This window comes from Streptomyces griseus subsp. griseus (assembly GCF_000720255.1).
In the GTDB taxonomy this organism is placed as follows: domain Bacteria; phylum Actinomycetota; class Actinomycetes; order Streptomycetales; family Streptomycetaceae; genus Streptomyces; species Streptomyces griseus_I.
Genome location: NZ_JOJE01000027.1, coordinates 1 through 115343, shown reverse-complemented (window position 1 = coordinate 115343; position 115343 = coordinate 1). Strand labels below are relative to the sequence as shown.

The 115343-nt window shown below is 70.2% G+C and carries 98 protein-coding genes and 11 pseudogenes (1 of these 109 running past the window's edge); 54 read left to right on the top strand and 55 right to left on the bottom strand.

Annotated elements, in window-relative coordinates; genetic code table 11:
• From IG99_RS49045 to IG99_RS29990, 4 genes are all read left to right on the top strand, one after another.
• Positions 1-77, top strand: partial view of a putative leader peptide gene (locus IG99_RS49045; RefSeq protein WP_158973265.1) — the 3' portion only. It extends 70 nt beyond the left edge of the window; the window shows 77 of its 147 coding nt (coding positions 71-147); the start codon falls outside the window, past its left edge; its stop codon occupies positions 75-77.
• An 83-nt stretch (positions 78-160) separates the two neighbouring features.
• Positions 161-1363: an LLM class flavin-dependent oxidoreductase gene (locus tag IG99_RS30000; protein ID WP_037679288.1), complete on the top strand. Its 1203-nt coding sequence runs from the start codon at positions 161-163 to the stop codon at positions 1361-1363.
• Between the two features lie 20 nt (positions 1364-1383).
• Positions 1384-2757, top strand: coding sequence for an NtaA/DmoA family FMN-dependent monooxygenase (locus tag IG99_RS29995; protein ID WP_037679284.1), 1374 nt, complete (start codon positions 1384-1386; stop codon positions 2755-2757).
• Between the two features lie 354 nt (positions 2758-3111).
• A complete protein-coding gene (locus IG99_RS29990; RefSeq protein WP_234312015.1) occupies positions 3112-5064 on the top strand; it encodes an RICIN domain-containing protein in 1953 nt (650 codons plus the stop codon).
• A 168-nt stretch (positions 5065-5232) separates the two neighbouring features.
• On the opposite strand, the gene absR1 is transcribed toward IG99_RS29990, so the two are convergent.
• Positions 5233-6318 carry a beta-glucuronidase AbsR1 gene (gene absR1 / locus IG99_RS29985; protein WP_037679281.1) on the bottom strand — a complete coding sequence of 362 codons (1086 nt, stop codon included), beginning with the start codon at positions 6316-6318 and terminating at the stop codon, positions 5233-5235.
• 95 nt (positions 6319-6413) lie between these two features.
• Between absR1 and IG99_RS29980 the strand changes: the two genes are divergently transcribed.
• Together IG99_RS29980 and IG99_RS29975 are read left to right on the top strand one after the other, a co-directional pair.
• Positions 6414-8219, top strand: a complete 1806-nt coding sequence (locus tag IG99_RS29980) for a LuxR family transcriptional regulator AbsR2 (RefSeq protein WP_037679278.1) — start codon at positions 6414-6416, stop codon at positions 8217-8219.
• A gap of 104 nt (positions 8220-8323) precedes the next feature.
• A complete protein-coding gene (locus IG99_RS29975; protein ID WP_037679275.1) occupies positions 8324-9445 on the top strand; it encodes a TolB-like translocation protein in 1122 nt (373 codons plus the stop codon).
• A 75-nt stretch (positions 9446-9520) separates the two neighbouring features.
• Here IG99_RS29975 and IG99_RS29970 read toward each other — a convergent pair whose 3' ends face one another.
• The gene (locus tag IG99_RS29970; protein ID WP_051866064.1) at positions 9521-12085 is read right to left on the bottom strand and encodes a CHAT domain-containing protein; all 2565 of its coding nucleotides are present in this window, start codon (positions 12083-12085) and stop codon (positions 9521-9523) included.
• 204 nt (positions 12086-12289) lie between these two features.
• Between IG99_RS29970 and IG99_RS29965 the strand changes: the two genes are divergently transcribed.
• From IG99_RS29965 to IG99_RS29955, 3 genes are read left to right on the top strand one after another with little or no spacing between them, the layout of a single operon-like run.
• Positions 12290-13717, top strand: a complete 1428-nt coding sequence (locus IG99_RS29965; RefSeq protein ID WP_037679269.1) for a S8/S53 family peptidase — start codon at positions 12290-12292, stop codon at positions 13715-13717.
• 59 nt (positions 13718-13776) lie between these two features.
• Positions 13777-14352: an RNA polymerase sigma factor gene (locus IG99_RS29960; protein WP_037679363.1), complete on the top strand. Its 576-nt coding sequence runs from the start codon at positions 13777-13779 to the stop codon at positions 14350-14352.
• Between the two features lie 5 nt (positions 14353-14357).
• Positions 14358-14828, top strand: a complete 471-nt coding sequence (locus tag IG99_RS29955) for a hypothetical protein (RefSeq protein WP_037679361.1) — start codon at positions 14358-14360, stop codon at positions 14826-14828.
• A gap of 14 nt (positions 14829-14842) precedes the next feature.
• Here IG99_RS29955 and IG99_RS29950 read toward each other — a convergent pair whose 3' ends face one another.
• Both IG99_RS29950 and IG99_RS29945 read right to left on the bottom strand, forming a co-directional pair.
• Positions 14843-15640: an N-formylglutamate amidohydrolase gene (locus IG99_RS29950; RefSeq protein ID WP_037679267.1), complete on the bottom strand. Its 798-nt coding sequence runs from the start codon at positions 15638-15640 to the stop codon at positions 14843-14845.
• 102 nt (positions 15641-15742) lie between these two features.
• Complete coding sequence (locus IG99_RS29945) at positions 15743-17962, bottom strand: NADP-dependent isocitrate dehydrogenase (RefSeq protein ID WP_037679265.1); 2220 nt, start codon at positions 17960-17962, stop codon at positions 15743-15745.
• 223 nt (positions 17963-18185) lie between these two features.
• On the opposite strand from IG99_RS29945, the gene IG99_RS46190 reads away from it, so the two are divergent.
• Positions 18186-18380 (top strand): hypothetical protein, encoded by a 195-nt coding sequence (locus tag IG99_RS46190; RefSeq protein WP_234312014.1) that lies wholly within the window; start codon positions 18186-18188, stop codon positions 18378-18380.
• Positions 18381-18560: 180 nt separating this feature from the next.
• On the opposite strand, the gene IG99_RS29940 is transcribed toward IG99_RS46190, so the two are convergent.
• Both IG99_RS29940 and IG99_RS29935 read right to left on the bottom strand, forming a co-directional pair.
• Positions 18561-19664 (bottom strand): mechanosensitive ion channel family protein, encoded by a 1104-nt coding sequence (locus IG99_RS29940; protein WP_037679262.1) that lies wholly within the window; start codon positions 19662-19664, stop codon positions 18561-18563.
• 197 nt (positions 19665-19861) lie between these two features.
• The gene (locus tag IG99_RS29935) at positions 19862-20890 is read right to left on the bottom strand and encodes a lysylphosphatidylglycerol synthase transmembrane domain-containing protein (protein WP_078947984.1); all 1029 of its coding nucleotides are present in this window, start codon (positions 20888-20890) and stop codon (positions 19862-19864) included.
• A 72-nt stretch (positions 20891-20962) separates the two neighbouring features.
• Here IG99_RS29935 and IG99_RS29930 point away from each other — a divergent pair, with 72 nt between their 5' ends.
• Positions 20963-22858 carry an ABC transporter ATP-binding protein gene (locus tag IG99_RS29930; RefSeq protein WP_037679259.1) on the top strand — a complete coding sequence of 632 codons (1896 nt, stop codon included), beginning with the start codon at positions 20963-20965 and terminating at the stop codon, positions 22856-22858.
• A gap of 151 nt (positions 22859-23009) precedes the next feature.
• Here the strand turns inward: IG99_RS29930 and IG99_RS29925 are convergent, their stop codons facing one another.
• A complete protein-coding gene (locus tag IG99_RS29925; RefSeq protein WP_234312013.1) occupies positions 23010-25754 on the bottom strand; it encodes an alpha/beta hydrolase in 2745 nt (914 codons plus the stop codon).
• Positions 25755-26094: 340 nt separating this feature from the next.
• Between IG99_RS29925 and IG99_RS51455 the strand changes: the two are divergent.
• Positions 26095-26307 (top strand): annotated as a pseudogene (locus IG99_RS51455) (AfsR/SARP family transcriptional regulator); the annotation flags it as partial.
• A 326-nt stretch (positions 26308-26633) separates the two neighbouring features.
• On the opposite strand, the gene IG99_RS29920 reads toward IG99_RS51455, so the two are convergent.
• Positions 26634-27695 (bottom strand): AraC family transcriptional regulator, encoded by a 1062-nt coding sequence (locus tag IG99_RS29920; RefSeq protein WP_037679358.1) that lies wholly within the window; start codon positions 27693-27695, stop codon positions 26634-26636.
• 233 nt (positions 27696-27928) lie between these two features.
• Between IG99_RS29920 and IG99_RS29915 the strand changes: the two genes are divergently transcribed.
• From IG99_RS29915 to IG99_RS29900, 4 genes are all read left to right on the top strand, one after another.
• Positions 27929-29161: an MFS transporter gene (locus IG99_RS29915; RefSeq protein WP_078947983.1), complete on the top strand. Its 1233-nt coding sequence runs from the start codon at positions 27929-27931 to the stop codon at positions 29159-29161.
• A 72-nt stretch (positions 29162-29233) separates the two neighbouring features.
• Positions 29234-30580, top strand: a complete 1347-nt coding sequence (locus IG99_RS29910; protein WP_199815633.1) for a flavin-containing monooxygenase — start codon at positions 29234-29236, stop codon at positions 30578-30580.
• Positions 30577-31455 (top strand): SDR family NAD(P)-dependent oxidoreductase, encoded by an 879-nt coding sequence (locus tag IG99_RS29905; RefSeq protein ID WP_078947982.1) that lies wholly within the window; start codon positions 30577-30579, stop codon positions 31453-31455. The genes IG99_RS29910 and IG99_RS29905 overlap by 4 nt, the downstream gene beginning before the upstream one ends.
• Positions 31452-32954, top strand: a complete 1503-nt coding sequence (locus IG99_RS29900) for an aldehyde dehydrogenase family protein (protein ID WP_051866059.1) — start codon at positions 31452-31454, stop codon at positions 32952-32954. The genes IG99_RS29905 and IG99_RS29900 overlap by 4 nt, the downstream gene beginning before the upstream one ends.
• Before the next feature lie 92 nt (positions 32955-33046).
• On the opposite strand, the gene IG99_RS29895 is transcribed toward IG99_RS29900, so the two are convergent.
• Positions 33047-35068 (bottom strand): flavin monoamine oxidase family protein, encoded by a 2022-nt coding sequence (locus tag IG99_RS29895; RefSeq protein WP_037679254.1) that lies wholly within the window; start codon positions 35066-35068, stop codon positions 33047-33049.
• A 248-nt stretch (positions 35069-35316) separates the two neighbouring features.
• Between IG99_RS29895 and IG99_RS29890 the strand changes: the two genes are divergently transcribed.
• The 4 genes from IG99_RS29890 to IG99_RS29875 all read left to right on the top strand — a co-directional run bounded on the left by IG99_RS29890 (position 35317) and on the right by IG99_RS29875 (position 39066).
• Positions 35317-37215 carry a CASTOR/POLLUX-related putative ion channel gene (locus IG99_RS29890; protein WP_037679251.1) on the top strand — a complete coding sequence of 633 codons (1899 nt, stop codon included), beginning with the start codon at positions 35317-35319 and terminating at the stop codon, positions 37213-37215.
• A 144-nt stretch (positions 37216-37359) separates the two neighbouring features.
• Positions 37360-38118: a hypothetical protein gene (locus tag IG99_RS29885; protein ID WP_037679250.1), complete on the top strand. Its 759-nt coding sequence runs from the start codon at positions 37360-37362 to the stop codon at positions 38116-38118.
• Positions 38111-38494, top strand: a complete 384-nt coding sequence (locus tag IG99_RS29880; RefSeq protein ID WP_037679247.1) for a GntR family transcriptional regulator — start codon at positions 38111-38113, stop codon at positions 38492-38494. Before IG99_RS29885 ends, IG99_RS29880 begins: the two co-directional genes overlap by 8 nt.
• 146 nt (positions 38495-38640) lie before the next feature.
• The gene (locus IG99_RS29875; protein ID WP_037679245.1) at positions 38641-39066 is read left to right on the top strand and encodes a DUF6003 family protein; all 426 of its coding nucleotides are present in this window, start codon (positions 38641-38643) and stop codon (positions 39064-39066) included.
• Positions 39067-39307: 241 nt separating this feature from the next.
• On the opposite strand, the gene IG99_RS29870 is transcribed toward IG99_RS29875, so the two are convergent.
• Together IG99_RS29870 and IG99_RS29865 are read right to left on the bottom strand one after the other, a co-directional pair.
• On the bottom strand, positions 39308-39976 hold the full coding sequence (locus tag IG99_RS29870; protein ID WP_037679243.1) for a recombinase family protein: 669 nt from the start codon (positions 39974-39976) through the stop codon (positions 39308-39310).
• Positions 39977-40119: 143 nt separating this feature from the next.
• Positions 40120-40707, bottom strand: coding sequence for a TetR/AcrR family transcriptional regulator (locus IG99_RS29865; protein ID WP_037679241.1), 588 nt, complete (start codon positions 40705-40707; stop codon positions 40120-40122).
• 55 nt (positions 40708-40762) lie between these two features.
• On the opposite strand from IG99_RS29865, the gene IG99_RS51450 reads away from it, so the two are divergent.
• The 4 genes from IG99_RS51450 to IG99_RS29850 all read left to right on the top strand — a co-directional run bounded on the left by IG99_RS51450 (position 40763) and on the right by IG99_RS29850 (position 42956).
• Positions 40763-40894, top strand: coding sequence for a hypothetical protein (locus tag IG99_RS51450; protein ID WP_267882572.1), 132 nt, complete (start codon positions 40763-40765; stop codon positions 40892-40894).
• 91 nt (positions 40895-40985) lie between these two features.
• Entirely contained in the window at positions 40986-41642 is a 657-nt protein-coding gene (locus tag IG99_RS29860; RefSeq protein WP_037679239.1) for a CatB-related O-acetyltransferase, read from the top strand.
• A 5-nt stretch (positions 41643-41647) separates the two neighbouring features.
• Complete coding sequence (locus IG99_RS29855) at positions 41648-42547, top strand: Vgb family protein (RefSeq protein ID WP_037679236.1); 900 nt, start codon at positions 41648-41650, stop codon at positions 42545-42547.
• Between the two features lie 61 nt (positions 42548-42608).
• Complete coding sequence (locus tag IG99_RS29850; protein ID WP_037679233.1) at positions 42609-42956, top strand: YciI family protein; 348 nt, start codon at positions 42609-42611, stop codon at positions 42954-42956.
• A gap of 135 nt (positions 42957-43091) precedes the next feature.
• On the opposite strand, the gene IG99_RS29845 is transcribed toward IG99_RS29850, so the two are convergent.
• Positions 43092-43862 (bottom strand): TetR/AcrR family transcriptional regulator, encoded by a 771-nt coding sequence (locus tag IG99_RS29845; protein ID WP_037679228.1) that lies wholly within the window; start codon positions 43860-43862, stop codon positions 43092-43094.
• An 88-nt stretch (positions 43863-43950) separates the two neighbouring features.
• Here IG99_RS29845 and IG99_RS29840 point away from each other — a divergent pair, with 88 nt between their 5' ends.
• On the top strand, positions 43951-44340 hold the full coding sequence (locus IG99_RS29840; RefSeq protein ID WP_037679226.1) for a VOC family protein: 390 nt from the start codon (positions 43951-43953) through the stop codon (positions 44338-44340).
• Positions 44341-44430: 90 nt separating this feature from the next.
• Here the strand turns inward: IG99_RS29840 and IG99_RS49720 are convergent, their stop codons facing one another.
• Genes IG99_RS49720 through IG99_RS29830 form a run of 3 tightly spaced genes read right to left on the bottom strand, consistent with a single transcriptional unit; the run spans position 44431 to position 47030 of the window.
• Positions 44431-44715, bottom strand: a complete 285-nt coding sequence (locus tag IG99_RS49720; RefSeq protein WP_051866058.1) for a hypothetical protein — start codon at positions 44713-44715, stop codon at positions 44431-44433.
• Between the two features lie 60 nt (positions 44716-44775).
• Positions 44776-44970: a hypothetical protein gene (locus IG99_RS49715; protein ID WP_199815632.1), complete on the bottom strand. Its 195-nt coding sequence runs from the start codon at positions 44968-44970 to the stop codon at positions 44776-44778.
• Entirely contained in the window at positions 44967-47030 is a 2064-nt protein-coding gene (locus tag IG99_RS29830) for a DUF4158 domain-containing protein (protein ID WP_078947980.1), read from the bottom strand. Before IG99_RS29830 ends, IG99_RS49715 begins: the two co-directional genes overlap by 4 nt.
• A 301-nt stretch (positions 47031-47331) precedes the next feature.
• On the opposite strand from IG99_RS29830, the gene IG99_RS29825 reads away from it, so the two are divergent.
• Positions 47332-50205 (top strand): PKD domain-containing protein, encoded by a 2874-nt coding sequence (locus tag IG99_RS29825; RefSeq protein WP_078947979.1) that lies wholly within the window; start codon positions 47332-47334, stop codon positions 50203-50205.
• Between the two features lie 149 nt (positions 50206-50354).
• Positions 50355-50714 carry a hypothetical protein gene (locus IG99_RS29820; protein ID WP_051866055.1) on the top strand — a complete coding sequence of 120 codons (360 nt, stop codon included), beginning with the start codon at positions 50355-50357 and terminating at the stop codon, positions 50712-50714.
• Here IG99_RS29820 and IG99_RS29815 read toward each other — a convergent pair.
• The 4 genes from IG99_RS29815 to IG99_RS29800 all read right to left on the bottom strand — a co-directional run bounded on the left by IG99_RS29815 (position 50704) and on the right by IG99_RS29800 (position 57757).
• The gene (locus IG99_RS29815; protein ID WP_234312012.1) at positions 50704-51078 is read right to left on the bottom strand and encodes a hypothetical protein; all 375 of its coding nucleotides are present in this window, start codon (positions 51076-51078) and stop codon (positions 50704-50706) included. The genes IG99_RS29820 and IG99_RS29815 overlap by 11 nt on opposite strands.
• Positions 51075-52787 carry an aa3-type cytochrome oxidase subunit I gene (ctaD, locus tag IG99_RS29810; RefSeq protein ID WP_078947978.1) on the bottom strand — a complete coding sequence of 571 codons (1713 nt, stop codon included), beginning with the start codon at positions 52785-52787 and terminating at the stop codon, positions 51075-51077. Before ctaD ends, IG99_RS29815 begins: the two co-directional genes overlap by 4 nt.
• Positions 52788-53501: 714 nt before the next feature.
• Entirely contained in the window at positions 53502-56000 is a 2499-nt protein-coding gene (locus tag IG99_RS29805; protein WP_037679223.1) for a S9 family peptidase, read from the bottom strand.
• A complete protein-coding gene (locus tag IG99_RS29800; protein WP_037679220.1) occupies positions 55973-57757 on the bottom strand; it encodes an N-acetylglutaminylglutamine amidotransferase in 1785 nt (594 codons plus the stop codon). The genes IG99_RS29805 and IG99_RS29800 overlap by 28 nt, the downstream gene beginning before the upstream one ends.
• Before the next feature lie 488 nt (positions 57758-58245).
• Between IG99_RS29800 and IG99_RS50595 the strand changes: the two are divergent.
• The 5 genes and pseudogenes from IG99_RS50595 to IG99_RS29780 form a co-directional block, all read left to right on the top strand.
• Positions 58246-58515 (top strand): annotated as a pseudogene (locus IG99_RS50595) (DEAD/DEAH box helicase); the annotation flags it as partial.
• 63 nt (positions 58516-58578) lie between these two features.
• Positions 58579-59007: a DUF6193 family natural product biosynthesis protein gene (locus tag IG99_RS50590; protein WP_324606144.1), complete on the top strand. Its 429-nt coding sequence runs from the start codon at positions 58579-58581 to the stop codon at positions 59005-59007.
• A 133-nt stretch (positions 59008-59140) separates the two neighbouring features.
• Positions 59141-59248: pseudogene (locus IG99_RS46170) on the top strand (dihydrofolate reductase family protein); the annotation flags it as partial.
• A 307-nt stretch (positions 59249-59555) separates the two neighbouring features.
• Positions 59556-59798, top strand: coding sequence for a DUF5302 domain-containing protein (locus tag IG99_RS29785; RefSeq protein ID WP_037679214.1), 243 nt, complete (start codon positions 59556-59558; stop codon positions 59796-59798).
• A gap of 250 nt (positions 59799-60048) precedes the next feature.
• Positions 60049-60675, top strand: a complete 627-nt coding sequence (locus tag IG99_RS29780; protein ID WP_199815631.1) for a TetR family transcriptional regulator — start codon at positions 60049-60051, stop codon at positions 60673-60675.
• 269 nt (positions 60676-60944) lie between these two features.
• On the opposite strand, the gene IG99_RS50585 is transcribed toward IG99_RS29780, so the two are convergent.
• From IG99_RS50585 to IG99_RS49710, 5 genes and pseudogenes are all read right to left on the bottom strand, one after another.
• Complete coding sequence (locus IG99_RS50585; protein ID WP_234312011.1) at positions 60945-61523, bottom strand: beta-xylosidase family glycoside hydrolase; 579 nt, start codon at positions 61521-61523, stop codon at positions 60945-60947.
• Positions 61517-61895: pseudogene (locus IG99_RS52390) on the bottom strand (family 43 glycosylhydrolase); the annotation flags it as partial. The gene IG99_RS50585 and the pseudogene IG99_RS52390, both read right to left, overlap by 7 nt.
• A complete protein-coding gene (locus tag IG99_RS29770) occupies positions 61892-62566 on the bottom strand; it encodes a cupin domain-containing protein (RefSeq protein ID WP_394298055.1) in 675 nt (224 codons plus the stop codon). The pseudogene IG99_RS52390 and the gene IG99_RS29770, both read right to left, overlap by 4 nt.
• The gene (locus tag IG99_RS52065; protein WP_394298054.1) at positions 62451-62789 is read right to left on the bottom strand and encodes a DUF6807 family protein; all 339 of its coding nucleotides are present in this window, start codon (positions 62787-62789) and stop codon (positions 62451-62453) included. The genes IG99_RS29770 and IG99_RS52065 overlap by 116 nt, the downstream gene beginning before the upstream one ends.
• 73 nt (positions 62790-62862) lie before the next feature.
• Positions 62863-63323 (bottom strand): annotated as a pseudogene (locus tag IG99_RS49710) (DUF6807 family protein); the annotation flags it as partial.
• Positions 63324-63429: 106 nt separating this feature from the next.
• On the opposite strand from IG99_RS49710, the gene IG99_RS49700 reads away from it, so the two are divergent.
• The 5 genes from IG99_RS49700 to IG99_RS29745 all read left to right on the top strand — a co-directional run bounded on the left by IG99_RS49700 (position 63430) and on the right by IG99_RS29745 (position 69161).
• Positions 63430-63699 (top strand): hypothetical protein, encoded by a 270-nt coding sequence (locus tag IG99_RS49700; RefSeq protein ID WP_051866048.1) that lies wholly within the window; start codon positions 63430-63432, stop codon positions 63697-63699.
• A gap of 97 nt (positions 63700-63796) precedes the next feature.
• A complete protein-coding gene (locus IG99_RS29760; protein WP_037679208.1) occupies positions 63797-64147 on the top strand; it encodes a hypothetical protein in 351 nt (116 codons plus the stop codon).
• 300 nt (positions 64148-64447) lie between these two features.
• The gene (locus IG99_RS29755) at positions 64448-65518 is read left to right on the top strand and encodes a LacI family DNA-binding transcriptional regulator (protein WP_199815629.1); all 1071 of its coding nucleotides are present in this window, start codon (positions 64448-64450) and stop codon (positions 65516-65518) included.
• Positions 65519-65985: 467 nt separating this feature from the next.
• A complete protein-coding gene (locus IG99_RS29750) occupies positions 65986-66573 on the top strand; it encodes an ABC transporter permease subunit (protein ID WP_037679207.1) in 588 nt (195 codons plus the stop codon).
• 110 nt (positions 66574-66683) lie between these two features.
• Complete coding sequence (locus IG99_RS29745) at positions 66684-69161, top strand: RICIN domain-containing protein (protein ID WP_234312010.1); 2478 nt, start codon at positions 66684-66686, stop codon at positions 69159-69161.
• A gap of 246 nt (positions 69162-69407) precedes the next feature.
• On the opposite strand, the gene IG99_RS29740 is transcribed toward IG99_RS29745, so the two are convergent.
• The 4 genes from IG99_RS29740 to IG99_RS29725 all read right to left on the bottom strand — a co-directional run bounded on the left by IG99_RS29740 (position 69408) and on the right by IG99_RS29725 (position 71731).
• Positions 69408-69869 (bottom strand): hypothetical protein, encoded by a 462-nt coding sequence (locus IG99_RS29740; protein ID WP_037679204.1) that lies wholly within the window; start codon positions 69867-69869, stop codon positions 69408-69410.
• A gap of 310 nt (positions 69870-70179) precedes the next feature.
• Positions 70180-70596, bottom strand: coding sequence for an arsenate reductase ArsC (locus IG99_RS29735; RefSeq protein WP_037679201.1), 417 nt, complete (start codon positions 70594-70596; stop codon positions 70180-70182).
• A gap of 29 nt (positions 70597-70625) precedes the next feature.
• The gene (locus IG99_RS29730) at positions 70626-71360 is read right to left on the bottom strand and encodes an aquaporin (RefSeq protein ID WP_037679199.1); all 735 of its coding nucleotides are present in this window, start codon (positions 71358-71360) and stop codon (positions 70626-70628) included.
• Positions 71357-71731: an ArsR/SmtB family transcription factor gene (locus tag IG99_RS29725; protein WP_037679196.1), complete on the bottom strand. Its 375-nt coding sequence runs from the start codon at positions 71729-71731 to the stop codon at positions 71357-71359. The genes IG99_RS29730 and IG99_RS29725 overlap by 4 nt, the downstream gene beginning before the upstream one ends.
• Positions 71732-71835: 104 nt before the next feature.
• Here IG99_RS29725 and arsM point away from each other — a divergent pair, with 104 nt between their 5' ends.
• Positions 71836-72732 carry an arsenite methyltransferase gene (arsM, locus tag IG99_RS29720; protein ID WP_037679194.1) on the top strand — a complete coding sequence of 299 codons (897 nt, stop codon included), beginning with the start codon at positions 71836-71838 and terminating at the stop codon, positions 72730-72732.
• 309 nt (positions 72733-73041) lie between these two features.
• On the opposite strand, the gene IG99_RS29715 is transcribed toward arsM, so the two are convergent.
• Both IG99_RS29715 and IG99_RS29710 read right to left on the bottom strand, forming a co-directional pair.
• Positions 73042-74268, bottom strand: a complete 1227-nt coding sequence (locus IG99_RS29715; protein WP_234312009.1) for a lactonase family protein — start codon at positions 74266-74268, stop codon at positions 73042-73044.
• 296 nt (positions 74269-74564) lie between these two features.
• On the bottom strand, positions 74565-75734 hold the full coding sequence (locus IG99_RS29710) for an ROK family transcriptional regulator (RefSeq protein ID WP_037679189.1): 1170 nt from the start codon (positions 75732-75734) through the stop codon (positions 74565-74567).
• A 440-nt stretch (positions 75735-76174) separates the two neighbouring features.
• Here IG99_RS29710 and IG99_RS29705 point away from each other — a divergent pair, with 440 nt between their 5' ends.
• Complete coding sequence (locus IG99_RS29705; RefSeq protein ID WP_234312008.1) at positions 76175-77578, top strand: aspartate aminotransferase family protein; 1404 nt, start codon at positions 76175-76177, stop codon at positions 77576-77578.
• Positions 77579-77589: 11 nt separating this feature from the next.
• On the top strand, positions 77590-78669 hold the full coding sequence (locus IG99_RS29700; protein ID WP_037679186.1) for a phosphotransferase: 1080 nt from the start codon (positions 77590-77592) through the stop codon (positions 78667-78669).
• 203 nt (positions 78670-78872) lie between these two features.
• Here IG99_RS29700 and IG99_RS29695 read toward each other — a convergent pair.
• A pseudogene (locus IG99_RS29695) lies at positions 78873-79574 on the bottom strand (sugar isomerase domain-containing protein); the annotation flags it as partial.
• A 510-nt stretch (positions 79575-80084) separates the two neighbouring features.
• On the opposite strand from IG99_RS29695, the gene IG99_RS29690 reads away from it, so the two are divergent.
• Positions 80085-80753 (top strand): flavodoxin family protein, encoded by a 669-nt coding sequence (locus tag IG99_RS29690; protein WP_078947974.1) that lies wholly within the window; start codon positions 80085-80087, stop codon positions 80751-80753.
• A gap of 94 nt (positions 80754-80847) precedes the next feature.
• On the opposite strand, the gene IG99_RS29685 is transcribed toward IG99_RS29690, so the two are convergent.
• A complete protein-coding gene (locus tag IG99_RS29685) occupies positions 80848-81675 on the bottom strand; it encodes a helix-turn-helix domain-containing protein (protein ID WP_234312007.1) in 828 nt (275 codons plus the stop codon).
• A gap of 140 nt (positions 81676-81815) precedes the next feature.
• Between IG99_RS29685 and IG99_RS29680 the strand changes: the two genes are divergently transcribed.
• Positions 81816-82640, top strand: coding sequence for an SDR family oxidoreductase (locus IG99_RS29680; protein ID WP_037679182.1), 825 nt, complete (start codon positions 81816-81818; stop codon positions 82638-82640).
• A 274-nt stretch (positions 82641-82914) separates the two neighbouring features.
• Here the strand turns inward: IG99_RS29680 and IG99_RS29675 are convergent, their stop codons facing one another.
• Both IG99_RS29675 and IG99_RS47940 read right to left on the bottom strand, forming a co-directional pair.
• The gene (locus tag IG99_RS29675; protein WP_037679179.1) at positions 82915-83550 is read right to left on the bottom strand and encodes a CoA transferase subunit B; all 636 of its coding nucleotides are present in this window, start codon (positions 83548-83550) and stop codon (positions 82915-82917) included.
• A pseudogene (locus tag IG99_RS47940) lies at positions 83547-84017 on the bottom strand (succinyl-CoA--3-ketoacid-CoA transferase); the annotation flags it as partial. The pseudogene IG99_RS47940 and the gene IG99_RS29675, both read right to left, overlap by 4 nt.
• A 69-nt stretch (positions 84018-84086) precedes the next feature.
• Here IG99_RS47940 and IG99_RS47935 point away from each other — a divergent pair.
• Positions 84087-84329, top strand: coding sequence for a DUF805 domain-containing protein (locus IG99_RS47935; RefSeq protein WP_051866045.1), 243 nt, complete (start codon positions 84087-84089; stop codon positions 84327-84329).
• Positions 84330-84448: 119 nt separating this feature from the next.
• On the opposite strand, the gene IG99_RS29660 is transcribed toward IG99_RS47935, so the two are convergent.
• The 17 genes from IG99_RS29660 to IG99_RS29575 all read right to left on the bottom strand — a co-directional run bounded on the left by IG99_RS29660 (position 84449) and on the right by IG99_RS29575 (position 101099).
• Complete coding sequence (locus tag IG99_RS29660; protein ID WP_037679177.1) at positions 84449-85228, bottom strand: hypothetical protein; 780 nt, start codon at positions 85226-85228, stop codon at positions 84449-84451.
• Between the two features lie 41 nt (positions 85229-85269).
• Positions 85270-85746 carry a hypothetical protein gene (locus IG99_RS29655; RefSeq protein ID WP_107056057.1) on the bottom strand — a complete coding sequence of 159 codons (477 nt, stop codon included), beginning with the start codon at positions 85744-85746 and terminating at the stop codon, positions 85270-85272.
• A gap of 17 nt (positions 85747-85763) precedes the next feature.
• Positions 85764-87041 carry an MCE family protein gene (locus tag IG99_RS29650; protein WP_037679173.1) on the bottom strand — a complete coding sequence of 426 codons (1278 nt, stop codon included), beginning with the start codon at positions 87039-87041 and terminating at the stop codon, positions 85764-85766.
• Positions 87038-88321, bottom strand: coding sequence for an MCE family protein (locus IG99_RS29645; RefSeq protein ID WP_037679170.1), 1284 nt, complete (start codon positions 88319-88321; stop codon positions 87038-87040). The genes IG99_RS29650 and IG99_RS29645 overlap by 4 nt, the downstream gene beginning before the upstream one ends.
• Positions 88318-89442: an MCE family protein gene (locus IG99_RS29640; protein ID WP_234312006.1), complete on the bottom strand. Its 1125-nt coding sequence runs from the start codon at positions 89440-89442 to the stop codon at positions 88318-88320. The genes IG99_RS29645 and IG99_RS29640 overlap by 4 nt, the downstream gene beginning before the upstream one ends.
• Complete coding sequence (locus tag IG99_RS29635; protein ID WP_037679316.1) at positions 89439-90419, bottom strand: MCE family protein; 981 nt, start codon at positions 90417-90419, stop codon at positions 89439-89441. Before IG99_RS29635 ends, IG99_RS29640 begins: the two co-directional genes overlap by 4 nt.
• 200 nt (positions 90420-90619) lie before the next feature.
• Positions 90620-91657, bottom strand: coding sequence for an MCE family protein (locus IG99_RS29630; protein WP_037679168.1), 1038 nt, complete (start codon positions 91655-91657; stop codon positions 90620-90622).
• On the bottom strand, positions 91654-92889 hold the full coding sequence (locus tag IG99_RS29625) for an MCE family protein (protein WP_037679166.1): 1236 nt from the start codon (positions 92887-92889) through the stop codon (positions 91654-91656). The genes IG99_RS29630 and IG99_RS29625 overlap by 4 nt, the downstream gene beginning before the upstream one ends.
• Positions 92890-92894: 5 nt before the next feature.
• Positions 92895-93698 carry an MlaE family ABC transporter permease gene (locus IG99_RS29620; RefSeq protein WP_037679164.1) on the bottom strand — a complete coding sequence of 268 codons (804 nt, stop codon included), beginning with the start codon at positions 93696-93698 and terminating at the stop codon, positions 92895-92897.
• Positions 93699-93700: 2 nt separating this feature from the next.
• Positions 93701-94471, bottom strand: a complete 771-nt coding sequence (locus IG99_RS29615; RefSeq protein ID WP_037679161.1) for an MlaE family ABC transporter permease — start codon at positions 94469-94471, stop codon at positions 93701-93703.
• Positions 94468-95409, bottom strand: a complete 942-nt coding sequence (locus IG99_RS29610) for an ABC transporter ATP-binding protein (protein WP_037679160.1) — start codon at positions 95407-95409, stop codon at positions 94468-94470. Before IG99_RS29610 ends, IG99_RS29615 begins: the two co-directional genes overlap by 4 nt.
• A gap of 95 nt (positions 95410-95504) precedes the next feature.
• On the bottom strand, positions 95505-96533 hold the full coding sequence (locus IG99_RS29605) for an RNA polymerase sigma factor (RefSeq protein WP_037679158.1): 1029 nt from the start codon (positions 96531-96533) through the stop codon (positions 95505-95507).
• A gap of 54 nt (positions 96534-96587) precedes the next feature.
• Positions 96588-97643, bottom strand: coding sequence for a lytic transglycosylase domain-containing protein (locus IG99_RS29600; RefSeq protein WP_234312005.1), 1056 nt, complete (start codon positions 97641-97643; stop codon positions 96588-96590).
• Between the two features lie 468 nt (positions 97644-98111).
• A complete protein-coding gene (locus tag IG99_RS29590; RefSeq protein ID WP_037679153.1) occupies positions 98112-98690 on the bottom strand; it encodes a DUF3618 domain-containing protein in 579 nt (192 codons plus the stop codon).
• A complete protein-coding gene (locus IG99_RS29585; protein WP_037679314.1) occupies positions 98687-99058 on the bottom strand; it encodes a phage holin family protein in 372 nt (123 codons plus the stop codon). Before IG99_RS29585 ends, IG99_RS29590 begins: the two co-directional genes overlap by 4 nt.
• A gap of 380 nt (positions 99059-99438) precedes the next feature.
• Positions 99439-99993 carry a phosphatase PAP2 family protein gene (locus IG99_RS29580; protein WP_037679152.1) on the bottom strand — a complete coding sequence of 185 codons (555 nt, stop codon included), beginning with the start codon at positions 99991-99993 and terminating at the stop codon, positions 99439-99441.
• 56 nt (positions 99994-100049) lie between these two features.
• Entirely contained in the window at positions 100050-101099 is a 1050-nt protein-coding gene (locus tag IG99_RS29575) for a YihY/virulence factor BrkB family protein (protein ID WP_037679150.1), read from the bottom strand.
• Positions 101100-101653: 554 nt separating this feature from the next.
• Between IG99_RS29575 and IG99_RS50575 the strand changes: the two genes are divergently transcribed.
• The 9 genes and pseudogenes from IG99_RS50575 (at position 101654) to IG99_RS29545 (ending at position 109097) form a co-directional block, all read left to right on the top strand.
• On the top strand, positions 101654-101983 hold the full coding sequence (locus tag IG99_RS50575; protein ID WP_234312004.1) for a hypothetical protein: 330 nt from the start codon (positions 101654-101656) through the stop codon (positions 101981-101983).
• A 27-nt stretch (positions 101984-102010) separates the two neighbouring features.
• Positions 102011-102214: a hypothetical protein gene (locus tag IG99_RS50570; protein ID WP_234312003.1), complete on the top strand. Its 204-nt coding sequence runs from the start codon at positions 102011-102013 to the stop codon at positions 102212-102214.
• Between the two features lie 352 nt (positions 102215-102566).
• A pseudogene (locus tag IG99_RS50565) lies at positions 102567-102862 on the top strand (IS1380 family transposase); the annotation flags it as partial.
• Positions 102863-103109: pseudogene (locus IG99_RS46150) on the top strand (TerB family tellurite resistance protein); the annotation flags it as partial. It abuts the pseudogene before it with no gap.
• Between the two features lie 285 nt (positions 103110-103394).
• Positions 103395-105524, top strand: coding sequence for an MMPL family transporter (locus IG99_RS29560; protein WP_051866041.1), 2130 nt, complete (start codon positions 103395-103397; stop codon positions 105522-105524).
• A 137-nt stretch (positions 105525-105661) separates the two neighbouring features.
• Complete coding sequence (locus IG99_RS29555) at positions 105662-107023, top strand: sensor histidine kinase (protein ID WP_037679145.1); 1362 nt, start codon at positions 105662-105664, stop codon at positions 107021-107023.
• Positions 107020-107691, top strand: a complete 672-nt coding sequence (locus IG99_RS29550) for a response regulator (protein ID WP_037679144.1) — start codon at positions 107020-107022, stop codon at positions 107689-107691. Before IG99_RS29555 ends, IG99_RS29550 begins: the two co-directional genes overlap by 4 nt.
• Before the next feature lie 203 nt (positions 107692-107894).
• Positions 107895-108499, top strand: a pseudogene (locus tag IG99_RS46145) (transposase); the annotation flags it as partial.
• A 217-nt stretch (positions 108500-108716) separates the two neighbouring features.
• A complete protein-coding gene (locus tag IG99_RS29545; RefSeq protein WP_037679142.1) occupies positions 108717-109097 on the top strand; it encodes an AQJ64_40280 family protein in 381 nt (126 codons plus the stop codon).
• Between the two features lie 32 nt (positions 109098-109129).
• On the opposite strand, the gene IG99_RS29540 is transcribed toward IG99_RS29545, so the two are convergent.
• The 3 genes from IG99_RS29540 to IG99_RS29530 all read right to left on the bottom strand — a co-directional run bounded on the left by IG99_RS29540 (position 109130) and on the right by IG99_RS29530 (position 111724).
• Positions 109130-109917, bottom strand: a protein-coding gene (locus tag IG99_RS29540; RefSeq protein ID WP_199815627.1) for an IS5 family transposase whose coding sequence is annotated in 2 segments (ribosomal slippage) — positions 109130-109599 and positions 109599-109917 — 789 coding nt in all. Because the reading frame shifts where the segments join, the coding sequence is not laid out codon by codon here.
• A 45-nt stretch (positions 109918-109962) separates the two neighbouring features.
• Positions 109963-110214, bottom strand: coding sequence for a protein kinase family protein (locus IG99_RS29535; RefSeq protein WP_037679140.1), 252 nt, complete (start codon positions 110212-110214; stop codon positions 109963-109965).
• A 421-nt stretch (positions 110215-110635) separates the two neighbouring features.
• On the bottom strand, positions 110636-111724 hold the full coding sequence (locus IG99_RS29530; protein WP_078947986.1) for an alcohol dehydrogenase catalytic domain-containing protein: 1089 nt from the start codon (positions 111722-111724) through the stop codon (positions 110636-110638).
• Positions 111725-111826: 102 nt separating this feature from the next.
• Here IG99_RS29530 and IG99_RS29525 point away from each other — a divergent pair, with 102 nt between their 5' ends.
• Positions 111827-112720, top strand: coding sequence for a LysR family transcriptional regulator (locus IG99_RS29525; protein WP_037679139.1), 894 nt, complete (start codon positions 111827-111829; stop codon positions 112718-112720).
• A 195-nt stretch (positions 112721-112915) separates the two neighbouring features.
• A pseudogene (locus IG99_RS46140) lies at positions 112916-113613 on the top strand (transposase); the annotation flags it as partial.
• A 349-nt stretch (positions 113614-113962) separates the two neighbouring features.
• Here the strand turns inward: IG99_RS46140 and IG99_RS29515 are convergent.
• A partial coding sequence (locus tag IG99_RS29515; RefSeq protein ID WP_037679135.1) for an RICIN domain-containing protein occupies positions 113963-115343 on the bottom strand: 1381 nt, incomplete at its 5' end.

Here is a 115343-nt window from a genome sequence, read left to right as displayed (position 1 = left end):
CGTCCCGCACCGTTCACCTCCACTCCCGGCCCCACATCGACCTCCAGCGCGTGGCCGGCGCGCTCTGTTGCTCCTGACCCGTTTCTCCCGCACCGTGCGCCCGTGACGTCTCCGGGGCCGGTGATTCTCGTACGGACGGACCTCCAGGAAGGCACCCCTCGTGTCCTCGACCCACCCTGCTCATCTGCACCTCGCCGTCGCCCTCGACGGCACCGGCTGGCACCCCGCCTCCTGGCGCGAGCCGGTCGCCCGCCCCCGGGACCTGTTCACCGCCGGACACTGGACCGACCTGGTCCAGGAGGCCGAGCGCGGCCTCATCGACTTCGTCACCATCGAGGACGGCCTCGGCCCGCAGTCCTCGCACTTCCTGGACCCGGACGACCGCACCGACCAGGTACGCGGCCGCCTGGACGCCGTCCTGATCGCCTCCAGGGTCGCCCCGCTCACCCGGCACATCGGCCTCGTACCGACCGTCATCGCCACACACACCGAGCCGTTCCACATCTCCAAGGCCATCGCCACCCTCGACTACGTCAGCACCGGCCGCGCCGGGCTGCGTGTCCAGATCAGCGCCCGCCCCCACGAGGCCGCCCACTTCGGCCGCCGCACCATCGCGCGCATCGAGGCCTACGACAGCCCGGACGCGCCGGCCGTGCTGCGCGACCTCTTCGACGAGGCCGCCGACCACGTCGAGGTCGTACGCCGTCTCTGGGACAGCTGGGAGGACGACGCGGAGATCCGCGACGCCGCCACCGGCCGCTTCATCGACCGTGACAAGCTGCACTACATCGACTTCGAGGGACCGCACTTCAGCGTCAAGGGCCCGTCCATCACCCCCCGCCCGCCGCAGGGACAGCCCCTCGTCACCGCCCTCGCCCACGACACCGTCCCGTACCGGCTGGTGGCCCGGGCGGCCGACATCGGCTACATCACCCCGCACGACACCGACCGGGCCCGCGCGATTCTCGCCGAGATCCGCGCCGAGCAGGAGACCGCCGGCCGCGCGGGGGAGACGCTGCACGTCTTCGGCGACCTGGTGGTCTTCCTCGACGACGACCCCGCCGAGGCCGCGGCCCGCAAGGACCGCCTGGACGCCCTCGCCGGAGAGCCGTACACCAGTGACGCCCGGATCTTCACCGGCACCCCCGCCCAACTCGCCGACCTGCTTCAGGAGTTCCAGTCGGCCGGCCTGACCGGGTTCCGGCTGCGGCCCGCCGTGGCCGGCCACGACCTCCCGGCGATCACCCGCGGTCTGGTCCCCGAACTCCAGCGCCGGGGCGCCTTCCGCCGCGCCTACGAGGCCGACACCCTGCGCGGACTGCTGGGCCTGCCCCGCCCCGCCAACCGCTACGCCGCCGCCTGAGCCGGAGGGACACCACTTCCATGAGCAAGCCCCTGAAGCAGATCCACCTGGCCGCGCACTTCCCCGGCGTCAACAACACCACCGTGTGGAGCGACCCGAAGGCCGGCAGCCACATCGAGTTCAGTTCCTTCGTGCACTTCGCGAAGACCGCCGAACGCGCCAAGTTCGACTTCCTGTTCCTCGCCGAGGGGCTCAGGCTCCGCGAACAGGGCGGCAAGATCTACGACCTGGACGTCGTCGGCCGCCCCGACACCTTCACCGTCCTCACCGCGCTCGCCGCCGTCACCGAGCGCCTCGGCCTGACCGGCACCATCAACTCCACCTTCAACGAGCCCTACGAGGTGGCCCGCCAGTTCGCCAGCCTCGACCACCTCTCCGACGGCCGCTCCGCCTGGAACGTCGTCACCTCCTGGGACGCCTTCACCGGCGAGAACTTCCGCCGCGGCGGCTTCCTGCCGCAGGACGAGCGCTACTCCCGAGCCAAGGAGTTCCTGTCCACGGCGCACGAGCTCTTCGACTCCTGGCGAGGTGACGAGGTCGTCGCCGACCAGGCCACCGGCACCTTCCTCAGCGACGCCAAGGCCGGCGCCTTCGTCCACGAGGGGCAGCACTTCGACATCCACGGCCGCTTCAACGTCCCGCGCAGCCCCCAGGGCCGCCCGGTGATCTTCCAGGCCGGAGACTCCGAGGAGGGCCGCGAGTTCGCCGCGTCCAGTGCGGACGCCATCTTCAGCCGGTACGCCACCCTCGACACCGGCCAGGCCTTCTACACGGACGTCAAGTCCCGCCTCGCCAAGTACGGCCGCCGCCCCGACCAGCTGCTCATCCTGCCCGCCGCGAGCTTCGTCCTCGGCGACACCGACGCCGAGGCCGAGGAGACCGCCCACGAGGTACGCCGCCGGCAGGTCAGCGGCGCGACCGCCCTCAAGCACCTGGAGTGGGTCTGGAACCGGGACCTCTCCTCGTACGACCCGGACGGACCGCTCCCGGACATCGACCCGCTGCCCGGCGAGCACACCGTCTCCCGCGGCCGCGCCCAGGTCCGTATGTACCGCGACCCGCTGGCCACCGCCCGCGAATGGCGGGAGCTGGCGGCGGCCAACAACTGGTCCATCCGTGACCTCGTCATCGAGACCGGCAACCGCCAGAACTTCATCGGCTCCCCGGCCACCGTCGCCAGGACCATCAACGAGTACGTCCAGGCCGACGCGAGCGACGGCTTCATCCTCGTCCCGCACATCACCCCCGGCGGCCTCGACGACTTCGCCGACAAGGTGGTCCCGCTCCTGCAGGAACAGGGCGTCTTCCGCACGGACTACGAGGGCACCACCCTCCGCGACCACCTCGGCCTCGCCCACCCGGACACGGTGGGCGAGGAGCGGGCGGCGTCGTGAACTGAGTGGTCAGTCCTTCCAGTCACGCCGCCGCAGCCGGGTGCGCCGCTCCCGGAACCGCTGCGGCGCTTCTGAGGCCACCCTCCGCCTCCTGCGAAACATGGCATGTCTACGGCAGGAGAAAACGTCCTTATGGGGATCAAACCGCCAATTTCGCTCTGGCTGTGCGTACTTTCATCCTCTCACCTGTTGACATGAGGCAGTTACGTCATCGACCTTCATGCGTAACATCCGGCCCTTCGGAGCCCACAAGGAGGGCCGCGCCCGAAAGTCTGGAGCCCGCATGCCCTCGGGCTGCAGCTCCCAGCCGCCTCACCCCGAACCTCAGAGCCACCCTCAACAGGGAGTACGCCCATGTCGTCAGGAAGACTGTCCCGTCGCGCGCTGCTGGGTGCCGCGGGCGCCGCTGCGGCCGCGACCGCGCTGCCCGTGGTCCCCGCTCTGTCGCCCCTGCTGACGCAGGCGGCAGCCGCCGACCTGCAGACCAACCTGGAGAAGCTGGCGAACATGCGGTTCGGCATGTTCAACCACTTCAACCTGGGCACCTTCACCAACCAGGAGTGGGCCGAGCCCAACCAGAGCCCGACCCTGTTCGCCCCCACGGCCGTGGACTGCGCCCAGTGGGCGGACGCCGCCGTGGCGGCGAAGATGAGCTACGGCATCCTGACGACCAAGCACCATGACGGCTTCGCCCTGTGGCCGAGCGCCTACGGTACCCAGAATGTCGCGAACAGCTCCTACAAGCAGGACGTGGTGAGGGCCTACTGCGACGCGTTCCGGGCGAAGGGGCTGAAGGTCGGACTTTACTACTCGATCTGGGACCGCACCTTCGGCGTCGAGGCATGGGAGAGCCGGCACAAGGTGTCCGGGCTCGACACCACCGATGCCATCCAGCCCGCCGACATGACCTTCATACTCGGTCAGATCACCGAGCTGCTCACCAACTACGGCACCATCGACCTGTTCGTCACCGACGGTTACGCCTGGCAGATGGGCCAGCAGGCCGTCTCCTACCAGACGATCCGCGAGCACGTGAAGTCGCTCCAGCCGGACATCGTCATGATCGACCACGGCGGGCTGTCGGTGCCGTGGCTCGGCGACGCGATCTACTTCGAGGAGCCGCTCGGCGTCACAGCGCCGGCCGGGAACACCTACGCCGCCACGCAGGGACAGACGATCAGCAACGGGTGGTTCTGGCACCCGACCACGCCGACCACCGACCCGATGAGCAAGGCGGCGATCCTGTCGCACCTGACCGACCTGGAACCGAAGTACACCTCGTTCATCCTCAACTGCCCGCCCAACCGCAACGGCAAGCTGGACACCAACATCGTCAACCGACTCGCCGAAGTCGGAGCGGCCTGGAGCCCCAACACCTCCCGCCCGCCGCTGCCCACCCAGCCGCTGCGCGCCGAGCACCCCGTGACGCCCGTCAGCGCCTACGCGACCGGATTCCACACCGGCGAGGGACCGCTCAACGCCATCGACGGGCTGAGCGACAAGGGCTACGAGACCTGCTGGTCGACGTGGGGACTGGCCCCGGCCCTGCCGCACTCGATCACGATCGATCTGGGCGGGGTGTGGAGCAGTGTCTCCACCCTGGAGTACCTGCCCAAGCAGTGGGGCCGCAACGACACCACCGACGGCGACATCACCTCTTACACCATCTCCACCAGCACCGACGGCACGAACTTCACCCAGGTCGCCACCGGCACCTGGGCCGGCGGCCGTGCCCCCAAGGTGGTCGAGTGGCCCGCCCGGAACGTGGGCTTCGTACGGATCCAGGCCAACGCGGCCACCGGCGGCTACGCCAACATCGGCGGCGTCCGGATCGGCGGCCGGACGGCCAAGCCGGCGCTGGTGTCGAGTGTCCTGCCGGGCAACGGCACGGTCTATCGCATCGTCAACCGCAAGAGCGGCAAGGTCGTCGACGTGTTCAACTTCGGCACCGCCAACGGCACCAACATCCAGCAGTGGCCGTGGCTGAACAACACCGCCCAGAAGTGGACCTTCGCCTCGACCGGAGACGGCTACTACGAGATCAAGAACGTGAACAGCGGCAAGCTGATGGAGGTGGCCGGACTCTCCCGGGTGGACGGCGGAAACGTCTCCATCTATGCGGACAACAACGTTCCCCAGCAGCACTGGGCGGTCACGCCCACCGGCGACGGCTACTACTACCTCATCAACCGGTTCAGCGGACTGTCGCTCAACGTCGACGCGGGCTCGACCGCCGACGGGGCCAACATCAACCAGTTCACCTACACCCGCGCACCCGAGCAGCAGTGGCAGATCATCGCCCTCTGACACCCCGACAACAGCCCGAGCGGCCCCCAAGCACGTGAGCGCACCGCCGCGCCCCCCCACGACATGGCGTGGTCGGACAGGTCGCCCTCCCCCTGAAAGGCGACCTGCCCGACCGCTCCCCCGGTGCCGGACTGTGGTTCGGGTGCCCGCGTGTGAGCGGGCGGGTTGTCACCAGTACATGACGGCTGTCTCGCCCGAGCCCCAGGTGGAGTACAGGCGGACGCGGACGAAGTAGCGGCGGCCCTTGACGAAGCGGGCCTTGATGGCGGTGTTGTGCGGGGTGCCACCGTCGTCCTGGGCGGTGAGGTAGCGGGGTTCGGCGTCCCGCTCCTCGAAGACCACGACGACGGTGTCGCTGTCGCCGAAGGTGCCCACGGTGTAGTCACGGGTCTCGGGCGGTTCGACGGTGAAGTCGGCCTGGCCGCCCGGGGCCAGCCGTAGCGGCGCCGAGCGGAACGGCACCAGCGCGGGAGGCCGGGAGGGGCAGGCCGGCGGATACCAGCGGAGCGCGAACTCCTTGTCGAGGGGGGACAGGGCTCCGGGCGGGTGCACGCCCGCACGGTACTGCTCCGGCTCCAGGATCAGCCCCGAAGAGAAGGGGTACTCCATGATGGACAGCGGGTCCCAGACCGAGCCGTTGACCTCGGCCGGGTCCAGTTTGCGCAGGATGTTGAAGAACGTCGTGTCCCGGCTCCAGAAGTTCGGCGGGCCCGCCAGATCGGCGTACACGGCCTCGTCGTCCCAGTGGATCCCGGCGAACGGGCTCTGGTGCTCGTGCAGCATGCCCAGCGCGTGCCCGATCTCGTGCAGGGCCGTCCCGTGCTCCCCGGGCGCGGTCAGGTCCCAGCCGAAGTTCATGGTCCGCTCGTTCAGAGCGACCTGGAGCGCGTCCCTGCCCACGGTCGACCAGGAGCCGTCGCCCTGCTGGAACCCGATGCGCAGCTCGGCCTCCGAACGGTCCTCGACCTCGGCGAACGTCAGCCCGATGCCGAGGTCCTGCCACTCCTTGAAGCACTCGCGCACCACGTCCCGCTGCTCCTTGGCGCCGACCCACGACACCCGCCGGACCTCGCCGGTTCCCGGTACGGGAATGACGGAGCCGTCGGAGTCGCCGTCGAAGAAGCAGTAGTGCAGGACCGTGCCGTTGACCCACATCGGACGTCCCCCGACGAGCGCACCGATCCGCTCGGCGGCCAGCCCCGGTGCGAACGCGGGGGCCGGCTGCTGCGCGAGGGAGCAGTAGCGTCCGGTCATGCGTCCACAGTGCCGTCGACGGCCGCCCCGGCGCCTGAGTCGGGGGCTACTCAAGTCCCCCTGTATCAGAAGTGAGTAGGCGCGCTCCCGATACCGTGACGACATTCGAGCGGGACGCGAAGACGCTGGAGCTGCCCTGGCCGTTCACCGGCCGCGAGGAGGAGGTGGAACTGGTCCGCCGGTGTCTCGCGGGTGGACGCGGCGGCATCGCGGTCACCGGCCCCACCGGCTGCGGCAAGACCCGGCTCGCCACCCAGGCCGTACGCGGCGCCGACTGCGCCAGGATCGCGGGCACGCCCGAGAGCCGGCACATCCCCTTCGCCGCGTTCGCCCACCTCCTCCCCGACGACGTCTCGCTGCCCCGCGCCATCCGACTGCTGTGCGGAGTAAGGCTGCTGCTGGTCGACGACGCGCACCTGCTCGACGACGCCTCGGCCGCGCTCGTCCACCAACTGGCCGTGCGGGGACGCACGCGCCTGCTCGTCGTCGCCACCGACGGCGCGACCGCACCCGGCGCGGTGTCCCGCCTGTGGAGGGGTGAGCTGCTGCCGCGCCTCGTCCTGGCACCGCTGCCCCGGGAGGCGACGGCCGATCTGCTGACGGCGGGCGCGGGCGGCCCCGTGGAACCCCTCACCGTGAACCGGGTGCACCACCTGTGCGGTGGCGATCTGCGGTTGCTGCGGCACCTGTTGGACGCGCTGCGGGAGCGGGGAGGGTTCACCGGTGTCCCGGACACCGGTGAACGGGCGTGGCGCGGGCCGCTCCCACTGACCACGGCCGTACGGGAACATGCCGCGGCGGTCCTGGACCGCACCGACCCCGTGGAGCGCGAGGCCCTCGACCGGCTGGCCTTCGCCGAACCCCTCCCGCTGGACGCCGACACCTACGATCTCGGCCTCCTCGAACGCCTCGAGTCCTACGATCTCGTCCACGCGGACGACGCAGGAGCCGTCCGCCTCACCCACCCCCTGCACGGCCCGGCGTTGCGCGCCGCGGCCGGCCGGCTGCGGGCGAGGCGGCTCACCCGCACCCCGGACGACCGCGCCCTCGCCCTCAAGTCCGAACAGGCCGCGCTGGAACAGCGCATCGACGCCGCCGACGTTCGGGCCCTGCCGACGCCGGTGGGGGAGTGGCTGGCGCAGGAGGGTGGACCCGTGCCCGCGGCCTACGCGGCCGTACGGGCGCGGTTCGCCCGGCTGCGAGGAGAGCTGCGGGAGGCGATGGCGTGGGCCCGGGAGGCACCGCGGGACGAGGCGTGTCGCGTGGAACTGGCCCTGGCAGCAGCCCAGTCGGGCGAGGTGACCACCGTTCACGGCGTCCCGACCGGGACGGTGGCCGGATGGCTCGCGGCCGCCCGGGGTGACATCGAGGGCGCGCTGGAGCGGATCGGCGAGGCCGACGCCTACGACGCCGTACGCCTCGGAGCCGTGGCACAGGACGTCGTCGACCGGCTCCCGGCCGGAAGCGTCTTCGCCCGGCACGCGCAGGCCCTGGCCCGTTCCGACGGCCCTGCCCTGGACCGCGCCGCCGAGGCTCTGGAGGAACGCGGCTTCCTGCTCTTCGCGGCCGAGGCGCACGCCCAGGCCGTACCGGCCCACCGCGACCCCGCCGCCGCGCGCACCTCCCGCACCCGCGCCGTCGCCCTGGCCCACCGCTGCCAGGGCGCCCGCACCCCCGCCCTGGCCGCCCTGGTCCTCGGCGAACTCACCGCCCGCCAGCGCCAGATCGTCACCCTCGCCGCCGCCGGCCTGACCAACCGCCAGATCGCCGAACGCCTCACCCTCTCCGTCCGCACGGTCGGCAACCACCTCTACGGCGCCTACACCCGACTCGGTGCGAACGACCGGGGTGCCCTCCCGTGCCTCTTCGAACAGCCCGACGACCAACCGGCGGCCGTCTGAATACATCGGGTGACATCTTGACCCCGCAGCGCCATCGCGATTGCATGCTTCGTGGTCCTCCGGTGGGGAACTGGAGGAGATTCCGTGTTCGATTTGGGGGGAAGATGCGGGGAAACGCGAACGGCGGCACCACCAGACGTGTACGGGCCGCCCTGAGCGCCACGGTCGTGGTCTGCGCGGTCACGGCGGTGCTGCCCGGAGCCGCTTCGGCTGGGCCCATGACCGTGCCGGGCGTCGCGAGCGACAGCGGAGCCGTGGTCGAGCGGATCAGTGTCGCGACCGACGGCACCCAGGGCGACGGCGACTCCTCCGGCGGCACGATCACGGCCGACGGCCGGCGTATCGCCTTCTCGTCGTCGGCGACGAACCTCATACCCGGCAACTCGGGGGTAGGGGAAGAGGTGTTCGTCCGCGACCAGCGGACGCGGCAGACCACGCGGATGAGTTCCATCACCTCCACGATCCAGCGGCCGGTGATCAGCGGTGACGGGCAATACGTCGCCTTTTGGGGGCAGTTGTTCAGAGACACGAAGGTCTTCCTGTCTCAGGTGAGCTCGGGAAGCACGATCGGCATCAACTGCTCGGGCCTCAGCTGCAGCCAGCCGTCGCTGAGCACGGACGGCCGCTACATCGCCCACGTCGCCACCTACACTCGACCGCCGACCTGGCAGCGCATCGAGGTGGCGGACTGGCGCGCCGACACCAGGGAGCTGGTCGCCGAGTTCGACCACCCCGCCCCGTCCCGGCCGTCCATCAGCGGCGACGGACGCTTTGTCGCCTACCAGGACGGCAAGGCGGAGGACGTCTTCGTGTGGGACCGGACCGACGACACCTCCGCCGGCCCGATCGAGGGCCCGTCCAAGGCGGCGACACTCGTCCAGATCAGCAAGGACGGCAGCAAGATCGTCTACCTCTCGGGCTCCGACACCTACGTCCAGGACGAGAGGTCGGGCGCCGACCAACTGGTGCCGAACGTGCGGGGCGTGGCCATCGATCCCACCGGCCGCTATCTGTTGTGCGCCCCGCACGACACGACCGGACCGTCGCTCGTGCTGCGCGACCTGCAAACGGGCACGGACGAGATCGTCTCGAACCAGCCCGCCGCGGCCGGGACCGACGCGGTCAGCACCGGCGGGCGCGACGTGGTCTTCCAGTCCGCGGCCGACGACATCGTGCCCGGCGACACCAACGGCAAGTCGGACGTCTTCGTCCGCCGCTTCTACTGATCGCCCCAACTCCGCTCACGCCGCCGGTCCTCCGCTCACGCCGCCGGTCCTCCGCTCACGCCGCAGGCCGGCGCCTCACGCCGCCCCGAACGCCGTGAACGCCCACCCCGTCGCCTGGTGGACCGCGTCCTCGGGGAGAGTGGCGCGGGCGTCCCGCAGGGACTCGGCAAGGGACTGGCCGGCGGTCAGGCCCTTGTGGAGGGCGAGCATCAGGGGGACCACGGCGGCGTCGTTGACGGGGGCGGTGCTCGCCACCACGCCCGCCGTGCCCAGCGGGAGCAACGCGGTGACCAGGCCGAGGAGCTCGTCGGCGCCCACCGAGGCGAAGCGGGCCGTGTCGCAGCAGGACAGGATGATCCGGTACGGGCTGCGGGCGAGGCGCTCGAAGTCGTGGACGATGAGGGGACCGTCGGCCATCCGCAGCGACGAGAAGAGGGGGCTGTCCGCCCGGAACGTGCCGTGCGCGGCGATGTGGGCCAGCGCGGCACCGTCGAGCTCGTCCAGGACGCGGGGCACGCGCGCGTCGTCGTACTCCAGGACCGTCGGCGTGCCGTACCGGCCGGCCAGTTCCGGCACCTCCGCGCCACCCGTGGCCAGACCAGGACCCCGCACCAGCACGTGCCGCCCGCCCGGCGGCGGCTCCGTCTCCCGCGCCCGCAGCCAGCTCTTCGCCGACGGCGACACGCTCAGCACCCGCTCCCGCAGCGACGGCAGCAGCGCCCACGGCACCCGGTGCAGCCGCCCAGGGGGTACGACCACGACCGGGCCGTCCCCCAGGTGCGCGGCGGCCGGGCCGAGCAGCAGCTCCTCCAGCCTGTGCCCCGCCGCCTCGACCAGCGGCAGCCGGGCATCCGCGCCGGGATGCGCCAGCCGCCGCAGCCCGGCCTGGACGTGCTCCGCCTCGGCCTCCGCCTCCGCGAGCGGCCCGGCCTCGAAGCGCCGTACCCGCCCCTGCCCGCACAGCAGCACCTGCACCCGCCCGTCGAGCACGGCCAGTTCGACCAGCCGCCCGTCGCCCAGCCGCTCCAGCAGCCGCCCCACGTCGAACCGGCCGCCGCCGCCGGGCGCGTCACCGCGCATGTGCAGTGTCCGCGACCGTACCTCCCGCTCCAGGCGCCGCTGTTCCCGCTCCAGCGCCGGTACCGGCCGGCCCTCCATCCGGGCGGCCTCCGCGCGGGAGGTGATCTCCCGCAGCGCGGTCAGCCCGCTCAGCAGCGAGGGGTCGGCCGGCGGGCGCGTGGGCGGCGCCGCGAGCACCGTGGCCCGCCAGCGCTCGCTCCACACCAGCAGCCGCCGCGGCCCGCCCCCGGCGAGGGACGCCCGCTGCGCCAGCGCCGCCAGTTCCGCGCCCTGCTCCGTGGCCCGGGCCCTGAGCTCCGACGCGCCGAGCGTCATCCGGTGGTCGTCCAGCACGTCCAGGCCCCGCCGACACGCCTCCAGCACCCCGCGGCCGGACCCGGCCGCCCGGGCCCGCAGCGCCTGCGCCGCCCAGCCCGTCACCCGCGCCAGCGGCGGCCCGCTGTGTCTGCTGCGCGCGGCGACGGCCAGATGCCGCTCCGCGTCCGTCGTCCAGCCCAGGTCGAGCGCGATCCGGCCCGCGAGCAGCGACGCCTCCACAGCCGCCGGCGCCCCGAAGGAGGCCAGCCGCTCCGCCACCGCCGCCGTGTCGGCGACCAGCCGGCCCGAGCCGCGACCCGCGGCGACCCGGGACTCGATCAGCACCAAGCGCGCGTGCGTCTCCCACCAGGTGCGCCGCTGCCCCGCGAACAGCCGTACCGCCAGATGGGCCCGCGCGATCGCCGTGTGCGGATCACCCGCCCGCCGGGCCGCCCGCGCGGCCGCCAGCAGCAGCTCCGCCTTCCGGGTCGACTGCCCGCCGATCCCGTCCAGCACCCCGATCGCCGCGTCCGCCTCCGCCAGCGCCTCCGGCGCGAGTCCCGCCGCCATCAGCACTTCGCAGCGCCGGATCTGCAGCATGAACGTCGGCGTGCCCAGCTTGGCGTACCGCTCCTCGGCCTCGTCCAACAGCCGCAGCGCCGCCGGGATGTCGCCCGAGCGGAACGCGGCGAGCCCCCGGCTCTCCACCGCGTCGGCCTTGTCGTGCTCCTGGCCCGTGGTGTCCCACAGCGCCTCGGCCGCCGTGAAGTCGGCGTCCGCCCGGTCCACCGCGCCGAGCGCCAGGTGCACGGTGGCCCGCAGGGTCAGCGCCCGCGCCGTCCAGATGACGTCGTCCGCCTGGCGCAGGACGGGAATCGCCCGGCGTACGTCCTCCAGCGCCTCACGGTGATGACCGAGCACCCACCACGCGTACGCCCGGCGGTACAGCACCCGGGCGCGGGTGTGGCCCGTGCCGCGCTCGACGCCCCGCTCGAACGCGTCGAGGCCCTGCCGGGTGCGGCCCGCGTGGACCAGCGCCACCCCGAGGGTGCCCAGCACGTCCGCCTCCCGCTCGACGGAGTCCGCGCACGCCGCGAGGTCCCGGGCGCGCCGCAGATGGTCCAGGGCGAGACGCATGTCGCCCCAGTCCCGCTGCCAGATGCCGATCACCTGGTGGGCGACGGAGGCGTGCAACGGCGACGGATCGGTGTCGAGCACTTCCCGCGCCCCCGCCAACGCGTCGTTGGGGGCGGCGAAGACCATCGGCAGCAGTTCGAGAACCGAGTCGTTTCCCGCTGTCACCCCACGGATGGTAGTGCTCCGGACACGCTTCCCACAGGTCGCGCCCCAGTTTTGCCACCCGACCGCGATGCGGGCCCGCGCACCGGCGGCCCGCGCACCACCTGTATCAAGTGACGGGCCGGCGACTCTGATTGTCGAACCACCGCCTCATCGAGAGGACATGCCATGGCACCACAGCGATTCCACGAGCAGTTCGACCAGGTCCAGCGTTCGATGCCGGACGTCCCTCTCGCGATGGGGCCCGACGACTCCGCCGAGTTCATCTACGAGAAGGGCGTCGTACTCGCCCGCGACGGCGAGGAGGCCCGGGTCGTCGAGGACACCGTACGGGCGCACTTCACCGCCACCCCCGAGCTGGACCAGGACCATGTGCGCCGGGCGGGTCCGCAGACCAACCGCTCCGGCATCACCCGCATCCAGGTCGCCGACCCCGGTCAGGGCGACCGGCGCGGCGACCACGCCGTCGCGAACGCCCTGCGCTCCCTCCGGGGGGCCGAGGGCCGCGCCGGCCGCCGCATGATCAGCCGCAATCACGTGGTGTCGATCGCGGTCAACGCCTGTCCGGGCGACGAGCCCGTGCCCGCCACCGAGCCGCCCAACCCCGCGCCCGCCCAGGCACCGTACGACCCGGACACCGCCGTCGGTGTCCTCGTCATCGACACCGGCCTCATGCGCGACTACCGCTCCTACCCACCGCTGGCCCACACCGACGGCGACCTCCAGATCAAGGAGTGCGACGACGACGGGATCCTCCAGCAGTACGTCGGCCACGGCACGTTCATCGCCGGACTCGTCGCCGCCGTCGCACCCAACACCACCATCACCTCCCGCAACACCCTCAACGACGCGGGCGCCATCCTGGAGTCCGAGTTCGGTGAAAGGCTCTTCGAGGCCGTCGACGCGGGCGGCTGGCCCGACATCATCAGCCTCTCCGCCGGCACCGCCAACGGCCGCACCGACGGCCTGCTCGGCCTCGACGCCTTCCTGCGCGAACTCCGCGATCAGGGCACCCTGCTGATCGCCGCGGCGGGCAACAACTCCAGCACCACCCCGTTCTGGCCCGCCGCTTACGCGGCCCTGCCCGGCTACGAGGACGCCGTGCTGTCGGTCGGCGCGCTGCGCGGTGACGGCGAGTTCGGCGCCTGCTTCACCAACCACGGCCCCTGGGTGAAGGTCTACGCCCCGGGCGAGCGCCTCACCAGCTCCCTCACCGGCTTCGGCGCACCCGTGCCGTACGTCTACCAGCACTCCACCTACGACGCCTGCCGCTACGGGTTCACCTACGCCTGTACCTGCCAGTCGCCCCGGCACACCGGGGTGTTGAGCGAGCGGGAGACCGTCACGGGCAAGCCGGACCAGGTGATGTTCGAGGGGCTCGCCCACTGGAGCGGCACCTCCTTCGCCACACCCGTGGTCGCCGGTCTCGTCGCCGCCCACATGACCGCGCACCAGCAGACCGACCCGCGCGCGGCCCGACGCCAACTGCTCGCGGACAACGCGGAGTTCGCGGAGGTCCGAGGAGCGCACGTGGCGGCGTTGCGTCCGCCGACCTGGCGGGCCGTCCCGGTCGCGGCGCCCGCGCCCTCCGCGTGAGTACCGGAGTGGCCTCCGTCCCGGCGTACGATGACACGTCGTACACGAGGGGTGGAGCCGTGGACCGTACAGATGTCGGCGCGCTCGTCCGGTCGGCCGTCGACGGCGACGCGGCGGCCTGGAAGGCGCTGGTGGAAGGGCTGAGCCCGCTGGTGTGGTCGGTCGTACGCGCCCACCGGCTCTCCGACGCCGACGGCCACGAGGTCTACCAGACGGTGTGGTTCCGGTTCGCCCAGCACCTGGGGCGGATCCGGGAACCGCACAAGGCCGGGTCGTGGCTGGCGAGCACCGCGCGGCACGAGTGCCTGAAGGTGATCAAGAGCTTAAGGCGGCTGACGCCCACCGACGATCCGCAACTGCTGGACCGGGTCAGCGAGGACCGTACGCCGGAACAGTCGCTGCTCGACTCGGAGGAGGCCGCGGCCCAGTCCGAGCGGCTCCGGCACCTGTGGCAGGAGTTCGAGCAACTCGGCGACCGCTGCCGGCAGTTGCTGCGGGTCCTGATGGCCTCGCCGCCGCCCAGCTACCAGGAGGTGTCCGCCGCGCTGGGCATCGCGGTGGGCAGCATCGGGCCCCTGCGCCAGCGCTGTCTGCGCCGCCTGCGGGCTCGACTCGACGCACGGGGAGCCTCGTGAACGACATGAACGACATGAGTGGGACGAACGACATCAACGACATGAGTGAACTGAGCGACTTGGAGGGGGAACTCCGCGCGGCCGCCGCCGTCCTGGATCCCGTCCCCGCCGCGTTACGGCAGATCGCCGTCGAGGCGTACGCGCTGCACGACCTGGACGCCCGCATCGCCGAGCTCACCTTCGACTCGCTGGTCGACGCCATCCCCGTCCGCGGGGCGACCGACGTTCCGCGGATGCTGACCTTCGACACGGGGGAACTGACCGTCGACGTCGAGGTGACCGCCGAGGGCCTGATGGGCCAGTTGCTGCCGCCTCAGCCGGCCCGGATCGAGGTCCTCGACGGGCCCCGGGCGGGCGCCGCGCTCACGGCCGACTCCATGGGCCGTTTCACCACCGACGCACCCCCCACCGGGCCCTTCGCCCTACGGTTGCGGACCGGCGGCGAGGTGGTCGTCACGGAGTGGCTGCGGGCCTGACGAGGCAGCGCACCTCAGCGTGAGACGGCGGTGACCAGGCGCGCGAGGGCCGCGGCGAGCCGGTCGAGCCCGGCGTGGGCCGGGCCGCCCGGCTCGGTCATGTACGTGTCGCGGCGGATCTCCACCATCAGCGCGGTCACGCGCGGCTCGCTGCCGTAGAACTCCAGCGGCACGTACGTCCCGCCGAAGGGGCTGTCGAGCCCCGTCTCCCCGCACTCGGCGAACGCCTCCCGTGCCGCGTCCCGCAGCTCGGGCGGGGTGTGGAAGGAGTCGGTGCCCAGGCAGACGGGCGGGCGCGGTCCCGTCCCGTGCAGTTCGTACGGCAGCGGCTCGGTCGGGTAGGAGTGCACGTCGATGATCACGGCCCGGCCGACGGCGGCCAGCCGGCCTGCCACGGCGTCCGTCATGGCCCGCGCGTACGGGCGGAAGCAGCGCGCGACCAACGGCTCGGGGTCGGTGTCCGCGGGCCGCAGAGCCTCGCGGTGGGTGGTCCGCGTGTACACCGCGCCCATTCCCACGGCGAGCATCTCCTCCCGCTCGTCCGGGAACCGCTCCGGGTCGACCACCAGCCGCGACAGCCGGTTGACGAACCGCCAGGGCACGGCACCGGACAGCCGGGCCGCCCGTGCGGCGATCTCGGCGGTGTGCGCGTCCGTGATGTGGTCCAGCTCCCGCCCCAGCGCCTCGTCGTCGAGCACGATCCCCGCCCGCACCTCGGCCGGAATCTCCCGCGCGGAGTGCGGCACGTGCAGGATCACCGGCGAGTTCTCGGCACCGGGCAGCAACTCGAAGGAGGGTGCGGCAGGGGGCATGGGACGGCTCCGTGAGGGGGGTGGGTGGACATACAGCCCCGCCCCGACCGGACGGGTACGCCGGTCGGGGCGGGGCTGGAAGTGGCCGTCAGGCGTGGCGCGTCAGCTCAGGGACGCCAGCACCTCGTTCCACGTGGCCGACGGGCGCATCGCCGCGGCCGCCTTGGCCGGGTCGGGCTGGTAGTAGCCGCCGATGTCGACGGGCTTGCCCTGGGCCGCGATCAGCTCCTCGACGATCTTCTGCTCGTTCGCGGTGAGAGTCTCGGCGAGCGGGGCGAAAGCCTTCGCCAGGTCCGCGTCCTCGGTCTGCGCCGCCAGCTCCTGCGCCCAGTACAGGGACAGGTAGAAGTGGCTGCCGCGGTTGTCGATGCCGCCGACGCGACGGGTCGGGGACTTGTCCTCGTTGAGGAAGGTCGCCGTGGCGCGGTCGAGGGTGTCGGCGAGGACCTTGGCGCGGGCGTTGCCCGTGGCCGTGGCGAACTGCTCGAGGGAGGGCACGAGCGCGAAGAACTCACCCAGGGAGTCCCAGCGCAGGTAGTTCTCCTTGACCAGCTGCTGCACGTGCTTCGGGGCGGAGCCGCCGGCGCCCGTCTCGAACAGGCCGCCGCCCGCCATCAGCGGGACGACCGACAGCATCTTGGCGCTGGTGCCGAGCTCCAGGATCGGGAACAGGTCGGTGAGGTAGTCACGCAGCACGTTGCCGGTCACCGAGATGGTGTTCTCGCCGCGGCGGATGCGCTCCACCGACAGCTTGGTCGCCTCGACCGGGGCGAGGATCCGGATGTCCAGGCCCTCGGTGTCGTGCTCCGGCAGGTAGGCGTTGATCTTGGCGATCAGGTTGGCGTCGTGGGCGCGGGTCTCGTCCAGCCAGAACACCGCCGGGTCGCCGGTGGCGCGGGCGCGGGTGACGGCCAGCTTCACCCAGTCCTTGATCGGGGCGTCCTTGGTCTGGCAGGCGCGGAAGATGTCACCCGCGGAGACCGTCTGCTCGATCACCACGTTGCCGGCCTGGTCGACGAGGCGGACCGTGCCGGTGGTGGGGATCTCGAACGTCTTGTCGTGGCTGCCGTACTCCTCGGCCTTCTGCGCCATGAGGCCGACGTTCGGGACGGAGCCCATGGTCGACGGGTCGTAGGCGCCGTGGGCACGGCAGTCGTCGATCACGGCCTGGTAGACGCCGGCGTAGCTGGAGTCGGGCAGCACCGCGAGGGTGTCGGCCTCCTGGCCGTCCGGGCCCCACATGTGGCCGGAGGTGCGGATCATGGCCGGCATGGAGGCGTCGACGATGACGTCCGACGGGACGTGCAGGTTGGTGATGCCCTTGTCGGAGTCCACCATCGCCAGCTCCGGGCCCTCGGCGAGCTCGGCGTCGAAGGAGGCCTTGATCTCGGCGCCCTCGGGCAGGCCCTCCAGGCCCTTGTAGATGCCGCCCAGACCGTCGTTCGGGGTCAGGCCGGCCGCGGCGAGCTTGTCGCCGTACTGCGCGAACGTCTTCGGGAAGAAGGCGCGTACCACGTGACCGAAGACGATCGGGTCGGAGACCTTCATCATCGTGGCCTTGAGGTGCACGGAGAACAGCACGCCCTCGGCCTTGGCCTTGGCGACCTGCGCGGTCAGGAACTCGCGCAGCGCGGCCACGCGCATCACGGAGGCGTCGACGACCTCGCCCTCGCGGACCGGCACGGACTCGCGCAGGACCTTGGTGGTGCCGTCGTCGCCGACCAGCTCGATCCGCAGCGAACCGGCCTCGGAGATCACGACGGACTTCTCGGTGGAGCGGAAGTCGTTCTCGCCCATGGTCGCCACGTTGGTCTTGGACTCGGAGGTCCAGGCGCCCATGCGGTGCGGGTGGTTCTTGGCGTAGTTCTTGACCGAGGCGGGGGCGCGGCGGTCGGAGTTGCCCTCGCGCAGGACCGGGTTCACGGCGGAACCCTTGACCTTGTCGTAGCGGGCCTGGATCTCCCGCTCCTCGTCGGTCTTCGGGTCGTCCGGGTAGTTCGGCAGCGCGTAACCCTGCGCCTGCAGCTCGGCGACCGCGGCCTTGAGCTGCGGGATCGACGCCGAGATGTTCGGCAGCTTGATGATGTTGGCCTCGGGCGTCTTGGCCAGTTCGCCCAGCTCGGACAGGGCGTCCGGGATGCGCTGGTCCTCGGTCAGGTACTCCGGGAAGACCGCGATGATGCGCCCGGCCAGCGAGATGTCCCGCGTCTCGACGGAGACACCCGCCTGTGAGGCGTACGCCTGGACCACCGGCAGGAAGGAATACGTCGCCAGGGCCGGGGCCTCGTCAGTGTGTGTGTAGATGATGGTCGAGTCAGTCACCGGGTGCTCCGCTCCACGTCTGCAACATTGCTCGACATCAAGATATCTCGTGTGCGACCACGACTCGACAGGGGACCGCACACACGTCCAGAGGATCGGCCCGGGTACCGCTTCCCGGGCAACCGGATTGCCCGTGCGTGCGGTCAGGAAAGTGATCGCCCACTGATCCGGCGACTGACCGGCGACCGGCCCGACCACCCGGCCGCCCCTGCGGAAGCGGACCATGAGATATCGCACCAGAGTGACGGCCCCGGCGGCCGCCCTGTTCGGCACCGCGGCGGCCCTGACGGGGGCACCCTCGGCCCACGCGGCGGGCGCGGGGAGGACCGACGGCCCGGACGGCACCCCGGCCGCCGAGACCCTCGGCGACCCCGTCTTCCCGGGCCTCGGCAACGACGGCTACCGCGTCTCGGCCTAGCACCTCGATCTGGCCTCTGCGGCTTCCTGCGGGAGTGGCTGTACGGCACGACGACACCGCGGATGCCCGGCCACCCGGACTGGACGGTCACCCCGGCGACACCGACCCTGGCCAGGCCGCACAGCCGGACGGACGGGCACTACCACGACAACTCGGCGACGCTCTGACGCCGGGGTGGGCTCAGTCGAGGCGGGCGGAGTGCACGTGGGGCACTCCCTCCGCCTCCTCGGCGGTGCGCTGCTGCGGGATCACCACCGCGCCCTGCTGCAGCGCCACCGTCCGCGCGGGCGCCGGGATGCGGATGCCCTCCTCGCGGTAGCGCCGGTGCAGCCGCTTGATGAACTCGTGCTTGATCCGGAACTGGTCGCTGAACTCACCGACGCCCAGGATCACCGTGAACCCGATCCGGGAGTCGCCGAAGGTGTGGAACCGGACCAGCGGCTCGTGATCGGGGACGGCACCGGTGATCTCCGTCATCACCTCGGCGACGACGTCCATGGTCACCCGCTCGACGTGGTCCAGGTCGCTGTCGTAGGCGACTCCCACCTGCACCAGGATCGTCAGCTGCTGCTCGGGACGCATGAAGTTGGTCATGTTCGTCTTCGCGAGCTCCCCGTTGGGGATGACGACCAGGTTGTTGGAGAGCGCGCGGACGGTCGTCTGACGCCAGTTGATGTCTTCGACGTAGCCCTCCTCACCGCTGCTGAGCCGGATGTAGTCGCCGGGCTGGACGGTCTTGGAGGCGAGGATGTGGATGCCCGCGAACAGGTTGGCGAGGGTGTCCTGGAGAGCCAGGGCGACCGCGAGACCGCCGACACCGAGGGCGGTGAGCATGGGCGCTATGGAGATGCCCAGCGTCTGCAGCACCACCAGGAAGCCGATCGCCAGGACCAGCACCCGGGTGATGTTCACGAAGATCGTGGCCGACCCCGCGACACCGGAGCGGGACTGGGTCACCGTCCGCACAAGACCCGCGATCACCCGGGCCGCCGACCCGGTCACCACGAGGATGAACACCACCGTCAGCACCTGGTTGACGTTGTGCTGAACGGTCCGCGTCAGCGGCAGCACCCCGCCCGCGGCCGCGGCGCCTCCCAGGACGGCGCCCCACGGCACGACGGTGCGCAGCGCGTCCACGATGACGTCGTCGCCGCTCCAGCGGGTGCTGTCGGCCTTCTTGCCCAGCCAGCGCAGCAGCATCCGCAGCAGGAAGGCGCTCAGCGCTCCGGTGGCCAGGGCGACTCCGGCGATGACCAGGTCGTCCAGGGTCAGCGCGCGTGTCACCGGTCACCTCCGGGAAGACGTTTCGCGGCCAATGCGTCGGCCGACGGCCGGATGTGAAGTCTCGTCACGTAGTCACCTGCTCGAATCTGGGGTGTGCGGTCGCGCGGGCCCGTGAACCGGCGCGACCGTTCATAGTGCCGTATCCAGAACATGAGTTCGTACCGGGCCGGTTGCCTTCGGCAGGCTGTCACCGACAGTCAGATGACCTTCCACCGCACCAGCGCCCCCAGCGTCAACGCCCCCGGCACCAGCGGCAGCCACACCGTGATGATGCGGTACGCCAGGACCACCGCCGTGGCCACGGCGGCCGGGCCGCCCGCCGCGACCAGGGCCATGATCAGGGCCGCCTCGACCGAGCCGATGCCGCCGGGGGTGGGGACCAGGGCGACGGCGACCGTGGCCGCCAGGTAGGCGACCGCCATGTGCGCGGGCGGCACGGGCAGGCCCAGAGCCTGTCCCACCGCGGCGAGGCCGGTGGCCTGGAGGGCGGGGAAGGCGAGGGAGCCGCCCCACAGGGCGAGCGCCCGGGAGGGGCGTGTGTGGACCGAGCGGGCCTCACCGAGCGCGGTGCGCAGGAACGAGCGGACGGCCGTACGCACCCGCCGTACCAGTGTCAGAACCGTCACCGCCACGAGCGCGACGGCGGCGAAGGCGAGCAGCAGCGGGCCGAACGCCTCCTCGGGGACGAGCGTGCCGAGCCGCAGCGCGTCGGGGAAGGCGAGCAGCAGCACGGCCAGCAGACCCACCCGGCCCACGCTCTCCGCGAGCAGATACAGGGCGAGGGCCGCCGAGGAGCGCGCCAGCGGCACTCCGCACACCGTCATGAACCGCAGGTTGACCGCGCTCGCGCCCACGCCGGTGGGCAGCAGATGGTTGGCCGCGCCCGCCGCGAACTGCGTGGCGAGCAGCCGGCGTCTGGGCAGCCGCTCCATGACCGCGCCCTGCCGGGTGAAGGACGCGGCGACCCAGGTCAGACAGGTCGCGCAGACCGCGGCCAGCAGCCATGGCCACTCGGCGGTCCGCAGATGACCGAAGCCCTCGGCCAGCACCGAGCGGTGCTGGACCGCGACCGCGGTGACGAGCAGAAGCGGGAGCAGGCACAGGATCTGGCGGACGGGGACGCGCCGCCGTTCGGGGAGGGATACCGCTGTCACATCGGGACAGGGTGTCGGCACCACGCCAACGACGGGTTGCGGGAGCGGGGACGGCTCATTGCGTGCGGTCATCGGGTCCTTCGCGCGAGGGGACGGTCTGCGGGGATTGACCTCAATGATGCTTGAGGTCCTAGGTTCTCCTCCATGAGCATCGAGACCACCGCCTGGACGCAGCTGCACAGCGTCATGAACGCCCAGCAGGAACGCCGTCCCTTCAACGCCGCGACCCTGCGTCGCATCGGCGCGTTCGCCCGCCCGCACCGCCGCCGGATCGCGTTCTTCGTCGTGCTCGGGGTGGTGACCGCACTGCTCGCCGTCGCCACCCCGGTGCTCGCCGGGCGCGTGGTCGACGCGATCGTGTCGGACGGCGACGAGGGCACGGTCGTACGGCTGGCGCTGCTCATCGCGCTCATCGCGGTCGCGGAGGCCGCGCTCGGGATCTTCGCCCGACGGCTGTCGGCGACGCTCGGCGAGGGGCTCATCCTCGATCTGCGCACGGCTGTGTTCGATCATGTGCAGCGCATGCCGGTGGCGTTCTTCACACGCACTCGTACGGGAGCGCTGGTCAGTCGTCTCAACAACGACGTCATCGGCGCGCAACGGGCCTTCAGCAACACCCTCTCCGGGGTGGTCAGCAATCTGGTCACGCTGCTGCTGACGCTCGCCGTCATGCTCACCCTGTCCTGGCAGATCACCCTGCTCGCCCTGGTGCTGCTGCCCGTGTTCGTGGTGCCGGCCCGTCGCATGGGCAGCCGCATGGCCGGGATGCAGCGCGAGGCGGCCGCCCTCAACGCGTCGATGGGCACCCGGATGACCGAGCGGTTCTCCGCGCCCGGCGCCACCCTGGTCAAGCTGTTCGGACGGCCCGAGGAGGAGTCGGCCGAGTTCGCCGCCCGCGCCGGCCGCGTCCGGGACATCGGCGTGCGCACCGCGACGTCCCAGTCCGTCTTCATCACCTCCCTCACCCTCGTCTCCTCGCTCGCCCTCGCCCTCGTCTACGGCCTCGGCGGCTGGTTCGCCCTGCGCGGCAGCCTGGAGCCGGGCGCCGTCGTCTCCCTCGCACTGCTGCTGACCCGCCTCTACGCGCCGCTCACCGCGCTCGCCGGGGCGCGCGTGGAGGTGATGAGCGCCCTCGTCAGCTTCGAACGGGTCTTCGAGGTGCTCGACCTCAAGCCGCTCATCGAGGAGAAGCCGGACGCCCGCGAGGTGCCCGAGGGGCCGGTCGCGGTCGAGTTCGACAACGTCCGCTTCGGCTACCCCGCCGCCGACAAGGTCTCCCTCGCCTCCCTGGAGGAGGTCGCCACCCTCGACACCCGGGGCGGCGCCGAGGTCCTGCACGGCGTCTCCTTCCGCGCCGAACCCGGCCGGACCGTCGCCCTCGTCGGCTCCTCCGGCGCCGGCAAGTCGACCGTCGCCCAACTCCTGCCGCGCCTCTACGATGTCGACGAGGGCGCCGTCCGCATCGGCGGCGTCGACGTCCGCGACCTGAGCGCGGCCTCCCTGCGCGGCACCCTCGGCATGGTCACCCAGGACGGCCACCTCTTTCACGACACCGTCCGCGCCAACCTGCTCCTCGCCCGCCCCACCGCCACCGAGGAGGAGCTGTGGGACGCCCTGCTCCGCGCCCGCCTCGACGATCTCGTACGCTCCCTGCCCGACGGTCTGGACACGGTGGTCGGTGAACGCGGCTACCGGCTCTCCGGCGGCGAACGGCAGCGCATGACCATCGCCCGCCTGCTCCTCGCCCGCCAGCGCGTCGTCATCCTCGACGAGGCCACCGCCCACCTCGACAACACCTCGGAGGCGGCCGTCCAGGAGGCGCTCGCGGAGGCACTGGAGGGCAGGACGGCCGTCGTCATCGCCCACCGCCTGTCCACGGTCCGCACCGCCGATCTCATCCTCGTCGTCGAGGAGGGCCGCATCGTGGAACGCGGCACCCACGAGGAACTGCTCGCCGCCGAGGGCCGCTACGCGCAGCTGTACCGGACGCAGTTCGAACAGCGGTCCGCGGGCGAGGCGGAGGCGCCCGTGGCGGGGTGAGGCGACGGGACCCCCGGGCGGGCGGCACCCCGCGCGGCCCTGCGGCGTCGGTGACGAAACGACGTACACCTTGCTCGCGAAGCGCGGGGCCCGACAGACCGGACCCCGCACGAGAGGGTGCTCACGATCCCTCGTACCTCGTACCTCGTGGCTACGGCTTGTCGAGCACCGTCCCCGTCAGCACCGGACCGTCGGGCAGCGGCTCGGCGTGGCGGTCGGTCAGCGCGAGGCGCATCGACTCGGTGGGCTCGGCCGCCCGATCCCGCACGATCGGCACGACGAAGTCCACGCCGGTACTCCCGGGAGGGATGTTCAGCCACACCCACAGGCGCGCCTCGGACAGCGGCCGCTCCGGGTCGGGCACGTCACCGGACGAGTCCTTGAGCCACTGCGGGTCGACGTCCTTGGTCGACAGCTCGGCGCCCTCGGTGACGGGAAGCACCCGCACCGGTTGCCAGATGTCCACCGCCGTGGGCACGTCCACGGACATACGCCAGGTCAGCGTCTCGCCCTCGGTCACCCGGTCCTTGACCGGCGACAGGGTGATCACCTGCTCGGGGTCGTCGTTCTCGACGGTGACCCCGCCCCGGTACCGGCCGACGACGGCGCCCCGCACGGCCTTGACGGCGATGTCGTGCTCCACGTCGTCGCCGTAGGCCGTGTCGCCCTTCACCTCGACCGGCACGTCGACCGCGTCGCTGCCGGGCCGTACGGTCACGAGCCTGCTCTCGGCCCGGCCGCCGTCCGGGTCGAGGACATACACGCGGACCTGCCCGCTGCCGTGCCCGGAGATCTCGACCGGGACCCGGTAGGTGCGGGTGCCCGAGTCGCCCTCCTTGACGATCGTGCGGCCCACGTCGACACGCGGCAGCGCGGCCGCCTGCACTGCCGGAGTGCCGGGCGCCCAGCCCCATGCGTCCATCAGCCAGGCCCGCCCGGACCGCGAACGGGGCGTCAGATCCAGGGACTTGACATGCCTGAGATCGAGTCCGGCCCGGGTCGCGGCCGACAGCGGGACGCGCAGCTCCTGCGCCCAGTAGGACGCGGTGGCGGCGGAGCCCGGCAGCCCCGCCACCTCGACCCGGCCCAGCGTGACCCGGCGGTTCCGCGAGTCGGTGACGGACACGTCGAACTTGGTGCCGGTGGTGTTCGGCGGGACGAAGACCCTCAGCGCGAGCTTCTGTGAGCCGCGCAGGGAGAGCGGCTCGGCCGGAGTGATACGCGCGGCCCTACCCGGTGCCGACCACTTCAGGTCCACCGCGCCGCGGCCGGTCTCCTGTTCCGTCTCCCAGGAGGCGAAGTGCGGGGACGACCCGGGGGTCTCCGGGTCCAGGCAGGCCACGGCCGGGTCCGGGTCGATCGCCGAACACAGCCGGGCGCCGCTCACCTTCGCCCCGCCGTCCGGCAGGAAACCACCGTCGCGGCGGCCGCCGACCGCGTGGGTCAGCACCCGGGCGGGGTCCGCGGACGGGGCCCGCTTTCCGGAACCGTCGAGCAGCGGACGCACCCGGTCGTCCCCGGCGAGGAAGAGCCGGGCCGCGGCGGCGATGTACGTGGCGCCCGCCTTGTGCTGCTGGGCGGCGTTCAGCCGGGTCGCGGCACCCGGCGCGCACACCGGGTCCGGCTGCTCCGGGTCGTCCCGGAAGTCGTCCCTGGCCGGTGCGACGGCCTCGCCCGGGGTCCACTCGCTGTTGAAGTAGTTGTGGTTGGCGCCGACGAGGTAGACCGCGCTGTGCAGTGCCGTGCCCCGGCTGATCCCGCGCGTCCCGTCGACGAAGTCCTCGCCCTGCAGGTCCGACACGTCGCCGTCGCAGCCCGGCAGCAGCGTCACCGACGGCACGTCGGCGACCGGGTTCCGGCCGTAGATCGTCGGGCCGATGAGCACGGTCCCGCGCACCTTCCAGCGCACCGGGCCCCGGTAGCCGTCCTCGGCGGCCTGCGGCGGGTAGAGGCTGTCCATGGCGGCCCGGTTGACGCCCTCGCCACCGCGCGAGTGGCCGACGAGCAGGACACGGGAGAGGTCCGCCTTCGCCGCCGCGCGTACGACGGCCGGGGCCAAGGAGCGATGGGTGCTCCAGTCGGCCCAGCGGGCGAGGTGCTGCCGTACCAGCGAGGAACGCGCCTGCGCCCCGGCGTCCTCGGTCTCCAGGTCCTGGGCGTTGATGCCGTTCGCCGAGATCGACACCGTCACATAGCCCTGGGAGGCCAGCAGTTGCTGGTCGCGCAGATGGCCCAGGTGGCTCGGGATCGGCTTGTAGCCGTCCGCACAGGGCCAGTCGCCGGTCACGTCGTCCTCGGAACCCGGCTTGTAGCAGGTGCCGTGGCGGCCGTGCAGGAACAGCGCCAGCGGCCGGCTGCCGGTGGCACCCTTCGGCGCCACCACCTCGGCGGTCATCTCCACCGGGGTGGCGTACCCGGGCAGGCGCACCGGATCGAGGTCGTACTCCCCGGTGACCGTGCGGTACGGGCCGGGTCTGCCCGGATCAACGCCGTTCGCCGGCGCCTGCGCGGGCATCCGTGCCACGCGCGAGCCGGACCTGTGCGTGTCGTCGGCCGCCGTGTCCAGTCGGCGTCCCGCGGCCGTCACTTGGAGATGCTTCAGCTGCTTGGGCCGCGTCTCGCCGAGGGCGAGCCGGAAGGTCCGCCCGTCCCTCGCCGGCTTCGGTACCCCGAGCAGCCGGTCACCGGTACGGAACTCGACCCGCGCGTCCCCCATGGGAACGGCCTTCGGCGCGCGCCAGACCAGCTCACGCGTCCCGCCCTCCCCGTCGATCCGCCACCCCGGTGGGAACGGGTTGTCGTCCGTCGCGCGTAACGGCTCCACCGCGTGCGGCTGCTCAGCCTGTGCCGGTCCGGGCGAGCCCGCCAGGGCCGCCAGCACCGTCACGGCGGTCACACATATTCGCCGGGCACGGATCAATGATCCACTCCTCAGAACCCGAGCGCAGACGTCCCGTCGGTCCCGGGCGTCTCTCGCGTCACCTAGGACGCGGGGTGGGTGTCTGGGGGTTGTCTGCCGTTGGTGTGGTCGATGTCGGCGTCGTCGACGCCCGATCAGGGCTTGTTTCTCCTGCCTGTCGTGCGCGGGAGAGCGTGGAAACGCGGGCTCGATGGGCCGGGGGTGTCATGGGCCGTAATTCATGCCGCCGGTAACTTGACGAGAATGAGGGGCAGTTGAGAAAGCGGTGTGCGCGAGCGCGTCGGAGGGGGATTGACCGACAAGTGGGCGCGAGGAGATGGGAACTGAGGGTCCTCGGGCCGCCGGACGTGCGTTTCGCCGGGCGGTCGGGGCCGGTGGGGGAGCCAGGCAGCGTGCCGTGCTGTCGGTGCTGCTCCTCGGCCGGGGGCGCATGGTGCCGACCTCGTCCTTGGTGGACCGGGTGTGGGAGGGCCGCGAACCGGCCAGTGCCGTCAACACCCTGCAGGGTTACGTGTCGAGGCTGCGCGCCGTGTTCTCCTCGCCGGTCGAGGGCCGGGCGGACGCGTCACCTGGCTCCGCGACCGCACCCCGAGCGACCCCGTGCAGAAGGAGGTGGTGGCCGCGGGGGGCGGTGTCGATGTCCTGGACAACCGCCCCGCGCCCGACGATCCCTCACCGCCGACCACATCGTCTGCGTCCCGCGAGATCGTCCTCATGGACGACTTCGTCCTCCTCACCGACGAGGCGGGGAGGATGCACGCCTGCGGAAGGTCGTCCAGGGAAAGATCAAAGAGGCCCTGCGCAAGCAACTGGGCGGCTTCTGAGCCCGGAACTCTTTCACGCACCGGCACACGCCTACCGCCCCAGCAGTTCCGTGCGCAGTTCGAGCGGAGTCGCTCCGTGCCACCGGCGCACCGCCCGCCGCAGTGCGCTGGCGTCGGCGAAGCCCGCCTGGCGCGTGATGTCACGGAGCGTCAGTTCCGGTCGCCGCAGCAGCTGTTCGACCTGCTCGCGGCGCACCCCGTCGACGACCGCCTCGTACGTGGTGCCGCACTCGGCCAGGCGACGGCGCAGGGTGCGTTCGCTGGACGCGTGCCTGCGGGCCTGCTCGGAGAACGAGGGGACGGCCGGGAGGCCCTGCGCGATGGAGATCTCCAGCACCTCGAGCAGCTCCTGCTGGTCGCGCCGGGACGCCATCTGCTCCTCCAGCACATCAAGCGCCGACGCGTAGCTGATGGGGTCCCGCCCCGGCATGGCCGCGCGGGCCCAGCGAGCGGGGATCACCATGCGGTTGCCGGTGGCGGCGAAGCGCAGCGGGCAGCGGAACAGGTCGTCGAACGGTCGTGTGTCGCGCGGGGCGGGGGCGGCGAACTCGACCGCCTGCGGGGCGAACGCGGCGCCGATGCTCAGACGGGTGAGGGTGACGACGCTGGAGTACGCCTCCTCGGTCAGGAAGACGCCGACGGTCGGATCCAGCGCGGGATCCGGCAGATCGGCGCGCAACACGTAGCCGGCGTCCTCCCAGCCGGCCGACCACACCGTCATCGCTCCGGAGAGGTTCTGAAAGCGCACGCCGGTCTCGATGGCGTCCTGAATGGTGTCGGCGGCCATCATGGCGAAGCCGAGCAGCCCCCAGGCGGTCAGGTGCTGCGCCGCGCCCACCCGCAGCCCCAGGTGCTCGTCCCCGGTCAGCTCCACCGCCCGGCGGATCACCTCACTGCCCTGCCGGTAGGAGACCCGTAGCGCGGCGGAGCCCATCACCGTCGGGTCCAGCCCGACCCGGGTCAGCAGTGGCTGGAGGTCGACGCCGTACCCGTCGGCGACCCGGGCGAGGTAGCGGAGGATGTTCGGCGCGATGGTGGCCGAGGTGCTGCGGCTCGTTCCCGCAGACGTGACCGGAGCGGGAGCATCGGGCATCCGCATCCCCTCTCACCAGGGTGTTTCTCGCTTCACTCTAAGCAGCCGGGGCCCCGCCTGTCGCGGGCGTGGCCGCCGGAGCCCCCATTTCGGCCGCTGACGCGCTGCACACGGCCGTTGCGCCCTCCCTACCTTGTGCGCAAACCCGCCATCTCTCGCGAGAAACCCGCCCGCCCCGCCGTCCGTGACGCACGGGACAACCGGCGGGGGAGCGCACGGAACGAAGGCTCACCATGACCGCACCTCTTCAGACCCCGGCTCCGCGACGAGCCGCACGCCGGAGCCCGCTCGCGGCGGCACGTCGGACGGTGGCGACGGTGTTCGCCGCCCAGGGAGCAGCGGTGGCCTCGGTGTCCACCACGGTGCCCGCCGTCAAGGAACGTCTCTCGCTCTCCCCGCTGACGATGACCGTACTCGTCGTGGCCGTCGCGTTGAGCGCGGGCATCGGCAGCTTCGCCGGGCTGACCGTGATCCGACGTCTGGGGCTCGTCGCGGCCATGCGGGCCGCCGTCGTGTCGACCGCCGCGGCTCTGCTGCTGATCGGCTGGGCTCCCAGCCGGCCCGTGGTCGCGGTCTCCTACGGGTTGTTCGGCATGGCGCTGGGCTGCATCGACGTGTCGGCGAACACCCGGGCCTCAGCCGTCGAACGCCACTACGGCCGGAGCGTGTTCGCCTCGTTCTACGCCGCCTGGAGCGCGGCCGGCGTCGCAGCCGCCCTGCTGACCGCGGCCACGGCTCGCCTCGGCTGGCCCGCCCAGTACACCCTGACCGCGCAGGCCGGCCTGGTCCTGGCCCTCGCCCTCACCGTCCGCGCGCACCCGCTGTCCCCCGAGGCGCCATCCGCCGTGCCAGGCCGCGAGGAGACCGTCGCGCTCGGCCGGGGACCGTGGGCCGAGCTCGCCCCGTTCGGCCTGGTCCTCCTGGTCGCCTATGTCATCGACTCCACGGTCTCGTCGTGGTCGACGCTCTACCTCCACCAGACCCTGGACACCGCGCTGTCCCTCGCACCCCTGGCCTACGCGGCCTACCAGGTCGGCACCGTCACCGGGCGGGCCTGCGCCGACCGCCTCGTCCGCACGATCGGCCCGGCGGCCGTGATCCGTGCCGCCACCCTGCTCACCGCCACGGCCATGGCCGGATTGGCGGCCGCCCCCGCCTGGCCGTACGCGGTGCTGGCCGCCGCGTGCACCGGGCTCGGGGTCTCCGCACTCGTCCCCCTGTGCCTCGCCTCCGCCGGACGCCTGCGACCGGGGGCGACCGAAGCGGTCCTGGCCCGTTTGAACGTCTTCAACTACATCGGTGTGCTCGCCGGAGGGGCCGCCAGCGGAATCCTCGGGTCCGCCGGCCACTTCCGACTCGCCTTCGCGATACCCGCCGCACTCGTCCTCGCACTCCTGGCGACGGCACGATCCTTCCGCCTGGCCGCCCAGGCCCCTTCTCTGACCGCACCGGCCATTTCTCGCTGAACGGCGGATGAATAGGTTCCTTCCAGCCCTTCAGGAATGGGACCGCGAACGGCTGGAAAAAGGAACTGGCTCATGGGAAATGTTCAGTACGACACGTGCGTGATCGGGGCGGGGCCTGCCGGCCTGGCGGTCGCCAGAGCCCTGATGGAGCGGAATCTACCGTACACGCATCTCGAGCGTCACACCGGGCCCGGCGGTATCTGGGACATCGACAACCCCGGCAGCCCGATGTACGAGTCGGCCCACTTCATTTCCAGCAGGACACTCTCGGGCTTCGGAGGTTTTCCCATGCCCGAGGAATTCGCCGACTACCCCCCGCACTGGCAGATCCTTTCGTATCTGAAATCGTTCGCCGACGCCTACGGATTGACGGAGCGAATCCAGTTCGGCGTCGAGGTCGAAAGTGTCGAGAAGAACGCCGACGGCACCTGGGTGGTCACCCGGGCCGACGGGCGGCAGACCGTGCACGGCCAGGTCGTGGTCTGCACGGGAGCCCAGTGGCACCCCAACGTCCCGGAGCTGCCCGGGAACTTCACCGGCGAGGTCCGCCATACGGTCGGCTACCGCAGCGCGGAGGAAGTGCGCGGCAAGCGGGTCCTGGTCGTGGGAGCCGGAAACTCCGGCTGCGACATCGCCTGCGACGCGGCCCGCAGCGCGGACCACGCGGTGATCAGCATGCGCCGCGGCTACTGGTTCATCCCCAAGCACCTCTTCGGGCGGCCCGTGGACACCATCGCCAATGACGGACCACACCTGCCGATGTGGCTGGCGCAGCGCGTCTTCGGAACTCTCCTGCGGATCCTCAACGGCGACCCGACGCGCCTGGGCCTCCCGAAGCCGGACCACAAGCTCTTCGAGACCCACCCCGCGATCAACTCGATGCTGATCCACCACCTCCAGCACGGCGACATCACCGCCAAACCCGGGATAGCCCGCACCGACGGCAGGACGGTCCACTTCACGGACGGCACCCGCGACGACTTCGACCTGATCCTGCTGGCCACCGGCTACGTCCACAAGGTGCCGGTCGCGCAGAAGTACTTCGGCGACGAGCAGCACCCCGACCTGTACCTGTCGTCGTTCTCCCGCGAGCACACGGGCCTGTGCGGAGTCGGCTTCGTCGAAACCAACTCCGGCGCCTACCGGCTCTTCGACACCCAGGCCCAGCTGATCGCCGGGCACATCCACGACGCGGGGCAGGGGCTGCCGAACGCGGAACGCTTCGCCGGCCTGATCCGTACCGACCGCCCGGACCTCTCCGGCGGCATCAAGTTCGTCGACTCACCCCGGCACACCGGATACGTCGACAGCGCCGCCCTCGTGAAGCACCTTGCCAGGATCGCCGCCGAGATGGGCTGGCGGACCGAAGGCCGGCCGCCGCGCGTGCGGTCCCTGCGGGGCGTGGAGGCGGTGTCGTGAGCGGCTTCGACTTCCGTGACAAGGTCATGCTGGTGACCGGCGGCGCCGGCGGGATCGGCAGCGCGATGTGCCGCCGCTTCGCCGCCGGGGGCGCCAGTTGCGTGGTCGTCGACATCGACGCCGCCCGCGCCAAGCAGGTCGCCGCCGATCTCCCCGGCACCGGCCACACCGCCATCGGCTGCGACCTCGTGGACCGGGCCCAGGTGGAGGACCTCTTCGACCAGGTCGCGCACGCGTACGGTCGCCTCGACGTGCTCGTCAACAACGTGGGAATGACCAGCGCCGAACGCTTCGACGTGCGCAGCGTCGAGAGCATCGAGCAGGAGATCACCCTCAACCTGACCTCGCCGCTGGTCACCACCAGGATCGCGATCCCGCTGCTGCGGGCCTCCCGGGACGCCCGCGTGGTCACCACCGTCTCCCTCGGCGGGATCTTCCCGCTGGGCGAGACCCCGATCTACACGGCCTCGAAGTTCGGACTGCGCGGGGCGATGCTCGCCCTCGGGCTCGACCTGAGGAGCAAGGGCATCCTGGCCGGGTCGGTGCTGCCATCGGCGACCGACACCCGGATGCTGCGCCAGGAGGCCGTCGACGGCGGGAACTCCATGCAGTTCCAGGACCCGCCGCAGCAGCCCGCCGACGTCGTGGCGGCCGTGGTGGCCCTGCTCGACAAACCCCGCCTGGAGGCCTACCCCCGGACCGGTGAGTCCCGTCTGGTCCGGCTCGCGATGCTGGCGCCGAACCTGCTGCCGAAGCTGTTCCCCCTGTTCCGCCAGAGGGGCGAGCGCGGCATGGCCCGCTACCTCGAGGAACTGCGCCGCCGGGGGCTGGCACGGCACATCGACGGACACTGGGAACTGGTGGAGGAGAAATGACCGCCGTGGAGCGCCCCACCGAGCCGACCGCCGTCGAGAGCCCCACGAGGCGGACCGCCGTCGAGAGCCCCACGAGGCGGACCGCCGTCGAGAGCCCCGGCACGCTGAGCGTCGTCAACCCGGCCACCGGACAGCTGATCACCACTGTGCCGGCCACGAGCGCAGAAGCCGTGACCAAGGCCGCCGAGCGGGCACAGCGGGTCTTCGCATCAGGCGTGTGGTCGCGGCTGCCGGTCCGGGAGCGCGGCGCGGTGCTGCTGCGCCTCGCCGACCTGATGGAACGCGACACCGGGATCCTGGCCCGGATGGACAGCGAGGACGCCGGAAAGCCGATCACGGAGTGCCTCACCGGCGACGTACCCGGTGCCGTCGAGACGATCCGCTGGTTCGCCGAGGCGGCCGACAAGGTGTTCGGCAGGATCGCACCCGGCGGACCGGACGGCCTGGGACTGATGAGCCGGGAACCGGTCGGGGTGGCGGCGGCGATCCTGCCCTGGAACTACCCGCTGGCCATGACCGCGTGGAAGGTCGGTCCCGCCCTCGCCGCGGGCAACTGCCTGCTGGTCAAGCCCGCCGAGGCGACCCCGCGCTCGGCCCTGCACCTGGCCGGCCTCGCCGCCGAGGCCGGCCTCCCCGAGGGGGTGTTCACGGTCCTGACCGGCCATGGCTCCGTCACCGGCGCCGCCCTGGCCCGCAGCCCCGTCGTGGGCGCCCTCTCGTTCACCGGCTCCAACGAGACCGGGCGCCGGATCCTCAAGGACGCGGCCGACACCAACTTCAAGCGCGTCTCGCTGGAGATGGGCGGCAAGAGCCCCCAGATACTGATGGCCGACGCGCTCGCCTACGGCGACGAGCTCATCGACCACATGACCCAGGCCGCGTTCCTGACCATGGGGCAGAACTGCACGGCCGGCTCCCGCGTCCTGGTCCACCACAGCATCGCCGACGAGGTGCTGGACCGGTTCACGACCGCCGCGAAGCGCCTGTTCATCGGCGATCCCGCGGACCCCCGCACCCAGGTGGGACCGCTGATCGACCGGGCGGCCTTCGACCGGGTCGCGGCGGCGGTGGAAGCCGCACGTGCCGGGGGAGCCCGCGTCCACACCGGAGGGCTGCCGCACGGCCTGCCGCAGCGCGGGGCCTACTACCCGCCCACCGTGATCACCCACGCGCCCGACGGCAGCGATGTCCTCACCAGGGAACTGTTCGGCCCCGTCGTCACCGTCCAGACCTTCACCTCCGAGGACGAGGCGCTGTACCTGGCGAACGCCACGGAATACGGCCTCGCCGCATCGGTGTGGACCCGCGACCTCGACACCGCCCTCCGGTTGGCACGCGGCGTCCAGGCCGGCGTGATCTCCGTCAACGCCTACAGCGAGGGCGACATCACCACACCCTTCGGCGGCTGGAAACAGTCCGGGTTCGGCGGCGTGGAGAAATCGACCGACGCCTTCGACCAGTGGACCCGGGAGAAGACGGTCTGGATCCGCACGCGCTGATCCTTCGAGCGGGAGCGAGGCGGGGGAGCGAGGGCCCCGGCGCCGGTGCGCCGGAGCCTACGCCCGCGTCGCGGCCCGGTCGACCGCACGGCTCACTCCGTGTGGATCTCCAGTGCGGCACGCACCGCGGACTCCACGGCGCCCTCGATCCACGCGGGCTTGACGGACGTGTGGTCCCCGGCGAAGTGCAGCGGGCCTTCGCGCGCGGGGATGGCGGGCAGCAATTCCGTGTGCTGCCCGGGCAGGAGCACGGACGCCTCCCCGTAGGCGTAGGGGTCGCGCAGCCAGCTCTGAGTGCGGCCCGCGCCGGTGTAGAAGACCTCGATGCGCCGGCCGTAGACCTGCTGGAGGCCGCACAGGGCGTGCGGGTACCGTGCCTCGTCGTCCAGCGAGTCCCAGCGCAGCGCGTCGTCCGCCCAGCTGTAGGAGGCCAGGACCACACCACCGGAGCTGCCCGGGACCGGGTGGGAGGGGTGGAACATGAACCGGTTGGCGTTGTCCGACACCGATCCTCCGCCCACGACGTCGACCGCCTCCGGCTGGTCGCGTGCCATCGCGCGGTTGGCGGCGTAGTGGGTGCGCTGACCCGCTGTGATGTGCCCGCCGGGCACGGAGGGGTGGGCGCCGAGCAGGCTGCCGTCGGCGGTGGCGCGGCCGGTGCGGTAGGCGTCGTACAGGCCCGGGCGGACGGCGTTCAGCTCACGCTTCCAGTCGGACTCGTCGAACTCCCACCAGCGGCGGCTGAACTCCAGCAGCACCTTGGTCGCGCTGTCGTAGTGCAGTTCGCTCACCGCGCGACGCTTGCCGTACGACATCTGCGGAGCGATCTGGACGTGGCGCAGGCCGGAGAACGGGACCGTGACCACGGCGGCGTCCGCGGTGAACTGCTCGCGTACGACGGGACCGTCGCGGCCCTCGGAGACGGTGTCCACCCACACGTGCGGACCCTTGCTCCGGACGTGCTCGGTGTCCGGCGACGTGCGGTCGGGGTGGTGGTACTCGATGCGTGTCACCCGGCGGTCGAACCGCACCTCCTTGCGCACGCGTTCCAGCAGGGCGTCCGGCAGCACGGCCGTGCCGCCCTCCAACTCGTAGAAGGGCGTGTCGGGGCTGATGAGGGAGGAGCCGATGAAGCTGTGGATGAAGGACAGCGGGAGACGCGACGTGAGGTTCTCCAGCGTGCCGATCAGGTCGATGGTCCGCTCGTCGAACCCGGCGTGCTCGGTCAGGAAACGGAACATCGACCAGTCACCGAACCGCTGCACCACGCGGGCCCAGCCCCGCAGCCGCTCCGGGAGCGGCTTGCCGACCCGCTTGCCCTCGCGGTCGACGTAACTGAACTCGTCGCGCACCGGGTCCAGCGCGGAGCGCAGGATGGCGGCGGCCGGGGTGTCCCAGTGCGCCTTGGGAACGCCGAAGGACCGGTTCACGCGCCGGGGCGCGCGGGCGTAGTCGGCGCGCCGCACGCGGATGCCGTTGACGTGGATCCAGGTGCGGTTGGCGGGACGTCCCTCGCTGTCGACGTCGACGTAGTGGAAGCGCCGCTTCTTCAGGCCGAACTGGTCGATCAGCTCCATCACCAGGGGATGGCTGCCCGGGATGCGCATCGCGCCCGCCTCGGCGTACTGGCGGGGATCGGCGAAGGGCTGTCCGGCGTGTTCGTGGCCGCCGCTGCGGAAGGTCTTGATGCGCCCGCCCGCACGGTTGCCATTGGCCTCCACCACGGTCACCCGGTGACCCGCCCGCTTCAGCAGCAGGGCAGCCACAAGACCGGCCGGACCGGCGCCGATGACCAGGACGTTCTTGGGGCGTGCCCGCCGATGAGCGGGCAACCCCTCCTTGAGGACGCGCTGGTAACGCGGGACGAGGGGGCGGCCGTCGGAGTCCAGTACGAGGAGTGCGCGAGCGACGGCGAGGCACCGCTCGAAGTCGGTGCCACGGCGCTCGGCCGGAGCGGTCGGAGCGGTCGGGGTGGTCGGGGCGGCCGGTGCGGGCAGGGCCGCGGCGGTACCGCCGGTCAGGGCCGTCGCCACCGTGGCCGTGCCGGCCGCCGCCGCGAAGCTCCGCCGGGAGAGACCGCCGTCTGAACGCGCCACCGCGTGATCTTCAGTCATGGCGGCCTTTGTACTGGCGCCCGCCACCGGACACCCGCCTTTCGCACCGGCGTTGACACGAAGGAGCGAAGACGCGACAAACCCTGACGTCGCGACAGGTCCGCCCGGCGGCAGGCCGTCCCACAGCAGGTCAGCCGACGTGGACGGCCCGGGATACCCGAAGGGATGAATGCCGGGCGAACTCCGTCTGCCGCCGCGACCGATCTCCCAGACTGCCCCAAGAGCGCGGGGCGACAGAGGGGGAAAGGGTGGCGCAGCGATACACCCGGTTCGGTGACAGAGCCCGTTACTGGTTCGACAGCACGCTGACCCGCGGTGGCTCCGCACTCGTCGGCTGGATGGCGCTGCTGTGTCTGGCCGTCGTCGTCCCGGCCAGTGCGGTGCTGGTGTGGACCGACCCCGACGCGCCGGCGCCATTGACGGGCCGGCTGGCGCAGGTGTGGCGCCTCACCGGGGAGACCTTGCGCCTGGGCGGTGCGACGGGTACGCCGCTGCGCGTGACGATGTCGGTGCTGCTCGCACTGGTCGCCCTGCTGTACGTCTCGACGCTCGTCGGCCTGATCACCACGGCCCTCACGGAGCGGCTCACCGCGTTGCGACGGGGCCGTTCCACCGTGCTCGAACAGGGACACGCCGTGGTCCTGGGGTGGTCGGAGCAGGTCTTCACGGTGGTGAGCGAGCTGGTGGCCGCGAACGCCAACCAACGGCAGGCGGCGGTGGCCGTGCTGGCCGACCGTGACAAGACCGCCATGGAGGAGGCACTGAGCACGAAGGTGGGCCCTGTCGGCCGTACGCGGCTGATCTGCCGCAGCGGCCCCACCACCGACCCGGCCGTGCTCACCCTGACCAGCCCGGCCACGGCCGGTGTCGTGCTGGTACTGCCCCACGACGAGCCCGATGCCGACGCCGAGGTCGTGAAGACGTTGCTGGCGCTCAGAGCGGCCATGGCCGGGGAAAAAACCCGTCCGCCCGTCGTCGCCGCCGTCCGGGACGACCGCTACCGCCTGGCCGCCCGTCTCGCCGCCGGACCCGGAGGCGTCATCCTGGAGAGCGACACCGTCACCGCCCGGCTGATCGTCCAGGCCGCGCGCCGTCCCGGACTCTCCCTCGTCCACCAGGAACTCCTCGACTTCGCGGGCGACGAGTTCTACCTGGTCGCCGAGCCGTCCCTGACCGGTCGCACGTTCGCAGACGCGCTGCTGTCCTACCCCACGTCGAGCGTCGTCGGGATCATGCGCGAAGGCACCCCCCTGCTCAACCCGCCGCCCCTCACGTCCATCGCCCCGGACGACCTGCTCGTCGTCATCTCCCGTGACGACGACACCGCCGTGCCGGCCGACTGCGCGGAGTTGGTCGAGAAGGCGGCCATGGCGTCCGGCCCTCCCACGCCCGCGCGACCGGAGCGGGTCCTGCTGCTGGGCTGGAACCGCCGAGCGCCGCTCATGGTCGACCAGTTGCGCCGCCGGGCCCGGCCCGGATCGGCCGTCGACGTGGTGGCGGACGGTGGTGAAGCGACGGTCCGGCAGGTGAACGAGGCCGACGCGCACAGCGGCACCGACCTCACCCTCACCCTGCACGACGGGGACGTCACCCGGCCCGAGACCCTGCGCCGCCTGGACGTTCACTCCTACGACAGCGTGATCGTGCTCGGCCAGGACCACGCTCCCGGACAGCCACCGGACGACCCCGACAACCGCACGCTCGTCACCCTCCTGCTGCTGCGTCAACTGGAGGAGGCCACCGGGCGCGAACTGCCGGTCGTCACCGAACTGATCGACGACCGCAACCGGGCACTGGCCCCCCTCAGCCCCGGAGCCGACGTGATCATCAGCGGCAAGCTCATCGGTCTGCTCATGGCCCAGATCTCCCAGAACCGGCACTTGGCGGCCGTGTTCGAGGAGCTGTTCTCCGCCGACGGCACCGGGGTACGCATGCGCCCGGCCACCGACTACGTGCTGCCCGGGCATGAGACGCCCTTCGCCACCGTCGTGGCCGCGGCACGCCGGCGCGGCGAATGCGCCATCGGCTACCGAAGCCACGACGACTCGTCGACCGGCCCCGGCTACGGCGTGCGCATCAACCCGGCCAAAGCCGAGCGACGCCGCTGGACGTCCGAGGACGAGGTGGTCGTCGTGGGCAGGGACTGACGGAAGTCGTCGGGCCGGAGGCCGTAGAAAACAGGGCACAGAGCGGAGTGGAACCGACGACTTGTATCAAGGACTTGACACAAGATGCCATGGCCTCGCATCTTGTACTCGCCACTTGATACAAGTATTTCACCGGGGGCCGACATGATCGACACCGTCACGCCTGACAGACTCCTGGCCCGCGCCGACCTGTGTGCCCGTTGGGCGGGACTGGCACTCGGCGCGGCGGTCGCCCAGGGGCTGGCCACGATGGACAGCGACGGCATGTCCATGCCCTTCGTGTCCGCCGTCACCGCCTTCGGGCTGTGCGCGGTGGGCGGTGTGCTGCTCGGCGACCTGCTCACTCCCGCCCCGCAGGGCCGGGTCCGCACTGCCGCCCTCGCCCCGCGCCAGGTCCGCGACCACGTACCACCCCGGATGGCCCCACTCCTTGTCTTCCAGACGGCCTGCCTCACCGTCCTGCTGGTGATCGGGGTCGTCGCGGCCGACGCCGACACCCAGGGCCGTGCCGGCCGGGCCCTCGCCGTCACCTGCGCCGTCGGCCTGACCCGTCACCTCACCCCCTGGCCCGGCCTCTACTACGCCACCCCGGTCCTCGCCTCCCTCACCATCGGCACCGCCGCCTGCGCCTGGGCCCTGCGTCGCATCGCCCACCGGCCCGGCGGCAACCAGCAGCGGCACGACCGCAGTTGGGCGATCACCGCGGCCTGGGGTCTGCTCGTCTCCAGCCAGCTGCTGCTGGTCCTGGGGATGATCGGCAGAGTGCTGTTCTACTCCCGCTGCGCCGGAATGCTCGGCAACGTCGCCGCCCTGGTGATCTACCCACTGGGCCTGCTGAGCCTGTTCACCCTCGGCTGGTCCGTCTCCACCATCGTGGTCCCCAGGGCTGTCGACGATGAGTGAACCCGCCGTCCACATCGACACCGCCAGCCAGGTCGCGCCGTACGAGCAGATCCGCGCCCAGCTCGCCGCCCTGATCCTCACCGGCCTGCTGACCGAGGGCGAACGCCTGCCGACCGTGCGCCAGCTCGCCGCCGACCTGGGCCTCGCACCCGGCACCGTGGCCCGCGCCTACCGCGAACTGGAGGCCGCCGAACTGGTCCGCACCCGCCGCGGCGCCGGCACCCGGGTCGCGGCCCTCCCCGTCGAGCCGGTCCGCCACGATCCCGACCAACTGACCACTCTGACCCGCGACTACACCGCGGCGGCCCGCGCGTCGGGCGCGGGCACGGAAGCGATCCTGGCGGCGGTGCAAGAGGCTCTGGGACGGCAGGGTTAGGGGGCGCGCCGGGACTCGGTGATGCTCCGGCCAGGTGTCACGGACTTGGCCGTCGGAACCGTGCTCGCCGTGGCGGCCCCGGCGGTAATCCGGGCGTACCGGGGTAATGGGACGTCGATTGCTTTCCCGTTGAGACGGAGCCGAGGATGACCGACGACGCCTACCTGTTCCTGCTTGACGACGCGGCCGCGCCGCTCGGCGTGGCCCCCGCAGCCGTCGGTGATCTCGCGTGCATGGAGACTCCCGCGGTACGTGCGTGGCTGGACGCGCACGGAAGCACGCCGACCTCCCCGCACCTGCGCCTGCTGCCGCCGGAGGAGACAGCGGCCGTGCCCGACGGAGCGGAACGGTTGCCCGTCCCGCTCAGTGACGAGGAACTGAGCCGGGTGCGCCACCAGATGGCACCGGAGCCGCTCGCCCGGGTGGAGGAGGAGCTGCTCGCCTACCGCGACTGCGCGGACGGCCGGGACAACCTGATCGGACGCGCGCTGGCCGCAGGCGTGCCGCCCCACCGCATCGTCGAACTCACCGGGGTGGATCCCGCCACGGTGACCGCCGCGGCGGGCGACTGACGACGCGGCGGTGCTGCGGCTCGACCGCCGAAAAACGGATGCTGTCGCACGGCATACGGGCTTCGAGCCGGGCCGACAGCCCGACCAGGTTCTGCCGCAGTTCCTGGTCGTGCCCGACGGGGCGTCGAGGTCCGTGCCCCGGTAGCGGCCCTGTTCTCGTATAGCTACGGCGAAAGGACGTGTAGCGCAGGGTGATGCTCTGGGCCGGGCGCGCGCGAGGATCGGCGACGCTCGGGTCTGCCTACTGCGAGGGCGCTTCGAGCTGGCGGGGGACGCCGCCGGCGCGCAGTTCGCGCAGGTCGGGGATGTGGTTGTAGAGGGTGCCCGGGGAGACGCCGAGCAGCTTGGCGATCGAGGTGATGGAGCGGCCCGGGTCGGGGAGCAGGTCTCGGGCGGCGCGGATGATCTCCTCGGTGGCGACGCTGGGGCGCCCGCCGACGCGGCCGCGGGCGCGGGCGGCGGCCAGGCCCTCGTTGGTGCCGATGACGATGACCTCGCGGATGAACTCCGCCAGGGCGGCGAAGACGTGGAAGACGAGCCGGCCGCCGGGGGTGGTGGTGTCCAGGTTCTCGTGCAGCGAGGTGAAGCCGATACTGCGGTCGCGCAGTTCGGCGATCATGTTGATGAGGTCTTGAAGGCTGCGGCCGTAGCGGTCGAGCGAGGGGACGACGAGAGTGTCGCCGGGGTCGAGGAAGGCGTGGCACGCCTTCAGCTCGGGGCGGAGGGCGTTCTTGCCGGACTTCCTGTCCGCGAAGATCTCGCGGCATCCGGCGGCGGTGAGGGCATCGAGCTGTCGTTCGAGCTTCTGCCCGCCGGTGGAGACCCGGGCGTATCCGATCTTGATTTCGGTGCGGACGAGTGGTTCGGCGACGAGGAGGTCCGGGCTGTCGGCGGGTTCGAGGGCGGTCATGGCCCCGGATCATGTCAGAAAACGGTGGCCGCGGGTTGTTGAATGAGCCGGGTTTTTGAAGGGGTTTTTGAAGGCCCTGGGGGTTTCTTGACGACTCGAGAGCCTGGGCGGTGCGGGTGAGCTTCCGCGATGGCTTCCGTCGGCTACGGCCTGTGTGCTCTGGGGCTCATCCCTGCGAACACCGCCTGCAGGACGCGGTCGATGTAGGCGGGGGTGATGGGCTGCTGTGTGATCAGGAGTCTGTAGTACAGCGGGCCGGACAGGACGTCGAAGGCGAGGTCCAGGTCGAAGTCAGGTGCGAGTTGCCCTTGGTCCTTGGCGTCTCGGAGGCGTTCCAGGGTGTTGGCCGTCTGCGGCTCGATGAAACGCCGGTTGAGCGCAGTCGCGACCTCCGGATCGTGCTGTGCTTCGCCGATCAGGGCCCGGTAGAGCGGACCCCAGGGGGGCCGGCCGAGCAGGCTGACGGCCTTTGTCATGGTCTCGCGCAGGTCGGCGACGACATCGCCGGTGTCGGGATGGCTCAGGGTGTCGGTGCTCAGGCTGAGCACCGCGTCGAGGAAGAGCAGACCTCGGGAGGACCAGCGCCGGTAGACGGTGTGCTTGCCCACTCCCGCCCTGGACGCGACCGCCTCGATGCTGAGTTTGGCGTAACCGCCCTCCAGGGCGAGGTCGAGGGCAGCTCTCATGATCGTTTCGGTGCGCTGGTCGGAGTCGTCGCGGCGGTCAGTCATGCCGACAGCATATGGGAACGGCACGGCACGTGCCGTGTTGACAAAACTCCTGTTCTTGATCAACCATTTCTCAGCGGCACGGCCCGTGCCGTGCTGCGCGGAACGCTACTTCCAGGTAACGGAGTCCAGCGGTGTGATCGTCCAGTTCATCGAGTGGGTCACCCCGCCCAGCCCCGAGAACACCTGAAGCCCCACCGGCCAGGGTGATCCGGCCCTGGCCCGGCGACGCCCGGCAGGACCGTGTGCGACATCCCTCCACCACACAAAGGACCCCGACCTTGTCCCCTGACCCGACCACCGTGCACCCGCTGCCCGCCCACGAACGCGTGGTGTTCCTCAACCCGCTGGTCACCTCACCGAACATCATCGTGGGCGAGTACACGTATTACGACGACCCGGACAGCGCCACGGACTTCGAGCACCGCAACGTCCTCTACGCCTATGGGCCGGAGCGTCTCGTCATCGGCAAGTACTGCGCGATCGCCTCGGGAACCACGTTCCTGATGGCCGGCGCCGAGCATCCGACGATGGGGGTGTCGACGTACCCATTCACCATGTTCGGCGGCCGGTGGGCCGAGCGGACGCTGGACATCGTCACCGCCATGCCCAGCCGCGGCGACACGGTGGTCGGCAACGACGTCTGGTTCGGGTACCGGGCGACCGTCATGCCCGGCGTACGGATCGGTGACGGTGCCATCGTCGCGGCTGGCGCCCTGGTCACCGCCGACATCCCGCCCTACACGATCGTCGGCGGCAACCCGGCCAAACCGATCCGCCGGCGATTCGACGACGCCGGCATCGAGCGGCTGCTGCGCGCCGCCTGGTGGGACTGGCCCGCCGACCTGGTCACCGAACACGCTCGTACGATCATGGCCGGAACCCCTGACGACATCGAACTCATCGCCAAGGAGCACGGATTGGGGCAGTCTCTTTGAGCCAGGTGACCCAGGTATCCATCGAAGAACACACGGTGGCCGACAGTGCGGCCGGACCCTACGCCCTCACCACGGGACCGGACGGCGCGCTCTGGTTCACCCTCGTCCACAGCGGCCGGATCGGCCGCCTCGTCCCCGGCGAGGAGCCGACGAGTCACCAACTCGCCCCGGACAGCGGGCCGACCGTCATCACACCCGGCCCCGACGGCGCGCTGTGGTTCACCGAGTACCGGGCGGACCGGATCGGGCGAATCACCACCGACGGCGTCATCGACGCGTTTGACGTGCCGACGCGCGGCGGCGGGCCGTTCGGTATCGCGGCGGGACCCGACGGCGCGCTGTGGTTCACCGAGACCGCCGCCGACTGTATCGGCCGCATCACCGTCGACGGTCACCTCACCGAGTTTCCGCTGCCCGTCACCGGCGCGTTTCCCTCGGCGATCACCGCTGGCCGCGACGGAGGCATGTGGTTCACCCTCAACCGGGCCAACGCCATCGGGCGGATCGGCATGGACGGTACTGTCACCCTCCATCCCCTGCCGACGGAGGCGGCGGCGCCGGTCGGGATCGCCGCAGGCCACGACGGAGCGCTCTGGTTCGTCGAGATCGCCGCCGGACAGATCGGACGGATCACTCCCGACGGGCAGATCACCGAGTTCCCGCTGCCCGACCGCACCGCCCGACCGCACGCCGTCACCATCGACGGCCACGGCACCGCATGGTTCACCGAATGGGGCGGCAACCGCGTCGGCACGATCACCCCCGACGGCTCCATCACCGTCCACGACCTTCCCACCCCCCACTCCGAACCGCACGGCATCACCCTCGGCCCCGACAGCGCCCTGTGGACCGCCCTGGAGATAGGCACCCTCGCCCGCATCACCCCGGCGGACAGCACCGCCTGAACAGCCCCCTTCACACACCGTCAGCAGTGGTCGCCCGTACGGCGGCCGGAGAGGAAGTCTCATGAAATACGCACTCGTGATCTTCGAGACGGACGAGTCGCGCCGCCGGATCCAGGCCGACCGGGCCGCGTACCGCAAGGAGTACGAGGGCTGGATAGGCGGCCTCGCCGCGGCCGGGAAGCTGGTCGGCGGCGAAGCCCTGGAGACTGAGCGCATCGCGCCCGCGACGGTGCGCACTGCGGCCGACGGGACGTCGACGCTGATCGACGGGCCCGCGCACGCCGGCGAGGAGACCCTCGGCGGCTGGTTCATCGTCGAGGTGGCCGACCGCGCGGAAGCCTTCGAACTGGCCAAGAGCCTTCCCACCCCGGAGACCGTCGAGGTTCGCCCGATCTTCGAATCCGCCTGACCGACGCCGGGAACCGGCCCGACGGCACAGAGCCCGGCCGCAGGGTCGCCTCTGTAGTGCCGCCCGGCTTCGTCTGGCGACAGCTGCTCCGGCTCACGGGGCAACGGCGTCGTGCCGGTGCGATGGAGTCGATGTCTACGCGTTTCCGCGTCGGTCGATCAGGGCGGCGAAGGCGTCGAGGACGCGTTGCAGGCCGAAGGCGTAGACGTGGTCGGGGTCGTAGGCACTGCTGTGTGCGGCGCCTGCTGCTGCGCCGACGCGGACGGCAGTGGGGTAGGCGTTCTCGTCAAGGACCCGGGCGAGGAGTGGGGCGTTCAGCTCCCACCATTGTTGGTCGTTCAGGGCGCTGTCGTGGTGTGCGGCGCGGGCGTCGGCGACGGCGACGGCGCATGCCTGTACGAAGGTGAGTAGGTGGGTCAGGCAGTCATCCATCTCGACGTCGCTGAGGCCGAGGCCCTCGAGCCCGGACAGTTCGTGCTCGTACTTTGACATCTGCCCCGGCCCCAGTGGAGGCCTGACGGTGGAGACGGCCGCGGCCCATGGGTGGCGTTCGAAGAGGGCTTTGTTCTCCTCGGCGATAGCAGTGACGCGTTGGCGCCAGGGCTGTCCGGTGGTGTCGGTGCGGGGCATGCGGGCGTAGGCGGCGTCGAGCATGAGGTCGAGGAGCTCGGCCTTGCCGGGGACGTAGGTGTACAGCGTCATCGGCACCACGCCGAGTTCCTTGGCTACCCGGCGCATGGTCACCGCGGCCAGGCCTTCAGCGTCGGCGATGGCGGTGGCAGCCTCGACCACCGCGTCGATGCTCAGCCCCCGTCGCGGTCCTCGGCGACGGTCAGGGGAGGAGCCGCGCCACAACAGTTGCAGGGTGTGGGCTGGGTCGCCCGAGCTGGTTCGTTCCTTTGGCACGGGGGCATCCTCTCGCAACCTGACTCTGTACGCTGTACATTGTACTGCGTACAGAGAATGTGCCCAGTGTGATTCCGGAGGAGTTGCCATGAAGATCACCTCTAGTGCGGTGTCGCTCAACGTTGACGATGTTCCCGCCTCCAGCGCCTTCCTCGTCGAGCACTTCGGGTTCCGTGAGGAGATGGCCGCCGACGGCTTCGCCTCCCTGACGCGCGACGACGTGGGCATGAACGTCATCTTTTTGCGGCGGGGGCTGGAGAGCCTCCCGGCAGACCAGCGCGACGAGCACACCGCAGGTCTGATCCTCGCCTTCGTCGTCGAGGACCTCGAAGGCGAGCTGGCGCGCCTGCGTTCCGAAGGCGTCGCGATCACCATGCGGCTGACCGACGAGGAGTGGGGCGAGCGCGCCTTTCAGGTCCGCGACCCCAATGGCGTCATCGTCCAACTGGTCGACTGGAACGCGCCAACCAGCCGCTGAGACAACCGGCGGCGGCGCCCCAAAGCGATGACGCTCAGCCAGGGTCACAGGGCCGCCGCCAGGAGAGGCCCTGATCTGTTGTTGAGCCCCTCAAATCAGGTGGAGAACGCGAGGGGCCCTGGAGATTTTCGGATTTTCGAGGAGCTTCCACAGGGCCGACCTCGGCGGCCTGCTCCAGCAGGGCCGTGCGGAATCCGCGTAGCGGATCGCGGTCTTCTCGTCCAGGCCGAAGACGTCGGCGAGGTGGAGCGGGTCGGGGCCGTGGGCTTCTTCGAGCTGGCGGTCGACGCGGAGCCGTTCCAGGGGGGCGTCCTGGCCGTGGAGTTCGTGTTTGATCCACCAGCCGCTGACCGGCCCGGTCTCCAGCGCGGTCATCTGGTTGATGAGCAGGTGGGAGTTGGCGGTGTTCGGCCAGCGCTGCCGCCGGTGGTCCAGCTAGGCCAGCAGCGTCTGGTGGGTCGTCCATGGGTCGAACGCGTCCGCGATGGCGAGCCGGCGGTTGCCCAGGTCCACGTCGTCCAGGTGGAGAGCGCGGATGGCCGCGAGCGCGAGGGCGAGGCGGGCGGCCGGGCTGCGGACGGCTTCGCCCGCCTGGAGCAGAACGCTCCAGCCGCCCACGCCTAGAATCACGGCATCACCTCCCGGCCGGCGCCGCCTCGTCCCGCGAAGGTGGCGTTCACCAGCTTCACCAGCGCGGCGCGCAGGTTGGCCCGGTTGACGAACAGGTGCCGCACCCGGCGCAGCGTCGCCTCGGACTCGCCGTGCTTGCCGGTCACCGCGACCCGCTTGATGCCCATGTTGGTGCCGAGGCCGAAGAGCACCAGCAGCAGCCGGCGCCGCAGCACGTCCTTGGACAGGTTCTCGCGGGTGGCGACCGAGGTGAACTCGGCGATGAAGTCCGTGTCGAACTCGGCGTACTTCAAGATGTCCAGCAGGTCGATGGTGCCCCAGCGCCGTTCGATCTCCGCCTTGATCGCCACCAGGGACTCCGGCTCGTCCTGCTTGCCGCGCGGGGAGACCCGGATCCACGGCTCGCCGTGTTTCTTCACGATCGCCACCCCGCCTGTGCTGCCCTCGGCCAGGGCGCGGTCGAAGCGGTCCAAAGGCGCCCGCAGCCTGCCGTGAAGCGCGGCGATGAACTCACCGGCGTCCTGCGGCTGGCCCAGGGCCGCGTAGTGAACGTCCCGGTTGTCCTCGAAGTCGGCGGGCAGGTCGTCCTCCGGGTTGCGCCACCGGTTCGCGCCCACCACCCAGATCTCCCGCCGGCGCAGCGCGTCCCGCAGCGCCACGAGCACGCACAGCTCGTACGGGATGCGCTCGACACAACCCTTGTCGTCCACGACCGCTGCCCGCCACTGCTCCGGGACCACCCCGTCCAGCGGCACCGTCTCGGCCGGGTCGAAGAACGCGCCCTCCTTCAGCGGCTGCTCCAGGTACCGCCCCAGCAGGTCGATCGCGTCCATCACCGGCCGGTAGGCGGTGTTGTAGCACTTCAGCTCCAGCGCCTTCAGCAGCGGCGCGAGCAGCCGCCGCCAGTGCGCCGAGTACGACGACCGCAGCACCGTGCGGACCCTGGCCTTGTATCGGGCCTCGTTCGCCGCGGCCTCCGCCGCCAGGGCCTTGAGCGTCTTCTCTCCGCCGACCACCGGGAAGATCACCCGCCGCACCGTGCCGGACGGCTCCGACAGCGCCGCCTCCGCCACCCGCAGCAGCATCGCCTCCTTGCCACGGACCTTCTTCAGCTCCGCCCCCAGCTCCTTGTCGACCTTCCGCTCCGCCCGGGTGTTGATCTTCAGCACGAGCTGGATGAACAGGTCCACCAGGGAGTCGGTGATCTCCGTATGCCGGACATGGCACAGCGTGGCCAGCAGCGTCAGCCGCCGCAGCGGCTTCATCCGCTCCAGGTTCGCCGGGTACTCCTTCGACGCCCGCGCCCGCCAGGCGTCCACCAGCTTCTCCGACACGTCCGCGAACAGGTCCGCGGGCAACTCCAGCCGCCGTACCCGCTCCAGCTTGTTCACCTCAGCCAGCAGGCTCTCCAGGCCCGGGGCACCAGGGTCCGTCTTCAGCTCGGCGAAGTGCGCCCGCCCGCCCCCGGCCACCGCGCCGTCACCATCGGCGCCCTCGTCGGTGCCGTCGCCCACGACCAGGCCCTCCAGCCGCGAACGGGTGGTGTGGCTGAGCCGGTCCGTCGTGCTGCGGCAGAACCGCTTCTCGAAGTCCTTGACCGCCTTGCCCACCAGCCGCCGCACCTGCCCGGGCGCCGGCGGCTCGATGCGGTCGTTGCGGCACCGGGCCACCACCGCGGCCGCGAGCCGGTCACGCGACAGTTCCACCGGGCACAGTTCCGTCGCCAGCCACGCCGTCAGCCGGTCCTGGTCCTCCTCGGTGTTTGCCCGAAACCCGTACGCCGCCCGGATCTCACCCCGGTGCCGCTGGATCGCCTTGCTCTGCCAGTCGTAGTCCGCCCACGCTCCGGCCGGAACCTTCACCTGCTGGGCCACGTACTCCACCGCGGCGGCCGGCACCTCCTTGACCGACTCCGGGAACCGGGCCTCCACCTCGAAGAACTTCAGCAGCAGAGCGAACCCGAGCCGGGTCGCCCCGGACTTGTTCCGTACCCGCTTCATGTCGTCTTCGAGCAGCGTCCAGACCTCGATCAGGTCCTCCGGCTCCCAGTCATGCCGCACCCGTGCTCCTCCACCCCCGCCCGAGACCACTCGTTCAGCTCAACGAGACGCCCAGCGAGGGGAAACGACGACCACAACAGTCACGCAGCGCTACATGTCTGTTCGCCGTAGCTATACGAGAACAGGGCCGTAGCGGACCAACTGGAGGCGGTCCGTCCAACTCATCCCGCCTTACTCCGTTTTGAGTAAGGCGAGGGTTGATCATGGTCCTTCCTTGGGTGGACGGCTGGGAGGCTGACGGCAGCGCGTCAGCGTTGAGGTGTTCATCAGCCTCGCCGCGAAAACCCTCCGTGGAGACCTCATGCGTAGACCTCGCCCCACCACCGGAATGCCCGTCGCCGTGCTTCTCCTGGCGGGGGTGGTGAGCGGTTGGGGGACGGGGCCCGCGGCGGCCGACGCGGGTTCGGCCGGGACGTTGTACGTGAACCACGACGCGGCGTGCAGCGACAGCGGCACCGGGACGCGGGGCACGCCCTTCTGCACGGTGCAGGCGGCGGCGGACGTCGTGGAGCCGGGGCAGACGGTTGAGATCGAGTCGCCGGACGGCAGGGCGTACCAGGAGTCGGTGGCGTTGACGCGGTCAGGGACGGACTCGGCGCCCATCACGTTCACCGGGGCGTCGACCGGCGTGGGTGGCACGGAGGCGGAGATCGCGCCGACGGGCTCCTCGCCGGCGTTGACGCTGGGAGCGGTGCACGACGTGCGCGTCGAGTCGCTGGCGTTCTCGCACGGCGGAGGGGACGGGGTGGATGTGACGGGGTCTGAGGACGTCACCCTGGACCGGTTGTCGTTCCACGCCGCGCTACCGGTATCCGGTACGGGGAGCGCGGTCGCCGTGGATGGCGCGTCCTCGGACGTGACCGTGTCCCGGGACCGGGTCGACAACGGATACGGGTACGGGGTGCGGGTGGAGTCAGGGGCCCGGCAGCTCACCGTGACGACGAATGTGGTTGCCACTCCGCGGCAGGGCGGGATCGCCGTGAGCGGGACGGCCGGCGCGGACGTGACGAGCAATTCGGTGGAGTCGCCGTGCGCCACCGGGATCTCGCTGGACGGCGGGAGTTCCGGGGTTCTGGAGAACGACGTCGTCGCCTCCGCGACGACGGCGCAGAGCAGCACGTGCCCGGAACCCACCGCCCCGCTCTACGAGGTGTCGGCCGACTCGGCGGGCCAGGTCACCGGCGACCACAACGTGGCGGCCAACGGCGCCGCCGGTTCCACCCAGTCGCACGCCGAATACTCCTGGGCGGGCACCTCCTACACCACCGCCGCGGCACTGCGGGACGCGACCGGGCAGGGCGCACACGACATCGACGGGCTCAGCCTGAACGCCCTCCAGGCACCGGCCGAGCGTTCCGTCCTCGTAGACTCGGCGGACGCCGACGCGCCCGGTGAGACGACCACCGACGTGGACGGCGCGCCACGGGTGGACGACCCGCTGGTCGAAGACACCGGCAGCGGCACGGACACCCACACCGACCGGGGCGCCATCGAGCGGCAGGACACCATCACCGTCCCGTCCGACGACACGCCGTCGCCGACGAGCGGTGTCGCGCCGTTCGCCACCTCGGTGAAGACCGACGACGCCACCGGTTCGTGGGGCGAACCACTCAGCTACGCGGTCGACTTCGGGGACGGCAGCGCCCCGGCCGTCGGCGCCGCGGGCGAGCCGATCAGCCACACGTACACGGAGCCGGGTACGTACGCCGTGACGATCACGGTGACCGACACCAGCGGGTCGAGCCGGATCCTGCGGTACGCACGCGTCGTGGCGGGTACGGCCACCCCGCCGGCCGCGTCGATGTCCGCCGCCGCGCCGGCCGCGAACAACGGCGAGGTCACCTCCGGGGCGGGGCTGTTCACCGTCCCGGAACCGTCGAACGCCTGGGAGGTCGCCTCCCGGACTCTGACGTTCGGTGACGGCGCCCAGGAGAACCTCGCCGACGGCGCACAGCAGGTGGAGCACCAGTACTCGGCGCCCGGCACGTACACCGCCACGCTGACGCAGACGGACCTGCTCGGCCGCACGACCACCGCCAAGGCGGTCTTCCACGCCGCAGACGCCTTCCTGCCGATCACCCCGCTGTACGACACCGAGAAGACGATCGCCGCGCACGGGGTCCTGAAGCTCTCCGCGGCCACGGTGCGGGCGGGGTCCGCGGGCGTGGACGCCGCCCAGTTGGAGATCGTCACCAGCGGAGCCAAGGCGAGCGGTGCCCTGACCCTCTACGCCGACGGCACCACCCGGCCGGGCACCGCCGGCATCGACTTCGCGCCCGGCCGTACGGCCACCGACGAGGAGACCGTGAAGGTCACCCCGACCGGTTCGGTCGACCTCTACAACGGCAGCTCCGGTGCCGTGACGGTCACGGTGGCCACGGTGGGCCTGCAGTCGCACGCGCAGTACGGCCGCACCTACCACCCCGCCACGCCGGCCCGCCTGCTCGACACCCGCAACGGCACCGGCGGCGTCACCGGCCCCGTCGCCGGCGGCCACTCGGTCACGCTGGCCGTCACCGGCACCCATGGCGTCCCGACCGGCGCGAACGCGGTGGTGCTCAATGTCGCGGCGACCACCACCAGGGCGTCCGGCCACCTCACCGTCGCCACCCACGGCACCTCCGGCTCCAGCGTGACGGGCCCGTACTGGACCACCGGGCAGACCGCCTCCGACGAGATCGTGCTCCCGCTCGTGGACGGCAAGGTCGTGCTGCACAACGCCGGGACGTCGTCGGCGAACCTGGTCGCGGACCTCGTCGGCTGGTACGGCCCGAGCGCGAGCGGTGCGGAGTTCCAGCCCGTCAGCCCGATGCGGATCCTCAACACCGGCACCGGCACCGGCACCGGCGGGAAGATCGCCAAGCTCGGCGCCCACGCCACACTCAAGCTCAAGGTCGCCGGTGCGCAGGGCGTCCCGGCGAGCGGGGTGAGTGCCGTCGACCTCAACGTCACCGTGCCCTCGCCGTCCGGCAGCGGCTACCTCGTCGCCTACGCCGACGGCACTTCCCGCCCCGGCGTGTACTCGGTCGACTTCACCGCCGGACGCACCGTGGCCAACCGCGCGCTGGTCAAGGTCGGCACCGACGGTGTGGTCGACCTGTACAACGCCGGCTCCACCTCCGTCGACGTCTACGCCGACCTCCTCGGCGACTACGACGCCTACCCGGTGGCCTGACCGCCCGGCGGCCCGTTGTCGACCGCCGGCCCCGGCACCCCGCGGCGGCGCGGTTTCCTCGGACGCCGGTGGTTCCGTCAAGCTCTCTCGGCAGCCCGGACCGCGGAGGAGGAGGTGAGGCCAAGGAGCGGCTCGCGACGCTGGACGACATGGACACCGACGATCCGAAGTTCATGCCGCAGCTCCTCGCCCTGCGCCGTGACGTACGGCGGCCCGCCCGGGCCGAGGAACGCTACGCGTTCACCCACGTCCGGCGAACCGCCGACCCCAACACGCCGGCCACCGTGGCCAAGGGCATCAACGCCGCCGAGGGCCATGGCTCCCACGCGCCCGCGCCCCGGCGTGGAGGCCGCGACCGCGAACGTCGCCCTGGGCCCCGTCGCGGTCCTCATGGACGCACCAAGGACGCCGTGCGCAAGGCTGGGGGAACGACAACCGACGTACGGCGCGATGCTGGACAGGACCACGGCGCCGACCGGCGCGCCCGGTTGGCGGAACCTAACGACTGAACAGGCTCGCCGCCGTGCTCACCGCGACGGCGCAGGCGAGGACGGCGGAGGCACAGGCTGCGTGGCGTTTCAGCAGATCGCGGCGGAGAGCGGCGTAGCGCTCCTCGTACTCCTGGCGCAGTTGGTCGGCCCGTTCGACCGTGCTCCTCAGCATCTGGCGGGTCAGGACGATGCGCTGACGGACGTAGTGGCGGCTGACGTCCTCGGCCTGGGCGGTGGTCAGCCACGGCATGCGGGCGCAGAGGCTCTCCGCTTCGCGGCGTGCTTGCTCCTGGTGACTGTGGGCGAGGAGGTAGCCCTCGACGGTGGCGGCCAGTTCGCCGTCGCCCTCCTCGCGGGGTGCCCGGTGCCCGAGGCGTCTCACCGCGGTTCGCCTCTGTGGCCCTCGGCGTCCAGGGCGTCGCGCTGTCCGGCGTGCTCCGTGTACTCGAGCTCGGCGAGGTCCGGGTGGTGCAGGTCGAAGGCGGGCGACTCGGAGCGGATGCGGGGCAGGGTGACGAAGTTGTGGCGCGGGGGCGGACAGGCGGTGGCCCACTCCAGGGAGCGGCCGTACCCCCAGGGGTCGTCGGCCTCGACGCGCTTGCCGCGCTGGGCGGTCTTCCAGACGTTGTAGAGGAACGGCAGTGTGGACAGGCCGAGGAGGAAGGCGCCGATGGAGGAGACGGTGTTGAGGGTGGTGAAGCCGTCGGCGGCGAGGTAGTCGGCGTACCGGCGGGGCATCCCTTCGACGCCGAGCCAGTGCTGCACCAGGAACGTGGTGTGGAAGCCGACGAACAGTGTCCAGAAGTGAATCTTCTCCAGGCGGTGGTCGAGCATGGTGCCGGTCATCTTCGGCCACCAGAAGCTGAATCCGCCGAACATCGCGAAGACGATCGTGCCGAAGAGCACGTAGTGGAAGTGTGCGACCACGAAGTACGAGTCCGTCACCTCCCAGTCCAGCGGCGGGGAGCCCAGGATCACACCGGTCAGGCCGCCGAAGAGGAACGTGACCAGGAAGCCGACCGCCCACAGCATCGGCGGCTCGAAGGAGAGCGAGCCCTTCCACATGGTGCCGATCCAGTTGAAGAACTTCACCCCGGTGGGCACGGCGATGAGGTAGGTCATGAAGGAGAAGAAGGGCAGCAGGACCGCGCCGGTGGCGAACATGTGGTGGGCCCACACCGTGACGGAGAGCCCGGCGATGGAGATGGTGGCGGCGATCAGACCCGTGTACCCGAAGATCGGCTTACGGGCGAAGACGGGGATGATCTCGGTGATCACGCCGAAGAAGGGCAGCGCGAGGATGTAGACCTCGGGGTGGCCGAAGAACCAGAACAGGTGCTGCCAGAGGATGGCTCCGCCGTTCTCCGGGTCGAAGATGTGCGCGCCGAACTTCCGGTCGGCCTCCAGCGCGAACAGGGCGGCCGCCAGCACCGGGAAGGCGAACAGCACCAGCACCGAGGTCAGCAGCACGTTCCAGGTGAAGATCGGCATCCGGAACATGGTCATGCCGGGGGCGCGCATGCAGATGATCGTGGTGATGAAGTTGACCGCGCCGAGGATCGTGCCGAATCCCGTGAGCGCCAGCCCCATGATCCACAGGTCACCGCCCACCTGGCCGGTGCGCTCGACACCGCTGAGAGGCGTGTAGGCGGTCCAGCCGAAGTCGGCGGCGCCGTCGGGCACCATCGGGCTGCTGGCCACGATCAGGCCGCCGAAGAGGAACAGCCAGTACGCGAACATGTTCAGCCGCGGGAAGGCGACGTCCGGCGAGCCGATCTGCAGCGGCATGATCGCGTTGGCGAACCCGGCGAACGTCGGGGTGGCGAACAGCAGCAGCATCAGAGTGCCGTGCAACGTGAACGCCTGGTTGTACTGCTCCTGGGACACGATCTGCATCCCGGGCCGGGCCAGTTCCGCCCTCAGCACCATCGCCAGCGCCCCGCCGATCAGGAAGAACCCGAACGACGTGATCAGGTAGAGGTGCCCGATCTTCTTGTGGTCGGTCGTGGTCAGCCAGGAGACGATCACCTGGCCCCGGGTGCGGCGCTCCGCGGCCGCCACTGGTGAAACCGGTTCGGTATGTGTCGCCATCAGTCCCTCGCTCGGCAACAGTGCACGAGTGCGCGCTGTGCGCAACCAACCCAGCGGAACCTAGTCCTCCCGGTCGAGCGACGCCGCCCGGGTTCCGCGGTTGTTGAGCTGAATGACCGATTGATCCATCCGCCCGGGTGAGCTGATCAGGAGGGACGCCGACAGCCTGTGTGCGTGAGCTGTCTTGAGACCAACGGGAGCTGGAGACCGCCGGGGCCTGGCTCTGGGACCTCACCGGCGGGCAGTCGACGGCGGCGCTCCTCCGTGTCGGTCCACTGCCCGGACGCGGCGACGGCGTACTGCTTGGGCGCGTGCCATGACGTGCGCTGTCCGCGGTCAGGCGGCCGGATGGCCGACGCGCAGCCGCACTTGTTCCGCCCGTGGGGCGGGCGGCCTCGGCGTGCCCGGCCGTGCGGGCACCAAGCGGGGTTCCACACCCTGTCCCTCGAGGTGCCGGACGCCCGGGACGGCCTGCTCAGGGTGGTGCGCAGGCCGGGCGAGGACCGGTCGGCGACGTGGCGTGCGCGGCCGCGCTTCGGGAGCCTGCCCCCGCAAAACCCGGCAAGCTCACCCGGAGCGAGGCCGCGGACCCGCATGAGGCGTCTGACGAAGGCGCCGGACGCCTCATGCGCCATGGGCCGACGGCGACATCGGTCGTCGGCACGAGGGGCTGCCGACGACCGGCCGCGCCGGACCGCTGCCTCGCGCCCGGTCTCACCCGACGAGGTGACGCTCGATCCAGTCGGCGGCGGCCCGGCGGAAGATCCTCCGGTTGTCCGCGCGCAGGAAGTCGTGGCCCTCGTCGCGCAGCATCAGCAGGTCGGCCTCCAGACCGCGCTCGCGGGCCGCCCGTACGAACTGCTCCGACTCCCCGGGCGGCACATTGGTGTCGTGCTCACCGTGCACGGCGAGGAACGGCACGCGCAGCGCGTCGATGCCGGTCATCGGGGACAGCGCGTGCAGCAGCTCACGGTCGTGTTCCGGGTGGCCGTACTTGTGCGCGGCCGACTCCGCGATCCACGGCTCGGTGCCCGCGTAGAAGGTCGCGAAATCAGACATGCCGCAGGCCGCGACGCCGGTGCGGAAGAGGTCCGGGTGCCACACGAGGGAAGCCATCACCAGGTAACCGCCGTACGAGCGGCCCATGACGGCCAGCCGCGTCGGATCCGCCAGACCGGACGCCACGACGTGGGCCGCGCAGTCGGCGACGTCCGTGATCGCGGCGAACCGGCCCGTGCCGAGGTCGGCGTCGACGAACGACCGCCCGTGCCCCGAGGAGCCGCGCACGTCCGGAGCGAAGACGTCCACGCCCCGGCCCAGCAGTTTGTGGTACAGGGGGTTGAACACGGGCCGTTCCTGCTCCTCCGGCCCGCCGTGCAGATGGACCACGCAGGGCGCCGGTTCTCCCGGGCCCCGGCCCGGCGCCCGGTAGTACCAGCCGCTCAGCGGCAGTCCGTCGCGTGCCGTCAGCCGCAGTGGCACCGGACGCACGGGCGGGCGGCCCGGAGGGACGGCGTCCTCGTCCCGGGACGACCACTCGGTGCGCAGCGCGGGGCCCTCGGACTGCCACCACAGACCGGGGCGGCGCTGCGACCCGGACAGTGCCAGCACCAGTCCGGTCCGGCTGTCGGCCCGAGCGATGCGCGTCACCACTTCGTGCGGGAGCGGCACCGCCCGCCGCGGACCGGCCGGGGTGCCCCCGGCGGACGCCGCCGTGATGTCGGTGACCTCCAACTCACTGGCCCCGCGCACGTTCCAGGCGAGGGCGGCGGTGTGCCCGTCGCGGCCGAACGACAGCAGCTCCAGTCCGCAGTCCTCGCGCTGCGCGGCGACGGTCACCCCCAGCCGCGTTCCTCCCGGATCCAGCCGGACGGCGAACAGCGCGGCGAACTCGCGTGCGGCGTCACTGCGCAGCCACAGCGTCGTGCCGTCGAGGGAGAAGCGCCCGATCCACGGGTCACCGTCGGCGACCGGCAGTGCGAAGGTGGTCCGCAGGTCGGCGGTGCGTACGACGAGGGCTTCGCGACGGCCGCGTGGCCCCCGGCGCACCAGCACCAGCCGCCCGTCGCGCCTGATGTCGCACACACGCAGCGTGGCGGCGCCCCTTTCGACCGCCAGCAGAACGGGTGCCGTCACGCCCAGGGGGTCGACGAGGTAGGCGGCCAGACCTCCGCCGGCCGCCCCGTCCGAGGCAACCTCGCCGCCTTCCCCCTCGTGCGTGTCGAGGGCCTCCGAGCCGCGGGCCTCCGAACCTTGGGTCTCCGAGCCGGGAAACCCCGCGTCGGGAACCCGCTCGCCACGGGTCGGCGCGCCGTCCAGGGGCCGTGAGGGAACGGGCGTGAACATCTCCCGCCGCGGCGGAGCCTGAGAGGTCCCACCGCCTCCTTCTTCCGGAAGGCGGGCCGTGGGACTGGCGTCGCCGTAGTGCGGGCCGCCCAGCAGCACGGCTCGGCCGTCCCGGGCGGCCCAGCCCGCAGGACGGGCGACGGTGTATGTGTGCGGGTCGGCGAGGCCCGGCTCGGCTGGGGCGGGCTCTTCTTCCGTGTCCGCCCCGCCCGGTATGAGAACCGGTTCGGCGACGGTGACGGCGACGGCCGAGCCGTCGTGCTGCCAACAGCCCAGATGGGCGGAGCTCCCGGGCTCGGCACCGGCGAGGACGTGTCGCCCGGTCCCGTCGGGTCGTACGCACAGCACCCGGGTGTGCTCGCCGCCTCCCGGGGCGGTCGTGTAGGCGATCCAGCGGCCGTCCGGCGACCAGGCCACCTCCTTGACCGGGTGCGGATCGGAGTCGAGCAGATGGACCTCGGGTCCGTCGACCGGACCGGTCCACAGCTGCGGCACGCCGCCGCGGTCGCAGATGAACGCGACATACCTGCCGCTCGGGTCCACCGACGGATACCAGCAGCCGTGGGCCGTCAGCGGTTGCGGGGTGTCCCGCGCCCCGGCGGTGTCGGGCAGTGGCACCGGCATCGGAGCCGTGGAGGCGGGCGTCCGGGCGGTGCCGGCCCCGGCCCGGCCACCGGCCGTCACGGTGGACGCGGTGGTGCCGTGCTCCGCGGCGGTGTCGTGCGTCGCGGCCCCCCGAGGCATCCCGTCGGCGACGTCTTCCTCGGCGGGGGAAGTCGCCAGTGGGTGGGGCGGGGCCACCGTCGCCGGGCGGGGAGCGCGCGCCTCCCCCGCACCGGTCAGCTGATCCCGTGCGTTTGCAGCCATATCTCCAGCAGAGCTACCTGCCACAGTGCGTTCGCCCCCCGCTTGGTGCGGTGATCGTCGGGCGCCGACAGAAGTCCGGCCACGTACGCGTCCTGGAAGACGCCCCGGGACCTGGCCTCGGGAGCCGACAGAGCCTCGCGGACCCGCCCCAGCACGGGGCCCGCCATGTGCTTGACGGCCGGTACGGGGAAGTACCCCTTGGGCCGGTCGACGACCTCCGGGGGCAGTACCCCGCGGCCCACGGCCTTGAGGATCCCCTTGCCGCCGTCGGCCAGTTTCAGGTCCGGTGGGCAGGCGGCGGCGAGTTCCACGAGTTCATGGTCGAGGAACGGGACGCGGGCCTCCAGCCCCCAGTCCATGGTCATGTTGTCGACGCGCTTGACCGGATCGTCGACGAGCATCACATGGGTGTCGAGCCGCAGCGCCGCATCCAGGGCGGTCTCGGCGCCGGGGTGCGCCATGTGCTCCCGTACGAAGCGGCCGGACACGTCGTGATCGGGCAGCACATGCGGCTGGAGGATCCCCTTGAGGTCGGCGTGCGGCCGGTCGAAGTACGTCCGGGCATACGTCTCCGGTTCCCGCTCTCTCGGCACGGCGGCCAGGTCCGGGTACCAGTGGTAGCCGGCGAAGACCTCGTCGGCGCCCTGACCGCTCTGGACCACCTTCACCTCCTTCGCGACCTGCTCGGACAGCAGGTGGAAGGCCACCACGTCGTGGCTGATCATCGGCTCGCTCATCGCCTCGATCGCGGCGTCCAGAGCCGTCGCCACCCGGTCCGACGGCACCAGGAGCTGGTGGTGGTCCGTACCGAAGTGCCCGGCGACCAGGTCGGAGTAACGGAACTCGTCGCCCTCCTCGCCGCCTTCGGACTCGAACCCCACGCTGAACGTCGTGAGATCGGGCTGCCCCTCCTCGGCCAGCAGCGCCACGATCAGGCTGGAGTCGAGGCCGCCCGACAGGAGCACACCGACGGGTACGTCGGCGACCATGCGTCGGCGTACGGCCGTGCGCAGCGCGTCGAGCACCGCGTCCCGCCAGTCTTCCGAGTCCAGGTGTGCGTACTCGGGGCGGCGGGTGTAGGACGGCTGCCAGTAGCGGATGTCGCGGTGGCGGCCGTCCGGCTCCACCACCCGCACGGTGGCCGCGGGCAGCTTGCGTACTCCCGCGAGGACGGTGTGCGGCGCGGCGACGGCGGCGTGCCAGCTCATGTACTGGTGCAGGGCGATCGGGTCGAGCGAAGTGTCGACGCCGCCGCCCGCGAGAAGCGCCGGCAGCGAGGAGGCGAAACGGAGCCGTCCCGGTCCCTGAGCCAGGTACAGCGGCTTGACACCCAGCCGGTCGCGGGCGAGGACCAGTCGCCCGGTGGCCTGTTCGACGATGGCGAAGGCGAACATGCCGTAGAGGCGGTCGACGCAGGCGGTTCCCCACTGCTGGTACGCCTTGAGCACCACCTCGGTGTCGGACCCCGAGAAGAAGTGGTGCCCGAGGCCGCGCAACTCCTCACGCAGCTCCTGGTAGTTGTAGACACAGCCGTTGAAGACACCGGCGATCCGCCCCGCGGGGTCGGCCATCGGCTGGGCACCGTAGTCGGACAGGTCAATGATCTTCAGCCGACGGTGCCCCAGCGCGACGGCGCCCTGCGACCACAGTCCCCTGCCGTCCGGTCCCCGGGCGGCGAGCCGGTCGGTCATGCGCTCCACGGCCGCCAGGTCCGGTCGCCCGCCGTCGAACCGGATCTCTCCGCTGAGACCGCACATCAGGCCACGCCCCCTCGTGGGGGACTGTCGGCCCGGCCGGAAGACGGGGGAGCGGGCAGCGACCACGAGACGGTGCGGTTCGGGATGGCAGTGCTGCTGGGCATGGCGAACAACTCTCCTCGATCACAGGTGGCACCCACACCGGCGTGGGACGGCGGCGCCTGAGCGCGCGGGGCCCGCCCGGCCCCGCGCGCCGTACCGCCGGGACAGCCGATGGCTCTCACGCGCCACGGGGGTTCCGCCCCAGCCGCCGTGAGCCCCGGCGACCAGCGTCTCGCCGACGAGCCGGTCTGCCGGTCTGCCCACAAGGCCACGGCTGCTCCCTCTCCGTTCTCGGCCGCCCGCCTGGCACGGCGACCCATGCGAAGGGCGAGTTCCCGACAACCGGACAATCAAGCGCAACCCTGCACTTTTGTCACCGGCGCCTCGTGTGTTCGCGCTCTTTTCCTCGGCTCCTCCGTTTTGCGATCGGGCGTCGGCGGGAGGACGACACCAAGCACGCCGTCGACCGGCTCACCCGGCATCTTCGGGCCAGCGGGGTGCACGCCGGGGCCCCGCACAGCGGCAGGTCCCAGCCGCAGCGCACACGGACCCACGTCGAGCTACCGGCAGCGTGGTCACGCTCGTGCCGGCGCCAGCGCCGCGAGGCGAGCCGAATGATGGCCGGGGCCGGCATCGCGGCAACCGTCACCAAGGAGCGCTCGGGCGAGGCGGAGCTGAGCGGATCACCTCCGCGCCAAGGCTCCCCGGGACCCGCTCGGCGGCGGGCCCTCCTCGCGGGGGTAAAGCTCTGTTGGCGCACGGGGCGGCAGAATGGGCGCATGGAATCGATGGATGCGCCGAGTGCTTCCGATGACGCCGAGCCTGGTCAGGGTGATGTCGTGGAGGCGGCGTGGCAGCGGCTGCTCCATCGCGAGGACATGGACATCAGGCTGGTGCGAGCCGCGTATGCTGAGCCGCTTCTCCGGCGGCTCCATCCCTCAAGCAGCCACCAGGACAGGTGCACCGGTGACTGGTCCTGGGATGTTCCGTTCGTCATGCATCTTCCTGGTGGGCGCTACCTCGTCGCTGGGCCGTCCCGTTCCCAGACCGTCGGGGAGGCGGACACCGCCGAGGAAGCCGTCGCTCTGGTCGTCGGTGGTCTGCCACCAGGCTGCGGCCCTGCGGTCGTCGGGCGCCGGGAGGAACTCGACCGGCTCGACACGGTCCCGCCGGACCAGAAACCTCCACGCACGGCCCCGGTTCGCTGAGACAGAAGCCCGAACGACTCGGTTCGTTGAGAGAACGACTCGATTGAAGCCACCACGCTAATTCGCGAGGGCGAGGGCGAGGGCGAGGGCGAGGGCGAGGGCGAGGGCGAGGTCGGGATCAGGCGGCTTGCCCGGTACGCCGTTCTTCACCGCACTGGACAGCTGGATGAACCTGAACCTGGTGGAGACGCGGACGTTTCCCGGCGGCGTGGTCGTGACCAGGTACGAGACGAGGCGCTGAGCAGCAGCACCCCACGCGTCAGGTGTATTGATCACGAGCGTTGTTGACGCCGGTCCGGCACAAACGTTCCCTTCCGCGGCCTCGGCGGCAGCGAGGACACCTCTCGCGGCGCCGGCGGCAAGTCCCGAAGGTCGGCGAGGCCCGCAAGGCCGCCCTCGTGCGTCGCAATGACACCCCTCAGCCGGGCCGGAAGCCATCCCGAGCGCCTGACTACGAAGTGAATGGCGCAGGATGATGTTGTCGGCGCCCCGTACAGCGCCCGGCATGACAAGCTGTGCTTGCCCACCCCCGAACCCAGGAGGTCACCATGACCGCAGAACCCGTATCCACGGAAGGTTCGGAGCCGGCCGCCCCGGAGACGTCCCCTCTGGCGCCGGACAGCGACGGCAACTACGACCTCAAGCGCAAGTTCCGCGAAGCGCTGGCGCGCAAGCGCGGTGCGCAGGCGGACGCCGCCGATGTTGCCGCCAACCCCGATGCGTCGAAAGTGCGTGCGGCGCACGGCCCGGCTGCGAACCAGCGGTCGTTCAGGCGTAAGAGCGGCGGCTGAGTAGATCAGTTCGGCGGTCCGGCTGCACCGGCACTCCGAGCGCCATCCATTGACGCGCCCGGTGCAGCGGCCCGCAATCACCTTCTCCCTGGTCGACGTCCACAACGGCGACCCGACCGCCGCCGGCCCGGCCCTGCTGAAGGTCGTGGACGCCGAGAACTCGCCGCTGTGAAGAAGTGGGGCGTCCGGGTTCTCCGTTCCACACTCTGATACTCGGTATCAGAGTGAGTCGTTGCTGTACCCTTCATGCGTGTCAGAATCCGCCCATATCGCCGCCCCGTCCGCACGTAAGCCGCCCGGCCTGCGCGAGCGCGTGCGTGCGACGGTTCAGGCGGAAGTGGTCGAGGTGGCGCACCGGCTCTTCACCGAGCAGGGGTTCGACCGGACCACCGTCGACCAGATCGCCGCCGAGGTGGGCCTGTCGCGGGCCAGCCTCTTCCGGTATTTCGGCACCAAGGAAGACATCATTCTGGGGCGCCTGGAGGAGACCGGCCGCCAGATCGCGGCGGAGCTCGCCGCCCGCCCCGACGACGAGCAGCCGTGGGAGTCGCTGCGCCGGGCGTTCGACGTCCTGACGCGGATCAACGAGGCAGCGCCGCCCGCGCAGGCACTCAGCTATCTGCGCATGCTCCAGGAGACCCCGGCACTGCGCGCCAAGCACCACGAGAAGCAACTGAGCTGGCAGGAGCTGCTGGTGCCGGAGGTCGCCCGGCGGCTGGGGGCCGACCCCGACCGGGCCGAGGACACCAGGCCGAGCGCACTGGCCGCCGCCGCGCTCGCCTGCCTGGACGCGGCTTCCACGGCGTGGGTGACCTGTGAAGGCACTGTCCCGCTGGCCGTGCTGCTCGACCGGGCGATGGGCGCGTTGGCAGCGTAAACCGGCATCGCCCAGCCCCGGCTGTTCCGCGCCGACCGCGCCAAGGCCGCCGCGGTCGTCGACGAACCCCTCCACCGCCGTCCCGGCCGGAGCCTGGGCCACTGTCTGCTCCACTGCGCGAAAGCGTCGAGAGCCTGCCGGACTGGGCGGAGTTCCGGCATTCGCGTACGCCGCCGCGGGGCGATGCCGCTCCTGACAGCCTGCGGGTGCGCTGCGTACGTCGCGAGCACCTGGACGAACCCTCACCGCCGGCTGTATGTGACATGGTGTCACGCCCGCTGTTCGGCGAACCGGACCCGGCGGACAAGGACCTCCCGCGAGTCGGTCCACACACCCACCAAGCGTCCGGTGAACCCGCCCGCCACTTCGGTGGACAGATAGCGTCCGTCCAGGCGGGCGAGGACATCGATCCCGCTTCCATCGCTCATGCCCAGTTCGATGTCGTCCGGCCCGTTCCACGTGGGCTCCGTGGACCGGACGCGGAGGGTGACAGGGGAGTCGGGCAGCGGGCGGGAGCCGAGAACTGACCGTACCTGTCCGATCCGTGCGACGGCCGTGACTTCGCCGTCGGCGACGCGCAGACCGTACCAATGAGCACCGTCGAGCCGTAGCGCGACGGTGCAGGCACCCTCCCCTGGATCGACGAGGAACTCGGCCTCCCAGTGGTCTCCGCCGACCCGTGTGAACAGTTCCGAGGGCTCGCCGGTCTCGCTCAGCGCGTGACCCACGACCACTCCTTCGGGCACGCTGCGGACGATGCGGTCGGGGCGCTCGCCGGGTGAGACCCACCTGGGATCCAGTCCGGGCGCTGAGAAGTCGTCCTCGAAGTCCCCTTGGCGGTGAGGCACACCGGCGCGGACCACGGCCCGGTCGGGTCGCGTGCGTGGTACATCTGATGGCCGCCGCGAGCGTCGTCGATGTTCGTGGTGATCAGCCAGAACCGGCCGTCATGGTGGCGCAGCGTCGGGCGTAGATGCCGCGGCTCGACGGCGAGCAGCCCGCGGGGAACTGCTCGTCCCTCGTGCGTTGCCGATCTGACGCCAGGAGACCAGGTCCCGGGAATGCCAGATCGGAATGCCGGGGCTGTACTCGAACGACGAATTCGCCAGGAAGTAGTCCTCGCCGACCCGGCACACCGATGGATCGGGGTACATCCCGGACAGGATCGGGGCGGTCGCCGCGTCGTCGTACCCACCGCTTCCCGGTCGTATCGAACTCATCGGGTACCGCATTCCCGTGTGCCGACGCGGCAGATACCCCCATAGGCGCGCAGGAAACCGCACATGCCCAGGGTCTGCACGGGCGGTTGGGCGATACGCGACACCTTCGCGTTGAACAAGTGGTTGAAGTCGTCGCGCCTCAGCGCGTCGATCTGTCGTAGTGCCGTGCGCGCTGCAGCCAGCGCACCGTCGTTGACCGTCTTCTCCCAGGTGTCCAGGCGGGGTTGGACGAGCCGCACCGCTGCCGCGCAGAAGTCCTCGTACGCCGAGCGGTTTCCTCGCCGCCACTGCCGCTTCAGCTCGGTGAACCCTTCGACGGCCAGATCCTTGCGTGCCCGTGCCCGTGCCCGTGCCCGTGCCCGTGCGCGGTCGGGACTGGGACTGCCGTCGGCGTCGAGGAGCGAGGCCGCGTCCGCGTCGCCTGCTTCTGGCAGGCCGCTGTTCTGCATGACGACGATCACGCGCAGGCCGCCGTCGTTGACGGCGCGGTGGATCGTGCCGGGGGTGAACCAGACCACGTCACCGGGATGCAGCTCGGTCGTCGTCGACCCTCTGTCACTGAGGGTCTCCAGCCGACCGCAGCCACTGACGACGACGTAACACTCCGAGCAGGCGAGGTGCATGTGGGGCGATCCGCCGTGTTCGTCGTCCGCCGTGGACCACGGGTACACCTCGAGCTGGCTGAGCCCCACGGCTGCGGGAAAGTCGGGCAGGGGGGTCACAGCGCGAACTCCCGCACAAGGGCTCGAGTTCACGGCGACCCACGACGCGGTCTACGAACACGAAGCGGTGACTCAGGGACAGAATCCCACCGGGTTCCAGCTTGATCTCGCTGTGGAAGGCGGGCGACGGGTTGAGGCAGGCGAAGGCGCTGCTGCGGGCGAACCACGTCAGGGGGGGAGGCGGCGCTGGTGGTGCCGGCGTAGGCGAGTACCGTGGCGCCGCCGTCGATCTGGTCGTGCTCGCCGGTGATGGCCGCCCAGGCGCCCTGCGTGCCCATGACAGCGTCTCCTTCGTGACCCCCGTCGGCGATGACGTCCGCGCCGGTCCAGGCCCGGGGCACGCGCCAGAACAGCCCCGTGTAACCGGCGTCGGGGCGGCCGTGTGTGGTGGGACTGCCCATCTCCAAGGGCTCGTGGTGGACGTTGGTCAGGGCGGTGGTGAAATCCAGCGCCCAGACACCGTCGTCGGTGTCGGCGCTGTGGAAGCGCGGAGTGCGGGTCTCGTCGATCCACACCTCCTCGCTCGAGGCGATCCAGTCCAGGCGCGGTGCACTTGCCGGCCGTGGTTCCCGCGCCAGACGTAGCCATGACCGGGCGCGCCCTGTTCGAAGGTGGGCCCGCCCCAGAAGTTGTCGCCGGACAGATGCGACCAGGTCATCTGCAGGCCCTTGTGCCAGCGGTGGTCCCAGGGCCGGTAGACGCCCACGGGCGCACCGGAGGAGGGTCTTCAACGGGTGGAGATACGGCTTGGGGGATTCCCTCGAGAGGACTGTCCGGCCGGTAGACGTACCGCGGCGGAGCTCCGCTACGCCGTGACCGGTCCCGACTCGGACTCCACCTCCGCGCCGGACTCGCTCAATCCCACCTGGACCAAGATCAGTTTCGACCGGACCAAGTGGTACACGGTCGATCTGCACATGGACTTCACCCTCCACAAGGTCCAGTACACGATCACCAGCAAGGAGGCCGCGCCGATCGTGATGGCTTCCGCCACGGGGAGCATCACGGGGACGAACCTGGCGAAGTTCGTCGCCTGCAACTGCTACGGAACGGCGTGCAGTCGATCGACGACTTCCGGCTGACCCGTCCCGAGAACCCCGCCTACGGAAGCCTCGCCGGCAAGTCCGTCTACGCCTTCGCGACAGCATCGTCTACGGACACAAGTACGCGCGCAGCTTCATGAACTTCGTCGCCGAACGGGAAGGAATGACGCTGACGAAGTACGCCAGGAACGGCGCGACCGTGGGTCCGGCGCCCACCGCCACCGGTGGGCAGATCATCACTCAGGTGCAGTCGGCAAGCTCGACCGCCCCCGCTTTCGTCGTCTTCGACGGTGGTACGAACGACGCCGGCGAGATCCACGACAACCACACGTACGTGATCGGCACCCTCAGCGGCTCCCAGGATCCCAGCACGTTCAACACGAGCACCTACGCGGGCGCGCTGGAAAACACCACCGAACCAGCAGTGGAACCTCGCGGGCTGAGGGGCCGATGCGCAATGCATGCGATCCGCACCGTAGCGGGTTGATGACACCGTTACGTTGTCCGCCGACCGGCGGCAGGCCCGGTCAGCACAAGTGTTCCGAGCTCGGCCGAGCACGGTCGACCGGGCTTGGAACCGGCTTCGTGGGCTGCTGCGCCCTCCGATGGCCGGTCAGGCAGGGAACTCAGGGTGACAGAGGACAAGCCAAGGGGCTCGGCCGCCGCCAACTGGTGGAGCCGGGCGCGGACTCGGACGGGATGACAAGAGCCATGGCGCAGACGGTCGCCGTGCACTCGGCAGTAGAGTACCGACGGGCCTGCGGGGCGAGAGGCGGCAGGGGTAACTGTGGAAGCAGACAAGAAGCGGACGCGACCGAAGCTGGACGGGGAGCGGTCGAAGCCTCCTGGCAGGAAGCGGCCCACCATCCTTGACGTCGCCGCGCACGCGGGCGTGTCGCACCAGACCGTCTCCCGGTTCCTGCGGGGCAACGGCGGGATGAAGCCCCAGACGGTGGCCCGCATCGAGGAGGCCGTGGCCGAGCTGGACTACCGGCCCAACCTGGTGGCCCGGTCGATGCGGACCCGCAAGTCGAACCGCATCACCGTGGTCTTGCCGACCATGACGACCTTCGTGCCCTCGCAGATCCTGCGCGGAGCCTCGGCGGAGGCGCAGGCGGCCGGTTACATGCTGGACATCGTCGGCCTGGAAGGCGACGAACGAGCCCGCGGGGACCGTGTCCGTGCCCTGCTCGACTCCGGTCAGGCCGATGGCGTGCTGAGCTTCACCCCCATCGGCGACATCCGGAAACTCGGGTTGGAGCACACGCCCACCGTGGTGATAGGCGAGTACGACGACCAGATGCGCTCCCACGGCATCACGTCCGACGGTGAGCCGGCCGCCAAGATCATCGATTACCTCGCCTCCATCGGTCATCGGCGCTTCGTCCATGTCGCCGGCAGCACGGACTGGATGTCGGCACGCAAGCGACGCGAGGTCTACCTGCGGACGATCGCCGAGCGGGGCCTGGAGAACTACGCCGTCATCGACGGCGACTGGTCCGTGCGGTCCGGATACGACGCGGCCCAGGGCCTGTCGGCGGATTCCGGCGTCACCGCGGTGCTCGCCGCGAACGACGACGTCGCCATGGGTGTCATCCGCGGGTTCCAGGACCGCGGTTGGCGGGTGCCGGAGGACGTAAGCGTCTTCGGCTGGGACAATCACGAGTTCACCGCGTACTTCAACCCGTCCATCTCCACTGTGGACCTCGATCGTGAAGCCATGGGCCGGCAGGCCATGAAAGCGCTGCTCGCCCGCATCCGCCAGGAAGCGGAGCCCGAGGTCCACCTGGACCTCAACTCCCGCCTGGTGCTGCGCGAATCGACCGCACCGGCGAGGACCGGCGACGCCGTCCGGTAAACGGCCGGCCCACCCACGCAACTCTCCCGCAGCCGGCGTTCACCGAACGAAATCGGTGAACTGCCACCAAGAGCCCAAGCGTTACCGTACAGAGCCTTGACCATGATCTGGTCCGTTATTACGCTCGCCACAGTGAACGTTCACTATTGCTGAGGTCACCAGCATCCCTACTCGATGCGGTACTCGCGGTCAACTCAGCGCAGCGACTCGGCACACCGAGGACACCCCACAGCGCACGTTCACGACAACACATGTCAGAGCCGCCGTAGTACGCCCGAGAGTGCGACGAGCCGGGGCGGGCGGTCCTACCCGCAGACCGCAGATGACGTTCGCGGGCCCGAGAACAGCCGAGTTGTGCAGCCCCCTCGCCGCGCGGCGAGACGGACACCGCCCGAAGTCGGCTTCCTGACACGAACACTTCCCCAGCCCGGGCGCACCGCCGGGTACGCAAGCGAGGAGCCCTCACCATGAGCCCTTCTTCTCCCTTCTCCAGACGGACGCTCCGCGCAATCGGGCTGACCTGTTCGGTCTTCGCCCCGACCCTGTCCGCGGGCTGCGCCGGAGACTCCTCCGGGAACAGCAACGGCAAGACCGTCATCCGGTTCAACTGGTGGGGATCGGACTCGCGGCACGAGATGACCAAGCAGATGATCGCGGTGTACGAGAAGGAGCACCCGAACATCGACGTCCAGCCCGAGTACTCCAACTGGGACGACTACTGGAAGAAGCTGTCGACCGGGCGGCCGCCGGTGACATGCCCGACGTCCTCCAGATCACCGACCCGCATCCTGCTGCCGATCTCGTTGCCGGCCCTGGCCACCACCGCGATCTTCACGTTCATCTGGACGTGGAACGACTTCCTGAGCCAGTTGATCTACCTGACGAAACCCGAATTGCAGACGGCGCCCGTAGCCCTGCGCAACTACGTGGACGCCACCAGCGGAGCCTCATGGGGATCGCTGTTCGCGATGTCCGTCGTCACGCTGATCCCGGTCTTCGTCGTCTTCCTCATCGGCCAGCGCTACCTCGTCAAGGGGATCGCCACCACAGGCTGAAGTAGCCGCCCACGTGAATGGAGCGGCATCCCCGCACCACCACACCAGCTCCCACCTCGAACGTGCCCAAGCCTCGGCGCGGAAGGCAACATCCCCAGGAGGACCGACCCTTGCCCGACAACCCGCGTCTGTCCCACAGACACATCAGACGGATAGCGGCCCTCGCCGCCGCGTTCCTCACGCTCGCCCTGCTCTGCGGGCGCTTCCCGTCCACCGCGTACGCCGTCACCAACACCGCGATCACGGTGGACGGCACCAGCAGCGGCCGGACCTTCGACGGCATCGGCGCGATCAGCGGCGGCGGCGGCAACAGCCGCCTGTTGGTCGACTACCCCGCCACCCAGCGCAACGAGATCCTGGACTACCTGTTCAAGCCCGGCTACGGGGCGTCCCTGCAGATCCTCAAGGTGGAGATGGGCGGCGACGTCAACTCCACCGACGGCGCCGAGGCCAGCTTCCAGCACGCCCGCGGACAGATCGACTGCAACGCCGGCTACGAGTGGTGGCTGATGCAGCAGGCCAAGGCCCGCAACCCCAGCATCAAGCTCTCCGCCATGCCCTGGGGCGCCCCCGGCTGGGTCGGCAACGGCACCTTCTACAGCCAGGACATGATCGACTACTACATAGCGTGGCTGGGCTGCGCCAAGCAGCACGGGCTGAGCATCGACTACGTCGGCGGCTGGAACGAGAAAGTCTACGACGCCACCTGGTACAAGAACCTGAAGGCGGCGCTGATCTCCAACGGCTACACCTCCACCAAGCTGGTCGGCGGCGACAACTGGGGCCCCAACGCCTGGACGATCGCCACCGGCATGAAGAACGACAGCGCCCTCTACGACGCCGTGGACATCGCGGGCGCCCACTACCCGTGCAACAACATCTCCCCGATGACCAGTTGCAGCTCCACCACCGACGCCCAGACCCTCGGCAAGCCGATCTGGGCCAGTGAGAACGGTTCTCAGGGCGCCGAGGTCGGCGCGGCCCCGGTCGCCCGCGCGCTCAACCGCGGCTACATCGACGCCAAGATGACCGCCTACATCAACTGGCCGATCGTCGGGTCGATCTACAACAACCAGTCCTTCAACTCCACCGGTATGATCAGCGCCAACCAGCCGTGGTCGGGCAACTACAACGTGGGCCGCACCACCTGGGTCGTCGGCCAGACCACCCAGTTCACCTCCCCAGGCTGGAAGTACCTCGACACGGCCAGCGGCTACCTCGGGGGCGCCCGCGCCAACGGCTCCTACGTCAGCTACGCCGCGCCCGACAAGAGCGCCTGGAGCACGGTCCTGGAGACGGTGGACGCCACCGCCTCGCAGACGGTCACGCTGAACGTGGCCGGCGGCCTGCCCGGCGGCACCCTGCACGTGTGGTCCACCGACCTCTCGCAGCCCGGCCTGGGCAACCCGCGCATGGTGAAGAACGCCGACCTGACGGCCACCGGCGGCACCTACACCCTCACCCTCGACCCCGGCCACGTCTACACGGTGACCACCTCCACGGGTGGGGGCGCCGGCAGCACCACGCCGCCGCAGCGCTCGCAGCTGGCTCTGCCCTACTCCGACTCCTTCGCCGGTTACAGCACCGGCCAGGAGGCGAAGTACCTCGCCACCATGAACGGCGCCTTCCAGGCCGCACCCTGCACCGGCGGCCGCAGCGGCCAGTGCCTGCGCCAGACGGCTCCCATGGCGCCGATCGCCTGGGTCCCCCAGACCGGCGGCCCCCAGCCCTACACCATGATGGGTGACACGGGCTGGAGCAACTACACCGTCAGCTCCGACGTGCTGCTGGAGAAGAGCGGCAGCGCGGAGATCCTCGGCCGCATCGGCACCCAGGCGACCAACAACGTGGGGCTCAAGGCCTATCACCTGCGGCTGTCCGACACCGGTGCCTGGTCGGTGCTGAAGTCCGGAATCGGCAGCAACACCTGGACGTGGACCACCCTGGCGAGCGGCACGGTGACCGCGCCCGGCACGAACACCTGGCACAACATGGCTCTGTCCTTCCAGGGCAGCACCATCACCGCCAAGATCGACGGCACCACCGTCGGCACGGTCACCGACAGCAGCTACGGCGGCGGCCTGGCCGGCCTCGGCACCGCCGGCTTCTACCCCGTCCAGTACTCCAACCTGTCCATCACCGCGGGCACCGTGCCCGACCTCTCCGGCACCTACAAGATCGTCGGCGTCCAGAGCGGCAAGGTGCTGGACGCGATCGGCGCCGCCACCGCCAACGGCACGAAGATCGACCAGTGGACCTACGGCGGAGGCACCCACCAGCAGTGGAAGCTGACCCGCAACAGCGCCGGCTACTACAGCATCGTCGGCGTCGGCAGCGGCAAGGCCCTCGACATCGACCACGCCACCGCCTGGCCCGGCACCCAGCTACAGCTGTGGACCCCCGCCGGCAGCGTGAACCAACAGTGGCAGATCGCCCCGACCGACAACGGCAACTATGTCATCGAGTCCCGCCTGGACGGCTACCGGATCGACGTCCTCGGCAACTCGACCGCCGACGGAGGAATCATCGACCAGTGGCCCGCCGGAGGCACCACGAACCAGCAGTGGAACTTGGTGAAGCTCCCCTGACCACCTGAGAGTTCGACCACGACCCCGGGAGGGGGCGGACCGGCCGACACCGGTCCGCCCCCTCCCGGAGTGTGCCGTGCGAGGTGTCTCCCCCGCACAGGTGGCTGCGGCCGATTGTGATCCGGGTCAGCCGGTCGGAGCCGGATGCTGTCTGAGGCCGCGTGGGAGGCCCGCCCGGCTTCGACGCCGAGGCACAAAAGCCGGGCGAGCGGCCTGGCCAGGCGAACGGACGAGCTCGCCATCGCCTCAGTCGTAGAAGAAGAGCTCAAGGTCCTCGATGGACCCTGGCCCTGTGAGGAAGCCCTCCGCCTTCGCGATGTCGTCCTCTGGTGGCAGCTCGCCCTTCAGGAGCTGCTTCATCCAGATTTCTCCTTGCTCACCGACCGCGTAGATGCCGGACAGCAACTCGGCCATGCCCGCGGGGTGCGGCGGGTGGCGCCCGGCGACTGATTGGAGCACCCACCCGCCTGATCGGGCAGCGAGCCGCAGCACTCCGGCCCAGTTCGAGATTCTCCCTATGCGTACGTGCCACGAGTCCTCGGTGAAGGGAGCCATCCGTCCACCATGGAGAGGGTTGGTGGCGGCCTTGATGTCCTTCATCGCCTGCCGTTCCACGGCATCACGAACCCAGCGCCCTGCCTGCGCCTCTTCGATGGCGGCGTCCCACCACTTCCATCCGCCGTCGAGCCGGCCCGCGAAGGTATCCATGCCGCCAGATTCGCACGACGCCGCAAGCCCCTGATCGTCCGGATGCAGACTGAGCGTCGGTCACGAGCTGTGAGGTGACGCCGCGCGAGGGCGGGGAGCGGTTGTCAGGGGCCGTAGCGGTGACGAGGCATCAGGCGTGACCGGCGCCGCCCTCGGCGACGACGAAGGCGAACCCTGCCACGTCACCGTCTTCGCCTCTCCAGATGACGAGCTGAAGGCGTCCCTGGGGAGCGCGAAGCCTGACCAAGGCTGCCCGGGAAGCCAACCGGCAGCTGACCAGGGCCTCGAACGAGCGCGGGTGACCGGGTCGTCAGCCAGGCGTCACTTCCGAGATCAGCCTCCGGACGCGGGACTCGATCGCGTCGCGGATGGGGCGTACGGCCTCAACACCCTGGCCTGCCGGGTCGTCGAGCTGCCAGTCGAGGTACCGCTTGCCGGGGAAGACGGGGCAGGTGTCGCCGCACCCCATGGTGATGACCACGTCGGATGCCTCGACGGCCTCCACCGTGAGCATCTTCGGGGTCTCGGTGGAGATGTCGATGCCGACCTCGCTCATCGCTTCGACCACGGCCGGGTTGACGGTGCCCGCGGGAGCCGAGCCGGCGGAGCGGACCTCGACGCGGTCGCCCGCGAGGTGGGTGAGGAAGGCGGCGGCCATCTGGGAGCGACCGGCGTTGTGGACGCAGACGAACAGCACCGACGGGCGCGGCGTGACGGAAGAGCTCATGAGCAGGGCTTTCTCGGAGAACGGATCGGTCAGGAGACGGCGGGTTCCGGCTCGCCGTGCGGGACGACGACCTCATCCCGGACGGGGGCAGGGCGGCCGTAGACCACAGCGACGGCCCCCGACCCGAGCACGCCTCCAAGCAACTGGGCCGCGATGAACGGGGCGACGGAGGCCGGGGCGACACCCGTGAAGGTGTCGGTGAACGTCCGGCCGATGGTCACCGCCGGGTTCGCGAAGGACGTGGAGGAGGTGAACCAGTACGCGGCCCCGATGTAGGCGGCCACCGCCGCGGGCGCGAGCGCGGCGCGGCCGATACGACTGAGGCCGAAGATCAGCAGGATCAGCCCCGCCGTGGCGACGACCTCGCCCAGCAGCAGGTGACCGGCGGACCGGTCGTGGGCGGAGAACTTGACCAGCGGCTCGGCGAACATCGCATCGGCCAGGACCGCCCCGCCGATCGCGCCCGTGATCTGGGCGGGCAGGTACGCCGCGACGTCCCGCAGGGCGAGGCCATCCGGATCACGGCGACCGGTGAACCAGGCGGCGAGTGTGACGACCGGGTTGAAGTGCGCACCGGAGACCGGCCCGAGCAGAAGGATGAGCACGCCAAGACCGAAGACCGTGGCGAGGGAGTTGGCGAGCAGCTGCACACCGGCGTCGTGCGTCAGCTCGGTGGCCTGGATACCGGAGCCCACCACCACCGCCACCAGCAGTGCGGTGCCGATCGCCTCGGCGGCCACGCGGCGCCCGAGGGAGGCGTTCACGCGCCGACTCCGGCGGGCTGCGTGGTGGTCAGGAACGCGGCGAGCTTGTCAAGGACGCCGGGCAGCACCCAGTAGTAGACCCAGGTGCCACGGCGCTCGCAGTCGATGAGTCCGGCCTGGCGCAGGAGCTTGAGGTGGTGGGAGATGGTCGGCTGGGACAGGTCGAAGGCCGGGGTCAGCTCGCACACGCACACCTCCCCGCCCGCGCCGCGGGAGGCGATCATCGACATCAGGCGCAGCCGGACCGGGTCGCCCAGCGCCTTGAAGACCTTCGCCAGGTCGGCGGCCTGATCCTCGTCCAGCGGGGCGGCGGACAGGCCCGGGCAGCAGGCGGCGTCCTGGCCGATTACCTCAAGCTGTTGTTTCGACATACCTCTATGTTGACGTTTTTCGATTCAAGGCGCAACGTTGGATCAATGAACATCAATACAGGCCGTTCCGGGCCCATACTGCGGCCCGCCAGCTGGGAGTGAGTATGAACGAGCAGACCACCACCGACCTGCGCGAAACCGTCCGCCTGCGGTACGCGGCGGCGGCAGCGAGGGTCGCCGAGGGCGACGCCGCCTGTTGCGGGCCCGAGCCGGTCGAGGTCGACGAGAACTTCGGCTCCAGCCTGTACGCCGCCGACGATCGCGACGCGCTGCCGGCTGGGGCCGTCGCCGCCTCCCTCGGCTGCGGCAACCCCACCGCCGTTGCCGAACTGCGCGCGGGCGAGCATGTTCTGGACCTCGGCTCCGGGGGAGGAATCGACGTCCTGTTGTCTGCCCGCCGCGTCGGCCCCACCGGCAAGGCGTACGGGGTGGACATGACCGACGAGATGCTCCAACTCGCCCTGTCCAACGCCGAGAAAGCGGGTGCGACGAACGTCGAGTTCCTCAAGGGCACCATCGAGACGATCCCCCTGCCGGCGAACACCGTTGACGTCGTGATCTCCAACTGCGTGATCAACCTGTCCACGGACAAGCCCGCCGTGTTTGCCGAGACGTTCCGGGTGCTGAAGCCCGGCGGCCGTATCGGCGTCTTCGACGTCGTCGCCGACGACACTCTCACGTCCGCCGAGCGAGGCGACCGGGGCGACCATGTCGGCTGCATCGCGGGCGCGCTGTCCTTCGCTGAATACCGGGAGGGCCTTCAGGCCGCGGGGTTCGCCGGCGTCGAGATCACCCCGACGCACGCCGTCGCCGACGGTATGCACTCCGCCATCATCCGCGCCGTCAAGCCGGTGGCCGTTGACGCCCCTTCCGGGATGACGGAGTCGGTCGATGCCTGCTGCGGTGTGAACGCGTGCTGCACACCGGCCGAGACGTCCGCCGATCCCGCCTTGACCGTCACCGAGGCCAAGAGCGCCTCCGGGTGCGGTTGCCAGAACTGACACGATGGCGGCTGCCGGACGGCCCACATCGGAGTCCGGCAGTCGGCCGGTTGGGGGCTGTCGGGGCATGCTTCGGGTGACGCGGCACGGTCGGCGCGGGAGGTCGCCCTCTTCGCAGGCTTGGACCTCGTCGAGTGTCCAGCTGTCAGTGAGAGCGTCGCCGGTGCTCCAGCCGGCTGGGCCGCCTCCGGGCCGCATTCCTTGTCGACCGCGGGAGCGGTGACCGACGTTGAGCGCTCCCTCTGCGTCGGAACGGGCCGGCGCCCCGGAGAGGTGTCTCCAGGGCGCCAGGCCGCGGTGGCCGCTTCATTACACCGCGGCTATTCCCTCCATGCCGGACTCGGCGAAGGGAGGCAGTCCGGTGGCTGTGGTGACCTTGGTGAGGGAGCCGTTCCTGCCGATGCGGAAGCCGTCGACGGTGCCGGAGCTTCCGTTCTGTACGTACAGGAACTTCTCGTCCTGTGTCACCGCCAGGTCGATGACGCCCTGGGACATGGCGGACGGCGGGGTGGCGATGCCGACCTCGTTGGTCAGCGCGAGCCTGCCGTGCCCGTCGGTGCGGTAACCGGTGACCGTTGAGTTGCCGGTGTTGCCGCCGTAGAAGAAGTCGCCGGCGCGCTCCAGCCAGCACAACGTGTTCTGGCCGTTGGCCAGGGGCTTCTGGACGACCTTGAGGCGGCCGTCGGCGAGCACCTTGTACGTACTGACCGTCGATTTCTCGGCCTCGGCCACCAGCATCCGGCCCGCCTTGTCGAAGGTGATCGCGAACGGCACGCCGCCGGTGGAGTCGTTGACCTTCGCCCGGTGTGCGGGACGTCCGTCGCGCCGCACCGGGAACACTTCGATGGTGTTGGCCGACTTCGTCGTGACGACCAGCTCTCGGCCGCCCGGAGTGAACGCCACCTGGCCGGGCGAGCTGCTGAACAACGGCACTCTGTCGTTCTTCAGCCCCAGGGAGCGGTGTGAACCGCCCAGCGGCTCGAGTCCATTGGCCGTGATCTTGAAGCCTTGGATGCTGCCCGCGCCACCCGCGTTCATGACGTAGGCGAGGTTGCCGGACACCGCGATGGACGAGGGGAAGTCCCCGCCCGAGCGCACCACCCGCCGGTCCCTAAGTTTCTGTCCCTCGACCCGGAAGGAGGTCACGGTGCCGCTGCCCGCGTTGACAGCCAGCAGCAGGTGCGAGCCGCGGTCGTAGACGAGTGAGCCCTGGGAGGCGAGGGAGTCGGTGGGTGCGTCGACCTGGTCGCCGCCCTTGCCGCCGGTCGCGTAGGTACCTGAGTCGGTCAGCTTGCCGTTCTCGTCGCGCTTGAAGACGTGGATGGTGTTTCCGGCGAGTTCGTTGCCCTGTACGAAGACGGCGTGGTCGGCTCCCTCCTTGGCGCTCTTCGTCGTCGCGCCTTCGTATGAGCGGGGAACTTCCCCCGCCGAGGCGATTGCCACCGTGGTCGCGACCGCCGCCGACACGAGGATGCCGGCCCCGGCGATGGTCATCCGGACCCGCGACTTCGACCTGCGCCTGGTATGCCTGCTCACGCCTGACTCCTCGTAGTACCTCGCCGCCACCGACGGTTGGTGACGTGCAGAGCCAGAGTTGCCTGTGGGAAGGGTGTGGTGAAGGTGTTTTGGTCCCGCGTCAGCGTCTCGTAAGAACTCGCGTCCGCTCCGGGGGATTCGGGGGCGGTCCGGCCTGCGGCTCGCATGGCACCAGCGGCACTCGCATGGCACCAGCGGCAGCGGGGAGCCCCACACGGTGGGCGAGATGGCGCGGCGTCTGCGTCCACATGCGGCGGGCCCGAGCCCGTGGTGGCGGAGGAGCAACCGTGGCCGAGTCAGAAGGCTGGTGCGGATCGCTCCGTAGGTCGGCTCTGGCGCCGTGCCCCGAGCACAGTGTCCCGTAGCCGGTCCTGAGCCATGGTCAGGCACGCGTACACCGCTCCTCTTGCCGTCGACAGACCGAACACCTGCGTCACCGTCTCGATCCTTGGGACCGCCGGAAGGCTCTGGTCCAGTCGTCTGCGCACTTCGGGGAGCACTTCTTCGACGAGCGGACGCAACCGGCCCACGAAATAGACCGATTCAGGGTCCAGCATCACGGCGACGACACTGACAGCAGTCACGATTGCCGTGGTGAACGCCTGCAGCACCTCGGCGCGCGGCGCCTCGTCGTGCGGTTCCAGCCAGAGATCTTCGACGCGTTCCAGGTAGAGTCCGCGCCCATGAGCAAAGCGGAGAAGACCGTTCGTGCTCAGCAGCTCATCGAGGATCTCATCGTCGACCCCGGAGGAGAGCACACCAATGTCCCCGAAGGCAGGGGTACGCCCGCGGGCGAGCTCGTGATCTGTGCAGCTGGCGAAGTTCAAGATGGTGCTGAGGCTGAAGAGCGCGGCGTTCCTGATGGTTGCGTCGTTGGTGAGGATCCCGAGCAAGGACGCATTGGCGTCGCTGTCGAGGAGCACGGGAGCATTGATCAGGTCTTCAATGGCTCGCTGGAGACCTGAGCCGGCGAAGATCTTCATCGACTCCGCGGGGCCGAAGATCTCCGTGCCGTTCCGGACCCGGCCGGGCACCGCGGCGACGACCTGGCGCAGTGGTCCCTGCGCGGATTCGCCGGCCTTCGCAAGCAAGCCGACCAGCCATGCGGCGGCGGTCCTGACCTCGTCGTGGTCCTCGGTGGGAACCGTCACGTGGTGGACCTCGCGGCCCCTCAGATCGGTCACGAGGGCGCAGGTGGTCTGCGCGCCGAAGCTGATACCGACGACGTGTCCCGTCGTGCCGGGCACGTCCAGGTAGGTGGACCGGCGGCCGCGGCCGACCACCTCATCGACTCCGCCGTCGATGACGAAGCCATCCGCCCGAAGCTCCTCTACGGCTCGGGATACCGTGGCCTTGCTCAAGCCCGTGAGGTTGATGAGCTCGTTCCGCGTCAAGGGCGCCCGGGCCAGGACCACATCAAGGACCGAGGCCTTGTTGTAGTCGCGTGATGTGGGGTTGCTGGTCACCTCACGACCATAGCGAGCCCGATACGCCGAGCGAGCCGGGCCCGGTGTGGACGCCACGATCGACGGCTTCGGTGAAGTGACGACAGTCTGTTCCGCCGACGTCGTTCTCAACCGGGCGCGGTCGAAGGTGTCCTTGGCCGTGTGTCTCACCTTGCTGGACGCTTCTCGGCTCATCTTGCATGCACTCCTGTGCGGGTCTCAAGGCCTCCAGGACCGATTCGCCGGCCGGCGGCTCAGGCTGAGCCGGGGCCCACGACCCCTGACCACCAGGAGCGAACGTCGAGCGCACGGCGCGATTCTTCGCAGCCAGCCGCAGCCAGCCGCAGCCAGCCGCAGCCAGCCGCGGCAATGATCCGGTCGAGGTGCGGGAGGGATGTCGACCACGGTTTATGTTTCAGACTGGAACTGGAACTAAAGATGGTAAGGTTTCAGCCACAGCAGTGAGCAACCCCGACCGAACAGCACTGAAGGTGACCCTGCAGATGACTTCAACCCTCAGTCGAGCACTGGCCCACTACCCCAACAGGTTCGACCCGGGGGTACTGAACGAGCTCCCCGAACACCTTCAGGAGGCCATCCGGCGCCGGAACAAGGTGCTGGGTCCTGGCTATACGCTCATCTACAAGGAGCCGGTCGAGTTCGTCTCCGGTCACGGAGCCCACCTGATCGACCGCGACGGCAACGACTACCTCGATGCCTACAACAACGTTCCGTGCGTCGGGCACGCCCACCCGCACGTGGCCGAGGCCGTCCACCGTCAGATGACGGAAGTCAACACCAACACGCGCTACGTTCAGGAATCGCTGGTCAACTACGCGGAGCGGCTTCTCGCGACCTTCCCCGAGGAGCTGTCGAAGCTGAGTCTGGCGTGCAGCGGTTCGGAGGCCAACGACCTCGCGGTGCGTGTGGCGAGGTTCCACACCGGCGGTGAGGGAATCATCGTGACCCGCTGGGCCTACCACGGCCTCACTCGTGAGGTGGCGAGCTTCTCGCCGACTCTGGGCACAGGATCACCGCTGGGACCGAACGTCCGGCTCATCGATCCTCCTGACCCGCGCCTCGTCCCGCCCGGATCCACGCTCACCGAGCACATGCGCAACCAGGTGCGCGGCGCGATCGACGACCTCGAGCGCCACGGCTACCGGCTCGCGGCGCTGATCACCGACTGCGCCTACTCAAGCGACGGAATCTTCACGGACCCGGTCGGCTACATGAAGGCCGTCGTGGAGGAGGTGCACGCGGCCGGCGGTGTCTACATCGCGGACGAGGTGCAGTCGGGATTCGCCCGGCTCGGGAATTCGATGTGGGGCTTCACCCGCCACAGTGTGCTGCCGGACATCGTCACCATGGGGAAGCCGATGGGTAACGGACTGCCGATCTCCGGTGTGGTTTTCCGGCCCGATATCTGCGAAGAGTTCGGTAAGAACGTTCGCTACTTCAACACCTTTGGTGGCAGCTCGATCCCTGTGGCCGCCGGCGCCGCGGTCCTGGATGTCTTCGAGAACGAGAACGTGCAGCAGCGTGCTCTCGAGAACGGTAACGCTCTGCGCGCAGGACTCCAGGAGATCACAAAGGATTCCCCTTACGTCGCTGAGGTGCGCGGAAGCGGTCTCTATGTTGGTGTGGAGCTCGTCAAGGACCGGGAGACGCTCGAGCCCGACCGCTCGCGCACCGAAGACGTCATCAACGACATGCGCGACCGTCGGATCCTCATCAGCGGCACGGGCAAAGCGGCGAACGTTCTGAAGATCCGTCCTCCGCTGGCCTTCACCTCCGCCGATGTGACCCGATTCCTGGAGACCTTCGCCGAGGTCGCGAAGGACCGTCTGCAGCAGGCTGGCTGAAGGAACTGACCATGAACACCTCACCGGCAACAAGATTCGCTCAACGCCTCTTCGAGGAGAGCGGCCTGGCGTCGTCTCACGAGCCCATCGACGTCATGCTGGTGAGCGCCCTCCTTGAGAGGTATTACCACGTCGGCGGACGTCTTGAGCGGCTGGCGACGGAGAAGGACGACACGTTCAGGCTCAGGACCGACTCGAACGACCACCTCGTGAAGGTGTCACACCCTGACGAGGCGGAGACGGTTGTCGCTCTACAGACCGCCGTAATGCGCTTTCTCCAAGGCACCGCTCCGGAATTGCCGGCCCAGCGGGTGAAGCTGACCGTCGATGGAGACGACGGCGTGGCCATCAGAACGAACGACGGCAGGACTCGCGTCCTGCGGGTGTTCGACTTCGTCGAGGGCCCGGTCCTGGCACGATCGAATCCAACCCCGGAACAGCTCGCCAAGGTGGGCGAGATGCTGGGACGAGTCGACGTGGCGCTGAAAGCATTTGAGCACCCTGCGGACCGACGAGGGCTGGTATGGGACATCCGGCATTTCCACCAGCTGACCGGACTTGTCGAGAGCGCGCCGAATACCGAGCACCGTCAGTTGGCCCAGGAGGTCTTCCGGCTCTTTGACGGAGCCATCGTCCCGAGGCTGAATGATCTCGAAACGCAAGTGATCCACGGCGACTTCAGCCCTTACAACGTTGTGGTGGATCCGCAAAGCGACGACTTTGTCACCGGCGTCATCGACTTCGGTGACACTATGCGCAGTGCCGTGATCTTTGACCCTGCAGTCTCCCTGGCGAACCTGCTCGGCCGGACGCCGGATCACCCCTGGCTGGATGCCTACGCCTTCGTCGCCGGCTACGAACGGGCACGGCCCCTCGAGGACTGGGAACTTCCGCTGCTGCCGATCGCCGCGCTGGCACGACTCACGTTGCGCGCGCTGATCACGAACTGGCGCGCGGAGCGCGCACCAGAGCGGCGCGATTACCTCCTCGGCCACGCCAAAGACGACTGGATCAACGTCGGGCGGGCCATGGCCGTACCCCTGGACGACGTCATTGCGCAACTCCGGGAAGGCCGTCATGACCTCGCCTGAACCAGAAGCGACCCCCCTTCGACCCGCAGTTCCATGATCGGTTGAGATACGGCTTCTCCGGTTCCCACCATCTCGCCCCGTTGGGGCTGATCACGTTCAGTGGGGCGAAGCCAGTGAAACGTACCTCGACGCGATCACGCGCGAGTCGGGGTCCATTCCGGCACGGCCTTCTCTCCCGCAGGAGTACCGGCCGCCTCGGCAGCTCACAGCATCGGGATGGCTGCCCGGTAGTCGTCGAGGTATCGCTGGTTGATCGCGTCGCCGTCGGGCAGATTGGAGCTGCGCCAGAGGGGGAGGGACACCTGCTGGGATACGGAGAGCCGGGCCAGACGAGCCAACAGCAGATCCCACAGGTAGGCGGAACAGATCGTGGATATCGACGCGGTCGCTCCGCTCGGCGTGGGCACGACGGCGTCACCGGGCGGGATGGCGGTGTCCAGCACCGTGTCCGCCACATCACCGAGCTTGGCGAAGGACCGGGCGGGCGCCTGTGCCATGTGGAGGCGAGAGGAGACGGCCACGACGTAGGCCCCGCGCTGCTTGAGTTCGTGGGCGGCCTCGACCGGGAACGCGTTCACGCCCGAGTTCGAGAAGACGACCGCCAGGTCGCCGGGCTGGACGCCCGCCGGGGCGACCAACGTCGCCGCGAGCCCGCTGACTCGTTCCAACTCGGTACTTGCCTGAGCGCCGTTCAGCGGCAGCAACGCCGGATGGAACAAGGGGCGTACGCAGCTGAGTCCGCCGGCGCGGTAGAAGGTCTCCAGGACCGCGGCCACGCTGTGGCCCGCCGCGGTGGTGTGCACGACCCGGCCGGTGCGCTCCACATCGAGCAGCCGAGCCGCCACCACGTCCAGGGCGGCGGTGTTGTGTTCCTCGATCATGCGGAGATGGGCGCGCATCGCGGCCCCGAAGTCGTCACTGAAGTCCGGCGGGTGGAGTCAGCCGGTGGCCGTTCTCATATCCGGGCCCTCACTCCGACGCCAGGCCAAACACCCGGATCAGGTGGGAACCCGTACACCACTTCCCGGGACGCAACCAAACGGTATTGCGGATGCTGACTCCGGGGAGACTTCCGCGACACCTATGGCCAATCGCCGCGGGCGTCGGACGGCGGTGACCAGCGGCACCGTCGCAAGGCGGTTCCGTGAGCCGACCGGTGCTCGGGCCAGTCCGGCTGCTACTGGCAGACGTACCAACGGCAGTGGTACGTAGCCGAGTCGTCCCAAAACTGGCTGCTCGTTGGATCGGGACGCGTGCCGCACAGTGGATGTCGTTCCGCACTGATGGCCCGGTCGGGCGGCGGCCGATGGTGTTGCACCCCCCGGCCGCGCACGGCCGGGCCAGATCGGCGCCCTTGGGACCCGGCAGCCATGACGCCGCCAGCAGTCGACCACGCCCCCACCAAGGAGATTGCCTTGTCCCGCCGTTTCCTCTTCCTCCTCGGCAGTCACCGCAGCAACGGGAACACCGAGTTGCTCGCGCGCCAAGCCGCCGCGCAGCTACCCGCCGACATCGAGCAGCAGTGGATCTCGCTCGCCGAGCATCCCCTCCCCTACTTCGACGACCTGCGGCACGGCGAAGGGCACGCCACGCGGCCCGAGGAGGGCAATCTGGCGTTGCTCTTCGAAGCCACCCTCGCCGCGACCGACATCCCGATCGCTTCCCCTGTGTACTGGTACTCGCTGTCCTCCCACACCAAGCGTTACCTGGACACCTGGACGTCCTGGCTGTACACCTCCGGTCTCGACTTCAGGGCGACCACGGCCGGACGCACCCTCTGGGGCGTCACCACCTCCGCGGGTGGCCTGCCCTGGCTCGCCGAACCGCTCGTCAGCACCATCAACAACCGGGCCGCGTACATGCAGATGAACCTCGGTGGCGTCCTGCGCGGCAACGGCACCGCACCGGGTGACGTCCTGAAGGACACCGACGCGCCGGCCCGGGCCAAGACCTTTTTCCCTGACCGGCGGCTGCAATCCGCACCGCACCTACTGCATGCCCGTAGAGGGCCTGCCCCAGCTGGCCAGGGCCCACCTGTTTCCCCATGGCGAGATCGTTTGCCGCGTCGGCATCGCGGCCCGTGACCCCGACGGCACCGAGGCCCACGTCACGGGCGGCGAACCACTGCTTCGCCCCGACCCTCGACCTGCGCTCTCAGCTCTCCCTCACCACCAGGTCTCAGCGCAGCGGTTCCCTCTCCCACCTGGCCAACGTGCGCAGGGCTTCTTCCGAGCGCGAGCCCGGTTCGGCGTGGTAGGTGACGAGCCGCATAGGGGTGCCTCCCGGCAGCGCCATGGGTTCGTGGACGAGGTCGAACTCTCCCACCACTGGATGCCGCATCCGCACGACATCGCCGCCGCTCCCGCAAATGACCTCATGTCGTGCCCACAGCTGTCGGAAGTCCTCGCTCTTGTGTGACAACTCCTGTATCAGTGAAGAGAGATGGGGGTCTCCGGGGCTCTTGCCGGCGTTCATCCGTAGTACGCCGGCGACTTCCTCGGCCGTGCGGCCCGGGCCGGCGCACCTCTCACGCGTCTCGGACGAGAGGAAGATCAGCCGGGCCACGTTGCGCTCCTCGGGCCGGAGCCCACCCCAGTCTCCGAGGACGGCGGTGGCAAGTCGGTTCCACCCCAGGATGTCCAAGCGTCGGCTGACGACGTAGGCGGGTACGCCGAGCGCGTTGAGCAGGTGGTGGACGCTGGGCCGCAGCCGCTGCGGCGGAGGAGCGGCAGGCGTCGCGCTCTGCCGTTCGGGCTGGGCCAGCCGGACCAGATGCTCGTGCTCCTCATCGCTCAGACGCAGGGCCCGGGCGACGGAGTCCAGCACCTCGGCCGACATGGTCTCGCCGTATCCCTGCTCCAGGCGCGCGTAGTAGGCGTACGACACCCCCGCCAGCTGGGCCAGCTCCTCGCGCCGCAGTCCCGGAACCCGCCGCCTGCCGTACGAGGTCATGCCCACGTCTTCGGGCCTGAGCCGGGCCCTGCGCGAGCCCAGGAACTCCCTCAACTCGCTGCGTCTAGTCCGAACCCGCCTCACTGATCGTGGTGCAGCGTACTCGATCGACTCGAAGACTCCATTTGATACTGAGTATCGATTAGATTTAAAGTATCTAATTAAGACTCCATCTCGAACGGAAGTGTTTTTCCATGAGCAAGATCTGGTTCATCACCGGTTCGTCGCGTGGCTTCGGTCGTCAGTTCGCCCAGGCGGCCCTGGAGCGTGGCGACAAGGTCGCGGCTACCGTCCGCAACATCGACTCCCTGGCGGATCTGGTGGCCGTCCACGGCGACGCGATCCTCCCGCTGACTCTGGACGTCACCGACAAGAGCGCCGCACTCGCGGCCGTGAAGCGGGCGCACGACCACTTCGGCCGCCTCGACGTCGTCGTGAACAACGCCGGCTACGGACTGTTCGGTGCGATCGAGGAGCTGACAGAGCGCCACGTCCGCGACCAGATGGAGACCAACTTCTTCGGCGCCCTGTGGGTCACCCAGGCGGTCCTGCCCATCCTGCGGGCGCAGGGCAGCGGACACATCGTGCAGATCTCCAGCGTCGGCGGCGTGATCACCTTCCCCCTGGTCGGTGGCTACAACGCCTCCAAGTGGGCTCTGGAAGGGCTCACCGACTCCCTCGCGCAGGAGGTGGCCGGCTTCGGGATCAAGGTCACTCTCGTGGAGCCGGGTAGTTTTGCCACCGACTGGGGCGGTTCCTCCGCCGCTTTCGCCGAGCGGCTGCCTGCCTACGAAGCGCTGCACGCGGCCGTGACCGCCAATCTCGCCGGCGTCCCCAACGGCGATCCGGCCGCTGCGGGCCCGGCGCTGCTGAAGGTCGTGGATGCCGAGAACCCGCCGCTGCGGGTGTTCTTCGGTGACTTCCCGCTCCACTTCGTCCCGCAGGTCTATGCCGAGCGCGTGAAGACCTGGCAGGAATGGGCCGACGTCGCCACCCAGGCCCAGGGCAACGCCGCGTAACCGTAAGGCACGACAACGGCCGGCGGGCATGTGGGATCCCTGGCGCAAACGGTCAGCATGGGGCGCGCAAGCGTCCTGGCTTGCTGACCTGGGATCGCCGCGGCGGGGGCCTGGGCACAGATGCCCGGCTCCCGCTCGGAAGGTTTGCTTCGTGGCTCGTCAGCTCGCTCGCGGTATGGGTTCGTTTTTCCAGGACTGCGGCTGTGATGCCAGCCGCCCACTGGTCTGTCGCGGTCAACCGCCCGGCTGTGCGCCGCGGCCACGTCGGCGTGGCTCAGGTGGCCGTGTGCAGCTTCGCGGCTGTGGCCGACGCGATCGCCTCGGTCGTGACGCCGGGGGCGGTCTCGACGAGGAGCAGGCCGTTGTCGGTGACGTCGATGACGCCGAGGTCGGTGATGACGCGGTGGACGCATGCCTTGCCGGTGAGGGGCAGGGTGCACTCGTCGAGGATCTTCGGGCTGCCGTCCTTGGCGGTGTGGTCCATGAGGACGACGACGCGGCGGGCGCCGTGGACGAGGTCCATCGCACCGCCCATGCCCTTGACCATCTTGCCGGGGATCATCCAGTTGGCGAGGTCGCCGGTGGCGGAGACCTGCATGGCGCCGAGGACGGCGGTGTCGATGTGGCCGCCGCGGATCATGCCGAAGGAGAGCGCGGAGTCGAAGAAGGACGCGCCGGGCAGGACGGTGACGGTCTCCTTGCCCGCGTTGATGAGGTCGGGGTCGACCTCGTGCTCGCGGGGGTACGGGCCGGTGCCGAGGATGCCGTTCTCGGAGTGCAGGACGACATGCACTCCGGGTGGGAGGTGGCCGGGGATGAGGGTGGGCAGGCCGATGCCGAGGTTGACGTAACTGCCGTCGGTCAGCTCGGCGGCGGCGCGGGCGGCCATCTGGTCGCGGGTCCAGCTCATGCGCGTACGGTCCCTCGTGTCGTAGGCGTCGAAGACGCGGAAATTCGGAGATGTTCTATGCGTTTGTCGGCGGCCTGGCCGGGGGTGAGGGCCACGATCCGCTGGACGAAGATGCCGGGGACATGGATCGTGACGGGGTCGAGGGCGCCCGGGTCGACGAGTTCCTCGACCTCGGCGATGGTGATGCGACCGGCCATGGAGGCCAGCGGGTTGAAGTTGGCGGCGGCCTTGTTGAAGACCAGGTTGCCGTGGGTGTCGCCGCGCCAGGCTCGGACGAGGGCGTAGTCGGTGGTGATGCCGTGTTCGAGGACGTGGTCGCGACCGTCGAAGGTGCGGGACTCCTTGGCCGGGGAGGCGACGGCGATGCTGCCGTCGGGTGCGTAGCGCCAGGGCAGACCGCCTTCGGCGACCTGTGTGCCCACGCCCGCCGGGGTGTAGCACTGCTGTACGTGATCGCGGCCGGCGCGGTCCTCGGGATCAGCGTCGCGACCAACGCCCCTCTGCTGAGCATCCTCCTGCTGCCGTTCGCCGTGCCCATGCTGAGCGTCTCCATCCGCCGCTTGCACGACACCGGCAAGCCGGGCTGGAGGATGTTCGTCGCCCTGATCCCCGCAGTCGGCCCGATCATGTATCTCGTGGCCATGGCGGCGGACGGCGCCCCGGCCACCAACCAGTACGGCCCTTCCCCCAAGGCCGTCGGTCACCCCGTCGGTTGGCAGGCAGACGAGGGATCCGTTGTCGGTACGGCGATGCCGGCCCCTGCGTCGTCGCGACGGTGACCGGGTCACGCTCACCGGCCGGCAGACCGCTGCGATCCATATTCACGACCGGTGCAACAAGACGACGCAAAAAAGGCGCCCCCGCGCGACAGCACGGGAGCGCAGCAGAAGAGGGCGGTTCACAGTGCGTCGACGGCACTCACCTTCCAGCCTGCGGACGTGTGGGTCATCGTCATCCGGACCCGGTTCAGATCCAGACGGGAACCCGAGACCTGGGTGCTCTCGGTGACCTGGTTGACGAAGAGCAGGACCACGGCCTTGTCCGCCGAGGCCGACACGACGGAGGCAGCGGGGCTGCCGCCGCTCGCGGGTTCGGCCACCGTCGCCTTCACCACCGCGTGGTACTTCCTGGCCGTCGGCCCGACCACACGCGTCGTGGTCTTCCGGTACTCGTCACGGAAGTGCCCGGTCAGACGGTCACGGGCACGGGCGAAATCCCGGTCCAGATGCCGGTAGTCGTACGACAGCACGACCGGTGCCGCCTTCCGCGCGGCCATGAGCGCCTCCGCCCGAGCGTCCTCGGTCCTACGCCCCTGCGCGTAGTGCCACCCGAGCACCGCGACCGCGATCAGACCCGCCACGAGGAGGACACCGAGTACTGCGGTGAGCCGCCGCCGGTCGGAGCGCGGCGGAGGCGCGCTGCCGTCCGGCTCCGCCAGGGACTCCGGGTCCTGCTCCAGGCATTCCGGCGACGGCTCCAGCGGGTCGTCCCAGCCGTCCGCCGACGGCTCGCCCAGCCCGGACGGCCCTGAGAGCGGTGCCTCGGGGGAGAGGGGTCCCTCGGGCCGCTTCACGTGCTCCGTCCGCTTGGCGCGCTTGGCTGCCGCGCGGGCGGCCGCGGTCATCGTCCGGCGGGCGGGCGAGCCGGCGGTGCGGCCTCGGGAGGTCGCGTTCCCCATGGTCGTGCTCCTCACTACTGGTGGCTGTCTGCGGGTGTCGGTCAGCCCACGAACTCGACGTCGGAGGTCAGCCAGCGCCCGCCCTGGTGCACCAGGTCGAGCTGCAGCCGATAGGTGCGCGCCTGCCCCTGGGGAACGGCGGTGTTGGTCACCTTGCTGTCGGCGACCACCAGGACGCGGGCCGAGTGGGCGTCGGACCGGACGATGCCGGCATCGAGGACCTGGCCCTCGGACACCGACTTGTTCGCGGCGACGAGCTTGGTCAGCTCCGCCGTCTGCGCGGTGAACTGCTTCTTGAAGCTGCCGGTGGCGCTCCTCAGCACGTCCGCGCTGTCCCGGCCGTAATGCCGGTAGTCGAGCGAGGTGAAGTTCAGCGCCGATTGGCGGGCCGCCCCCAGGACCTCCTGGCGCCGCTGCTCCGTCTCGTCCTGCTGGTGGAGGCGGAGACTCAGCCAGAGGGCGGCCGCGGTGGTGAGGACGGTCGCCACGACGAGGCCGACTGTCCACGCCCCGTTCATCCCGGACAACCTCACGTTCACGCCATGGGACCGACGAGCAGCCATTGCCACGACTCCTTTCCGAACACCGTCTGCTGGCCGCCCGTCGAGCCGATCTCGACGGGCCTTCCGTCCGGGCCGGTCGCGGTGCCGGTCTCCGGGTCGTACGGCGTGGTGTACGCCGTCTGTTCCGCACCGTCGGACGCGGCCTGCGCGCCGGGAGCGTTCTGCGCGCCCCGCACCGACGTCTTGCTGCCGCGTGGGGCCGTGCAGTGTGCGTCGCGGTTCGCCTCGCGCGTGCTCGTGTCGGCGGGGTCCCGCCGTGCCGTGCCGTACCCCTGGGTGCACGGCGGCGGGTCGCCGGCGTTCACCACCAGCCCGAAGTGGGTGGTGCCGTCGCCCGGGACGACCGTGTAGCTGCCCGAGACCAGCGCCGGAAAGGTGACGAGAGCCTGCTCCACGCCGGGCAGGTGGGCCAGCGTGACCTGGCCGCCGCTGATCAGGTTGGCCAGCAGGACCGACAGCTGTGGCCCGGTCGACTTCAGCAGCGAGTTGACCTCCTGCGCGGCCGGCGTGGCGTTGCCGATCAGCTTGCGCAGATCCCCGTCGCTGGACTTCAACTGTGCGGTCAGCGCCGCCAGGTCGTGCGCGAACGACTTGATGGACGAACCCTGGTCCGCCTGTGTCTTGAGGACTTTCCGTGAGTCCTCGATCAGCGAGATCGTCTCCGGCAACGACTCGGACGCCGACTCGACGAGCGCGTTGCCCGAGTCCACCATCCGGCTCAGGTCCGGTCCGGTGCCGGCGAAGGCCTTGCCCAACTCGTCGACGGTGACCCGCAGATCGTCCTTGTCGACGGAGTTCACCAGCCGGTCCAGGCTGAGGACCAGGTCCGTCGTGGGCAGCGGCACACGGGTGCTGCCGCGCGGTATGGTGCTGCCGTCCAGGAGATACGGACCCTTGGACGTACGCGGCTGCAGATCCACGTACTGTTCGCCCACCGCCGAACGGTTCGCCACCACGGCGAGGGTGTCCGCCGGGATGCGCGGTGCCCCGTCGCCGATGTCGAGGGCGACCGAGACGCCGTCGGCGCCGGTCAGCCGCAGCGCCCCGACGCGGCCCACGGGCACCCCACGGTAGGTGACCTCTGCGCCGGTGAAGACACCCCCTGAGTCGGCGAAGTCGGCCCGCACCGTGTAGCCGCGGTCCAGGACGTCGTCCACCAGGCCGGTGTACTCGGCGCCGACGTACGACACCCCGACGGCGGTGACCGTGGCGAACGCGAGCAGCTGCGCCTTGACCGTACGAGTGATCACGGCTGAACCCCCTTCAGCATCAGCTCGGCGAGCGCGAGGTCGATCCCCTCGGGCGGCTTCGCGCCGGTGGTGTAGCTGCTGGTGCACACCGGCGGGCACAACGGCCCGCCGCCGCTGCCGCCGCCGCCCGAGGGAGCCGACGGCACCGAGGGTGACGACGGCAGGCTCGGTGTGCTCGGCAGCGGGGCCGGCGCCGGGACGCTCGGCAGGTCCGGGAGGCGCGGTGCGTCGGGGATTCCGGGCGCCGGGGAACCCCCCTTGCCGCGGCCGGAGCTGCCGCCGGTCGTGTTCCCGTAGAGGTCCGTCAGGTCCAGGTCGGCGCTGATGTGCAGGTTGACGTAGTCACCCTTGACGGCGTCCACGGCATTGCGCGGGAACGGGTAAGTGGTCAACAGCTCGAGCGAGTTGGGCAGGTCATTGCCCGACTTGTTCAGCTGTTGCAGGATCGGCCGGAGCTTCTTGAGGTTCGCGACCGTGTCGTCGTGCGAGGCGGTGACCACCTTGGTGCCCGTCGTGCCGAGCTTCGACAGGGCGGTGAGCATCTTCGTCAGATCGCGCCGCTGGTGGGCGAGGACCTTCAGGGCGGGCGGCATCGTGCCGACGGTCTTGGCGATGGTCTCCTTCTCCTTCCCGAGCCGCCCCGCGAGCCGGTCGACGGCCTTGATCGCGCGGACGATGTCCTTCCGCTGGTCGTCCAGACCGCCGATGAACGTGTTCAGCTCCTTCAGCAGGGACCGGATCCGGCTCTCCCGGCCGTCGAGGGCCTTGTTCAGCTCCACGGTGATCGTCTTGAGCTGGGCCACCCCGCCGCCGTTGAGCAGGGCGGACAGCGCGGACAGCACCTCCTCGACCTCCGGGTTGCGGCCGCTGCGGGACAGCGGGATGCGGTCGCCGTCGCGGAGCCGGCCCACGGCCGCCGTGCCGGTCGGGGCGGCCAGTGCCACGTACTTCTCGCCGAGGAGACTGGTCTGCCGCAGTTCGGCGACCGCGTTGGCGGGCAGCTTCACCGAGTCGGCGACCCGCAGCCGTACGCGCGCGTGCCAGCCGTCCAGCCGCACCTTCTCGACCGCGCCCACGGTGACGTCGTCGACCTTCACCGCCGACTGCGGCACCAGGTCGAGGACATCGCGGAACTCGACGGTGACGTGGTACGCGTGACCGTCCGCGGCGGCTCCGCCGGGCAGCGGGACGTCGTACCAGCCGTTGAACTCGCAGCCGGACAGCAGCAGCGAACCGACCGCCGCCCAGGCGATGGCCCCGCCCATGCGGCGTACGCTCATGCGCTCGCCCCCAGGATCCCGCCGAGCGTCCGGTCGACCGTGCCCGTCACTGCGGAGCCCTGCGCCGGCTCGGGCAGGGAGTCGAAGAGTTTCTTCAGCTCCTTGCAGTCGGGGTTCTTGCCGCCCTCGTCGCCGGTCGTCCTCAGCACGGAGCACAGCAGCGAGGCCGGGTCCTGTGCCTGCTGGGCGTTGTTGCGGGTGTCGAGGGTGCCGGAGGAGGGGTTGTAGGCGTTGTTCAGGTTGGACAGGCCCGTGGGGGCGACCCGCAAGAGCTCGTCGAGTGCGGCGCGTTGGGTGACGAGCACCTTGGTCACCTTGCTGAGGCCCTTCACGTCCGTGGTCAGCGATTTCTTGTTCTTCTTCACGAAGGCGGACACATCACCGAGCGCCGTTCCCAGGTTCGTGAGCGCGTCCGCGAGGTCCTTGCGCTCGCCCGCGAGCTGCTTCGCGACCCGGGCGAGGCTGGTGTCGAAGGACCGCACGCTCTTGTCGTCGGCGGCGAGTGCCGCCGTGAACACCTGTAGGTTCTCCACCGTGCCGAACAGGTCGGTGCGGCCGTCGGACAGGGTCGTGACCGCCTGCGAGAGGTCGTGGACCGTCTGATGGAGGTTCTCGCCCTGACCGTCGAGGTTGTCCGCGCTCACCCCGAGCAGCCGCGACAGGGAACCGTCCTTGTTGGCGCCCTCGGGGCCGAGCGCGTCGGCCGTGGTGTGCAGGCTGTCGAAGATGCGGTCCAGCTCGACGGGTACGGCGGTGCGCGACTCCGGGATGACAGCACCGTTCCGCAGCACGGGACCCTTCCGGTACACCGGCAGCAGTTGTACGTAACGGTCGCTGACCACCGAGGAGTTGATGATCGCGGCCCTGGCGCCGGCGGGGACCTTGCGCCCTTCGTCGTACTCCAGCTCCACCCGCACCCGGTCGCCCTCGGGCTTGATCTCCTTGACCTCGCCGATCCGCACGCCGAGGACGCGGACGTCCGAGCCGGGATAGATCCCGACGGTGCGCGGGAAGTACGCGGTGACGTGCACCGGCTCGGGCCGTGGCCACAGCACGTAGGTGAGCGCGGCGATGAGGACCAGCGCGGTGAGCAGCGCCAGGCGTCTCTTCAGGCTCTTCACTGCGTGCCTCCGGTCCGTGGCGCCACCGGGGCGGCGACCAGGTTCTGGACGTAGGAGTCGAACCAGCGGCCGTTGCCGAGGGTGTTGGTGAAGACCCGTACGTACGGCGCGAGCAGCTTCACGCTCCGGTCGAGGCTCGACTGGTTGCGTTCGAGCATCTGCACCACACCTTTCAGCCCTGTGAGCGCGGGCCCGATCTCCTTGTTGTTGTCGTCGACCAGGCCGGAGAGCTCGATGCCGAGCGAGGCGGAGGTCTTCAGCAGCTTGTGGATCGCCTTGCGCCGCTTGCTGATCTCCGTGAACAGCTTGTCGCCGTCCTTGAGCAGGGCGGTGAAGTCCTTGGAGCGGTCGGCCAGCACGCCCGTGGTGCCGTTGGCGTGGCGCAGGAGTTCGCTCAGGGCCTTGTCACGCGAGGCCACCGTCCGGGAGATCCTCGACAGGCCCCTGATGGACGCCCGGACTTCGGAGGGCGAGTCCTGGAAGGTGGTGGAGATCGTGTCCAGCGCCTTGGCCAGCCGGTCGCTGTCGACCTTCTCCGACGTGGTCGTCAGGTCGCTGAACGCCTGCACGACGTCGTACGCCGAGACCGTCCGCCGCAGCGGGATCTCGCTGCCGGGCTTCAACTGCCCCGGCCCCTTGGGGTTCAGCGCGAGGTACTTCGCGCCGAGGATCGTCTTGACCCGGATCGACGCGCCGGTCTCGGTGCCGAACTTCGGATCGCCCTTGACCTTGAAGGTGACCTTGACGTGATCACCGTCGAGGTCGACGTCGTCGACCTTGCCGACCTTCACCCCGGCGATCCGGACCTCGTCGCCGGGCTTGAGGCCGCCCGCTTCCGAGAAGGCCGCGCTGTACGTCCTGCCACCGCCGATGAACGGCAGGCTGTCGGCGTTGAAAGCGGCCACGGTCAGCAGCGCGAGGACGGTGAGGCCGACCGCTCCGATCACCACGGGATTGTGCTCGCGGAACGGCGTCAGGCGGGGGCGCCGGATCCGTATGCGCGGCAGCCTGGGTGGCTCGACGCGCACCTTGAACAAGGGTTGCGGGCGCGGCGCCCGGCGCGGAAGCAGCCATATCTTCGGAAGCCGTACCTTCGGAAGCCGCAGCTTCGGCAGCTTCGGCGGATCGACGCGGACCTTGAACAGCGGCTCCGGGCGGTTCTTGCGGGTCATGCGGCTCACGATCCGCACCTCGCCCTCGCCACGTGCAGGTCGGGAGCGAGTACCTGCTTCGTCTTCGGGAGCACGATCCGGCCGTCGAAGTCGCAGAGGTAGAAGTTGAACCATGAGCCGTAGGACGCGGCCCCCGTCAGTGCGTTCAGCTTGTTCGGCAGCCGCTTCAGCACGCCCTCCACCGTCTTGTCGTTGTCGTTCAGCGTTCCGGTGAGACCAGCCAGCCCGGCGATGTCGTCCTTCAGCGGCGGCCGCGCGTCCTTCAGCAGCCCCGAGGTGGCCTCCGTCAGGTCGCCGAGGCCCACCAGTGACTCCCCGATGGGCTTGCGGTCGGCGGACAGACCCGAGATCACCCGCCGAAGCTGCTTGAGCAGCGCGGAGAAGCGGGTGCCGCGCTTGTCCAGCGTCGCCAGCACGGTGTTCAGGTTGTCGATCACCGAACCGATCAGCTTGTCGCGATTGGCCAGCGTCGTGGTGAGCGAGGCCGTGTGCACCAGAAGGCTGTTGACCGTGCCGCCCTCGCCCTGCAGCGTCTTGACGATCTCGGTGGCGAGCTGGTTGACGTCCTGCGGGCTGAGCGCGGCGAACAGCGGTTTGAAGCCGTTCAGCAGCGCGTTGAGATCCAGCGCGGGCTGCGTGCGCGACAGCGGGATGGTGGCGCCGGGCTTCAACCGGGTGCCGTCGCCCGCGCCCTCGGTCAGGGCGACGTACCGCTGCCCGACCAGGTTCCGGTAGCGGATGACCGCGTGGGTGCTGGTGAGCAGCGGCCGGTCCGCGCCGGCGGTGAAGGTGACCTCCGCCAGTGTGCGGTCCTTGATCCGGATGTCCTCGACCTCACCGACCCGTACCCCGGCGACCCGGATGTCGTCGCCCTTCTCCAGGCCGGTGACGTCGCTGAAGACGGCACGGTAGGTGCGCCCGGGGGTGAGGGAGAGGTTGACGATGGTGGCGGCGAGCAGCGCCGTCGCCAGGATCGTCACCAGCGCGAAGAGGCTGAACTTGATCAGCGGGGCGGTGGTCTGCCGGGCGCCTGTGCTTCTCATGCGACGCTCACCGCCGTCCCGCGCGCCATCGGCCCGAACAGCAGCGTCATGACCGGCGGCACCTCGTCGGCGGGCACGCCCAGCACGGGCGACACGAGCGAGCCGACGGCGTGCTGCTCGGCCCGGGTGGCGGAGACACCGGACGGACCAGCCGAACTTCCCGGCTGGGAACCGTCGTTGAGGTGGACTTCCGGCGCGGGCACGGAAGGATGCGGCAGGTCGCGGCAGTTGGGCCCCGACCGGTCGGCGTACCGGGGCTCCTCACCGGGCTGGTACGCCCCCTGCTGGCGCACCACCTCGAGGGTGATGTGCATGGTGCCGCCCCGGAACGCCTGCTCGGAGGCCTGCTCCTCGTGGACCAGGCCGGCAAGCAGGCAGGGGTACTCGGGCGAGTAGCGGGCGAAGAGCTCCAGCGTCGGGCGGGAGACCCGGCCGAGGGTGATCAGCCGGTCGCCGTTCGCCTGGAGGAAGTCGTCAGCGGTGGCCGCCACTCCGGCCGTGGTGGTGAGCGCGGACGCGATGCGGTCCCGCTGCTCGACCACGGTGCGGCTGGTGGTGACCGTGTTGCGCAGGATGTCCATCAGGTCCGGCGCCGCGTCACCGTACACCTCGGCCACATCGGCCAGGCGGGCGAAGTCCTCGGTCATGGACGGCAGATGAGGATTGAGGCGGTGCAGATAGGACTCCACGCGCGTGAGGTTGTCGCCGATCCGGTCGCCGCGCCCTTCGAGGGCGGTGGCGAAGGCGGAGAGTGTGGCGTTGAGCTTGGCGGGCTGCACGGTCCGCAGCAGCGGCAGCAGGTCGTTCATCAGCTGCTGGACCTCGATGCCGACGCGGGTGCGGTCCTGGGTGATGACATCACCGGCCCGGACCGGGCGGGCCGCTGAGTGTGCGGGCGCGACCAGGTCGACGTACTTCTCACCGAACAGCGTCTTGGGAAGCAGGCGCGCCCGTACGTCGGAGGGGATGTCGGGGACGTACTCCGGCTTGAGCGCGATGTCGAGCGTCGCCTTTGCCCCGTCGGCGTGCACCTCGCGCACCTCGCCGACCAGCAGCCCGCGCAGCTTGACGTCGGCCCGCGGGTCGAGCTGGTTGCCGAGGCTGTCGGCCTCCAGCTCGATCCGTACGGCCGGGGTGAACACCTGCTGGTACACGGCGACGGACAGCGACAACAGCAGTGCGAGTACGGCGATGAACACCACGCCGTACAACCGCAGTCTCAGCACCCTCATACGGTTCACCCCGCAATCCGAACGGTCGTGTTGGCGCCCCAGATCGCGAGCGACAGGAAGAAATCAAGGACGTTGATCGCCACGATCGAGGTCCGCACGGCGCGGCCCACCGCGACGCCGACGCCCGCCGGGCCGCCGCTCGCGTAGTAGCCGTAGAAGCAGTGCACCAGGATGATCAGGACGGCGAAGACCAGCACTTTTCCGAAGGACCACAGCACGTCGGCCGGTGGCAGGTACTGCTGGAAGTAGTGGTCGTAGGTGCCCGCCGACTGCCCGTAGTAGCCGGTGGTGATGGTGCGGGCGGCGAAGTACGAGGACAGCAGCCCGATCACGTAGAGCGGGACGACGGCGACGAAACCGGCGATCATCCGGGTGGTCACCAGGAACGGCAGCGAGGGCACGCCCATGACCTCGAGGGCGTCGGTCTCCTCGCTGATCCGCATCGCGCCGAGCTGGGCGGTGAACCCCGCGCCGACCGTCGCGGACAGCGCCAGCCCGGCCACCAGCGGGGCGATCTCCCGGGTGTTGAAGTACGCCGACAGGAACGCCACGAAGTTGGACGTGCCGAGCTGGTTCAGTGCGGCGTACCCCTGCAGACCCACCTCCGTGCCGGTGAAGAACGACAGGAAGGCGATCACGCCGACCGTGCCGCCCACGACCGCGAGGGCACCGCGCCCGAAACTCACCTCGGCGAGCAGCCGCAGGATCTCCTTCTTGTAGCGGCGTACGGTGCGGCCCGTCCACGCCAGCGAGCGGCCGTAGAAGGAGAGCTGGCTGCCCAGCTCCTCGAGACTTCTCAACAGCGCCATGCTCAGCCTCTCTGCGGGACGACCTGGAAGTACACCGCGGTCATCACGAAGTTCGTCACGAACAGCAACATGAAGGTGATCACCACCGACTGGTTCACGGCGTCGCCCACGCCCTTCGGCCCGCCCTTCGCCGTGAGCCCCTTGTACGAGGCGACGATGGCCGCGATCGCCCCGAACACCAGCGCCTTGATCTCCGCCGCCCACAGGTCGGAGAGCTGGGCCAGGGTGGTGAAGGACGCCAGGTAGGCGCCGGGCGTGCCGTGCTGCAGGACGACGTTGAAGAAGTAGCCGCCGGCCACGCCGACCACCGACACCAAGCCGTTGAGCAGCACCGCCACCACCATCGACGCCAGCACGCGCGGTACGACCAGCCGGTGGATCGGGTCGATGCCGAGCACCTGCATCGCGTCGATCTCCTCGCGGATCTTCCGCGCCCCGAGATCCGCGCAGATCGCCGTGCCGCCCGCGCCCGCGATCAGCAGCGCGGTGACGATCGGCGACGCCTCCCGCAGCACCGCCAGGACGGAGGCGGCCCCGGAGAAGGACTGGGCACCGAGCTGCCGGGTCAGGCTGCCGATCTGCAGCGCGATCACCGCGCCGAACGGGATGGACACGAGGGCCGTGGGGAGGATGGTGACGCTCGCGACGAACCAGGCCTGCTGAATGAACTCCCTCGCCTGGAACGGCCTTCGGGGCATGGTCCGGACGACGTCCAGTGCCATCGCGAACAGGTTTCCCGAGTGCCGCAGCGCTCCGCTCGGTGACAGTCTCATGCGTCCGCCACCGCCTTCCGGCGCCGCAGCTCGGCCTCGTGCCGGGCGATCGCCTCCCACCGGGGCGGTCGGGTGATGCCCGGTCCCGGCAGCAGGCGGGGAGTCAGCGCCTGGCTGCCAGGGGTCTTGCTGCCGTCGCCCAGCGCGGCCAGCTCCTGCTCGACCTGCGCGGCGTCCTTCTCCTCCGCCATGCCGATCGGGCCCTGCATCCGGCCGTTCAGGAACTGCCGGACGACCGGCTCGTCGCTGGTCAGCAACTCCTCACGCGGCCCGAACATGACCAGCTCGCGCCGGAACAGCAGCCCGATGTTGTCCGGGACCTGGCGGGCCGAGGCGATGTCGTGCGTGACGATCAAGAAGGTCGCGTCGATCTGGGCGTTGAGGTCGACGATGAGCTGGTTGAGATAGGCGACGCGTACCGGGTCGAGGCCCGAGTCGGGTTCGTCGAAGAGGATGATCTCGGGGTCGAGTACGAGGGCGCGGGCGAGACCGGCCCGCTTCCGCATCCCGCCGGAGATCTCGCCGGGCAGCTTCCCCTCCGAGCCGATCAGCCCGACCATGTCCATCTTCTCCAGCACGATGCGCCGGATCTCGCTCTCGGACTTGCGGGTGTGCTCGCGCAGCGGGAAGGCGATGTTGTCGTACAGGTTCATCGAGCCGAACAGGGCGCCGTCCTGGAACAGCACGCCGAAGAGCTTCCGCACCTCGTACAGCTCGTGCTCACGGAGCCTGGTGATGTCACGCCCCGCGATCTTCACCGAGCCGCAGTCCGGCTTCAGGAGTCCCACGAGCGTCTTGAGGAAGACGGACTTGCCCGTGCCCGAGGGGCCGAGCATGACCGAGACCTCCCCGGCGGGCAGCGTCAGCGAGACGTCCTGCCAGATGACCTGGTGACCGAAGGACTTGGTCAGCCCTTCCACACAGATCTCGACACCCATCCGTTTCACCTTTCGGCCCGTGGAGCAGCTCCGACATCTGCTCTACGGGGAGAGGCGGGGGGTCCGTCGCGGGAGAGGGAGATTTTTTCGACGGCCTACGGCAGGGCGGTCGGCGTCGGTACGGCGACCGGGACGGACGGCGTGGCGGAGGCCTCCGGGACGGCCGGCAGCGTCGTCAGGGCCGTGGACGCGTCCCGCAGGCCGGGGAGGCCGGGCACGCTCGGCAACTTCGGCACGCTCGGGACCTCGGGAACGCCCGGCACAGGTGACAGTGAGGCCGTCGGCAGGGACGGCACCGACAGCGGCAGCAGCGACCGGCCGTGGGTGCCGGTCGACGGCGTCCCTCTGGGAGTCGGCGAGGCGGCCGACAACTGGCGGGTGCTCGGGGCGGGCGTCCGGTCGGCGCCGTCGGGCCCCGCGGTCGCGGTGGCGGCGTCCGACACGGGGGACGCGGCGGACCGGGGCGGCGTGTCCGGTCGGCCCCCGTGGAGGGTGTACGGCAGCACGAACCCCGCCACCGCAAGGGTCGCCGCCGCCGACGTGGCCGCCACGGCCTGCGCCTTGCCGCCCGCCCGCAGCCGCCCCCGCCCGATCATGAACAGCGCGAACCCGAGCGTCCCGGCGAGCGAGGCGCGCAGCGTGCGCCGGGCACGGGCAAGGAGGGATTCGACGGTCCGGTAGCTCAGCCCCATCCGGACGGCGACCTGGCTCACATCAAGGTCCTCGGACTTCAGCCGCAGTGCCTCCGCCTGGCGGGTGGGCAGCTCTCCGCTGCGCCTGGCCAGCCACCTGGCCTCGGCCCGGTCGCACACCGCCTCCTCGATCGGCACCGGTCCGGGAGCGACCAGTGTCGGGCTGGTGCGGACCTCGGCCTCGCGGTTGACCTGCCGATAGCGGTCCACACACAGCCGCATGGTCACCGTCGTCAGCCAGGCAGCGAGCCGCTCGTCGTCCAGGTCGGGCCGCTCCGCCGCGCGCAGCATCGCCTCGTGCACCGCGTCCTCGGCGTCCTCTCGGCTCATCGACCTGCGCCGGGCCACCTTGAGCAACTGCTCGCGGTGGCTCCACATGAGCTGCCAACGGTCGTCGGCGGCTCGTATCTCCGCAGGCATGTCCGTCGCCATGAGGGCCCCTTCGCGCTCACCCGCCGGTCTCGTCCCGTCCGGCGTGCGGCGACATTACCGCCCGGTAGCCGCCGTTGTGGAGGGGGCGAAGGCCATCGAGTTCCCGTTGTTACTGGTCAGCGGAGCGCTGCTCGGGAGCGGGTCGTCGGTGGGCAGGCTGACGGACGGGTCGGGCACGGGAACCACGAGTTCCGTCGTTTTCCCGTCCGCCGGACGGGAGTTGGAGGGCGACGGCGAAGCGGGGGCGGACGGTTTCAACGACGGTGTGGCCCTCGGGCGAGGTGACGGTTTCGGCTTCGGTGTGGTCTTGGCCCCCGAAGGCCCGGGCTGACGCGAGGGCTGTATCGACGTCATGGCGGAGTCGTCAGGAACCACCCGGTGACCTTCGAGGAAGTATGCGTACCAGGCCCTGACCGTGCGCAGATACGTCGCCGAGTGGTTGTAGCCGAGGATCGCCCCGTCCAGGCCGGCGGGCTCGGACAGGTCCCTTCCGGCCGCGCACAGATAGCGCCCGGCGGCGAGCGCCGCGTCGAACATGTTGTCCGGGTCGGCCCGCCCGTCGCCGTTCCCGTCCGCGCCCCAGCTGACCCAGGTCGACGGAATGAACTGCATCGGCCCGACCGCCCGGTCGTACACCACGTCTTCGTCGTACGCGCCACCGTCCGAGTCCCGTACGACGGCGAAGGCGCCGCCGTCCAGGCGCGGACCCAGAATCGGCGTCACGGTCGTGCCGGCCGCGGTCACCCGGCCGCCCTGGGCCTGCCCCGACTCCACCTGGCCGATCGCGGCCAGCAGCTGCCACCTGAGGCGGCAGCCGGGCGCGGTGCGCGCGAGCTCCGCCTCGGCGTGCCGGTACGCGGCGAAGACGCTCGCGGGCAGCGCGGCGCCGCCCACCAAAGCCTTCTTCCCCGTCCGGGCCCGCGCCAGCGGAGGAAGCTCCGTGCGGTACGGGGTGTCGCCGGACACGCTCGGCCCGTGTCCGGCGGGCCACTCCGCTGGTACGGCGGCCCGCACTGAGGCCGCACCCGGTGCCTGTGAAGCGGTCAGCGCCGCCATCGCCGCCGCCGCGATCACCGCACCTTTGACGCCCCTGACCATGTGCCCTGCCACGTCGCGATCCCTCCCTGTGGGCTGCTGTCGTCTGCTTTACGCGGGAGGGAGGCGCGTCCGTCGGAATGACCCGGGTGTCGAGAAGGTCCTCGAGTACGTCTGCACCGGCAGCGTGTCCGCCGTCGAGCTCCACACCGTCTCGAACCGGGGACCGTGGGCAGGCGCGTGTGCCCAGGCTGGGGAAGAGGCCGAGAGCGCCCGCCTGGGCGAGGTCGTCGAGCCGAGGCCCAATGACCGGGTGCTTGCGGGCTTTCACCAGGCAGGTCGGTTGTCGGAACCGACGGCGTCGGAAGTCGCACCGGTCGCCTGGCCCGACCAGGCGGTCGCAGATTGCGCCCACGGCCTGATGGACGTGCCGGCCATGCTGCACGCCGTCGAGCCCTCCGCTGTCAGGCTGGCAGCGTGCCGCTGACGGCGCCGAGCGCGAGACCGACCGGCTTGTAGGCGTTCTCGGATGCCTTCACCCGCTCACCCCTTGCGGCGGCAGGTCAGCCACACCAGGACGGCCACGCCCGCCGCGGCCAGCAGCACCTTGCGGTTGTCACACGCCAGCTGCGCCCCTTGGGCGGTCTTCTGCCGAACCGGCTCGGGCGCCTCGTCCTGCCACAGCTGACCGGCCTGGGCGGCCTTGGCCCGGGCCTGCTCGGTGGCTTGGGTGGCCTTGTCCTTGACGGGGTCGGGCAGGCGGTTTTGCGCCTGGTGGGCCAGGTCGGCGGCCTTAGCCTTCAGTTCCCCGGCCTTCACCACGGCTTGTTCCTTCAGTTCCACGGTCTTCACCACGGCTTGTTCCTTCAGTTCCGCGGTCTTCACCACGGCTTGTTCCTTCAGTTCCGCGGTCTTCACCACGGCTTGTTCCTTCAGCTCTCCGGCCTTCGCGGCGGCCTGTTCCTTGCCCTCGGCGGCCTTCTCCTGGGCGTGCGCCTTGACGTCGGTCTTCGCCGCGAGTGCCTCGACCGTCTCCCCGAGCTCGGTCCGGGTCTGCTCGACCTGCTCGCGCAGTTCCTCGGGGCTGGAGGCGGTGGGCTCGTCGTGAGGCGGCTGGGTCATCGGTGCGCACTCTCCTTGATCTCGGTCACGTCGGCCTTCACGTTCTCGACCGTCTGCTCGGGTGAGGGCGGCGCGGCCTGGTCCACCTGCTTCTTTCCACTCATGGCCATCACCGCGGCGATCACACCCAGTACCGTTGTGACGATCAGCCCAGCTGCCCACACCGGCAGCGTCACCGCCAGCGCGGCGATCACGGTGGCGACCAGTGCCTGTGCCGTCAGGAAGCCGACGACTCCGGCGCCGCCGAACAGGCCACCGCCCTTGCCGTAGCGCTTGCCCTTCTCCTTCATTTCCGCCTGCGCCAGGCGCAGTTCGCCGCGCACCAGTTCCGTCAGCTGCTGCGAGGCCCGCTGCACCAGCTCGCCCACCGGCTCTTGATTGGAGCGGTCCGTGGTCAGGCCGGATCCGGCATGGTGCGGCTGCGTGCTCGACACGGCGGTCACCTCCTGTCCCTTTGCGTTCTTGCAGGCCGGGCCCAGTCATGCGCCCGGTCAGTTCCGATGACCGCGCGGGTACCCCGAACAGACGAGTTCAGGGCCCACGGTGTGGCCCGCTTGGAGCCCAATGACGCGGTAGGTGCAGCAGGTCTGACTGCGTTTCGACTCGATGTGTACGCGGGCGGGCGGGTTGACGCCGAGTTCGCCGGGGCGAGCACCGGCTGAGTGGTCAAGCAGATCACCTGCAGGTGTGGTTTGTCGGCTGTCTCACGGAGCGGCGCGTGCTGCACCGCCAGGGCATCCGCCTGAAGTCACAGGGAGAGCCGGTGGCGCAGGATCAGTCCAGGGGCGCGGCGGGTGAGCCAGGCGCTGGCCAGGCCGATGACGGCGCCGGTGGCTACGTCGCTGGGATAGTGGGCGCCACTCTGCACCCGCTCGAGCGCCACCATGGCGGACGGCAGGGCACATACTGCGCCGACGGCCGGCCACGCGGGTGCGACGGCCGCGGTGAAGGCGACCGCGGCGGCGGTGTGTCCGGAAGGGAAGGAGGAGGAGTTGGGACGGTCATCGACCTCGTCGTGGGGGAACCAGTCCTTCGGTGGCCGGGGCCGGTCGGCCAGTTGCTTGCACAGGCCGTTCGAAATCAGCTGCGCGAGGACCAGGGAGCCCAGGCCGATGACCGCCGCCTTGCGGCCGCGCCACCCGCCCAGCCACGCCATCGCGGCGGCGGTGCCGCACCAGAGCTTCGTGCTCTCGGCGGTCTCCTCCACTGCCGAGAGCACTTTGCCGACGCGGGGCGGGATGCGGGAGGCCGCCTTTTTGGTCAGCGACCGATCCGCGTCGTGCAACCCTGCCAGAAGTCTCATGCAGTGCAGGTATCCCGCAGGTCATGAACCTATGCCCAAGATCATCGGGTGGCGGTTCAGCCCTCGCCCAGGCGGCGTCGGTCGTCCTCGTCCCACTTCCGGGTGTCGCGGGGCTGGGTGTAGGGCTCGGTGTCCGGTGGCAGGCCGCCCGCGATGGACCGCTGACGTACGGTCTCGGCGTCGAACTCCAGGCCCAGCAGGATGGCCAGGTTGGTGATCCACAGCCAGACGAGGAAGACGATGACGCCGGCCATGGTGCCGTAGGTCTTGTTGTAGGAGGCGAAGTTCGCCACGTAGAACGCGAACCCGGCCGAGGCGATCACCCAGATCACCAGGGCAAGGAGACTGCCCGGGGTGACCCACCGGAACCCCTTCACCTTCGCGTTCGGGCTCGCCCAGTACAGGATGGCGATCATGACGGTGATCAGGACGACGAGGACGGGCCATTTGGCGATCGACCACACCGTCATCGCGGTGTCGCCGACGCCCAGCGCGGTACCGGCCCGGCGGGCCAGGCCGCCGGTGAACACCACGATCAGGGCACTGGCCACAGCTAGCACCATCAGTACGACGGTCACGCCCAGGCGTACGGGAAGGATCTTCCAGGCCGGGCGGCCCTCGGGCATGTCGTAGACGGCGTTCGCCGCGCGGATGAAGGCGGCCACGTAGCCTGAGGCCGACCACACCGCTAGCACGATGCCGACAACAGCCATGAGGGAGCCGACGCCGGCGTTGCTCTGCAGCTGCTCCACGGCCCGGGTGATGATGTCCCGGGCCGAACCGGGGGCCAGTTTCTTGATGTTGGCCAGCACCGCGTCGGTCGCCGACTTGCCGGTGATGCCCAGCAGCGACACGAGCACCAGCAGCGCCGGGAAGAGCGACAGCACCCCGTAGTACGTCAGGGCTGCCGCGCGGTCGGCGAGCTCGTCGTCCTTGAACTCGTGCAGGGCGCCCTTGAACACACCGCCCCAGGCCCGCTTGGGCAGTTTCGTCGGTGTGTCCGGTGCCCGGTGCTCGACCTCGGCCCCGGGCCCGGCCTCCTCGGGTGCCGGCGCCTCGTGGCTGCCGTGGTGTGCGTTCCGCCCTGAAAGATGCAGCTTCGCCATACGCGTCGGGTAACCCCTCAAGGCTCCGCCTACGCCACCGAGGCGCCCAATCCACGCGGCGTCAGGCGTCCAGAGGTGAGGCGGATGTCGGCCGCGCCTCATCGGGGGCTTCGCCGATGGGCTGTCCGTTCGTTGTAGCCGCAAGGAGTCAGCCTCCCCGCGGCAGAGCCGGACTGGGCGACCGGAGACGACGCCGACCGTGACCGGGTGCCAGGCACATGAGGGCGGCGGCTGAGGAACCCGCTGCGGCCGATACCTCGCGCTTGCGCGTTGAGAGGCCGCTCATCTGCCTGACGCATCATCAAGTAAGTCGGCAACTGATCAGAATCGGTCCCGAAACATCACGAAACTGCTGTCCGGGCAGATGCCAGGTCAACGCTGGCACGGCAGCCAGGCTCTTGTGAAAGTGCAGGCAGAGAGCCTTGTCGCGCGAGTGAACCGATGTTCCTTGACATCTTCGAGTTCGACGCGTGCCTGTGTACGGTGAAGACCGCCCTTGACCTGCACAAAGCAGGCAGGGAGCCGTCCTCCAGGAGTCCAACCTTGCTCGTGGGATGGGGTCGTTCTTCAAGGAGTGCGGTTGTTCCAGGCCGACCCGTTGCCCGCACCCGTACACGATTCGGTTCCGGGACGCTCTCGGCAAGCAGCGTGAAGAAGCCGGCTACGACACGCAGGACGATGCGATCGAGCGTCTCACGCAGATCTACGCGGAGAAGAAGACAACGGCACCATCCGTCGCCGAGGTTCGCCGCGAACTCGGTCAGCAGACGATCGTGGAATACGCGAAGCAGTGGCGTCCTCGTCAGCGCAAGATGACGGAGTACTCGACGGGATGGCACGTGGACAGCTCCATCAACGTGCACATCATCCCTCGTCTCGGGTAGCGGAAACTGAACTCGGTTACGCCCATCGTGGTCGAGCGCTTCCTGGACGAGTTGGAGACGGACGGGGTGGGGCGCGGAAACCAGGTGAACATTTTCCGCGTCCTCAAGGCGATCCTCCGGGACGCGTATGGCAAGGGTGCTATGGCGGACGACTCTGTGAGGGGCGTCCAGGAACCGGAATACGTCCGCGAAAAGGTGGTCATCCCGTCCGTCGCCTACGTGAAGAAATGACAGCGACTCCTTGAGGGTCCACGCCTGGTACTCCCCAGAACGGTGAGCAGGACGGCCAAGAGGCTCGCGAGTACGGTGAGGTCGCGCCACTGGCGAAGCTGCCTTTCCGGCTGCTGCATCCGTCCTTTACCGCTGCTCACCCTGGCTGGCCTCTGGCGGCCCAACCGCAGCCTCACCCGCTGCTCCCCACCCACGCGGCGCATGTCTCCTCCCCGGCTCACTCATGCCAAAGACGCGCAACCTCCCGGATTGGCTCCACGGCTCACTTGCCTAGTCTGCGCGTTTCACTTGCTGCCGTGTCCGGAACTTGATCGGAAACACGAAAGTGCCTTGTGAGCTGGGACGATGAGGCTTGCCTAGGGCTTCTGTCACCACAGTAGGAAGGCACTTTCTGCGTGCACATTACCCGCGTCCCAAGCTCGTCGTCTCGGCCGACGGTCACGGAGTGGTCAGCCACGCGGGATCACGCCTGCTGGCCGATCTCGCCGATGCCACCGGTCTGACCAGCTCCTTCGCCAATGCGCTGCACCGGTTGCGGCCGTGCGGCACCTGCTCGCCGACGGCGGCGAGGCAATAGCCGACCTGGCCCTCCTGAGCGACCAGCGCGAGGTATACGGTCCGGTCGCCTCCACCCCCACCGCATGGCGCCGGATCTTCGGCGAACCCTGCGGGCCCGGGCTGGCCATGGAGCTCCACGAGGCCCTGGACCCGCTGGCGCCCCACCTGGCCCTCCGCCGGCCGGGAGGCCATCCTCCTCCGGGGCGCCCGTATCGCTCTCGCCGACGGGCCGTACACGCCTGCCGAACGGGAGACCCTCGCTGCAGTGGGCGCTGCGCTGACGATCTGTGCGGATGATGTGACGCGATTGCTCACGGCGGCGCGGACGCCGTCGTGAGCCCCGGGTGGGCCCGGGCCCCTCGCGCCCTCCCGGCGGGGGATTCATTTCTGCTGCGGGTCGGTGAGGGCTGGTCGCGCACACGCGGCGGTAGCCGCAGATCGAAACAGCCCCGCGCCCCTTCCGGGGCGGCGCGCCGTCCGCCGACTACTCCTCAGGGAGTAATCCGCACCCGCCGTCACCCCCGGCAGTACGCGTCACCTCGCCCTCCCGCCCGACGAAAGCCGTGGTTCTGACCGGAAGTCTGGGGACCGAAGCAGACGTCACCCGGAGGGAGATCGGTCGATGAGGGCCGGAGAGACAACCACGACGAGGACGGGGCGCGGGCGAGCCGTTCCATGGGCGGTGCTCGGGCTGTGGATTGCCGTGCTCGCGCTCGTCGGGCCGTTCGCGGCGAAGCTCGCCGACGTGCAGCACGACAAGGTCACCGACTACCTGCCGGCGAGCGCCGACTCGACGCAAGCGGCGAAGATCGAGGAGAAGTTGCCCGGTGGCGAGACCACCGAGATGGTACTCGTCTACCACCGGGACGGCGGGCTCAGCGCCGCCGACCGGAAGACCGCGGCCGGGCAGGTCGCGGAGATCGCCCGGCAGCACAAGCTGATCGGCGGTACTCCCAAGGGGATTCCGTCCAAGGACGGCACGACCCTGATGTACCCGGTCGCCAGCAACGATCCCGGGGCGGACGAGGAGAAGCAGGACAAGCTCGTCACCGACGTCCGCGAAGTCGCCCAGGGCGAAGGCGGGTTGAGCGTCGATGTGGGCGGCACCGGCGCGCTGGGCACCGACTCCGGCGCGGTCTACGACTCGCTCGGCGGACCGCTGCTCTACACCACCGTCGCCGTCGTCGCCATACTGCTGATCCTGATCTACCGCAGCCCCGTGCTGTGGCTCGTGCCCCTCGTCGTCGCCGGGATCGCCGACTACATGTCGATGGGCGTCGCCTACGGCCTCAACCAGGCCTTCGGGACGACCGTCTCGGGGCAGAGTTCGGGTGTGATGACAATCCTTGTGTTCGGGGCGGGCACGGACTACGCGCTGCTGCTCATCTCGCGCTACCGGGAGGAGCTGCGGCGCATCGAGCGACCGTACGAGGCCATGGTCGCCGCCCTGCGCGGCTGCGGGCCCGCCGTGCTCGCCTCCTCCGGCACCGTCGCCGCCGGACTGCTGTGCCTGCTCGCCGCCGACCTCAACAGCAGCCGGGGCATGGGCCCGCTCGGCGCCGTCGGAGTGCTGTGCGCGCTGATCGCGATGATGACCCTGCTCCCCGCCGTCCTCGTACTAGTCGGACGGCGGGTGTTCTGGCCGCTCGTGCCCGCCTTCGGGAGCACGCCCAAGCAGCGGCGCAGCCTGTTCTCGGCGATGGGCAGCTCCGCCGGACGCAGGCCGCTGACCGTACTCGCGAGCGGTGCCGTACTGCTCGGCGCCCTCGCCCTCGGCTCGTTCAACCTGCCGGGAGCGCTCAAGCAGGAGGACTCCTTCGTCAAGAAGCCGGAGTCCGTCGTCGCGATGGAGACCCTCGCCAAGTCCTTTCCCGACAGCGGCAGCCAGCCCATCGACGTGATCACCCCGCAGGGGCGCGCCGACGAGACCCTCGCGACAGTCCGCGGCACACCGGGCGTCGGCAGCGCGGAGAAGGGGCGTACGGGAGACGGCTGGACCGAGATCTCCGTCTTCGCCAAGAGCGCACCCCAGTCGGCGGGGGAGACCACCACCATCAAGTCCCTGCGGAACGAACTGAAGGGCTCTTACGTCGGCGGGGACAGCGCCCAGCAGATCGACCTGGAGGACACCAACGCCCGGGACACGAAGATCGTCGTACCACTCGTCCTCGTCTTCGTGATGCTCATCCTGATCGGGCTGCTGCGGAGCCTGGTCGCCCCGCTGCTCCTGGTGGTCGCGGTCGTCGCGGTGTGGGGCGCCTCCCTCGGGATCGGCGGACTGGTCTTCGAACCGCTCCTCGGCCTCAAGGGCACCGATCCGGGGCTAGGACTGCTGTCCTTCGTGTTCCTGGTCGCCCTCGGCGTCGACTACGGCATCTTCCTCATGCACCGGATGAGGGAGGAGTCCCTGGCGGGAGCGGAACCGGCCACGGCGGCACTGACCGCGCTGCGCACCACCGGCGGCGTCATCGCCTCCGCCGGACTCGTCCTCGCCGCGACCTTCGCCGTGCTGACGAACATGGGCCTGGTGCAGCTGGTCCAGCTCGGCTTCGTGATCGCCGTCGGCGTCCTGCTCGACACCTTCCTCGTGCGGACGTATCTGGTGACCAGTGCCAGCGTCGCCCTGGGCCGGAAGGTGTGGTGGCCGGGCGGGCTCTCACGGCAGCCCGGGTCGGCCGAACCAGCCGGGTCGAGCGGAAGGGGCGGACCGACCGAGCCGCCCCGGCAGCCGGAAACCGTCAGTGCACCCTGAGCACGCAGACCGAAGGCCTCGATCGAACGCTCTGACCGAGCACGCTGACCGTGCGCCTTGATCCGGCGGGCCCGCCTGGGCGCCTCTCCTTGAAGAGGGGCGCCCAGGCCCCCGCACGACTACCGGAAGATGGAGCCGTGGAAGAACGGGGAACGACCACAGGGGTACGCGACCGGTCGGCGGCGGAGACGGCGGACGGTGGCGGCGGGCGGTCCCGTCGCGTCGAGCGCATCATGTCCGCCATCAACCGCGAACCGCTGACCGCACCGCACCGCACCCGCAACGACGCGGTCCTCGCCCTGTGCGTCGCCGTGCTCGCCGTAGCCATCACCCTGACGGGCGGCGAAGGGACCCGGCCCGACCATCTCAGCTGGATGCTGCTGCTCGCCGGGCACGTGCCCCTCGTATGGCGGCGGCGCAGTCCGTTGGTGGCCCTGCTCGGGGTGGTGGCCTGCATGGCTCCGTACTACGCCTTCGACTACAACCCTGCCTTGCCCGCCCCCGCGATCGTCCTGGCGCTCTACACCGTGGCGGCGACCGGCACCGTACGCCGCACGCTGCTCACCGGTGTCGCCGTCCTCGGCCCGACACTGATCAGCAACGGCCTCAGCAACTCGGAGGGGGCGCTGGAGTCCCTGGAGATCTCCGGCTGGATCATCGCGGTCCTGTTCGTCGGTATCGACGTCCGCTACTACCGCTTGTACGTCGCCTCCATCGTCGAGCGGGCCGAACGGGCGGAGCGCACCCGGGAGGAGGAGGCCAGGCGCCGCGTCGCCGAGGAACGGCTGCGGATGGCTCGTGACCTCCACGACCTGCTCGCCCACAGCATCACGCTCATCGGCGTGCAGACGTCCGTGGCGGCCCACGTCCTCACCGCCGACCCCGAGCGCCTCGACCGCAAGGCCGTCGCGCAGGCGCTGGACGACATCGCGGGGACCTGCCGGATCGCCCGGGGGGAACTGCGTACGACGCTGGAGGTGCTGCGGGCGGATGACACGGTCGTGGGAGTGGGCGCGGATCCGGGGCCCGGTTCCGTGTCCGGTTCTGTTTCCGGGGCCGAGGACATGCGGGGGCCGCTGCCCGGGATCGACGGACTGGCCGATCTCGCGGAGACCGGCCGGGTGGCCGGGGCCAAGGTCGAACTGTCCGTCCGCGCGGACGACATCCCACCCTCCGTGGGCGCCGCCGCGTACCGGATCGTGCAGGAGGCGCTCACCAACGCCGTACGTCACGGCGGCCGCGAGGACCTCACCGTGAGAGTGGGTCTGTGGACCGCGGACGGCGCACTGCGGGTGAGTGTCAGGGACGACGGGACGGGCGGGGACGACGGCTCGGGCGGCGGAGCGGGCCCGTCCGACGGCACGCCGGGGTTCGGGCTCATCGGAATGCGGGAGCGGGCCCGTAGCGTGGGCGGCACACTGGACGCCGGCCCGGGGCCCGCCGAGGGCTTCGAGGTGACCGCCACACTGCCGCTGTCCCAGGAGGACGAGGTTCGATGACCATCCGCGTACTGCTGGCCGACGATCAGAACCTCGTACGAGCCTCCTTCGCGATGCTCGTCTCGTCGGCAGGCGACATGGAGGTCGTCGCCGAGGCGGGCACCGGGCGGGAGGCCGTGGCGCTGGCCCGGTCGGCGCGGGCCGATCTCATCGTGATGGACATCCGTATGCCCGACCTCGACGGGATCGAGGCGACCCGGCTCATCGCCGCCGACGAGGATCTCGCGGGGGTGAAGGTGCTCGTCCTGACGACGTACGAGACCGACGAGAACATCGTCGAGGCACTGCGGGCCGGGGCGTCCGGCTTCCTCGTGAAGGACATCAGGCCGACCGAACTCCTCGACGCCATCCGGACGGTGGCCGCGGGGGAGTCCCTCCTCTCGCCCGGTCCCACCTCGCGGCTGATCGCCCGCTTTCTGCGCGCGCCGAACACCGGGACGACATCCGCGGTGGGCGGGCCGAGCGGGCTGTCCGAACGGGAACGGCAGGTGCTCGCGCTGGTCGCGCGCGGTCTCAACAACTCCGAGATCGCCGACGCGTTGGGACTCAGCCCGCTGACCGCGAAGACCCATGTCAGCCGGATCATGGGCAAGTTGGGGGCGCGGGACCGGGCACAGCTGGTGATCGTGGCGTACGAGTCGGGGCTTGTGATACCTGGGACTGTCTGAGTTCGGGCCGGCATCGGGGCGGGTTCAGGTTGCGTTCCGGGGGTCGGTTGTACGGTCCCTCAACTCCCCGTGGTTGCACGGGCATTGCTCTGTCCCTCGGTGCGCACCAGTCTGCGCGTTTCGCTTATGGGGGTGTCCGAAGTCTTGAGCGGAAAAGCGAAAGTTGCCTTCTGAGCTGGGAAGATGAGGCTTGTCGAAGGTCTCTGTCATCGCAGCAGGAAGGCACTTTCTGCGTGCACCCTACCCAGTCGCGTCCCAAGCTCGTCGTGTCGGCCGATGGCCACGGGGTGGTCAGCCACGCCGGATCCCGCTTGCTGGCCGATCTTTCCAATGTCACCAGCCTGACCAGCGCCTTCACGGACGCACTGCGTCCACTGCGACCGCGTGGCACCGGGCACGACCCCGGCCGGATCGCGGTAGATCTCGCGATCATGCTCGCCGACGGCGGCGAGGTGATAGCGGACCTGGCCCTGCTGCGCGACCAGGCCGAGGTTTTCGGCCCTGTCGCCTCCACTCCGACCGCCTGGCCGGCATCGATTCGGCTGCACTCGCGCGCCTGCGCTCGGCCAGAGCCACCGCCCGGGATGTCGCCTGGCTGCAAGCCGCCGAGACCACGGCAGGGATACCCGCTGCCCGCGCGGGTCGACGCGACCTGCCCCGTCGTGTCCTGGACCTCGACGCCACCCTGGTCACCTCCCACTCCGAGAAGGAGCAGGCAGCGGCGGCCTACAAGCGCGGCTTCGGCTACCACCCGCTGCTGTGCTCCCTGGACAACACCGGCGGAGCCCTGGCCGGAGTTCTTACTGATCGTTGGAAAATGAGGTCGCGGTGTCGGCTGGTGATCTGCGGCGATCCGAGAGGGAGGGCAGACAGTCGGGAGTGTTCGGTCCGCGTTCGTCCCGGCTCACGCAACCTGCGCAAGCGCTGGGCAGTCCTACCGGATGCCGAGATCGGTACAACGGTCTTGCCGATGTGCGGGCGCATGGGCAGAAAACAGGCGTCCGAACGCTTGACTGAGGAGAGGGATGGCGAATCTGAACACGCAGACGACCTGGATTGACGCACGTGAAAGACTGCCGCGGGACGGTGTACCGGTGGCAGCGGCGATCACGGGCCGGTACCCAGCTGACAGCGCTGAGTCCGAGAACGCGGTGGAGGAGGCGTTCTGGCTGGTAAGGCCGATGTACTTCACGACTCGGCACTTCAGTGAGGACGGAACGGAACACAGGGACTGCTTCGTCGACTCTGACGGATATGTCCGTCTGCCCTACGGTCTTGCCGACGATGACACGGTGACTCACTGGGCTGAGCTGCCCACCCTGCCGGGCAGGACGACACACCTCGTTCTCGGGGAAGACGTGCAGCCGGCGCTCCAGGATGCGTGGCGTGCTCGCCCTGGCACCTGACACACATCCTGTTTCGGCACTTACTGATCATTTCAGGATGAAGTTCGGATTCGTCGCAAGCAGATGATGCTGCAGGCGAGTTCGAGTAGGCCCTGATGGAGGTCAGCGCGTCGCTCGTAACGGATGCGGAGTCGCTTGAACTGATGCAGCCAGGCGAAGGCGCGCTCTACCACCCAACGCACCTTCCCCAGCCCGGAACCGTGGGCGACGCCGCGTCGGGCGATCAGCGGTTTGATGCCACGCTTCCACAGCAGGCGACGGTACTTGTCGAAGTCGTAGCCGCGGTCGGCGTACGGGCGCCGGGGCTTGCGGCGCGGGCGCCCATGCAAACTCCGGATCGGCGGGACGGCGTCCAGTAGCGGCAGCAACTGGGTGACGTCGTGGCGGTTGCCGCCGGTGAGCGTAACGGCGAGCGGGGTCCCGCGGCGGTCGACGATGAGGTGGTGCTTGGAGCCGGGGCGGGCGCGGTCGACGGGCGAGGGACCGACGTGGTCCCCCCTTTGAGAGCCCGGACCTGCGAGCCGTCGACGGCGCAGTCGTCCAGGTCCAGCGAGTCCGTGCGGCGCAGTTCGGTCAGCAGGGCGGAGTGCAGGCGTGGCCAGACGCCGGCCTCGGTCCAGTCCCGCAGCCGACGCCAGGCCGTGACTCCGGAGCAGCCTACGGTCTCGGCCGGCACGTCGCGCCAGGCAACGCCGGTCCTCAACACGTACATGATTCCGGCGAGGGCTGCTCTGTCCGGAACGCGCAGTCGTCCGGGAGCGGGTGGCAGCAGCGGCGCCACCCGCTCCCACAGGTCGTCCGGAACGAGATCAGCACGCACCCGGATACCCTGCCGACCAAGATCGCCGAGCGCAAGGCCAGCGACTCAACTCATTCTGAAACGATCAGTTGGGCCCGGCAACGCCGGTGCCAACACCGCCGCCGTTCGCGCGATGGTCGCCTCGCGTTCGAAGCGGGCGCGGGTGTGCGGGTCCGTGCGGTCGGGCCGGATCACCTTCACGGCGACCGGTTCCCCGGCGACCGAGTAGGCGAGGTACACCTCCCCCATCCCGCCCGCGCCGAGCCGCCGCTCGACGAGGAACGGGCCGAAACGTGACGGCAGAGACGCGCCGCTCACAGCACACCCCCCTGACTCCCGCAGCGAAAGCACACCGTCGCTCGGCGCATGCCCCCCTCCGCCGTTGAAGAAGCAAAGCACGAGGGGCATGGACACCGACGGAAGTGATCACATCGGACCAGGACCAGCTGCAAGGATCTTGTCCGGAAGCTGGCTACGGATGCAGGGAATGTCGCCCTACTCGGTCCACATTCGGCATCAGGGCCAACAGACCTGTGCGTGTCTGTCCTGGGAGCAGGTCCGGAGGACGAAGCAGGCTCAAAGTGGCTTCGTTCATTTCAAATAGCAGCGAATCTGTCCGTTCGGGCAGCAGTTGGTGATCTTGAGCTCATGGTCGTTCGCGAGAAATAGCAGCAGCATGGCGGCCTGCGCTCGTGAGGGCGGGGACGTGGCACTGACATGTGGGGATCAGTCGGTCTTGTCAGCGGGCCGGTGGGGTGAGGGTGGTGCGGTCGAACGGGCCACCATGTGAGGCGGCGTACGTGACGGCCTCGTTGACGGCGTTGAGGCCGAACGACCGGACCCGTTCGGTGGCGAGGTCCAGGGTGCCCGAGGCGAGGAGCCGGATGATGCCGACGTTCGCTGTACGCGGGTACATCCACTGGCCGCGCACGGTGATCGAGTTGCGCATGATCCATGGGTACGGGAGGGCGAGGTCGTCGCCGCCGAGCATGCCGACGCCGCCCATGAGAACGACGCGGCCGTATTCGCGCACGGTCATGGCTGCCGTGCGCGCTGCCGAGCTGGGTGCGCTCGGGGGTAGCAGGTCGATCACCATGTCGATCGGGCCGTCGGCCGCCGCGGACATCGCCGCGCGGTCGCCGGCCTCGTCCCCGGCGAGCGGAACCGGGCGCACGAGCGGACCGAACCGATCGGCGAGGAGGTCGAGCGCGGCCTGGTTGCGGCCTGGGGCGACCACGCGGCCCGCCCCCATGGCAAGCGCCACCGCAACCGCACTGCTGCCGAGGTTGCCGGTGGCCCCGCTGACGAGCAGCGTCTCACCGGCTGCGAGCCCGCCGGCCAGCAGCCCGCCGTAAGGGATGACGTGCACGCCGAGCGCGGCCCAGCGGGCCGGGTCGTCCCCCGCCGCTGCGGGGAGCGGGAAGACGTTCTCCGTCGGGACCCGCATGAGCTCGGCGAACGACCCGTCGTGCAGGTACCGGGCGAGGCGCGCGCCGCCCTCGCCGCGGGAACTCCAGCCCTGGAGCGTGATGTCGGGCGTCAGGGCGTCATCCCGCGAGCGCACCGTCGAGTCGCACCACACCAGGTCGCCGGGGCGCAGCCGGGTGGCGTCGGGGCCCACGTGGACGACCCGTCCCACGCCGCCGATCCCAGGCACGACGGGAGGGACCAGGGGGTAGTTCCGCTCGCCGCTGAAGACCTCCGCCGCGTAAGGCGCCACGCAGGCGGCGAGGACCTCGACCACCACCTCGCCGCCGCCGGCCTCGGGGTCGGGAACCTCCCGCACCGTGAGCGGGGCACCGAACTGCGTCAGAACTGCTGCTCGCACCTGATGACCTCCGTGTTCGTCCGTGTTCGTCGGGATCGACACTAGGAACCCGGCGGGCATGCGGGAAGCGACGATCAAGCATCTGTGGTATGCGTATCTCGCATGGACATCTCCAGCACAGGCCTCCGGGTCCTGCGGCAGATCGCCGAGTCCGGCAGCTTCACCGCAGCAGCCACCCGGCTCGGCTACACACAGTCGGCGGTCTCACGCCAGGCCGCCGCCCTCGAACGAAGCGCGGGCACCGCCCTATTCGAACGCCGCCCTGACGGAGTGCGGCTCACCCCCGCGGGTCTGACTCTGTTGCGCCACGCTCGCACGATCCTGGACTGTCTGACGGCGGCCGAGCGCGACCTCACCGGTACCGTCTCGCGTACCGAACTGGTGCGGCTCGGACTGTTCCTGAGCGCGGGCGCGGCCATCCTGCCTCTCTCACTCACCCGCCTCGCGGCGACCGACCCGCAGATCACGGTCACGACTACCGAGGGCACCACGCCCTCCCTGGTCCGGGCACTGCGCGCGGGCTCGATCGACCTTGCCGTGCTGACGTCCCGCCCGCCCCACCGGCCTTTGGACGGCGAGTCGCCGCGCCTGCACGTCGAGACCGTTATGGATACCGAACTTGTCGTGGCGGTGCCTTCGACCGGAGAATTCGCCGGCCGCACCGCGGTGCACGTCGACGAATTGATCGACGTCCCGTGGATTGCCGCCCCGGCGTCGAACGCCGAGCCACTGCTCGGCGTCTGGCCTGGCCTGCCCGGACGGCCGGACATCGTCCACTGCGCGCGCGACTGGCTGACGAAGCTTCAGCTGGTCGCCGGTGGCTTCGGGGTGACAACGGTGCCCTCGCGGCTCTCGCCCGTGCTGCCGCCCGGGGTGAGCCTGCTGCACGTCGAAGGCGCACCTCCCGAGATCCGCCGGGTTCTCGTGGCGCGGCTCCCCGGCCGCCCCACCCCGGCGATCACGGCCGTCACCCGAGCAATTGCCTCGACCACCTGATACGTGCCGCCGGCCGTCAGATTCGGCGCCGTAGCCCGCCGAGGGCGCGCACCATCACGTGTACCTCGGCATTAGCCTCCGCGTTTCACTTGCGGTGGCGTCCGGATCTTGATCGGAAACGCGAAAGTGCCTCCTGAGCTGGGATGATGAGGCTTGTCCAGGGCTTCTGTCACCACAGCGAGAAGGCACTTCTGCGTGCACACCACCGGGTCGCGTCCCAAGCTTGTCGTCTCGGCCGACGGCCGCGGGGTGGTCAGCCATGCTGGATCCCGCCTGCTGGCCGATCTCGCCGATGGCATCGGCCTGACCGGCGCGTTCACGGACGGGCTGCGCAGGCTGCGACCGCGCGGTACCGGGCACTACCCCGGGCGGATCGCGGTCGATCTGGCGGTGATGCTCGCCGACGGTGGCGAAGCAATAGCGGACCTGGCCCTGCTGCGGGACCAGATAGAGGTTTTCGGCCCGGTCGCCTCCACAGGACCGCCTGGCGCCTACTCGCGGACATCGGTCCGGCCGCACTCACTCGCCTGCGCTCGGCGAGAACCGTCGCCCGGGAGATCGCCTGGCTCCAGGCCGCCGAGACCATCGGCGGCATACCCGCAGCCCACGCCGGTGGCCGCGACCTGCCGAGCCTGGTCCTGGACCTCGACGCCACCCTCGTCACCTGCCACTCGGAGAAGGAACAGGCAGCGCCGACCTACAAACGCGGCTACGGCTACCACCCGCTGCTGTGCTTCCTGGACAACACCGGCGAAGCCCTGGCCGGGGTACTGCGGCCGGGCAATGTCGGCGCCAACACCGCCGCCGACCACATCGCAGTCCTGGACGCTGCCTTGGCCCAGATCCCCGACGCCCACCGCCACGGCACCGACATCCTCATCCGCGCCCCGTCGCCCGCCGCCGTCCCAGATGTGACCACTGCCTCTCCGGCCGCTCCGCGGAGATGCCGCTGATCGTGTCGTACAAGAGCGGCTCGAGCGGGCGGGCCGACATCAAGAGGGCTCTGATGCGGCCGGCGCCGAGGTCGGGCACCTGCTGCCGTGGCCCCGGCGCACGGGTGCCGGGGCCAACGGCAGCAGGGCCAGGTCAGGCACCGCACGGCTCGGGCCTGGGCAGAGTTCGGTAGGTCGCCGATCCGTGGTTCGCAGAGTTCTGTGGTCTTCTCATGGGGCTGTTCAGCCGCGGATGACCCTCATCCCTCCTGCTCAACAGCAGGCAGTGGAGGAGGAGGCGGAGGGCAGGTCAGGACGGAACGATCTGCCATTGCTGCCGCGTTTGTGACGTGTACGGCTGCTGCTCGATGTTGGCTCCGTCGGCGATGCTGCCCTCGTCCACGCCGAGGCAGAGCCCGCTGTAGCGGTTGATGAGGAAGTAGTGTCCGTCACCGGTGGGCGTGACGGCCCAGTGCTGCTGGGGGACGTCGGAGTCCGCGTAGATGGCCACATTGCCGCCGTCGTCGCGGGAGAGCCCGGCCACTTCCATGAGCTTGGCGCTGCTGACGCCCTTGATCTCGTAGTAGCCGTCGCCGGTGGAGGCGAAGGTCCACTTCTGGTTGTTCCGGTTCAGCCAGGGCCACTGGAGGATGTTGGTGCCGTTGGCGGTTCCGTTCCCGCTGACGTCGGCGACCTTGCCGCTGTTGCGGTTGACCAGCCGGTACACGGTGCCGTCGCCCGGCAGGACCCTGGAGGCAAGGGCAGGCTTGGCCGTCCGGCCGCCGATCCGGATGCCGCCGACGTTGGCGTAGCCGCCGGTGGCCGCGTTCGCCTGGATCCGCACGAAGCCCACGTTCCGGGCCGGCCACTCGACCACCTTGGTCTTGCGATTCCCGGCCCAGGTGCCGGTGGCGACCTGGGTGAAGGTCGTCCCGTCGGTGCTGGTGGAGATGGTGTACGAGGTGATGTCGCCGTCGGTGGAGTCGTTGCGGTTCCACTGCTTGGGCAGGTACTCCAGGGTGGAGACATTGCTCCACACACCACCCAGGTCGATCGTGAGCGAGTTGGGCAGGGGCGAGGAGAGTCCCCAGGTCGACCAGCAGGTCTCGTAGCGGACGTCGCTCAGTCCGTCGATGGCGTTGAGCGGTCCCTCGCCGGTGCGGAAGGCGGTCGCGTACGCGTTGACCGGGGTGACGGGGTGCTCGGCGCGCAGCGGCTGGGTGGGCAGCGGTGGCCTGGAGGTGTTCGGGCTCCAGGCGGCACCTACTTCGGCGAGCCGGTTGACGATGTTGGTGTCCAGCAGGCCGTTGCGGTTGGGCGGGCAGTTGAGGATGAACGAGGTGTACTTCGGCTCCAGGTCGGCCAGGTGCGACAGGACCGCGGCTTTGCTCATGAGGCTCTCGGTCGGGGTGGAGGGGTGCCAGAACCAGCCGTTGCTGATGGTCTGCCCCTGCATTCCGGCGTAGGTGTTGCCGACTGGCGCCGTGACCCCCAACGGTTCCTCGAAGAAGATCGCGTCGCTGAGGAAGGGCTCCGACAGCCCACCGATGTCGATCATGACGCAGTCCGGCTGCAGTTGCTTCACCAGCGAACGGATCCTCTGGTAGGAGACGGCCTGCTGTCCCATCTGCCATGCGTAGCCGTCGGTCATGAACATGTCGATGGTGCCGTAGTTGGTGAGCAGCTCGGTG

Excerpts from the sequence above, each read along its gene's own strand:
- IG99_RS29785 (WP_037679214.1), top strand. The coding sequence starts at position 59,556 with ATGACCGCAGAACCCGTATCCACGGAAGGTTCGGAGCCGGCCGCCCCG.
- IG99_RS29605 (WP_037679158.1), bottom strand. The coding sequence starts at position 96,533 with ATGGCGACGGACATGCCTGCGGAGATACGAGCCGCCGACGACCGTTGG.
- IG99_RS29660 (WP_037679177.1), bottom strand. The coding sequence starts at position 85,228 with ATGGGGAACGCGACCTCCCGAGGCCGCACCGCCGGCTCGCCCGCCCGC.
- IG99_RS29700 (WP_037679186.1), top strand. The coding sequence starts at position 77,590 with ATGAACACCTCACCGGCAACAAGATTCGCTCAACGCCTCTTCGAGGAG.
- IG99_RS29870 (WP_037679243.1), bottom strand. The coding sequence starts at position 39,976 with ATGACCGCCCTCGAACCCGCCGACAGCCCGGACCTCCTCGTCGCCGAA.
- IG99_RS29990 (WP_234312015.1), top strand. The coding sequence starts at position 3,112 with ATGTCGTCAGGAAGACTGTCCCGTCGCGCGCTGCTGGGTGCCGCGGGC.
- IG99_RS29615 (WP_037679161.1), bottom strand. The coding sequence starts at position 94,471 with ATGAGACTGTCACCGAGCGGAGCGCTGCGGCACTCGGGAAACCTGTTC.
- IG99_RS29955 (WP_037679361.1), top strand. The coding sequence starts at position 14,358 with ATGAACGACATGAGTGGGACGAACGACATCAACGACATGAGTGAACTG.
- IG99_RS29725 (WP_037679196.1), bottom strand. The coding sequence starts at position 71,731 with ATGTCGAAACAACAGCTTGAGGTAATCGGCCAGGACGCCGCCTGCTGC.
- IG99_RS29865 (WP_037679241.1), bottom strand. The coding sequence starts at position 40,707 with ATGACTGACCGCCGCGACGACTCCGACCAGCGCACCGAAACGATCATG.
- IG99_RS29760 (WP_037679208.1), top strand. The coding sequence starts at position 63,797 with ATGAACTTCGTCGCCGAACGGGAAGGAATGACGCTGACGAAGTACGCC.
- IG99_RS29840 (WP_037679226.1), top strand. The coding sequence starts at position 43,951 with ATGAAGATCACCTCTAGTGCGGTGTCGCTCAACGTTGACGATGTTCCC.
- IG99_RS29805 (WP_037679223.1), bottom strand. The coding sequence starts at position 56,000 with ATGGCTGCAAACGCACGGGATCAGCTGACCGGTGCGGGGGAGGCGCGC.
- IG99_RS47935 (WP_051866045.1), top strand. The coding sequence starts at position 84,087 with ATGCTGAGCGTCTCCATCCGCCGCTTGCACGACACCGGCAAGCCGGGC.
- IG99_RS29995 (WP_037679284.1), top strand. The coding sequence starts at position 1,384 with ATGAGCAAGCCCCTGAAGCAGATCCACCTGGCCGCGCACTTCCCCGGC.
- IG99_RS29935 (WP_078947984.1), bottom strand. The coding sequence starts at position 20,890 with ATGACCGCACGCAATGAGCCGTCCCCGCTCCCGCAACCCGTCGTTGGC.
- IG99_RS29580 (WP_037679152.1), bottom strand. The coding sequence starts at position 99,993 with ATGAGACTTCTGGCAGGGTTGCACGACGCGGATCGGTCGCTGACCAAA.
- IG99_RS29620 (WP_037679164.1), bottom strand. The coding sequence starts at position 93,698 with ATGGCGCTGTTGAGAAGTCTCGAGGAGCTGGGCAGCCAGCTCTCCTTC.
- IG99_RS50575 (WP_234312004.1), top strand. The coding sequence starts at position 101,654 with ATGGGGTCGTTCTTCAAGGAGTGCGGTTGTTCCAGGCCGACCCGTTGC.
- ctaD (WP_078947978.1), bottom strand. The coding sequence starts at position 52,787 with ATGGCGACACATACCGAACCGGTTTCACCAGTGGCGGCCGCGGAGCGC.
- IG99_RS29525 (WP_037679139.1), top strand. The coding sequence starts at position 111,827 with ATGGACATCTCCAGCACAGGCCTCCGGGTCCTGCGGCAGATCGCCGAG.
- IG99_RS29895 (WP_037679254.1), bottom strand. The coding sequence starts at position 35,068 with ATGACTGAAGATCACGCGGTGGCGCGTTCAGACGGCGGTCTCTCCCGG.
- IG99_RS29645 (WP_037679170.1), bottom strand. The coding sequence starts at position 88,321 with ATGAGCGTACGCCGCATGGGCGGGGCCATCGCCTGGGCGGCGGTCGGT.
- IG99_RS29750 (WP_037679207.1), top strand. The coding sequence starts at position 65,986 with ATGAGCCCTTCTTCTCCCTTCTCCAGACGGACGCTCCGCGCAATCGGG.
- IG99_RS29625 (WP_037679166.1), bottom strand. The coding sequence starts at position 92,889 with ATGAGGGTGCTGAGACTGCGGTTGTACGGCGTGGTGTTCATCGCCGTA.
- IG99_RS50590 (WP_324606144.1), top strand. The coding sequence starts at position 58,579 with ATGGAATCGATGGATGCGCCGAGTGCTTCCGATGACGCCGAGCCTGGT.
- IG99_RS29850 (WP_037679233.1), top strand. The coding sequence starts at position 42,609 with ATGAAATACGCACTCGTGATCTTCGAGACGGACGAGTCGCGCCGCCGG.
- IG99_RS29875 (WP_037679245.1), top strand. The coding sequence starts at position 38,641 with ATGACCGACGACGCCTACCTGTTCCTGCTTGACGACGCGGCCGCGCCG.
- IG99_RS29975 (WP_037679275.1), top strand. The coding sequence starts at position 8,324 with ATGCGGGGAAACGCGAACGGCGGCACCACCAGACGTGTACGGGCCGCC.
- IG99_RS29590 (WP_037679153.1), bottom strand. The coding sequence starts at position 98,690 with ATGACCCAGCCGCCTCACGACGAGCCCACCGCCTCCAGCCCCGAGGAA.
- IG99_RS29970 (WP_051866064.1), bottom strand. The coding sequence starts at position 12,085 with ATGGTCTTCGCCGCCCCCAACGACGCGTTGGCGGGGGCGCGGGAAGTG.
- IG99_RS29900 (WP_051866059.1), top strand. The coding sequence starts at position 31,452 with ATGACCGCCGTGGAGCGCCCCACCGAGCCGACCGCCGTCGAGAGCCCC.
- IG99_RS29920 (WP_037679358.1), bottom strand. The coding sequence starts at position 27,695 with ATGCCCGATGCTCCCGCTCCGGTCACGTCTGCGGGAACGAGCCGCAGC.
- IG99_RS29630 (WP_037679168.1), bottom strand. The coding sequence starts at position 91,657 with ATGAGAAGCACAGGCGCCCGGCAGACCACCGCCCCGCTGATCAAGTTC.
- IG99_RS29735 (WP_037679201.1), bottom strand. The coding sequence starts at position 70,596 with ATGAGCTCTTCCGTCACGCCGCGCCCGTCGGTGCTGTTCGTCTGCGTC.
- absR1 (WP_037679281.1), bottom strand. The coding sequence starts at position 6,318 with ATGACCGGACGCTACTGCTCCCTCGCGCAGCAGCCGGCCCCCGCGTTC.
- arsM (WP_037679194.1), top strand. The coding sequence starts at position 71,836 with ATGAACGAGCAGACCACCACCGACCTGCGCGAAACCGTCCGCCTGCGG.
- IG99_RS29545 (WP_037679142.1), top strand. The coding sequence starts at position 108,717 with ATGGCGAATCTGAACACGCAGACGACCTGGATTGACGCACGTGAAAGA.
- IG99_RS29950 (WP_037679267.1), bottom strand. The coding sequence starts at position 15,640 with ATGCCCCCTGCCGCACCCTCCTTCGAGTTGCTGCCCGGTGCCGAGAAC.
- IG99_RS29655 (WP_107056057.1), bottom strand. The coding sequence starts at position 85,746 with ATGAACGGGGCGTGGACAGTCGGCCTCGTCGTGGCGACCGTCCTCACC.
- IG99_RS29885 (WP_037679250.1), top strand. The coding sequence starts at position 37,360 with ATGATCGACACCGTCACGCCTGACAGACTCCTGGCCCGCGCCGACCTG.
- IG99_RS29575 (WP_037679150.1), bottom strand. The coding sequence starts at position 101,099 with ATGGCGAAGCTGCATCTTTCAGGGCGGAACGCACACCACGGCAGCCAC.
- IG99_RS29560 (WP_051866041.1), top strand. The coding sequence starts at position 103,395 with ATGAGGGCCGGAGAGACAACCACGACGAGGACGGGGCGCGGGCGAGCC.
- IG99_RS29930 (WP_037679259.1), top strand. The coding sequence starts at position 20,963 with ATGAGCATCGAGACCACCGCCTGGACGCAGCTGCACAGCGTCATGAAC.
- IG99_RS46190 (WP_234312014.1), top strand. The coding sequence starts at position 18,186 with ATGAGATATCGCACCAGAGTGACGGCCCCGGCGGCCGCCCTGTTCGGC.
- IG99_RS29740 (WP_037679204.1), bottom strand. The coding sequence starts at position 69,869 with ATGGATACCTTCGCGGGCCGGCTCGACGGCGGATGGAAGTGGTGGGAC.
- IG99_RS29550 (WP_037679144.1), top strand. The coding sequence starts at position 107,020 with ATGACCATCCGCGTACTGCTGGCCGACGATCAGAACCTCGTACGAGCC.
- IG99_RS29680 (WP_037679182.1), top strand. The coding sequence starts at position 81,816 with ATGAGCAAGATCTGGTTCATCACCGGTTCGTCGCGTGGCTTCGGTCGT.
- IG99_RS29910 (WP_199815633.1), top strand. The coding sequence starts at position 29,234 with ATGGGAAATGTTCAGTACGACACGTGCGTGATCGGGGCGGGGCCTGCC.
- IG99_RS29820 (WP_051866055.1), top strand. The coding sequence starts at position 50,355 with ATGGACACCGACGATCCGAAGTTCATGCCGCAGCTCCTCGCCCTGCGC.
- IG99_RS29965 (WP_037679269.1), top strand. The coding sequence starts at position 12,290 with ATGGCACCACAGCGATTCCACGAGCAGTTCGACCAGGTCCAGCGTTCG.
- IG99_RS29915 (WP_078947983.1), top strand. The coding sequence starts at position 27,929 with ATGACCGCACCTCTTCAGACCCCGGCTCCGCGACGAGCCGCACGCCGG.
- IG99_RS29880 (WP_037679247.1), top strand. The coding sequence starts at position 38,111 with ATGAGTGAACCCGCCGTCCACATCGACACCGCCAGCCAGGTCGCGCCG.
- IG99_RS29800 (WP_037679220.1), bottom strand. The coding sequence starts at position 57,757 with ATGTGCGGTCTCAGCGGAGAGATCCGGTTCGACGGCGGGCGACCGGAC.
- IG99_RS29825 (WP_078947979.1), top strand. The coding sequence starts at position 47,332 with ATGCGTAGACCTCGCCCCACCACCGGAATGCCCGTCGCCGTGCTTCTC.
- IG99_RS49720 (WP_051866058.1), bottom strand. The coding sequence starts at position 44,715 with ATGACCGCGCTGGAGACCGGGCCGGTCAGCGGCTGGTGGATCAAACAC.
- IG99_RS29675 (WP_037679179.1), bottom strand. The coding sequence starts at position 83,550 with ATGAGCTGGACCCGCGACCAGATGGCCGCCCGCGCCGCCGCCGAGCTG.
- IG99_RS29610 (WP_037679160.1), bottom strand. The coding sequence starts at position 95,409 with ATGGGTGTCGAGATCTGTGTGGAAGGGCTGACCAAGTCCTTCGGTCAC.